Annotated in this window: 118 protein-coding genes and 2 pseudogenes (1 of these 120 cut by a window edge); 61 read left to right on the top strand and 59 right to left on the bottom strand. The window is 60.6% G+C overall.

What is annotated here, in order from left to right; translation table 11 throughout:
* Together IEX41_RS20470 and IEX41_RS20465 are read left to right on the top strand one after the other, a co-directional pair.
* Positions 1 to 1,116, top strand: the 3' portion of a protein-coding gene (locus IEX41_RS20470) for a relaxase/mobilization nuclease domain-containing protein (RefSeq protein ID WP_043754093.1). Its footprint begins 1,218 nt before the window's first position; only the last 1,116 of its 2,334 coding nucleotides appear in the window; its start codon lies off the left edge, out of view; it ends in the stop codon at positions 1,114 to 1,116.
* A gap of 8 nt (positions 1,117 to 1,124) precedes the next feature.
* The gene (locus IEX41_RS20465; protein WP_043754090.1) at positions 1,125 to 3,119 is read left to right on the top strand and encodes a type IV secretory system conjugative DNA transfer family protein; all 1,995 of its coding nucleotides are present in this window, start codon (positions 1,125 to 1,127) and stop codon (positions 3,117 to 3,119) included.
* A 3-nt stretch (positions 3,120 to 3,122) separates the two neighbouring features.
* On the opposite strand, the gene IEX41_RS20460 is transcribed toward IEX41_RS20465, so the two are convergent.
* Positions 3,123 to 3,917: a BrxR family transcriptional regulator gene (locus tag IEX41_RS20460; RefSeq protein WP_043754087.1), complete on the bottom strand. Its 795-nt coding sequence runs from the start codon at positions 3,915 to 3,917 to the stop codon at positions 3,123 to 3,125.
* A 77-nt stretch (positions 3,918 to 3,994) separates the two neighbouring features.
* Between IEX41_RS20460 and IEX41_RS20455 the strand changes: the two genes are divergently transcribed.
* From IEX41_RS20455 to IEX41_RS20425, 8 genes are all read left to right on the top strand, one after another.
* Positions 3,995 to 4,852, top strand: a complete 858-nt coding sequence (locus IEX41_RS20455; RefSeq protein WP_229673410.1) for a metallophosphoesterase family protein — start codon at positions 3,995 to 3,997, stop codon at positions 4,850 to 4,852.
* 12 nt (positions 4,853 to 4,864) lie between these two features.
* Positions 4,865 to 5,137 carry an exonuclease SbcCD subunit D C-terminal domain-containing protein gene (locus tag IEX41_RS21645; protein ID WP_277874199.1) on the top strand — a complete coding sequence of 91 codons (273 nt, stop codon included), beginning with the start codon at positions 4,865 to 4,867 and terminating at the stop codon, positions 5,135 to 5,137.
* A complete protein-coding gene (locus IEX41_RS20450) occupies positions 5,134 to 8,208 on the top strand; it encodes an AAA family ATPase (RefSeq protein ID WP_043754081.1) in 3,075 nt (1,024 codons plus the stop codon). The genes IEX41_RS21645 and IEX41_RS20450 overlap by 4 nt, the downstream gene beginning before the upstream one ends.
* 415 nt (positions 8,209 to 8,623) lie before the next feature.
* Positions 8,624 to 11,152: a tellurite resistance TerB family protein gene (locus tag IEX41_RS20445; protein WP_188792086.1), complete on the top strand. Its 2,529-nt coding sequence runs from the start codon at positions 8,624 to 8,626 to the stop codon at positions 11,150 to 11,152.
* Positions 11,145 to 12,452 carry an ATP-binding protein gene (locus tag IEX41_RS20440; protein ID WP_064260171.1) on the top strand — a complete coding sequence of 436 codons (1,308 nt, stop codon included), beginning with the start codon at positions 11,145 to 11,147 and terminating at the stop codon, positions 12,450 to 12,452. Before IEX41_RS20445 ends, IEX41_RS20440 begins: the two co-directional genes overlap by 8 nt.
* A gap of 5 nt (positions 12,453 to 12,457) precedes the next feature.
* Positions 12,458 to 14,629: a DEAD/DEAH box helicase gene (locus tag IEX41_RS20435; protein WP_043754075.1), complete on the top strand. Its 2,172-nt coding sequence runs from the start codon at positions 12,458 to 12,460 to the stop codon at positions 14,627 to 14,629.
* Positions 14,630 to 14,724: 95 nt separating this feature from the next.
* Entirely contained in the window at positions 14,725 to 16,932 is a 2,208-nt protein-coding gene (locus IEX41_RS20430; protein WP_188792085.1) for an AAA family ATPase, read from the top strand.
* 11 nt (positions 16,933 to 16,943) lie between these two features.
* On the top strand, positions 16,944 to 17,636 hold the full coding sequence (locus IEX41_RS20425) for a competence protein CoiA (protein WP_132605693.1): 693 nt from the start codon (positions 16,944 to 16,946) through the stop codon (positions 17,634 to 17,636).
* Positions 17,637 to 17,772: 136 nt separating this feature from the next.
* Here the strand turns inward: IEX41_RS20425 and IEX41_RS20420 are convergent, their stop codons facing one another.
* The 15 genes from IEX41_RS20420 to IEX41_RS20350 are packed head-to-tail and all read right to left on the bottom strand — an operon-like array spanning position 17,773 to position 29,266.
* The gene (locus IEX41_RS20420) at positions 17,773 to 18,849 is read right to left on the bottom strand and encodes a TrbL/VirB6 family protein (RefSeq protein WP_064260170.1); all 1,077 of its coding nucleotides are present in this window, start codon (positions 18,847 to 18,849) and stop codon (positions 17,773 to 17,775) included.
* A gap of 12 nt (positions 18,850 to 18,861) precedes the next feature.
* Positions 18,862 to 19,275 carry a hypothetical protein gene (locus IEX41_RS20415; RefSeq protein WP_043755080.1) on the bottom strand — a complete coding sequence of 138 codons (414 nt, stop codon included), beginning with the start codon at positions 19,273 to 19,275 and terminating at the stop codon, positions 18,862 to 18,864.
* Complete coding sequence (locus IEX41_RS20410; RefSeq protein WP_043755076.1) at positions 19,272 to 19,466, bottom strand: DUF4177 domain-containing protein; 195 nt, start codon at positions 19,464 to 19,466, stop codon at positions 19,272 to 19,274. Before IEX41_RS20410 ends, IEX41_RS20415 begins: the two co-directional genes overlap by 4 nt.
* On the bottom strand, positions 19,463 to 20,449 hold the full coding sequence (locus IEX41_RS20405; protein WP_043755074.1) for an ATPase, T2SS/T4P/T4SS family: 987 nt from the start codon (positions 20,447 to 20,449) through the stop codon (positions 19,463 to 19,465). The genes IEX41_RS20410 and IEX41_RS20405 overlap by 4 nt, the downstream gene beginning before the upstream one ends.
* Positions 20,450 to 20,453: 4 nt before the next feature.
* Positions 20,454 to 21,833, bottom strand: coding sequence for a TraB/TrbI/VirB10 family type IV secretion system protein (locus IEX41_RS20400; protein WP_043755071.1), 1,380 nt, complete (start codon positions 21,831 to 21,833; stop codon positions 20,454 to 20,456).
* Complete coding sequence (locus IEX41_RS20395; RefSeq protein WP_173585992.1) at positions 21,830 to 22,516, bottom strand: TrbG/VirB9 family P-type conjugative transfer protein; 687 nt, start codon at positions 22,514 to 22,516, stop codon at positions 21,830 to 21,832. The genes IEX41_RS20400 and IEX41_RS20395 overlap by 4 nt, the downstream gene beginning before the upstream one ends.
* Positions 22,517 to 22,527: 11 nt before the next feature.
* Positions 22,528 to 23,181, bottom strand: coding sequence for a VirB8 family type IV secretion system protein (locus tag IEX41_RS20390; protein ID WP_043755065.1), 654 nt, complete (start codon positions 23,179 to 23,181; stop codon positions 22,528 to 22,530).
* A gap of 15 nt (positions 23,182 to 23,196) precedes the next feature.
* Entirely contained in the window at positions 23,197 to 24,006 is an 810-nt protein-coding gene (locus tag IEX41_RS20385) for a type IV secretion system protein (protein WP_043755082.1), read from the bottom strand.
* Entirely contained in the window at positions 24,006 to 25,160 is a 1,155-nt protein-coding gene (locus tag IEX41_RS20380; RefSeq protein ID WP_173585991.1) for a lytic transglycosylase domain-containing protein, read from the bottom strand. Before IEX41_RS20380 ends, IEX41_RS20385 begins: the two co-directional genes overlap by 1 nt.
* Positions 25,150 to 25,317, bottom strand: a complete 168-nt coding sequence (locus IEX41_RS20375) for a hypothetical protein (RefSeq protein WP_008327378.1) — start codon at positions 25,315 to 25,317, stop codon at positions 25,150 to 25,152. Before IEX41_RS20375 ends, IEX41_RS20380 begins: the two co-directional genes overlap by 11 nt.
* Positions 25,314 to 27,689: a VirB4 family type IV secretion/conjugal transfer ATPase gene (locus tag IEX41_RS20370; protein WP_188792084.1), complete on the bottom strand. Its 2,376-nt coding sequence runs from the start codon at positions 27,687 to 27,689 to the stop codon at positions 25,314 to 25,316. The genes IEX41_RS20375 and IEX41_RS20370 overlap by 4 nt, the downstream gene beginning before the upstream one ends.
* Entirely contained in the window at positions 27,679 to 27,957 is a 279-nt protein-coding gene (locus IEX41_RS20365) for a VirB3 family type IV secretion system protein (protein ID WP_008282962.1), read from the bottom strand. Before IEX41_RS20365 ends, IEX41_RS20370 begins: the two co-directional genes overlap by 11 nt.
* The gene (locus IEX41_RS20360; RefSeq protein ID WP_008282963.1) at positions 27,950 to 28,243 is read right to left on the bottom strand and encodes a TrbC/VirB2 family protein; all 294 of its coding nucleotides are present in this window, start codon (positions 28,241 to 28,243) and stop codon (positions 27,950 to 27,952) included. Before IEX41_RS20360 ends, IEX41_RS20365 begins: the two co-directional genes overlap by 8 nt.
* Positions 28,240 to 28,854 carry a lytic transglycosylase domain-containing protein gene (locus tag IEX41_RS20355; RefSeq protein ID WP_017469729.1) on the bottom strand — a complete coding sequence of 205 codons (615 nt, stop codon included), beginning with the start codon at positions 28,852 to 28,854 and terminating at the stop codon, positions 28,240 to 28,242. Before IEX41_RS20355 ends, IEX41_RS20360 begins: the two co-directional genes overlap by 4 nt.
* 43 nt (positions 28,855 to 28,897) lie before the next feature.
* A complete protein-coding gene (locus IEX41_RS20350) occupies positions 28,898 to 29,266 on the bottom strand; it encodes a hypothetical protein (RefSeq protein WP_008327368.1) in 369 nt (122 codons plus the stop codon).
* 210 nt (positions 29,267 to 29,476) lie between these two features.
* Here IEX41_RS20350 and IEX41_RS20345 point away from each other — a divergent pair, with 210 nt between their 5' ends.
* Together IEX41_RS20345 and IEX41_RS20340 are read left to right on the top strand one after the other, a co-directional pair.
* A complete protein-coding gene (locus IEX41_RS20345) occupies positions 29,477 to 29,728 on the top strand; it encodes a hypothetical protein (RefSeq protein ID WP_008327366.1) in 252 nt (83 codons plus the stop codon).
* Positions 29,729 to 29,852: 124 nt separating this feature from the next.
* Positions 29,853 to 30,110 carry a helix-turn-helix domain-containing protein gene (locus IEX41_RS20340; protein WP_017470289.1) on the top strand — a complete coding sequence of 86 codons (258 nt, stop codon included), beginning with the start codon at positions 29,853 to 29,855 and terminating at the stop codon, positions 30,108 to 30,110.
* Positions 30,111 to 30,627: 517 nt separating this feature from the next.
* On the opposite strand, the gene IEX41_RS20335 is transcribed toward IEX41_RS20340, so the two are convergent.
* From IEX41_RS20335 to IEX41_RS20310, 6 genes are all read right to left on the bottom strand, one after another.
* Positions 30,628 to 31,323 (bottom strand): hypothetical protein, encoded by a 696-nt coding sequence (locus tag IEX41_RS20335; RefSeq protein ID WP_173674657.1) that lies wholly within the window; start codon positions 31,321 to 31,323, stop codon positions 30,628 to 30,630.
* A gap of 353 nt (positions 31,324 to 31,676) precedes the next feature.
* A complete protein-coding gene (locus IEX41_RS20330) occupies positions 31,677 to 31,988 on the bottom strand; it encodes a SpoIIAA family protein (RefSeq protein ID WP_007803481.1) in 312 nt (103 codons plus the stop codon).
* The gene (locus tag IEX41_RS20325; RefSeq protein WP_007803480.1) at positions 31,960 to 32,925 is read right to left on the bottom strand and encodes a cation diffusion facilitator family transporter; all 966 of its coding nucleotides are present in this window, start codon (positions 32,923 to 32,925) and stop codon (positions 31,960 to 31,962) included. Before IEX41_RS20325 ends, IEX41_RS20330 begins: the two co-directional genes overlap by 29 nt.
* Entirely contained in the window at positions 32,915 to 33,478 is a 564-nt protein-coding gene (locus IEX41_RS20320; protein WP_007803479.1) for a transglutaminase-like domain-containing protein, read from the bottom strand. Before IEX41_RS20320 ends, IEX41_RS20325 begins: the two co-directional genes overlap by 11 nt.
* A 69-nt stretch (positions 33,479 to 33,547) precedes the next feature.
* The gene (locus IEX41_RS20315) at positions 33,548 to 34,168 is read right to left on the bottom strand and encodes a cation efflux transmembrane domain-containing protein (protein ID WP_008327361.1); all 621 of its coding nucleotides are present in this window, start codon (positions 34,166 to 34,168) and stop codon (positions 33,548 to 33,550) included.
* A gap of 82 nt (positions 34,169 to 34,250) precedes the next feature.
* Entirely contained in the window at positions 34,251 to 34,679 is a 429-nt protein-coding gene (locus tag IEX41_RS20310) for a MerR family transcriptional regulator (protein WP_007803476.1), read from the bottom strand.
* Between the two features lie 213 nt (positions 34,680 to 34,892).
* On the opposite strand from IEX41_RS20310, the gene IEX41_RS20305 reads away from it, so the two are divergent.
* The 10 genes from IEX41_RS20305 to lnt are packed head-to-tail and all read left to right on the top strand — an operon-like array spanning position 34,893 to position 42,345.
* Positions 34,893 to 35,459: an SCO family protein gene (locus tag IEX41_RS20305; RefSeq protein WP_007803475.1), complete on the top strand. Its 567-nt coding sequence runs from the start codon at positions 34,893 to 34,895 to the stop codon at positions 35,457 to 35,459.
* Positions 35,460 to 35,464: 5 nt separating this feature from the next.
* Positions 35,465 to 35,887 (top strand): disulfide bond formation protein B, encoded by a 423-nt coding sequence (locus IEX41_RS20300; RefSeq protein WP_007803474.1) that lies wholly within the window; start codon positions 35,465 to 35,467, stop codon positions 35,885 to 35,887.
* Complete coding sequence (locus tag IEX41_RS20295; RefSeq protein WP_007803472.1) at positions 35,884 to 36,543, top strand: DsbA family protein; 660 nt, start codon at positions 35,884 to 35,886, stop codon at positions 36,541 to 36,543. The genes IEX41_RS20300 and IEX41_RS20295 overlap by 4 nt, the downstream gene beginning before the upstream one ends.
* A gap of 22 nt (positions 36,544 to 36,565) precedes the next feature.
* Positions 36,566 to 37,036 (top strand): copper chaperone PCu(A)C, encoded by a 471-nt coding sequence (locus tag IEX41_RS20290; RefSeq protein WP_008327335.1) that lies wholly within the window; start codon positions 36,566 to 36,568, stop codon positions 37,034 to 37,036.
* A complete protein-coding gene (locus IEX41_RS20285; RefSeq protein WP_007803468.1) occupies positions 37,036 to 37,662 on the top strand; it encodes an SCO family protein in 627 nt (208 codons plus the stop codon). The genes IEX41_RS20290 and IEX41_RS20285 overlap by 1 nt, the downstream gene beginning before the upstream one ends.
* Positions 37,659 to 39,032, top strand: coding sequence for a M23 family metallopeptidase (locus IEX41_RS20280; protein WP_007803467.1), 1,374 nt, complete (start codon positions 37,659 to 37,661; stop codon positions 39,030 to 39,032). Before IEX41_RS20285 ends, IEX41_RS20280 begins: the two co-directional genes overlap by 4 nt.
* Positions 39,033 to 39,035: 3 nt before the next feature.
* Complete coding sequence (locus IEX41_RS20275) at positions 39,036 to 39,494, top strand: DUF411 domain-containing protein (RefSeq protein ID WP_007803465.1); 459 nt, start codon at positions 39,036 to 39,038, stop codon at positions 39,492 to 39,494.
* 22 nt (positions 39,495 to 39,516) lie between these two features.
* Positions 39,517 to 40,299, top strand: a complete 783-nt coding sequence (locus IEX41_RS20270) for a ZIP family metal transporter (RefSeq protein WP_007803463.1) — start codon at positions 39,517 to 39,519, stop codon at positions 40,297 to 40,299.
* A 4-nt stretch (positions 40,300 to 40,303) separates the two neighbouring features.
* Positions 40,304 to 40,777 carry a signal peptidase II gene (lspA, locus tag IEX41_RS20265; protein ID WP_007803461.1) on the top strand — a complete coding sequence of 158 codons (474 nt, stop codon included), beginning with the start codon at positions 40,304 to 40,306 and terminating at the stop codon, positions 40,775 to 40,777.
* Positions 40,774 to 42,345, top strand: coding sequence for an apolipoprotein N-acyltransferase (gene lnt / locus IEX41_RS20260; protein WP_007803458.1), 1,572 nt, complete (start codon positions 40,774 to 40,776; stop codon positions 42,343 to 42,345). Before lspA ends, lnt begins: the two co-directional genes overlap by 4 nt.
* Before the next feature lie 261 nt (positions 42,346 to 42,606).
* Here lnt and mntR read toward each other — a convergent pair whose 3' ends face one another.
* Positions 42,607 to 43,065, bottom strand: a complete 459-nt coding sequence (mntR, locus tag IEX41_RS20255; protein ID WP_008327326.1) for a manganese-binding transcriptional regulator MntR — start codon at positions 43,063 to 43,065, stop codon at positions 42,607 to 42,609.
* A gap of 97 nt (positions 43,066 to 43,162) precedes the next feature.
* Between mntR and IEX41_RS20250 the strand changes: the two genes are divergently transcribed.
* Positions 43,163 to 43,438 (top strand): hypothetical protein, encoded by a 276-nt coding sequence (locus IEX41_RS20250; RefSeq protein WP_012187175.1) that lies wholly within the window; start codon positions 43,163 to 43,165, stop codon positions 43,436 to 43,438.
* Here IEX41_RS20250 and IEX41_RS20245 read toward each other — a convergent pair.
* The gene (locus IEX41_RS20245) at positions 43,432 to 45,786 is read right to left on the bottom strand and encodes a heavy metal translocating P-type ATPase (RefSeq protein WP_207287124.1); all 2,355 of its coding nucleotides are present in this window, start codon (positions 45,784 to 45,786) and stop codon (positions 43,432 to 43,434) included. The genes IEX41_RS20250 and IEX41_RS20245 overlap by 7 nt on opposite strands.
* A 177-nt stretch (positions 45,787 to 45,963) precedes the next feature.
* Here IEX41_RS20245 and IEX41_RS20240 point away from each other — a divergent pair, with 177 nt between their 5' ends.
* The gene (locus tag IEX41_RS20240) at positions 45,964 to 46,251 is read left to right on the top strand and encodes a hypothetical protein (protein ID WP_369817429.1); all 288 of its coding nucleotides are present in this window, start codon (positions 45,964 to 45,966) and stop codon (positions 46,249 to 46,251) included.
* A 47-nt stretch (positions 46,252 to 46,298) separates the two neighbouring features.
* On the opposite strand, the gene IEX41_RS20235 is transcribed toward IEX41_RS20240, so the two are convergent.
* The 3 genes and pseudogenes from IEX41_RS20235 to IEX41_RS20225 form a co-directional block, all read right to left on the bottom strand.
* A complete protein-coding gene (locus tag IEX41_RS20235; protein ID WP_007803448.1) occupies positions 46,299 to 46,964 on the bottom strand; it encodes a L,D-transpeptidase in 666 nt (221 codons plus the stop codon).
* Between the two features lie 193 nt (positions 46,965 to 47,157).
* Positions 47,158 to 47,880 carry a cytochrome c biogenesis CcdA family protein gene (locus tag IEX41_RS20230; protein ID WP_007803446.1) on the bottom strand — a complete coding sequence of 241 codons (723 nt, stop codon included), beginning with the start codon at positions 47,878 to 47,880 and terminating at the stop codon, positions 47,158 to 47,160.
* Positions 47,868 to 47,987, bottom strand: a pseudogene (locus IEX41_RS20225) (IS5/IS1182 family transposase); the annotation flags it as partial. The gene IEX41_RS20230 and the pseudogene IEX41_RS20225, both read right to left, overlap by 13 nt.
* Positions 47,988 to 48,096: 109 nt before the next feature.
* On the opposite strand from IEX41_RS20225, the gene IEX41_RS20220 reads away from it, so the two are divergent.
* Entirely contained in the window at positions 48,097 to 48,741 is a 645-nt protein-coding gene (locus IEX41_RS20220; protein ID WP_007803445.1) for a hypothetical protein, read from the top strand.
* Positions 48,742 to 48,748: 7 nt separating this feature from the next.
* On the opposite strand, the gene IEX41_RS20215 is transcribed toward IEX41_RS20220, so the two are convergent.
* The 5 genes from IEX41_RS20215 to IEX41_RS20195 form a co-directional block, all read right to left on the bottom strand.
* Positions 48,749 to 50,086 (bottom strand): APC family permease, encoded by a 1,338-nt coding sequence (locus tag IEX41_RS20215; RefSeq protein WP_007803442.1) that lies wholly within the window; start codon positions 50,084 to 50,086, stop codon positions 48,749 to 48,751.
* Between the two features lie 48 nt (positions 50,087 to 50,134).
* On the bottom strand, positions 50,135 to 52,423 hold the full coding sequence (locus IEX41_RS20210) for a copper-transporting P-type ATPase (protein WP_222864283.1): 2,289 nt from the start codon (positions 52,421 to 52,423) through the stop codon (positions 50,135 to 50,137).
* A gap of 135 nt (positions 52,424 to 52,558) precedes the next feature.
* Positions 52,559 to 53,479: a prolipoprotein diacylglyceryl transferase gene (lgt, locus tag IEX41_RS20205; RefSeq protein ID WP_007803438.1), complete on the bottom strand. Its 921-nt coding sequence runs from the start codon at positions 53,477 to 53,479 to the stop codon at positions 52,559 to 52,561.
* 105 nt (positions 53,480 to 53,584) lie between these two features.
* Positions 53,585 to 53,971 carry a DUF302 domain-containing protein gene (locus IEX41_RS20200; RefSeq protein WP_007803435.1) on the bottom strand — a complete coding sequence of 129 codons (387 nt, stop codon included), beginning with the start codon at positions 53,969 to 53,971 and terminating at the stop codon, positions 53,585 to 53,587.
* A gap of 140 nt (positions 53,972 to 54,111) precedes the next feature.
* Positions 54,112 to 54,720: an EF-hand domain-containing protein gene (locus IEX41_RS20195; RefSeq protein ID WP_012187178.1), complete on the bottom strand. Its 609-nt coding sequence runs from the start codon at positions 54,718 to 54,720 to the stop codon at positions 54,112 to 54,114.
* Between the two features lie 397 nt (positions 54,721 to 55,117).
* On the opposite strand from IEX41_RS20195, the gene IEX41_RS22000 reads away from it, so the two are divergent.
* Entirely contained in the window at positions 55,118 to 55,675 is a 558-nt protein-coding gene (locus tag IEX41_RS22000) for a hypothetical protein (protein ID WP_012187179.1), read from the top strand.
* A 76-nt stretch (positions 55,676 to 55,751) separates the two neighbouring features.
* Here IEX41_RS22000 and IEX41_RS20185 read toward each other — a convergent pair whose 3' ends face one another.
* From IEX41_RS20185 to IEX41_RS21750, 4 genes are all read right to left on the bottom strand, one after another.
* Positions 55,752 to 56,417 (bottom strand): L,D-transpeptidase, encoded by a 666-nt coding sequence (locus IEX41_RS20185; protein WP_012187180.1) that lies wholly within the window; start codon positions 56,415 to 56,417, stop codon positions 55,752 to 55,754.
* A 42-nt stretch (positions 56,418 to 56,459) separates the two neighbouring features.
* Positions 56,460 to 56,972, bottom strand: coding sequence for a disulfide bond formation protein B (locus tag IEX41_RS20180; protein ID WP_012187181.1), 513 nt, complete (start codon positions 56,970 to 56,972; stop codon positions 56,460 to 56,462).
* Positions 56,973 to 57,085: 113 nt separating this feature from the next.
* On the bottom strand, positions 57,086 to 58,348 hold the full coding sequence (locus IEX41_RS20175) for a multicopper oxidase family protein (protein ID WP_007803424.1): 1,263 nt from the start codon (positions 58,346 to 58,348) through the stop codon (positions 57,086 to 57,088).
* Positions 58,349 to 58,473: 125 nt separating this feature from the next.
* Positions 58,474 to 59,055, bottom strand: a complete 582-nt coding sequence (locus tag IEX41_RS21750; protein ID WP_012187183.1) for a L,D-transpeptidase — start codon at positions 59,053 to 59,055, stop codon at positions 58,474 to 58,476.
* A 179-nt stretch (positions 59,056 to 59,234) separates the two neighbouring features.
* On the opposite strand from IEX41_RS21750, the gene IEX41_RS20165 reads away from it, so the two are divergent.
* Positions 59,235 to 60,071, top strand: a complete 837-nt coding sequence (locus IEX41_RS20165) for a DUF305 domain-containing protein (protein WP_012187184.1) — start codon at positions 59,235 to 59,237, stop codon at positions 60,069 to 60,071.
* A 12-nt stretch (positions 60,072 to 60,083) separates the two neighbouring features.
* Positions 60,084 to 60,848 carry a MauE/DoxX family redox-associated membrane protein gene (locus IEX41_RS20160; protein ID WP_012187037.1) on the top strand — a complete coding sequence of 255 codons (765 nt, stop codon included), beginning with the start codon at positions 60,084 to 60,086 and terminating at the stop codon, positions 60,846 to 60,848.
* A 21-nt stretch (positions 60,849 to 60,869) separates the two neighbouring features.
* On the opposite strand, the gene cueR is transcribed toward IEX41_RS20160, so the two are convergent.
* Positions 60,870 to 61,268: a Cu(I)-responsive transcriptional regulator gene (gene cueR / locus IEX41_RS20155; RefSeq protein WP_007803416.1), complete on the bottom strand. Its 399-nt coding sequence runs from the start codon at positions 61,266 to 61,268 to the stop codon at positions 60,870 to 60,872.
* A gap of 12 nt (positions 61,269 to 61,280) precedes the next feature.
* Positions 61,281 to 63,791 (bottom strand): heavy metal translocating P-type ATPase, encoded by a 2,511-nt coding sequence (locus tag IEX41_RS20150; protein WP_188792083.1) that lies wholly within the window; start codon positions 63,789 to 63,791, stop codon positions 61,281 to 61,283.
* A 152-nt stretch (positions 63,792 to 63,943) separates the two neighbouring features.
* Here IEX41_RS20150 and IEX41_RS20145 point away from each other — a divergent pair, with 152 nt between their 5' ends.
* Positions 63,944 to 64,144: a heavy-metal-associated domain-containing protein gene (locus IEX41_RS20145; protein ID WP_007803412.1), complete on the top strand. Its 201-nt coding sequence runs from the start codon at positions 63,944 to 63,946 to the stop codon at positions 64,142 to 64,144.
* Between the two features lie 42 nt (positions 64,145 to 64,186).
* Here IEX41_RS20145 and IEX41_RS20140 read toward each other — a convergent pair whose 3' ends face one another.
* From IEX41_RS20140 to IEX41_RS20110, 7 genes are all read right to left on the bottom strand, one after another.
* Complete coding sequence (locus IEX41_RS20140; protein ID WP_009807488.1) at positions 64,187 to 64,918, bottom strand: DsbA family protein; 732 nt, start codon at positions 64,916 to 64,918, stop codon at positions 64,187 to 64,189.
* Position 64,919: 1 nt separating this feature from the next.
* Positions 64,920 to 65,402, bottom strand: a complete 483-nt coding sequence (locus tag IEX41_RS20135) for a c-type cytochrome (RefSeq protein ID WP_007803408.1) — start codon at positions 65,400 to 65,402, stop codon at positions 64,920 to 64,922.
* Positions 65,399 to 66,793 (bottom strand): multicopper oxidase family protein, encoded by a 1,395-nt coding sequence (locus tag IEX41_RS20130; RefSeq protein WP_007803406.1) that lies wholly within the window; start codon positions 66,791 to 66,793, stop codon positions 65,399 to 65,401. The genes IEX41_RS20135 and IEX41_RS20130 overlap by 4 nt, the downstream gene beginning before the upstream one ends.
* Positions 66,794 to 66,836: 43 nt before the next feature.
* A complete protein-coding gene (locus IEX41_RS20125) occupies positions 66,837 to 67,754 on the bottom strand; it encodes a c-type cytochrome (protein ID WP_007803405.1) in 918 nt (305 codons plus the stop codon).
* A gap of 2 nt (positions 67,755 to 67,756) precedes the next feature.
* Positions 67,757 to 68,350, bottom strand: coding sequence for a c-type cytochrome (locus IEX41_RS20120; protein WP_007803403.1), 594 nt, complete (start codon positions 68,348 to 68,350; stop codon positions 67,757 to 67,759).
* A gap of 369 nt (positions 68,351 to 68,719) precedes the next feature.
* Positions 68,720 to 69,178 (bottom strand): c-type cytochrome, encoded by a 459-nt coding sequence (locus tag IEX41_RS20115; protein WP_007803401.1) that lies wholly within the window; start codon positions 69,176 to 69,178, stop codon positions 68,720 to 68,722.
* Between the two features lie 28 nt (positions 69,179 to 69,206).
* A complete protein-coding gene (locus IEX41_RS20110) occupies positions 69,207 to 69,728 on the bottom strand; it encodes a L,D-transpeptidase (protein WP_229673415.1) in 522 nt (173 codons plus the stop codon).
* A gap of 194 nt (positions 69,729 to 69,922) precedes the next feature.
* Here IEX41_RS20110 and IEX41_RS20105 point away from each other — a divergent pair, with 194 nt between their 5' ends.
* Entirely contained in the window at positions 69,923 to 70,225 is a 303-nt protein-coding gene (locus IEX41_RS20105) for a DUF2933 domain-containing protein (protein WP_188792082.1), read from the top strand.
* Positions 70,226 to 70,508: 283 nt separating this feature from the next.
* A complete protein-coding gene (locus IEX41_RS20100) occupies positions 70,509 to 72,638 on the top strand; it encodes a protein-disulfide reductase DsbD family protein (protein ID WP_009807485.1) in 2,130 nt (709 codons plus the stop codon).
* A 28-nt stretch (positions 72,639 to 72,666) separates the two neighbouring features.
* On the opposite strand, the gene ccmI is transcribed toward IEX41_RS20100, so the two are convergent.
* From ccmI to IEX41_RS20065, 7 genes are all read right to left on the bottom strand, one after another.
* Positions 72,667 to 73,818 (bottom strand): c-type cytochrome biogenesis protein CcmI, encoded by a 1,152-nt coding sequence (gene ccmI, locus IEX41_RS20095; RefSeq protein WP_008327282.1) that lies wholly within the window; start codon positions 73,816 to 73,818, stop codon positions 72,667 to 72,669.
* The gene (locus IEX41_RS20090; RefSeq protein WP_009807484.1) at positions 73,815 to 74,288 is read right to left on the bottom strand and encodes a cytochrome c-type biogenesis protein; all 474 of its coding nucleotides are present in this window, start codon (positions 74,286 to 74,288) and stop codon (positions 73,815 to 73,817) included. The genes ccmI and IEX41_RS20090 overlap by 4 nt, the downstream gene beginning before the upstream one ends.
* A complete protein-coding gene (locus IEX41_RS20085) occupies positions 74,285 to 74,851 on the bottom strand; it encodes a DsbE family thiol:disulfide interchange protein (RefSeq protein WP_009807483.1) in 567 nt (188 codons plus the stop codon). The genes IEX41_RS20090 and IEX41_RS20085 overlap by 4 nt, the downstream gene beginning before the upstream one ends.
* An 8-nt stretch (positions 74,852 to 74,859) precedes the next feature.
* Complete coding sequence (locus tag IEX41_RS20080; RefSeq protein ID WP_188792081.1) at positions 74,860 to 76,860, bottom strand: heme lyase CcmF/NrfE family subunit; 2,001 nt, start codon at positions 76,858 to 76,860, stop codon at positions 74,860 to 74,862.
* A gap of 65 nt (positions 76,861 to 76,925) precedes the next feature.
* Positions 76,926 to 77,231 (bottom strand): SHOCT domain-containing protein, encoded by a 306-nt coding sequence (locus tag IEX41_RS21635; protein WP_229673406.1) that lies wholly within the window; start codon positions 77,229 to 77,231, stop codon positions 76,926 to 76,928.
* Positions 77,167 to 78,633 (bottom strand): ATP-binding protein, encoded by a 1,467-nt coding sequence (locus tag IEX41_RS20070; RefSeq protein WP_017468462.1) that lies wholly within the window; start codon positions 78,631 to 78,633, stop codon positions 77,167 to 77,169. The genes IEX41_RS21635 and IEX41_RS20070 overlap by 65 nt, the downstream gene beginning before the upstream one ends.
* On the bottom strand, positions 78,633 to 79,355 hold the full coding sequence (locus IEX41_RS20065; RefSeq protein WP_007803380.1) for a response regulator: 723 nt from the start codon (positions 79,353 to 79,355) through the stop codon (positions 78,633 to 78,635). Before IEX41_RS20065 ends, IEX41_RS20070 begins: the two co-directional genes overlap by 1 nt.
* Before the next feature lie 188 nt (positions 79,356 to 79,543).
* Here IEX41_RS20065 and IEX41_RS20060 point away from each other — a divergent pair, with 188 nt between their 5' ends.
* The 7 genes from IEX41_RS20060 (at position 79,544) to IEX41_RS20030 (ending at position 84,174) form a co-directional block, all read left to right on the top strand.
* On the top strand, positions 79,544 to 80,017 hold the full coding sequence (locus IEX41_RS20060) for a rhodanese-like domain-containing protein (RefSeq protein WP_008327269.1): 474 nt from the start codon (positions 79,544 to 79,546) through the stop codon (positions 80,015 to 80,017).
* Positions 80,018 to 80,105: 88 nt separating this feature from the next.
* Positions 80,106 to 80,543, top strand: coding sequence for an ion channel (locus IEX41_RS20055; protein WP_012187040.1), 438 nt, complete (start codon positions 80,106 to 80,108; stop codon positions 80,541 to 80,543).
* A 161-nt stretch (positions 80,544 to 80,704) separates the two neighbouring features.
* Positions 80,705 to 81,154: a DUF6010 family protein gene (locus IEX41_RS20050; RefSeq protein ID WP_012187041.1), complete on the top strand. Its 450-nt coding sequence runs from the start codon at positions 80,705 to 80,707 to the stop codon at positions 81,152 to 81,154.
* Between the two features lie 3 nt (positions 81,155 to 81,157).
* On the top strand, positions 81,158 to 81,820 hold the full coding sequence (locus IEX41_RS20045; protein ID WP_043754550.1) for a TVP38/TMEM64 family protein: 663 nt from the start codon (positions 81,158 to 81,160) through the stop codon (positions 81,818 to 81,820).
* 28 nt (positions 81,821 to 81,848) lie between these two features.
* Positions 81,849 to 82,808 (top strand): cation diffusion facilitator family transporter, encoded by a 960-nt coding sequence (locus IEX41_RS20040; RefSeq protein ID WP_444544449.1) that lies wholly within the window; start codon positions 81,849 to 81,851, stop codon positions 82,806 to 82,808.
* 6 nt (positions 82,809 to 82,814) lie between these two features.
* A complete protein-coding gene (locus tag IEX41_RS20035) occupies positions 82,815 to 83,807 on the top strand; it encodes a sterol desaturase family protein (RefSeq protein ID WP_017468740.1) in 993 nt (330 codons plus the stop codon).
* Positions 83,722 to 84,174 carry a DUF411 domain-containing protein gene (locus IEX41_RS20030; RefSeq protein WP_012187045.1) on the top strand — a complete coding sequence of 151 codons (453 nt, stop codon included), beginning with the start codon at positions 83,722 to 83,724 and terminating at the stop codon, positions 84,172 to 84,174. The genes IEX41_RS20035 and IEX41_RS20030 overlap by 86 nt, the downstream gene beginning before the upstream one ends.
* A gap of 5 nt (positions 84,175 to 84,179) precedes the next feature.
* Here the strand turns inward: IEX41_RS20030 and IEX41_RS20025 are convergent, their stop codons facing one another.
* Positions 84,180 to 84,746, bottom strand: a complete 567-nt coding sequence (locus IEX41_RS20025; protein ID WP_043754540.1) for a Crp/Fnr family transcriptional regulator — start codon at positions 84,744 to 84,746, stop codon at positions 84,180 to 84,182.
* 75 nt (positions 84,747 to 84,821) lie between these two features.
* Between IEX41_RS20025 and IEX41_RS20020 the strand changes: the two genes are divergently transcribed.
* Both IEX41_RS20020 and petA read left to right on the top strand, forming a co-directional pair.
* Positions 84,822 to 85,346: a hypothetical protein gene (locus IEX41_RS20020; RefSeq protein ID WP_017468346.1), complete on the top strand. Its 525-nt coding sequence runs from the start codon at positions 84,822 to 84,824 to the stop codon at positions 85,344 to 85,346.
* 103 nt (positions 85,347 to 85,449) lie between these two features.
* Entirely contained in the window at positions 85,450 to 86,010 is a 561-nt protein-coding gene (gene petA, locus IEX41_RS20015) for a ubiquinol-cytochrome c reductase iron-sulfur subunit (RefSeq protein ID WP_017468347.1), read from the top strand.
* Between the two features lie 69 nt (positions 86,011 to 86,079).
* On the opposite strand, the gene IEX41_RS20010 is transcribed toward petA, so the two are convergent.
* The gene (locus tag IEX41_RS20010) at positions 86,080 to 87,147 is read right to left on the bottom strand and encodes a helix-turn-helix domain-containing protein (RefSeq protein ID WP_043754533.1); all 1,068 of its coding nucleotides are present in this window, start codon (positions 87,145 to 87,147) and stop codon (positions 86,080 to 86,082) included.
* Positions 87,148 to 87,373: 226 nt separating this feature from the next.
* Here IEX41_RS20010 and IEX41_RS20005 point away from each other — a divergent pair, with 226 nt between their 5' ends.
* Positions 87,374 to 88,258: a recombinase family protein gene (locus tag IEX41_RS20005; protein WP_028288628.1), complete on the top strand. Its 885-nt coding sequence runs from the start codon at positions 87,374 to 87,376 to the stop codon at positions 88,256 to 88,258.
* Between the two features lie 78 nt (positions 88,259 to 88,336).
* On the opposite strand, the gene IEX41_RS20000 is transcribed toward IEX41_RS20005, so the two are convergent.
* Positions 88,337 to 88,732 carry a PIN domain-containing protein gene (locus tag IEX41_RS20000; RefSeq protein ID WP_028288627.1) on the bottom strand — a complete coding sequence of 132 codons (396 nt, stop codon included), beginning with the start codon at positions 88,730 to 88,732 and terminating at the stop codon, positions 88,337 to 88,339.
* A complete protein-coding gene (locus IEX41_RS19995; RefSeq protein WP_009503866.1) occupies positions 88,722 to 88,949 on the bottom strand; it encodes an AbrB/MazE/SpoVT family DNA-binding domain-containing protein in 228 nt (75 codons plus the stop codon). Before IEX41_RS19995 ends, IEX41_RS20000 begins: the two co-directional genes overlap by 11 nt.
* 208 nt (positions 88,950 to 89,157) lie before the next feature.
* On the opposite strand from IEX41_RS19995, the gene repA reads away from it, so the two are divergent.
* The 5 genes and pseudogenes from repA to IEX41_RS21995 all read left to right on the top strand — a co-directional run bounded on the left by repA (position 89,158) and on the right by IEX41_RS21995 (position 94,622).
* A complete protein-coding gene (repA, locus tag IEX41_RS19990; RefSeq protein ID WP_009503867.1) occupies positions 89,158 to 90,351 on the top strand; it encodes a plasmid partitioning protein RepA in 1,194 nt (397 codons plus the stop codon).
* Positions 90,335 to 91,267 carry a plasmid partitioning protein RepB gene (repB, locus tag IEX41_RS19985; protein ID WP_028288626.1) on the top strand — a complete coding sequence of 311 codons (933 nt, stop codon included), beginning with the start codon at positions 90,335 to 90,337 and terminating at the stop codon, positions 91,265 to 91,267. Before repA ends, repB begins: the two co-directional genes overlap by 17 nt.
* A 213-nt stretch (positions 91,268 to 91,480) precedes the next feature.
* Entirely contained in the window at positions 91,481 to 92,692 is a 1,212-nt protein-coding gene (gene repC, locus IEX41_RS19980; RefSeq protein ID WP_050525470.1) for a plasmid replication protein RepC, read from the top strand.
* Between the two features lie 168 nt (positions 92,693 to 92,860).
* Positions 92,861 to 94,468, top strand: a pseudogene (locus IEX41_RS19975) (ParB/RepB/Spo0J family partition protein); the annotation flags it as partial.
* The gene (locus tag IEX41_RS21995) at positions 94,464 to 94,622 is read left to right on the top strand and encodes a hypothetical protein (protein ID WP_222481223.1); all 159 of its coding nucleotides are present in this window, start codon (positions 94,464 to 94,466) and stop codon (positions 94,620 to 94,622) included. The pseudogene IEX41_RS19975 and the gene IEX41_RS21995, both read left to right, overlap by 5 nt.
* 156 nt (positions 94,623 to 94,778) lie before the next feature.
* Here IEX41_RS21995 and IEX41_RS19970 read toward each other — a convergent pair whose 3' ends face one another.
* Positions 94,779 to 96,146: an ATP-binding protein gene (locus IEX41_RS19970; RefSeq protein WP_028288624.1), complete on the bottom strand. Its 1,368-nt coding sequence runs from the start codon at positions 96,144 to 96,146 to the stop codon at positions 94,779 to 94,781.
* Positions 96,143 to 96,802 (bottom strand): response regulator transcription factor, encoded by a 660-nt coding sequence (locus IEX41_RS19965; RefSeq protein ID WP_009503873.1) that lies wholly within the window; start codon positions 96,800 to 96,802, stop codon positions 96,143 to 96,145. The genes IEX41_RS19970 and IEX41_RS19965 overlap by 4 nt, the downstream gene beginning before the upstream one ends.
* Before the next feature lie 145 nt (positions 96,803 to 96,947).
* Here IEX41_RS19965 and IEX41_RS19960 point away from each other — a divergent pair, with 145 nt between their 5' ends.
* The 9 genes from IEX41_RS19960 (at position 96,948) to IEX41_RS19920 (ending at position 105,764) form a co-directional block, all read left to right on the top strand.
* Complete coding sequence (locus tag IEX41_RS19960) at positions 96,948 to 97,265, top strand: PepSY domain-containing protein (protein ID WP_028288623.1); 318 nt, start codon at positions 96,948 to 96,950, stop codon at positions 97,263 to 97,265.
* Positions 97,222 to 98,607 carry a ferredoxin reductase family protein gene (locus tag IEX41_RS19955; protein WP_093412194.1) on the top strand — a complete coding sequence of 462 codons (1,386 nt, stop codon included), beginning with the start codon at positions 97,222 to 97,224 and terminating at the stop codon, positions 98,605 to 98,607. Before IEX41_RS19960 ends, IEX41_RS19955 begins: the two co-directional genes overlap by 44 nt.
* 182 nt (positions 98,608 to 98,789) lie before the next feature.
* Positions 98,790 to 99,170 carry a PepSY domain-containing protein gene (locus tag IEX41_RS19950; RefSeq protein WP_069301737.1) on the top strand — a complete coding sequence of 127 codons (381 nt, stop codon included), beginning with the start codon at positions 98,790 to 98,792 and terminating at the stop codon, positions 99,168 to 99,170.
* A 35-nt stretch (positions 99,171 to 99,205) separates the two neighbouring features.
* Positions 99,206 to 99,676 (top strand): DUF2271 domain-containing protein, encoded by a 471-nt coding sequence (locus IEX41_RS19945; RefSeq protein WP_069301738.1) that lies wholly within the window; start codon positions 99,206 to 99,208, stop codon positions 99,674 to 99,676.
* Positions 99,677 to 99,687: 11 nt separating this feature from the next.
* The gene (locus IEX41_RS19940) at positions 99,688 to 101,895 is read left to right on the top strand and encodes a PepSY domain-containing protein (protein ID WP_188792080.1); all 2,208 of its coding nucleotides are present in this window, start codon (positions 99,688 to 99,690) and stop codon (positions 101,893 to 101,895) included.
* Positions 101,876 to 102,856, top strand: a complete 981-nt coding sequence (locus IEX41_RS19935) for an FAD:protein FMN transferase (RefSeq protein WP_028288618.1) — start codon at positions 101,876 to 101,878, stop codon at positions 102,854 to 102,856. The genes IEX41_RS19940 and IEX41_RS19935 overlap by 20 nt, the downstream gene beginning before the upstream one ends.
* Positions 102,857 to 102,861: 5 nt before the next feature.
* A complete protein-coding gene (locus IEX41_RS19930; protein WP_036540305.1) occupies positions 102,862 to 104,769 on the top strand; it encodes a heavy metal translocating P-type ATPase in 1,908 nt (635 codons plus the stop codon).
* Positions 104,766 to 105,467, top strand: coding sequence for a VIT1/CCC1 transporter family protein (locus IEX41_RS19925; protein ID WP_028288616.1), 702 nt, complete (start codon positions 104,766 to 104,768; stop codon positions 105,465 to 105,467). The genes IEX41_RS19930 and IEX41_RS19925 overlap by 4 nt, the downstream gene beginning before the upstream one ends.
* 135 nt (positions 105,468 to 105,602) lie before the next feature.
* Positions 105,603 to 105,764, top strand: a complete 162-nt coding sequence (locus IEX41_RS19920; protein ID WP_224557872.1) for a hypothetical protein — start codon at positions 105,603 to 105,605, stop codon at positions 105,762 to 105,764.
* 28 nt (positions 105,765 to 105,792) lie between these two features.
* On the opposite strand, the gene IEX41_RS19915 is transcribed toward IEX41_RS19920, so the two are convergent.
* Complete coding sequence (locus IEX41_RS19915; RefSeq protein WP_028288615.1) at positions 105,793 to 106,086, bottom strand: hypothetical protein; 294 nt, start codon at positions 106,084 to 106,086, stop codon at positions 105,793 to 105,795.
* Between the two features lie 337 nt (positions 106,087 to 106,423).
* On the opposite strand from IEX41_RS19915, the gene IEX41_RS19910 reads away from it, so the two are divergent.
* The 6 genes from IEX41_RS19910 (at position 106,424) to IEX41_RS19885 (ending at position 111,410) form a co-directional block, all read left to right on the top strand.
* Entirely contained in the window at positions 106,424 to 106,909 is a 486-nt protein-coding gene (locus IEX41_RS19910; RefSeq protein WP_036540302.1) for a hypothetical protein, read from the top strand.
* A 40-nt stretch (positions 106,910 to 106,949) separates the two neighbouring features.
* Positions 106,950 to 107,888: an ArdC family protein gene (locus IEX41_RS19905; protein ID WP_028288613.1), complete on the top strand. Its 939-nt coding sequence runs from the start codon at positions 106,950 to 106,952 to the stop codon at positions 107,886 to 107,888.
* 23 nt (positions 107,889 to 107,911) lie between these two features.
* A complete protein-coding gene (locus tag IEX41_RS19900; RefSeq protein ID WP_017469169.1) occupies positions 107,912 to 108,121 on the top strand; it encodes a DUF6330 family protein in 210 nt (69 codons plus the stop codon).
* Positions 108,122 to 108,208: 87 nt separating this feature from the next.
* Positions 108,209 to 108,598 (top strand): DUF3768 domain-containing protein, encoded by a 390-nt coding sequence (locus IEX41_RS19895; RefSeq protein ID WP_028288612.1) that lies wholly within the window; start codon positions 108,209 to 108,211, stop codon positions 108,596 to 108,598.
* 159 nt (positions 108,599 to 108,757) lie between these two features.
* Positions 108,758 to 110,740 (top strand): ParB/RepB/Spo0J family partition protein, encoded by a 1,983-nt coding sequence (locus IEX41_RS19890; RefSeq protein WP_028288611.1) that lies wholly within the window; start codon positions 108,758 to 108,760, stop codon positions 110,738 to 110,740.
* 76 nt (positions 110,741 to 110,816) lie between these two features.
* Positions 110,817 to 111,410, top strand: coding sequence for a hypothetical protein (locus tag IEX41_RS19885; RefSeq protein WP_025042408.1), 594 nt, complete (start codon positions 110,817 to 110,819; stop codon positions 111,408 to 111,410).
* Positions 111,411 to 111,562: the final 152 nt, after the last annotated feature.

Below are 111,562 nucleotides of genomic sequence, written 5' to 3'. Positions count from 1 at the left end.
GAAGTGGTGGCGCGGATCGAGACCGGGGCCGCGAATGCCGCGCTGGAGCATCAATGGATCGCAGATGATCTCTCCAAGGTGGCTGAGGCGCGCGATCTGAACCTCGAGCGCCGCGCCGATCTGGAACAGGCGCGTGACATCCTGAATGACGTGCATGTGGAACTTGGCACGCTGTTGGAGCGCGAGAACGTGCTGCGCCGGGATGGCGTCATGGAAGCGGAACCGATCAGCGAGCGGTTCCATTATCACCGGGACGCGGTCCGGGCGATGGAAGGGACAATCCGTCAGCAGATGCGCGCAGAGGGCCTGACAGCGCAGCGGATCGAAGACCGGGACTGGGAGGTGGTCTCAAAGGCAGAGCGCCGGATTGAGACGGAGCAGCGTGCATATCTCGAGGCACACCCGGATCTGCTCGCACGCCCCGGCGATGTGATTGACCGGTCTGAGCCTTACAGGGAGACCATTACCGATGCGGCCCGCGCCAGCGAGATCACCCGCGAGGTCGACCGGATCATGGAGGGACGCGATATCCGCACGCCCGTTGCAGATGCTGTCACGGATGAATTCAGGGAGCGCTATCCGGACATGCCGTCCCACCTCGCCCGCGGGCTCGGCGCGACCTATGCCGCTGTCGTCGAGATACGGGACACGGAGGCCATCAATCAGGTCCGCCGCGAAAGCGAGTTGCGCGACGGACTTGGGGTTGGCACGCGCGACGACATCCTCGCGGCCCGCGATGAAACTGCACCGCTGTCTGACCGATCCGGCCGCCTCTCAGACGAAATCGCGCGTGTTCTGGACCATGAGCGGGCAGGGGAGTTGTCCGCGCCCTTCGAAACCGAGGCGGAGCGGGACGCCTTCCGCGAGGAGATCGCGCGGGTGCTGGACGTGCGCCAACTCGACCGGCTCACATCCGGCGATGCCGATGCGCTGGACAAGGTTCTCGAGGATCGTCTCGACCGGCTCTATGTCGCCAAGGTCTATCTGCAATCCGATGCCGCCACGGCCAACACGGAGGCCTTGCGCCAGGTGGTCGATGAACTCGCCGATGCCGAATACGAAAAACACCGCGCGACAGACGTGGATGGCGAGACCGAGCGGGGACAGGTCCATTGAGCGCCGCCATGGGAAAAGCGCGGATCGCCACGGGCGTCCTTCTGGTGACGCTTGTGAGTGGGGCCATGGGCTATACCATCGCCTCGGCGGTGCTGACCTACCAGGATCTCGGCTTCGGGGCCGAGATCGACTTTGCCTATATCGCGCAGAACTACATGGCGATCCTGGACCGCCGCCCGGAGGATGCCCAACTCATTCACCTGATCATCGGCAGCTTTGCCGCCGCCGGCCTGATGCTGAGCCTCGCCCTCTCGGGATCGGCCCTCACACGGTTTGGCCAGACGCATTGGCAGAGTGCGCGCGAGATGAAGGCCAATGGGTTTTTCGGGGCGCCCGGGACCGGGTTCATCCTCGGCAAGCTGGGGACGCCTGGCTCTCGCGCCAATTACATTTGCTCGAAGGTTTTCCCGCATGCGCTGATCGTGGCGCCCACGGGCCGCGGCAAGACCACGGGCTTCGTCATTCCGAACCTGCTGACCTGGCAGGGCTCCGCCGTGACGCTCGATGTGAAGGGCGAGTGTTTCGAGGCCACGGCCCGGCACCGCGCAGCCCAAGGCGACAAGGTCTATCGCTTTGCCCCCACCGATTGGGAGGGCAAGCGCACGCATCGCTACAACCCGCTCCTGCGCATCTATCAACTGAAAGATCCCGCGCGCCAGCAGATGGAATTGCAGCTTCTTGCGACGCTCTTCCTGCAAAGCGACAACGACCGGGTGCAGGGCCTCCTCAAAGGCGGGATCGATCTCTTCGTCGCGGCAGGGCTCTTGGCGTTCCAGCGCAAGCGCCCGACCTTGGGCGAAATCTACCGCATCGCTGCCTCGGGCGGGAACAAGCAGAAGGAGTATTCCGCGCGGGGGCATGAGGTCGATAACAGGGCCGCCAAGCTGATCTTCACGCGGCTCGCCTCGACCAACAACGACACGCTGACGTCCTACGTCTCGCTCCTGATGACCTCGGGGCTCGATCAATGGCAGAACCCGGCCATCGATGAGGCGACGGCGGTGTCGGACTTTGATTTCCGCACGATCCGCAAGAAACCCTTCTCGGTCTATCTTGTGGTCCAGCCGCTGATGGTGAAGCCGCTCGCGCCGCTGATCCGGCTGTTCTTTTCCGATCTCCTCTCCGCCATGCAGGAGAAAGACCCCGGACCTGACGAACCCTGGCCCGTGATGATCATGCTGGACGAGTTCAACCGCCTCGGCAAGATGCCCATTGTGGTCGAGAGTATCGAGACCTTGCGGACCTATCGCGGACATTTGGCCGTCGTCACCCAGACCATCCCCGCCCTCGATGAAATCTACGGCGAGAACACCCGCCGCGCTCTGCAAGGCAACGCCGGCGTGAAGCTCTACCTTACGCCCTCGGATGAAAAAACCGTCGAGGAGCTGAGCAAGGCGGTCGGCAAGACCACCAAAACCGTCATCACGCGCTCTCAGTCTATCGGCAAGAACCCCTTCGAAGGGCGCAGCCAGTCCACACGGACCGAAGAGAGCTCTCTGCTACCCGAAGATGAGGCCCGCCGCCTGCCGCTCGACGAGATCGTCATGGTGATCGATGCGCAAATGCCGGTCCGGGCGAAGCGGATCCAGTATTTCGACGACCGGCTGTTCAAGGCGATCTACGCGGCGCAGACAGGCGAGTTGCCGTTTCCGGAGCCGGGGGGAGGCGGATCACAGGGTACGCTGCCGCTGAGTATGCGCGCCATGCCGATGACGCCGCCAGCGAAAGGGTCAGGCGGATCCGAGGCCGATATCGAGGCAGCAGACCAGGCTGCTGCAGGTCAGCCGTCAGCGCATGTCGTGCCAAAGAAGACCGCGCCCGTCGTTCAAGCCGTCATCGCTGAGGAACAGCGGCAGATGGAGATGGATTTTGAGGGCCCGGTCGCGGATGCCGAGACCACGAGCGTCGTGGGTGAGGCGCAGATGCGTTCCGCCGTCGATGGTCTCGATATGTTAGAGGCAACTATGGAGCGGAGCAAGAACGGCGTACGAGAAGGGATCTAGTTATCATATTGGTTCGTAGTCCGTTTTCGCGCGCTCAAGCCGTGCACCTACGGTATCCAACCCCCATCGACGATCAAAAAAGAATTCCAGCGCTTTTCTGGTTTCGACACGGAGCCATTCGCCTTCAAAGCCGAATTCACGTCTGACGACCTTTGCTTGCTCATCTGAAAGTCCTGTTTTTGGTCGCAGCCAAATGATTGCTCGAGTATTCCAGTCCACGTCCTCCGGCAGAGGCTTGTCTATGGGTTTCTCCTCGAACGAGCTGTCAGGATCGATGCGGATCGGGAGGTAGTTCCGATATTCACCGCGTTTGAAACTGTGGGCACGCAAGTGCACGCTTTCACCATCGGACGTGAAGCGGGTCGGTGCGATCCACTGCCCTTCGTCGGCACCGGACGACATTGATGTGTATCGGACGTGGACGGCGTTCCCCGACCTGATTGCTTGATGAAGAAACGCGATGGTCCTTTGATCTGCCTTCCGTTCCGGTCGCGGCAACGCGGACGAAGGCGTGTCTTCATCGACGCCCGCCAAGATATCGAATGCTTCGGTCAGGCCGGATGGTGCCAATGCCTCGTGCTCGCTCGCAGCTATGTATGTCTTTCGCACCGGATCATAGGTCGGCGGTGAACTGTGCGCGAGACCAAGATAGACACGGAAGTCCAGCGCTGCCTGCGCGGTCGAAATACCGAAGTGGTCGATCAGATCCTTGCGGTTTGCCATACCCCGCCAAGTCAGGCAGCGGTCCAGAAAGATCAGGCGCTCTCTCTGCGCATGTTTGAGGTCGTCGAGCTTCATGTGCGCATCCCTACCTTGACTCTGGCCTGTATGTCCATCTAGAAAATATACGAATAAAAAATATACGAGTTATTGCCATGAGGATTCTCCACACCGCCGACCTCCATCTCGGGCGTCAGTTCAACGGGATTCCTCTTGATGCCGATCACGCAGCAATTCTCGACCAGATCGTTTCGGCGATCACCTCTCGCGACGTTGATGTTCTTGTAATTGCAGGAGATATTTTTGACCGGGCTGCCCCGCCGACGTCTGCCGTGCGACAGTTCAATGGGTTCTTGGCGCGCGTTGCCTCAGAGACCGACGCGGCCGTGGTGATGATCGCCGGCAATCACGACTCTGGTGATCGAATCGCATCCATGGCGATCATGACAGACACACGACGCGCTTTGATACGTGGGGCTATCAGTGCGGACGAGAAGCCGCTGTTACTTACGGACGCCCACGGACCTGTGGCGTTCACGGGGTTGCCGTTCGCCTACGAGTATGCCGCCCGTGAATGTTTTTCCGACGAAGCTCTCCACGCGCCCGAGGACGTTCTCGCCGCTCAGGTGGCTTGCGGTCGGCGTAACATTCCCGATGGTACGCGTTGGGTCGTCGTTTCGCATGCTTTCGTAGCCGGGGCTTCGAGCAGCGAAAGTGAACGACCTCTCACTAGGGTCGGCGGCATCGAGACCGTCAGTTCGGCCGTGTTCGAGGGTGCCCACTATGTGGCTCTTGGCCATCTGCACCGGCCGCAATCGGTTGGTGCCCCTCATATCCGGTACTCGGGATCGCCATTAGCTTTCGGGTTTGATGAATCTGACTGCCAGAAGTCGATGAGCCTCGTCGAGATCGATGCAGTCGGGCAAACCACGATTGAGATCATTCCTTTCACACCCATTCGCCAAGTGCGCGTCTTGAAGGGACGTCACGCAGAACTTCTCCTCGCAGATTGATCTGACGATTTTATCAAAGCCGTGCTTACCGATGATGCGCCTGTGATCGATGGAATGAAGCGCATCCGCGACGTGTTCCCGAACGCCTGTGAACTTATCTACGAGCGGGATGAACAGGCGCAAGAAGTAAAGTCTTTAACGGGACGTGCCCTGGCGGTCGCGAACCCTGTCGAAGTCATTGGCGACTTCGTTGAACACGTGCGGGACGAAGGGTTCTCAGAGAAGGAACTGGAGGTCGTAGCGTCGGCACTCGGTCGCCTGTGTGAGGCGGAGGATGTCCAATGAGACCGGTTCGGCTAACACTTCAGGCGTTCGGTCCCTATCCAGGTCGGGTGGTTATCGACTTTCGGGATGCCGTCGAGGCGGGTCTTTTCGGCATCTACGGACAAACAGGATCAGGTAAATCGACCATCTTCAGCGCGATGACCTTTGCGCTCTTTGGCGAAGCGGCGAAGGCAGAGCAAGACGCTCCTTCGTTGCGCTCGGATCACGCAGATCCGGATATAATAACCGAGGCGGAGTTCGTGTTCGACATTGGTGAGCGGCGATATGTTGTGCTTCGCCGACCCGACCAGATGCGGCCCAAGGCACGCGGTGAAGGCGAGACGCGGAGCGCACACGAAGCTTACCTGTTCGATGCGACCGGAATGGCGCTGGACGCAATCACAGATGCGGCACGGGGCAAGATCTTGGCCGAGAAGAAGGTGCGCGACGTCGACGCGGCTGTTGTTGAGATGCTTGGATATGGCTCCGAGCAATTTCGCCAGATCGTCCTCCTGCCGCAAGGGCGCTTCGAGAAATTCCTTTCGGCCAAGACGAAAGAGCGCCTCGAAATCCTGCGAGAACTCTTCGATGTCTCGCTGTACGAGAAGCTCATGGCCGATCTCAAGTCGGCAGCCGATGAGGCTGAACGGCAGGTGCGGGATGAACGTGCGCTATGCGCCAGACAGCTCGCCGCAGAAGGATTCGAAAGCACTGATGCACTGATTTCGGGCATCGAAGCCGCAACTGGGAAATGCGCAGAGCTACGCGCGAACGAAGAAACCGGGAAGGCGACGGCGGAAGCTGCCGAGAAAGCAGTGCGTCAGGCGGAGGCGATCGAAGAAAAATTCGCGACGGCCGAAAAGATGAACGAACGGCTTCGCGCACTTGAGGCGCAGAAGGGCGATGTCGAGACGCTTTCTGAGCAGGTCCGACAAGCCGAGCGCGCACGCGGTCTGATCGATGTCGAGGAACGAGTAGGGGATGCCGAACGTGAGGTTGGTGAAGCCGAGGGTGCGCGCAAGAAGGCTGACGAGGCCAGCGAGCTTGCTTCCAGAGAAGCAGAAAAGGCGGCAGAGGCGCTCCGGCGCGAGGACGATCGTGCCGATGAGGTCGAAACCCTGCGCCGGAGAAGTGATGAACTGGAGAGGTATGGTCGAATCCTCGAGGCAGCGGCCGATAGCAATAAGGCAGTCGAAACCGCGCTGAAAGAGCAGCGAGACGCCGACAACGCTTTTCAGGCAGCAAAGGCACAACTGACCGAACTGCAGGAGAAGCGCACCTCGAAAAGCGCAGAGCTAAAAGCTGCGCGCGAAACGGAGGCGAAGCGCGCCGAGATCGCGGATCGGCGCGCAGAACTCGAAAAACGGCATCTGGCAGCCAAGTCCTACGAGGGCGCTTTGCAGGATGTCGCAACGGCTCAGGACGCTGTCGCAGAACAACTGCGGACGTCGGAAGCTGCGACCGGAAAGGCCGAGAAGGCGCGAGATGATTATGAGACGGCCGAACGGGATCTAGCGGCAGCACAGGCGCTTCACCTCGCGACGAGATTGGAAGCAGGGTCGCCATGTCCGGTCTGCGGCGCAACCGAACATCCTGCGCCGGCGACTGGCGAGATCGGTAGTGCCGGCCTGGACAAGGCATTCCGAGAGTCACGAGAAGCATGGCTGGCCGCCGATCGCGAAGCCCGGCAAGCCGGCGAAGCACTGGTCGGCGTGCAAGCGACGCTTGACGAGCGACGGAAACGCTTGTCCACCCTTGAGCCGCCAGAGGCGCGTGCGGACGTCATCGCGGCGCAGATCGGTCGTGAGGACGCAGCACTCGCAGCGCTTGGTCCCCGGGTCGACATCCTTGCCGCGGAGGCCGGGATTGAGGAACTGGGACGGCAGGTCGAGGAACTGGAGCGGAAACGCGATGAGTTGCGGGACAGCTTCGATGAGCGGCGGAACAAGGCTACTGAGGCCAAGGCGACTCGCGACGGCAAGCTTGCCGAGGTGCCTGAGGACCTGCGCGATGTCACGGCGCTCGCGGCCACACTGAAGAAGGTGACCGAGTCGCTGGAGTCACTTCAGGCGGCGCGGATCGCGGCAGACAAAGCGCTGAAATCCGCGCGCGAAATGGCACTCGGCGCGGATAAGGATATTGAAAGCGCAAATAAGGCGCTCGTGGACTGTAAGGCGCGCCATCAAAAGGCGGTTGAGGTCTTCCGGACGAGACTGGCTGGAGCTGGCCTCACAGCAGAGGCCTTTCAGTCTCTCAAGTCAGCCATCGAAACTCTCAATGAAGATAGAGAAACGGTCGAGACCTACCGGCGTGAGCACAAGAGTGCGTCTGATGCAGTCACAGATGCTACCTCTGCGATTGAAGGCATGCCCCGGCCTGACATCGAAGCGCTGCGGGAAACGCACCAGACCCATGCTGAGGCACTCGGCAGGGTGACCGAAGAACGCATCGCCGCCCAGACCCGTGTCGATCATTTGGATCGGCTTAGAAAGGGGATTGAAGAGACGCTGCGCAAGCTTGACGAAGCCGAAGCGGCATCAGGCCCGCTGCGCGGACTAGCTGCGCTGGTGAACGGGCAGAACTCGCAAAGACTGACCCTGGAGACATTCGCGATAGGCGCGATGTTCGACCAGATTCTGGAAGCGGCAAACTTACGCTTCGGCCCAATGACAAACTATCAGTATAGTCTTGAGCGCGAGATGGAGAATGGAGGGCGAGGTAAGCGAGGCCTTGGAACACAGGTGTTTGACGCGCACACCGGGAAATCACGCGCTACAAGCACACTCTCAGGCGGCGAGACGTTCATTGCAGCACTCGCTCTCGCACTGGGTCTTGCCGACGTGGTCGAAGCGGCGAGCGGCAAGGTCCGGCTCGACACGATTTTTATCGACGAAGGGTTTGGAAGCCTCGACACCGAAAACGGGTCCGGCACGCTCGACCAAGTCCTACAGGTCCTCAACTCTATCGTCCGACAGAACCGTGCGGTGGGTCTGATTTCGCATGTACCGCTCGTCCAGGAGGCGATCCCAAACGGCTTCTATGTCAGAAAAGGGATGTCTGGGAGTAGTATTGAGGAAAGGGGAGTGGTCTGATGGTTCCTCGTTGGTTTCGACGGCGAGCTCATTCGCGGCGCTTGCCAAATGGTGGCACTACCGACGTTCGAGAAAGCTGGGTCTTACTGTCTTCTTCGAATGCAAAGCGCCAGCGCAGTTTCCGGCATCAGTGCCCCATATGCGGTGCAGACGTGGTCACGGTCCGTATGCCCAATGGTGGCAGCGCTCATTTTGAGGGCGCGAAGGGATTGTATAGGATCAAGCACCCATGTTTGCATGTTGGCGAAGGTTTGAGCCGAGTGCGTGACACGAACACGCCTGACCTCTTCGAAAACTGGTGAAATGTGCACCCCCACTGGGGATTCGATTGTTCTAGCAGAGAAAAATCGCCTAGAGGTTGAGAGGCGGGCGCCGTTCTCTTGAGACCGAACTGGCCAGTTAGGAGATTTTATTGATGAGTCTTGTATGGAAGGTTTTTCGCGTTACATTTTTTTTAGCGATTTATTTCTTTGCTGCTTTGTTAATTATTGCACTTGCATTGCAGTCATGGTCGGACGGCAGCCAAGTTCTTTTTGCATTGGGAGCGCCCATCTTTTTGGTTTGGTGGCAAGAAAGGCGGCGATCTAGAAAAATTGCCGCTACAAATGGCGGCGCAAAGAGTTCGGAAACAACAGAAACGAATTCAGCGCTGGTAGCGCCTCCAAATGCATATGAAAAACGTGTCGAGCGTGAACGCGAACGAACTCGCGAAGCCAATGTTTCCAGAGCATCGGCTGCGACTCAAGCCTATTCCCCACCGAAGCAGGACTACGCTGAGATCGTTCGCGCTGGAAAGTCTGCGGCGCCAGCTCTTGCGGCAGCCGCTGAAAGAAAACAATCTGGGCGAGTTGCATCGAGCAGGTCGTCCCGAACAAAGAAAAGCGGGTGGGTCCCCTCTAGCGAAACAGCTAGCGTCGCCGGTCGCAACATCGGCGGGATGGTCTATGTTGGCACGCCTCCCTTGCTGAACTCTTACGGGTATCGCGACAAATGCCGAGCCTATATCGATCCATCCCTGCCGGTCGCGCGCTCGGGCAGGGACAAGGCTGGCGATGGCATGCCGTATTGGCCCGGATACTCGGATATCTCACCCCAGTGTCGAGCAACCTACTTGGAGTGGTTGGCAACTGGGCGAAGCGACGCCTCCTATAACCCCGGCTACATGTTCCTGTACTTCTACGGGCTGGAGCGTCGCTTCTTCGTCGATCAGTCGAACGAAGATGCAAAGGAGATCGTCCAGGAAGTTCGGCGGCTGCAGTCACTCTACCCTGATAACCATTCCGTCAGGCGGTATTTGGGCGAGTTCCTCGATATCGCAATGATTGCCGAAACCGACCTTGACGCTATCGAGCCGATTTTCGAGAAGCAGGGCTGGGAACTTCCGTTCTCACTCAAATACGCAATCGGAGCCCAGATCGACAAAGGCGAGAACCTGACGGCTGACTGGTTGCTGAGTTGGTTCATCTGCCATCCGGAAACAAATCTGAGAACTCCCGCGACGCGGTGCCGTGACGAGTTCGCCGCTCTTTTCCGTATGCGGTTTGATCGGCGTTTTCCTGATGGGCTCAAAGTGACAAAACCCCGGAAATCACTCACGGCATCCTATCGCGCCGCCTCCAGCGAGTTTCAGGGATCTGCCAACCCAACCGTTGATGGCAAGCCGGTCCCGGATATTTCCGGCCTGCGCAAACCGGTCGAGATTGCCCAGGAGTTGGCTGACGAGGTGATGAACGATCTCGACAAGCTCAGTCGCTTCTTGGGCCGAAATCCTGATGGTCGCGGAAGCGTTGAAGCGCATGCCTTGCTGCCTTCTGAACTGTGGGATGCCTTCCCATCAGAGGAAATGGACCACTTGAAATCTTGGGCAAGCGATATTGTCGATCGGGGGGGATTGGTGCCGCTTGAGGAGGTGATCGGGCGTCTGGAGGGAGAAACGAACGAGAAGATCGGGAAACGGCAAATGACTGGAGCCGCCGACGCGCTCGCGCGCCTCGGTTTCGGTCTGGCACCCGACCCTCGGTTTGCTCTCCGGTCGCCCAAGGCGGAGGAGCCCGTTGTGCTTTTTAGTCTGGGTGAACCCATCGAAAGACTGGAGGAAGTTTCCGACAGCTATCGAAGCGCCTTGATCGAATTGGCACTTGGGTCGTTCGTCGTCCATGCGGATGGTCGCATCGCGGAGCCTGAACGCAGGGCGTTGGAAGATCAGGTTTCTGCCGCGACCCTCAGCGATCAGGAACGCCGCAGGCTGCGTGCAAACCTTGAATGGTTCCTAGCCGTGCCACCGGACATGGCGCTTCTGCGACGGAAACTGAAGGAGGTGGGCCAAGACAACCAGGCCGCCATGCGGGCAGCGCTGGTTGGTGCAGCACATGCCGATGGCATTATTCACTCCGACGAAGTCGCAAGCATCGAGAAAGTCTACAAGGCTTTGGGCCTTGATCCTGCGCTGGCCTACTCGGACCTGCATGCTGGCGAAGTTTCGGATGGTCCCCGCACTGTTCGTGCGTCGCAACCAGGTCGCCCGGGCGAAGCGATACCCGAGCTTGAAAAAGCCAGCGGACCCAAACTCGACGCGTCGCGGATCGCAGCAATCCGTTCGGACACTGAGCGCGTGTCGTCTGTCCTTGGGCAGATTTTCGACGTCGAAGAGGAAGAAAGTGGTGCGTCCGGGCCCGCCAGCCAAAGCCAGCTGGCGGGGCTTGACTCGAAACACGGCGCCCTTGTCCTCGAACTAGTTACTCGTGAGTATTGGTCTGAAACGGAGTTCGAGACGATCTGCGCCTCGCATGGCTTGATGGCGTCCGGGGCACTGGAAGTCGTGAATGAATGGGCTTTTGAGACCTACGATGAAGCGCTTCTCGACGAGTATGATGGATATGACGTGTCTCCGGAGATTGCGGAGGCGGTAAAAGAAAAGATGAGTGCGGAGGGCAGGGATGTCTAAGTTGAAACCACGTGAACGCGATGCAATCGTACAGGCGCTTCGGGCCGGGGTCGTGCCCAAGCTCGGTTTGCGCCATATTCAGGTCGGCCGCGTCCGGGAGATTGAAGAGCTCGTCAAGGACATGGACCGGATATCAGATGGCGGATCGGCGATCCGGTTCATCATCGGGGAATACGGATCGGGCAAGACGTTCTTCATGAACCTGATTCGCCTCGTGGCCTTGGAGAAAGGCCTGGTCGTGATGTTCGCGGATCTGGCGCCGGATCGCCGCATTCACGCGACCGGCGGACAAGCTCGGGGGCTTTATGCGGAGATGGCCCGAAACCTCTCGACGCGGACAAAGCCCGATGGCGGGGCATTGGCCAGCGTGGTGGAACGGTTTGTCAGCCAAGCTCACCGAGATGCTGAAGAACGGGATTTGCCCACTGGGACCGTCATTCGTGAACGCCTTGGCCACTTTGAAGAACTTACCGGAGGGTTTGAGTTCGCCGAAGTCATCCGTCGATATTGGGAAGGCCATGAGACCGGCGACGACGAGTTGAAATCCGCAGCCCTGAGATGGCTGCGCGGCGAGTTCGCGACACGCACCGACGCGCGCAAAGCGCTTGGTGTGCGAACGATCATCGACGACGCCAGTGTCTATGACCATCTGAAGCTTATGTCGGCATTTGTGTGCGAGGCCGGTTACAAAGGCTTGCTCGTCGGCCTCGACGAGATGGTGAACCTCTACAAGCTCACCTCGTCGCAGGCCCGCAATGCAAACTATGAACAGATCCTCCGGATCCTGAACGATGTGCTGCAGGGTAGCGCCGAGAACCTCGGATTTCTCATGGGTGGAACCCCGGAGTTTCTGATGAACACCCGTCGTGGGCTCTATAGCTACGAAGCCCTTCAGTCGCGTTTGGCCGAAAATACCTTCGCGCGAGACGGATTGGTCGACCTTTCAGGACCGGTTGTCCGGCTCGCCAGCCTGACCCCTGAAGACCTTTTCGTACTTCTGGCCAATGTCCGGCGGATCATGCAGGACGATGCCAGTGTTCTGCCGGACGCCGCACTCGAGGCATTCATGGCGCATTGCTCGGACCGGATCGGTGAAGCTTACTTCCGCACCCCGCGCAATACGGTGACGGCCTTCGTGAACCTGCTTTCCGTGCTCGAGCAAAACCCCGGTGTCGAGTGGAGCGATCTGATCGAAAAGATCGAAGTCTCCGAAGACCTCGGCGAAGACATGACCGAGGTAGACGAGTCGACTGGTGCCCAAGACCCCGGTGACGATGATCTGATCAGCTTCAAGCTCTGACGCCGATGAGCAGTGCGTTCGACAAACTGGCGAGACCTGTGCAGAAATGGATACGCCAGCAAGGATGGCGCGAACTTCGCGACATCCAGGCGCGATCCATCCGGACGATCTGCGAGACCAATACCGATTTGATCGTTGCGGCGTCCACGGCGGGCGGAAAGACCGAGGCGGCGTTCCTGCCGTTGATTTCACAGGTGCTTGACGAGCCGTCCGACGGCACCGGCTTCGACCTGCTCTACATCGGTCCGCTGAAAGCCTTGATCACGGACCAGGCCATGCGGCTGGAGGGCATGTGCCAAGAAGCAGAGCTTCCGGTTATTCCCTGGCACGGGGATGTCTCGCAATCCGTCAAGACGCGGGCGTTGAAATCTCCGAAAGGGATCCTGCTGATAACCCCAGAGTCCCTTGAGGCGCTTTTAATTCGTCGCGGTTTGGAAATCCCTCGCCTGTTTGGGGCCACGCGGGCGGTCGTTATCGACGAACTGCACACAGTCCTGGACAGCGAACGCGGTGTTCAGCTTCGTTCACTGCTCACAAGGCTCGAGCTTGCGATAAAGCGTCCAGTCCGTCGGATAGGTCTGTCAGCGACGCTGGGGGACATGGACCTCGCCAAGGCCTATCTTCGCCCTGACGCAGCAAGCTCTGTCCAGCTGATCGAAGCAAATGGCGGCGAAGCTGAATTGAAGCTTCAGCTTCGCGGCTACCTCTCAGGCGATGAAGATGACAATAGTCCATCCGCAACTGACGCCATAGCAGCCCATCTGTTCAAGCATCTTCGAGGCAGTGACAACCTGGTCTTCGCCGGGGCGCGCCAACGGGTCGAGATTTACGCAGATCGGTTGCGGGAGCTTTGCGAACGGGAGCACCTGCCACAGGAATTCTATCCCCACCACGCGAGCCTCTCCCGAGAACACCGTGACTTCGTTGAGCGGCGCTTGAAGGACCCTGCGAGACCGACAACCGCAGTATGCACGTCAACGCTTGAGCTTGGAATCGACATCGGTGACGTGACCTGCGTGGCTCAAATCGGTGCGCCATTCAGCGTTGCGGCTTTGCGACAACGGCTTGGCCGGTCAGGCCGGCGTGAAGGACAACCGGCCATTCTCAGGCAGTACGCTGTCGAAGCCAAATTGACGCCGGAGAGCAGTTTCGTGGATCGTCTTCGCCTCGGCCTGATTAGGTCCATCGCGATGATAGACCTGTTGCTTGAAGGCTGGTGCGAACCACCAAAACCGCAGGCGCTTCATCTCTCGACGCTCGTCCATCAGATACTGTCAGTCATCGCGCAGCGCGGCGGTGCGTCCGCAAGTGTGGTATACAACGTGCTCTGCCGCGAAGGCCCCTTCCGAAAGGTCACGACCGGAGTCTTCGCAGATGTGTTGCGTGCAATTGGACATCCAGAAACCGGCTTGATCGAACAGTCCGGGAGCGGGCTGTTACTTCTGGGACCGACAGGCGAAAAGCTGGTTGAGCATTACAGCTTCTATGCGGTGTTCCAGACACCTGAGGAATTCCGTTTGGTTGCAGAGGGGCGGGATCTTGGAACCCTGCCGATCGACAATGTTCTTGCGCCTGGGATGCTGCTGATATTTTCTGGGCGGCGTTGGGTGGTTCAAGAGATCCATGATCTTGAAAAGGTCATCGTGGTCAAACCCGCGAAGGCCGGTGTGCCTCCTGTCTTCGGCGGAGATGCGGGGGACATTCATGACGAGGTGATAGACCGGATGTTCACCGTGCTGGAGGGGGATATCAGTCCACCCTACATGGAGCCGGTTTCGCTAGCGATGCTTGACGAAGCGCGCGCCCACTATGAGCGACTCGGGTTCCGGACCAAGAACATCCACAGTCTTGGCGAGCATGCATCGATCATTGCAACCCGGGCTGGGACGGTTAAGACGTCAACCTTGGCGCTAGCGCTCAGAAGTATGGGGTTCTTGGTCGAACAGCATGACGGGTTTCTGATGGTGCAGACCGGGGACGAAACACCAGATCTACGCTCAGTGCTGGCAGATATTCGATCTGGCGAACCCGTTGATCTGTTCGCGGGAGCAGGTAACTTCATGTCTGAGAAGTTTCATCCGTACCTGTCGAAGCCGCTCTTGGAGTTGGATGCAGCCAGTTCGAAGCTTGTTCCTCAAATTCTTCCAACGTTGGTTGAAAGGATAATTCAGGCATGAGCGGTGGGAAGCAGAGGTTGTTTCCTTGCATGCTCTGAGCCGCTAGGGCCAAATGCAATGGCCTTTTGGGGCGCAGAGATCATTTGGAGAATGTCGTGGCTGACAAGCTGAACATAAATTTAAGATATTGCTATGGAATTGGAAAACTCGAGGCAGAGCTGGAGTTTAAGCACAAAGGCTACGCGATCTACGCTCCAAACGGTGTTATGAAAACATCGCTTGCGAAGACAATGATGGACCTTTCGGAAGGCAATTCGCCGAAGGACCTGCACTTCCCGAATCGCGAACCTACTTGTGAGATCACCCTGAATGGCGAAGCCATTAAGAAAGAGGAAATTTTCGTCGTTAAATCCTACGATGACAAATTCTCTTCAAGTCAGGTGTCCACTCTTCTTGCGAACGCCGAACTCAGAGCGAAGTACGAGGGAATCCATCAGTCGATTGGCGAAGCAAAGAAGGCTTTGGACAAAGCTCTCAGGAACGCTGCGGGGTTTGGAGAAAGATCACGGGAAAACTTAGACCCGATTATAGAGGATGTATTTGGCCGCAGCTACTATGAGGCACTTTCTGCGATTGAGGACGAGCTCAACGAACTTCATCAATCGGACCTCGGCAAAGCCGACTACAGAATCCTGTATGACCCAAAAGTTCAGCAATTCCTTGCCAGTGAAGATGTGGCGGCTGCGGTCGAAGACTTTGCGCAAAAGTATGACGAGATAACCGAACAATCGCCAATCCTTCGAAGGGATTTTCAGTATCACAATGTCGCCCAGGTTCAGCAGCAGCTCGAAGCGAACAACTTTTTTAACGCTGGACACAGCATCAGCTTGGCGGATGAAAAAACGGATCAGAAGGAAGAGGTTTCATCGGACCAATCTCTTCGCGAGCGAATCGAAGAGGAGAAGCTTCGCGTCTTGAACGATAAGGCGGTGGCGAAGAAATTTGACACATTCAATTCAAAGCTCAAAAACAAGGAGCTGCAGGCTTTCCGAGATTATATCACAGATAACAAACACCTTCTGCCCATGCTCAACGACCGGGAGGGCCTGAAACGTGACCTTTGGATGCAATATCTTCGGGCTGCACTTGATGAATACAAAGCGCTCGTATCCGAGTATCGAGCTGGTCAAAGTGCTCTCGCTGAAATCATCGCAGACGCGGACAGCAGCAGAGGTGATTGGGACGCTGTAGTGGCAGACTTCAATCGTCGCTTTCTCTACCTGCCGTTTGAACTTTCCGTTGAAAATAAGGCCGATGCGATCCTCAAAGGAAGTGCTCCTTCGATTGCTTTCATCATCAAAGATTCAGGTGAAGAGAGGCGTTACGCTTCATCCGAAAAGCAAGAGCTGCTCCGAGCGCTAAGCACAGGTGAAAGTCGCGCACTCTACATCCTTGATATCATGTATGAGGTGTTCGTGCGATGGAAGAACCGCACCAAGACCCTCTTTGTCTTTGACGACATTTCTGACTCGTTTGACTACAAAAACAAGTTCGCGATCATTGATTTCTTAGAGGATGTGACCAAGACCGAAGACACTAATTTCCTTGCCATCGTTCTGACTCACAACTTCGATTTCCTTCGAACAGTTTCAAGCAGAGATATCTGTCCAGCACATCAGTGTCGGCTGGCGTTTCGATCTGATGACGGGATCAAGCTTGAGCCATTCGAGCGGACGGACATCCAGAGTCCGTTTCGTAAGTGGCAAGGCAGGTTGGCCGAACCGTCAGTTCTAATTGCCTATATACCGTTCTTACGTAATTTAATCGAATACACGCTTGGCCCCAAAGATGCCGATGGGAATCCTAATGCTGACTACCTGCGGCTTACCAGGATGCTCCACTTCAAAGATGAAACGGAAGCCCTCACCATCGAGGATTACAAGGACGTGTTCGAACGCCATTTGGCCGGGTGTACATTCCCCGATGTTGATCTGACGCAGCCAGTTATTGAGCATCTTTTCGCGACCGCCGATGAGTGTGAAAAAGTTGCCGATGGCATCAATCTTGAGCACAAGATCGCTCTGTCAATCGCGATCAGAATGCGAGCCGAGCGATACATGGTCGCAAAGATCCGTTCTGCGGAGGCTGAATATGATGTTTCGAATAAACAAACAGGGAAAATATTTCAGAAATTCAAAGACTTGTTTAATAACGAAGCTGAAAAAATAGGCCTTCTACGCCGGGTCAATCTAATCACGCCAGCAAACATACATCTCAATTCCTTTATGTATGAGCCAATCTTAGACATGGGCATGGCCGAGTTAGTGACGTTGTACCAGAACGTAAAGTCAGATTTGAACTAGGCGTGATCGGAATGCGTTTTGCACTTTTGAATGGTCAACGAGTTGAGGCGACGCCTGGTGCCTTGGGCTACTGCCCAGGCTGCAATGCCGCCATGCTAGCTCGATGCGGTACCAAGAAGGTCTGGCATTGGGCGCACAAAGGCCGCCATCATTGTGATCATTGGTGGGAAAACGAAACCGAGTGGCATCGCGACTGGAAGAACCGGTTTTTTACCGACTGGCAAGAGGTGCCAGCTCGCGATGAAACTGGCGAGCTTCATATTGCGGATATCAAAACACCCTATGACCTTGTGATCGAGTTCCAGCACTCTGCTATCAAGTCGGATGAGGTAAGAAAGCGCACAGATTTCTACGGTCAAGTGATTTGGATTATCGATGGAACCCGCCGCCCAACTGATCTGACCCAATATGAACGGATGCTGTCAGAAAACTATCCGGAACGGTTCGACGGCGTAGATATCTACACCGTTTATTGCGAGGAAACACGGCTTCTCAAAGAATGGGGATCATTGGGCAAGATTGTCGGATTTGACTTTGGCGGCGAAAATCTATGCTTGCTGACAGCCGCACAAGGCAGAAGCCGCTATCTCTTCGACTTCCCAAAGGTGGAGTTCGCTAGGTTGATTTGTGAAGGGAGGCCGCTGCCAGTGGTTCAGTTCGCAGAACCCACCCAGCGTGGTTATCGAAGGCGTAGAGGATTCTAATAAAAGTCAGGCGGTAAGCAGTCGTTCTTGCTGGCAATCCTATTTTAATATAGTCAAACCTTTGGATATGCATACAGCCCGTGGCAGATCACCAGCGATACCTTTGCGGTTTTGGAGGGTTTTTCACATTTGCCCGTCACCGCCGCCCCAGCCTTCCCAACCGGGCCAGTTGAGCCAGCATTTGAGACCCTGCCCCAGGTGACCCAGTGCCACTTGCCTGTCCGGTCTGCCCCATGCCTTGCCGCACTGGCATCTGCTGCACACCAAAGAACTGCCGCGCTCTAAGGGCGGCATATTCCGCGCCACTGGCACCGCCGATCAGATAGCGGTTGTAGGCCTGCTGGCTGCCCATGGCGGCGCGGGCGAAGCTGTAGCCCCCGCCGAGACCTCCGGAGAGGGCGGGCATCATGATGTTGCCGGAGATCGCGCGAACGATGAAGGGCGTTGCGATGATGAAGCCCTTGGCCATGAGCACCATCATGAAGAAGGGAATGAGCGCGCCGATGTTTGAGGCGCCTTCAGGATCGCCAAGCTCGCCGATGAGTGCGGAGGAAACGCCGGTGATTGTCGCGAACACGCCGGCGACGACGATGGGGTAGAGCGCAAAGGAAACCAGCGCCGACAGCCAGCGCGCGAAGTAGTCTTTGGTCACCTCGAAGAGTGTCAGGAATATCATGACCGGCGCGATCCCGATCAGAAGCGCGATCATCAAACGCGAGGCCACGAGAATGAAGGCGGCCAGCCCGCCGAGGATGGAAAGCAGCAGCACCCCGACAATGTCGAGCATGGCCCCTGCCATCCAGTTCAACTCGGAACCAGCGGCATTCAAATAGTCCCCCAACTCGGCGATCAACCGGTCGAATTCTTCGGCGAAGGTACCAGAAGGGCCGGGAGTCCCACCACCGACCGAGGCCACGAGCGCCCCTGCAATGCTGTCGATCCCGGCAAGGATGGCGGATGAGAGCGCGTTGAACTGCACCCAGTTAGTCGCGAATATCCCGATCAGTCCGATCTTGACCGCGAGCCAGAATGCCGTGCGCCCGTCCATCGCCTTGTACTGGTAGATCATGTTGAGGAACACAAGGATCACCACCAATGTTGTTCCCAGCACCAGAAGCGTGCCGACAGTAGCTGCAACGGAACCGAACTGGGTTTCCGCCGCGGTGTCGAGATAGCCTTGGGAGGTTTCAACGAAATATGTGACGACGCTCATCGGGGATCAGCCTTACCAATTGCCCGCAGCGTCGCAGATGGCTTTGGCCTCGAGGCGAACGTCGTTGGCGCGTCGATTGTAGGTTTCGGAAGCTTCCAGCATTTCCCAGCGTTCGCCACTGGCGTGGCGCTCACGAAACACCGCCTCAGCTGCGTCCCAAGATGGGAACCGGGTCTCGCAATCGCAGCTGCCGGACTCGACAATCCGCTCGAGGTTTTGGGCGCGATAGATGTCCTGGACCAATACGCGCTGATAGGCTTGGCGCAGGGGGATTCCTTGCATCCAGCTGGGCTCAGCGGGCCGGTCCGGACAGACGTTGAAGCTGCGATCGAGCGTCGGCACTAGATTGCGCTCGGCGAAGGCGGGGACAGCCAGTAGGCTCAGGGCCACTCCGGTCAAAGCAACGCTTAGCCGTGCCAGCCTCATGCCGTGGCTCCGATGGTGGTCGTTTCGCGTTTCAGGAAGACCGTGTGCCCAACATTCGCGAATTCCGAGGAGCTGATCGACACCACCTCCCAGCCTTCCGCACCTTTGGCATTCAGGCTGGCTTGCATGTCGGCAAGGCTGGTTTTGCGGGTCATGGGAAAGGACAGGATATCGTATTCAAAGGTTTTCATTGGGAAGCTCCGATCTCATTGGTGCCGGGGAGGTAGAATTCGGTGATGCCGCGTTTGCCATCATGGCGACCGGCCTGGATGATTACGTCGATGGAGTTCTCGATGTACTGGATCATGTCGGCATAGGTCATCGGGATCTCGGTCTTGAGTGCGGCGATGGCCAGACGCTGCACGGCAAGTTGCGGGGTTTCTGCGTGCAGCGTGGTCATTGAGCCGCCATGGCCAGTGTTGATCGCCTCGAGGAAGGTCATGGCTTCCTTGCCGCGCACCTCGCCCAGGATGATCCGGTCGGGGCGCATGCGCAACGTTGCGGTGAGCAGCACATCGGCGGTCTGGAACTCCGCATCGCGATTGGCGATGAGGGTCACGGCATTGGGCTGGGTCGGCAGAAGCTCGGCGGCTTCCTCGATGGTGACGATGCGTTCCTCGGATGGCACGTGCGAGAGGATCTTGCGTGCAGCCACGGTCTTGCCGGTGGAGGTGCCGCCAGAGACGATCATGTTAAGCTTGTTGTCGACGCAAAAGGCCAGCGCATCGTCGATCACGCCCGCGGCCACCACTTCGCGCAGTTCGTGGGTTTTCTCGAGGCGGAGTTCTTCAAGCTTGCGTTCCTTGCCAAAAAGGAAATCAAGCGCAATCCCGTCAAGCGGCAGGCTTGAGAAGAACCGAAGGCTGATCGACATGGCCGAGAGCACGGCAGGCGGGGTGATGACCTGTGCGCGGATCGGGCGCCCCTTGTAGGTGATCGAGACCGAGACGATCGGGCGGTCCTTGCTCATCGTTGTGTTGGCGGAAGAGGCGATCTGGTTGCCGAGGTCCTTCACTTCTGTTGCGGTCAACGCCTGGTCCAGCCTCCGCATGAAGTGATCGCCCTGGAATTCGCCCCAGCAGGTGCCATCAGGGTTGATGCAGATCTCGATGACATCGTCGCGAGCGGCGGCGTCGATCCGGTCGAGCGAGGTTTCGAGATAGCTCAGCGACATGGGCTCAGAATATCTCCAGATCGCGGTCGACCATGACCGTGACGCGGGCGCCCTGGTCGACATAGATGACGGGGCCGATGGAGAGGTAATCGCCTATGACGCTGTCCGTGGCATCTGCCAGATCATCGCCAACGTCTTCGAGAGCGTCGGCGGCAGTCTCATCCTGGACTTCGGAGGCGGCAGCACTGGGTGCTGCTGAGATCAGCGAGATCAGGGCGGCCGACCCGAAACGCTCGGCGAAGCGTGTGTCCACGAAACCGGTGACGCCAGAACGGCCCAGTTCATCACCTCCGAAGGAGCTGATCTGGACGGTCTGGCCCGCGGGCAGGATGATCCGGTCCCAAGCGATAGTCACGCGGCGCTGCGCGATATCGACGCCAGCGCGGTAGCGCCCGATGAGACGGGATCCGCGGGGGATCAAGAGGCGCGCGCCATCGACGCTGTAGACATCCTCGGACACCACGGCACGGGTCTGGCCGGGCAGGGAGCTGTCAAGGGCAGTTTCCATGACGGCCTGGATCATGGTGCCCTGTAGAATCGTGTTGGAGGGATTGGCGATCACCTCGGCCTGCGTCACGGTAGAGGGCAGCGCCCCGTTCAGCACGAAATCCGTCACCTCGCCAAAAGTGCGTTCGGTCAGAGCTGTTTCATTCGCTCCGGAGGCACCGCCAAAAGCGATGGTCGGCGAGGCGATGCGCCGCTCCTGGAAGGCGCGTTCCTCCGCGGCGCGGCGTTCAAGTTCCGCGAGCCGTCTTGCTTCTTCCTCGCGCCGGAGCCGCTCTTCTTCCCGCGCGCGTAACTCGTCCTCGGTGGGCCCGATGGGTGCCGGAAGGGGCCGGTTGGCCTCAAGCTGCGCGAGCTCAAGGTCCATGCGGAGTTGCTCCAGTTCGCGGTCGCGCGCCGTGAGCTCATCGCGAAACTGCTGTTGCGCGGTTTCCGACGCGGCTTGCAGGGCCGCGATCTGCGCGGTCAGCGCGTCAATCGCATCTGCGGCAGCGGTGTCTTCCTCGACAACTGGTTCAGGGGCGTTGCGCAACTCCTCGATCTGGGCCTGCAGCGCGGTGATCTGCGCCAGAAGCTCCGCGTTGGGCTCGACTGGATCCGGTCCGACAAACACAACCTCGGGCTCGGGCGGGGGCAAGGTCTCGATGGCGCCAAAGCCGTCCCCCTCGTTTTGGAAGACATCCGGGGTGGCCGTCGGCAAGGCTTCCTCTTCGTCGGGCTGTGAGAGAAGATAAAGCAGGGCACCACCCGCGCCGATGACGAGGACCACGATCAGCGCGAGAAGGGGCGACCGGCGCTGCGCCGCCGTGGGGGCGCGGGCACTGCCTTTCTCAAGGGCGGCGAGGCGTTTTTCCAGCTCGGTGTTCTCGGTATCGCTCATGAGGCGGCCTCCGCGGGCGGGATCGCCTCGATGCAGACCACCTCTTCGCCAAGTCGCAGGACCCATTGGCGGTTTACGCCGCTGACGCGGATCACACCGTCCTCAGGGGTTTGCGTGTTGACCGTGCGTTCACGGCCGCCCGCGTAGCGGAAGATCGCTGGCACAGGTGCGTTTCTTGGAAAGGCGAAATACGTGAACGTCCCGTCATCCCAGATGCGGGTTGGCGTGAACTCGGTCCGCGCGCTGGCGCCGTAATTGTAGTTCGGCGCTTGGGCGGCGATGGCCCGGATCGGGCGCGCAGCGTCGTCAGGGTAGCGGAACTGCACAACGTAGAAGGTCGGGCTGCGGACCTCCTCGACGTTGAAATAGTAGCTTCGCCTGTTCGTGTAGACCGTCACATTGGTATGGACACCGCGCGCGACGGGCTTGATTGCAAAGGCCTGACCACCGGGGACGCCATCGATCTCGAAGCCTTCCGTGTCGCCCGCGATGATCGAGCGGATGCTTTCACCCTCACCGAATTCGACCGTGGTCACATGGGTGAGCGACACGCTGAGACGGTAGACCTGACCCTCCTGGTAGGTGGCCAAGCGCACTCGGCTGTCGTTGGGACCGCCACGCGGGATGGTTTCGGCAGAGGCGAGGCCGGGCAACAGGGCAATGACAAAAATAAGCGATCTCATATACAACAACGTCAGTTCTCCAATCTGTCGGAGCGGATGGAATATTCGCGCACGGTGAAGCCGAAGGGGTTGGTCCAGACCTCGTCGATGGAGCGGCGGGTCTCCGGGCGGAACTCGAAGAGAAGCGTCGCAGTGAAGAGGCCGGTCTGGGTGCCGTTAATGGACGTCAGGCGCTTGCGCAGGCGGACCGTCGCGCGGTTGGTTCCGATCCGGTTGATGCTGAGGATTTCCACGTCGAGCCTGGCGTTGGGGCCATAGACGGTCGGCGGGTAATTCTCGTTGGCGCTGTTCCAGATCTGGCGCAACCCGCTCTCGGCAGCTCCGTCCGAGCGGCGCAGGACGCTGCGGATGCGCAGGTCGTTGTCGAGCTGGTTATAGACCTCGCGGTCGGTCACGTAGCGGAAGACCTCCGCCTCGATGATCGCCTGGTTGGCTGTGACAGACGTCGCGCCCACCGAAGCCTCGGGCAGGGCAAAGCCGGTGGCGGGATCATAGGGCACGACCACAGGCGGCGGATCGACATCGAGGATCGCGACAGCCGCCGCGCTCAGGCATCCGAGAATGCCGAAGATGAGCCCGATGAGCCCAAGGCGCTGCCAGAGGCGTTCACGGCGCAGAGCACCATAGACCAGCTCTTCTTCGATGATTTCCTGTTCACTCGCCACGCGTCATGCCTCAAATCAGTCTGCGCGCAGGTCCGGCAGCGTAAAGTCCATGAAGCGCTGCTCTTCGGCGATGGTGGCGGCATCGATCACGCCGCCGGTGCCATCGCCCACGGTCTGGATGGCTTCGAGTTGCCACATGGCGACCAGTGCAATGGCGAGCTCCGCGGTCACGCGCGTGTTGAGATCGATGCTTTCCTTTAGTTCGTCCATGTCGTCGATGAGCCCGACAAGGCGGTCGACCCGCTCGAGCGATTGGCCGGCATCCTCATAGCTGTTCTGGGCTGCCGCCGAGACAAGGGCACCGGTGGTGGCCTGCGTCGCCACGCGGTTGGCCCCGGGATTGCCGCTCGTGGCCATTTCCGAGAGGGTGTCATCGTCAAATCCGAGATCGGCCAGCACCCGATCCATCTGGGTTTCGATTTCGCCCGCGCCGGAGCCCGAGAGGCCCGAGAAATCTCCCGTCTTGATCGCCTCAATCGTGGCGAGGATATCGCCGAACTCTTGGTCGAGTAGGCCATTGAGTTCGTCTTCCATCTCGGTGCGGATGATTTCTGGAAGCTCGGCGAGGCGGGTGAGGGCCTCGTAGGTTCTTTGCAGCTCCGCGAGTTGGTCCGTGAGAAGGCCGAGCTGTTCGCGGAGCTGCGTCAGCTGCTCGTTTTGCAAGATCTCGTCCTCGATCATCTGCCGCAGCTGCTGGATGTTTTGCGCGATGTTCTGGGTATCGACGACGGGCACGCCTTGCGCGAGGACGGGGGATAGGGCGCCAAGATGCAGACCAACCCCAAGTGTCGTGGCCAAAGCTGTCCTCAAGAGCAGATGTCCCATCATTCAATCTCCCTGATCGTAAAATCCATGAACGCGCCTTCGGCCATGCGGGCGCTGGCCTGGGCCAGCTCTTCGGCGGAGAGCACGCGGGTGCGGGCGGCCTGAAGCCGGATGCGGGCGGCCACGAGACGCACGAGTTCGGCGCGGGCATAAGTGTTGAGCGCAACGCTCTCCTGCACATCCTCGGTCTCGGAAATCCGTTCGACGATATCCGCAATACGTAGGGCGGCTTGCCTGATCGCGGCGGGTGAGTTGTTGCCATAGAAGGCCGCGCCGTGCCCAGTGAGCGAGAGGTTGGCATTGGCCAGAAGCGCGGGGTCGATCGTGCCAAGCGCTTCGATCCCGCCGATACGGGTCAAATAGAGGTTATAGCGTTCGGGGATCACCTGGACGTAGTGCTGGGTCTCGCGAAAGGGTGGCACGCCGCCATACTCGAAAACCCGGCCGGGTCCCGCGTTATAGGCCGCGAGCGCATTGATGATATTGCCGTCGAAGGTGTTGAGCTGTGTCGCGAGATAGCGTGCACCGCCATGCACCTGCAGGTAGGGGCTGTCATAGTATTCCGGATTGATGCCCAGATCGCTGGCGGTACCGGGCATGATCTGGGTGAGGCCAAAGGCGCCGACGGGAGAGCGTGCACCGATGGTGAAACGGCTTTCCTGCCAGATCAGCGCCTGTAGGAGTGCGCGCCATTGGACCGGGGAGAGGCCCGCGCGGCCAACGCCGGCAAAGCCGCTGGTCTCCTGAGCCACGCGGATAATGAGCTGCTCGATGTTTTCCGCCGCATCCCCGAACATCTGCGCACCGCCGGGATTGGGGTCGATGTCGGCATTGCCATAGACCGCCTCGACTGACCGGGCCGGATCCCCGCTGCCGCTTTCCAGCCCCGAGACCATAGCCGGCAAGCCCTGACCGCCGAAGCTGGTCTGGGCATCGAGGATGCGTTGCAGGGTTTCCAGCTGCTCCCGTTCGATCTCGGCAATGAGTTCGCGCACGGCAAGCTTGTCGGCCTGAACGGCCAAGTCAGCCTCGCGATCGCCAGTCTCGACGATGTCACGCGCGGTCAGCCCACTGTCATTGGTCGGCACGCCTTGAGACAAAGCGAGACCGGGCAGCAGGCAAAGGGCCAGGATATGAGGCAGGCTAGACTTCAATGTCGCCCTCCGGTGCGCCAAGGGGCGTGAAGGTGCAATCAGGCGAGATGGCTGTCGTGGAGGCGAGGAAGGTGAAGCAATTGGCCTGCGGTTCCTGGTACTGGGCACAGGAGGCCAACGCACCGAGCGCGGCAACGAACATCAAAATACGGGTCATGAAAGCCTCCAGAAATCAGGGCGGTCGCGGTAATCGGCGCCGACAAGCGCTTCGCCCTTTTCCATGCCGCCAAGGATGGTGAGATTGGGTCCAAGCGCGCTCAGATCGGCATCGACGACGATCGAGCCCTGATCGTCGCGGATCAGCGCCAAGCGGCTGTTGCTGCCCGTGTTGAGAAGGACATCGAGCTCCTTCTCCGTGAGGTTCAGCATGGCGTAGTCCGCTGGCTGCGCGCGGATATTGGGGAGCAGGATCTGCGTCGGCACCGCCTCGATGATGGTCTTGCCGGTCCGGGTGCGCTCGAGCTGGCTTGCGTATTGCGTCATCATCACCGCGACCGTGTTCTGTTTGCGCGCTGTCACCAGCCAGTTCGACAGCCGCTCGGCGAAATACGCGTTATCGAGGGCCTTCCAGGCCTCGTCGATCACGATGATGGTGGGGCGGCGGTCCTCGATTTCGCGCTCGACCCGGCGGAAGAGATAGGACAGGACCGCCATCCGTTCCTTGTCGGCCTCGCTGTCGAGAATGCCGGTCAGATCGAAGCCCACCACATCGCCCTTGAGCGAGAACGTGTCCTCGAGGCTCTGCCCGAAGATCCAGCCATAGCGGCCGTCCTCGGTCCATTCGAGCAGGCGCTGGTGCAGATCGCCGCCATCGTCGGTGGACACAAAAAGCGATGCGAAATCCCGCCAGTTCCGCAGGGCCGGGTTTGTGGCCTGCGCGTTCTGGCGCACGACTTCCTGGATGCGATTGGTCTGGGCAGGAGTGAGCGGCTTGTCGGCGCGGTAGAGCAGGGTGACAAGCCAGTCCGAGAGCCAGGCGGTGCCGCGCGCATCGGTCTCGGTCCAGAGCGGGTTGAGGCCCGTGGGCTGACCGGCGTTCAGGGACGCGTAGCGCCCGCCATTGGCGCGGACCGCCATCTCCATACCAAGACGGTAATCGAAGACGAAGATCCGCGCGCCTGCGCGACGGGCTTGCGTCATCAGAAAGGCGGACAGCACCGATTTGCCCGACCCGGGCCGACCCATGATCAGGGTATGCCCGCTGGTCGGTTCTTTGTCCGGGCTGCCCTGCTCGTGGTAGGAAAACCGGTAGGCGCTCTGCTCCGGCGTGGGCAAATAAGTGACGACCCGGCCCCAAGGGGTAAGTGCTGCGGGTTTGCCGAGCTGCGTCCGGTGGAAGGCCGCAAAATCCGCGAAGTTGCGATTGGTGACGGCGCTCGCGCGGACACGCTTGGGCTGGTTGCCGGGGTGCTGGCTGAGGTAATGGGCCTTTGCGGCGACCCGCTCGCCGATCATTTTCACGCCCTCGGTCGCGGCGGCATTCACGATCTCGGCGCTGAGCGTCTGCAGCTCTTCGAGCGTTTCGCAGAAGATCGTCACGACCATGTGGTGCTCACCGAAGCTCTGGCGTTTGGCCTCCAGATCATCGGCGGCGATGTCGAGCGCTTCCATAAGCGATAGGGCGGCGTCCTGGCTCGCCTGCATCTGGCGCTTTTGCCGCTTGATGCGGCCCGCCATGAGGTTCGAATTGATCGGCGTGAAGGAGTGCGTGACGATCATGTCGACCGGCAGGTTCAGCATGTCGAACATGGTGCAGGATGTGGCCTCAGCATATTCCCCGATGGTGAAACTCTTGCCGTAGCGATGGCCCACCACGCCTTCCGAGAGCTCGAAATGCTCGCCGTGGAACGTCACGCGGGTATTGGCGACGTTGAAGGACAAAAAGCCGTAGGTGTTGGCCGGGTAGAGCGGCAGCTCTGTTCCGGTGTTGAGCGCCCCCAGAAACCCCACCAACTCCCCCGATGCAGCCGACAGCAGGCGCGGCTTGAGCTCGGTAAGCCCCGAGAGGAAGACGTTCACGGCCTCACCGAGGCGCTGCAGGCGTTTGCGGGTCTCCTCCTTCAGTCGGTCCGGCGCGCTGCGGCTCAGGAACGGCAGGAGGCTTTTCGGGGGCGGACGGTGAATGACGGTGAGCGTCAGCGTCTTGTCGCGCAGCCCGCTGGTCTCGAGTTTTGCGCGCCAGCGCCGGTCCACCTCGCCTGCGAAGCTGTCCTCACGGATCGGGTCGAGATCAGGTTTGATGGCCTTGGAGACCTTGTGGACGTAATAGCTGAATTCCGGCCCGAGCTGCGCGACGATGCGGGCAAAAAGCGCCGTCACCTTGTCGAGATAGGCATCGTCGGTCGTGTAGCTGTTGATCCCCTCGAGCCGAATGCAGCGGAAGAGTTCGTTCACCCGGGTCCGCACGGTCTGGTCGTCGACGAGGCTTACATAGGGCAGCATATGCGCGAGGCGGGTCTCGCGCGCATACCAGTCTGGCGTCATTGTGCGGGCATCGAGCGCAGCACCACGGGCGTCATCACGGGGCATAGCTGTCCCCGCCATGGATGGACCTGTTGCGCGTGGGCGGTGTCTCCTGCAGGGCCGTCATCATCACGTCGATGAAACGCGGGTCCCAATCTGCGGCCTTCCACAGCACCGGATAGAGCAGGGCGGCGAAACCCAGCACCGCGATGTGCTGGACCCAGACGAACAAGAGCACAGAGCCGAAGAGCCAGACCATCGCGTACATGATGGGCAGGCCCAGAAGCTTCGGCGGGCGCACGAGGCCCAGAAAGAGGGGCGAGCGTTCAGCCACCGGCGAAGACCGCGGCAACAATGGTGGGAGCGGCGGCAACACCAGCGATGCCCACGAGGACCCAAAGCGCTTGGCGCAGGTCGATGATGTTGAAGAACCAGCTCAAGAAAACGCCGAGGACCGCGAGTGTGGCGATGACCACACCAAGAGGGCCGGTCAGCGCATCGACAATGCCCTGCAACAAGCTCTGGATCGGGGAGAGATCGATGCTCTGTGCAAGGGCGGGCTCGGCAATGAACAGGAATAGCGCCAGCGAGGCGACAAAGAGGTTTGAAATCTGTTTCACGAATTTGATCCTTCCAATCGGGCCACGACGGCCATGACACGGGCCACGTGGTTCTGGGTTTCTCGGTAAGGGGGAATGCCACCGTGTTGGCGCACGGCGTCGGGACCGGCGTTGTAGGCCGCCAGCGCCAGATGCGGATCGCCGAAGCGCTCCAGCATCATCGCGAGGTAGCGGGCAGAGCCGTCGAGGTTCTGTTGAGGGTCACGCGGGTCGACGCCCAGATCACGCGCCGTCGCTGGCATCAATTGACCAAGGCCAATGGCACCTGCACTTGAAATCGCATCCTGCCGGTAGGCGCTCTCAACCTCGATATTGGCTCGATAGAGAGCTAGCCAATCCGTCACGGAAAGCCCCGCGCGACGCAGGCCGGGATGGCCGGCATAGCGCAAGGCCGTGGTCTGAATCCCGGAGAGGACATCGGCGCGGGGCAGGGGAGTCGGGCGGGCAAGGGCCGCGACTTGGACGCCCTCTTGCTCGGCCTCTACCTCGCCGAAGATCGCGATCCCATCGGAGGCCGAACTCTGACCAATCCCTTCATTGTAGTTTCGAGCAAAGCTGCTCTGAGAGCGGGACGGGGTCAGGGAGCCGTCGCTCTCCATGACCAGGACCATTTGCGCTGAGGCAGGTGCTGCGACCAGCCAGAGACAGACGAGGTTAGCTGCCAGCGCCCTTGTCTGATGGGGCTTTGTCTGGCGGCGCAAATTTGTGCGTACGGCTTGTCCCCGCCTCAAGCGGCAGGTCGACATGCGCAAAACCAAGGCCAATGAAGAAAGACACCACGCCGGAGATCGTCTTGAACTCGCGGATCTTGATATCGTTGTAGGTCGTCCGCGTGCGGGCGGTGACGAGGAGCTTTTCCACCCCGTCATCAGAGACAACACGCATGATCCAGACCCCGTAATAGCTGGGGCCTTTCTTGTGTGCCGACTCTTGGCACAGGATTTCTGCGCTATAGCCGCTTTCCACGAGTTCGCGGAACCTGGCTTCCGTAACCACATTTGGTGCTTCGATGTCCCAGTTCATGGCCCGGCTCACGCTTTCTCCAATGGCGCGACCCCAGGCATTCCTACTTGAAGCCCAGAGTTACGATAGTATATTATCAACCGCAAGATGTAATATCGTGCTTTGGCTGTAGTTTGGTTACGCAAACACTAGTCACGGCCAGTGTCCGCGATCAAGGAGATAACAGGTTTGAGAAACCCAAGGTTGACATGCCTGCTCCCATTGCAAGCTATGGCCCTTCTGATCTGCGTTCCTGGGCCGGTTTTGGCGGAATCCTGCTTTGCGCCATCCCGTCCTTTCCTGCCAAGCGATTCGCAGGCCGCGCGGGACTATGCGGATATCATCCGCGGCGACTTCGAAGATTACATTCAGGATATCCAGAGCTACTTCCGTTGCCTCGACGGTGAACGGGCCCGCGCCTTCGAGGAAGCGCGCGAAGTCAGCGAGGAATATGGCCGGTTCCTGCAATTGGTAGGGGATTGATGGGCAACCTCGGGAGCATCAGACTTGCAGCCCATGGAAACCAGACGCCGATAACACCCTCATATATCTACTTTTTAGATAACAGATTTCATCCGCTAGCGACGTCACAAAAGGTATGTGACGCGTGGCAAAGACAATCAGAAGCAAGGGACAAGTGGCACTCTGTCAGGCGTTGGTCGACGCCCGTGTCAAAGCGGGCCTTGGTCAGAAAGACCTGGCAGACAGGCTCAGATGCCACCAGTCCCTTATTGCCCGCCTTGAGAGCGGCCAGCGCCGGGTCGACGTTGTCGAGCTGGTCGTCTTGGCGCGCGCCATCGGCTTTGACCCGTTCGAGGTTCTGGCGATCGTTGAAGCCGCCACGGAGCCCGACCACAGGATTTGAAGCCAATGAATTGTTGAGAACACGGGAACCCACTTTCCCGGTCTGATGATCATTTCCTCATCGAGGACCAGTTAGCCAACATCAAAGAAGCCCGGCGCGCGGTCGTAGTGAACGCTCTGCAACCCCACGCCGCAATTCGCAGCGCCGCAGTGCAGGAAGCCAGTAAACAGTGAACGAAGATAAGGGTGAGGGCGTCGCGATCGCCAATCTGATCGGGACCGATGGGTGCAGTGTTGTTGGTTGGGTTTATCGCTGGAGGACAGGCTCACATGCGGTGATGTGGGACGTCCAAGGGCCCCAGCCGGTATCGGAAACCCGGCCGGATATAAGTGACGAACAGAAGCAAGAAATCGACTTCGATGCGCTGACGAGGATCGGAAGAAGCGACGACGGGTGAACAGAGCGAACCCGCGGTGTTTGCCTAAACGCCAAACAGCATGTGGACCGCGAAGCGTATGCGGTGCGGTCGTGCAAGCCAAAGAAGCCGTCTTCCATGACAAATCTACGTAGCGGCAGGTCAGTAGTTCACCTGCTCGAACCCGTAGTTGCCGTCATAGTCACGCCAATCGACGAAGACGGATCGGTGATAAATGCCAGGGCAATGCTCGCCCCAACGTTCAAGTCCCACATGGGCCTCGGGCAGGGCAGTTATCGAAGATCGCTGCCATGAGAAATCGCCTTGGGTCCCGTAGGTGCCGAGGACCACGGTCGCGCTTCGGTTACAATCCCCATCGCGCCCGGACTCGTGCTGTCGTGCATACCGTACATCGAAGACGCGGATGGACCGCACGAAATTGAACTCTGGCCCGCTGATATCGATGTCCGCGCGGTCCTGAACGAGCCGCAGGGCGAGGTCGGTGGGAACGAGATTATCTACTGGCAAGGATTGAAGCGGTCGACGGCTGTCGGTTCGGTACAAGGCTTCAAAGATGCCGCCAGCGTTGTTTTGTAACCGATCGTTCTCGTAGGAGGCGCCCATGGGACAGCGCCAGATTTGCAGCGGTGGTTCGACCGGCCAAGGTGTAATCCGCCGGATAAATTCGGCGCGGGCTCGGGCGCAAGGGACGGAAGCAGGCCAGCCGCCAGACAGGCACAAGAGGATCGCGCAATCGATCGGGTATGTCTGCGCGCGGGCGGGTATTGGCAGCGAAGAACCTGTCACGGTCAAAGCGACTGCGACCGAGGGGAGGAGCTTCTTGAGTAAATGGCGCATGCTGTGGAGCCTCCGTGATAGGAGTTCAGCATACATACAATAATATACTATCGCAACGCTAAGTATAAAGTCGCATAATGAAGTTTATGTTAACCAACTGGCGCCCTGAGCCGCTAAAACATTACGATTTGATAATGCCCCGGCAAGGGCAGTGCCACCGTACCAAAGTTACTCCTTTGCGAAAGGAGCGACCATGTTCAGAACTTTCGGATTGCTCTTGGGTCTCGCAACTGCTGTAGTTCTTTTGTTTATGGTTTCGAACAGATGCTGTCTTCTGCGAAGGCATCTGATTGAAAGCTACTCTACCTTTCACTTGCCCAGGCGATTGCCGCCTTCATTTCCGCCGGGTCGAACTAACGGAGTTCTGCCGTGGTCAGCACGTCGGCGAACCTGGTTCCCCACTCCAACAAAGCCCCTTCGCCCACCACAGCGACGCGGCGGAAGTCATTCCTATGGGCTGTGTCGATTTTCAGATCTTCGAGCAGAGCGGACGGCCCATCGTAGCCTTCGAACCTCGTGAGATCGAGAACCAGGCCGGGCTTACTTGTCTCTTGCAGGCGCTCATGAAGCAGGGCGTGCATCCGTTTCAGGTCGCTTTCGCTGAGCTTGCCCTCGCAGGCGAGGCCAATCGTGTCGTCATGAGCTGTCAGTGTCTCGGTGAACATGGTTTTCCTCCTCTTTTTCCGGTTTGCCGTGACCGTAAAGGTCAGCGTTTTCGTGTGCGCGGTCTTCGTGCTCAAATTCCAGACTCGAATGACCGATGCTGAAATCGTCCTTCAGCCGGTCCTTGATCGCGGCCTTGATCTTTTCGATTTGACCCCAGCCGTCCGCTGTCAGCACGACGTGGCAGTCCAGAGCCGCCTCGTGCTCCTGCATCTGCCACAGATGCACGTGATGAACGTCCGCGACACCATCCACACCCCGCATCGCCTGAACGACGGTTTCATTATCGATGTCCGGTGGACTGCCGAGCATCAGCGTCCGAATCGGACCGCCGATCTCGGTAAATGCGAGGTAGAGGATGTAGAGAGCGATGCCGATGGTGATCGCCGGGTCGACCCACCGCATGTTGTAGAGGAGGATGAGCGAGCCGCCGATGATGACCGCCACGGAGGCCAAAGCGTCCGATAGGTTGTGCAGGAAGAGCGCACGGATGTTCACGCTGCCTTTCTGCATCGAATAGGTGAGCAGCGCCGTCAACGTGTCGACGACCAGTGCCACACCGCCCAGGATCACCACCGTCCAGCCCTGTACCTCTGGTGGGTCGATCATGCGCATGCCACCCTCGTAGATCAGGTAGAAGCCGATCAGGATAAGTGTCGTGTAGTTGATGAGCGCTGCGACGATTTCTACCCGCCCATAGCCGAAGGTCATGCGCTTGTCCGCCGGGCGGCGAGCGATCTTACGCGCGAAGAAGGCGATCACCAGCGACGCCATGTCCGAGAAATTGTGGAGGGCATCCGCGATCAGCGCGAGGCTGCCGGAAAGGATCCCGCCGACGATCTGCGCGACCGTCAGGAGGCCGTTGGCCCAGATGGCGATGGAGACGCGACGATCACCGGATTGAGGATCGATGTGGGCGTGGCCGTGATCATGCGGCACGGTTCGTCTCCTCATGGCGGTGGTTCGGCCGATCGAATCCGGGGACCGGCGGCAAGATTCCGCGGCGGATGCGGCGAACCCTGGCATTCATCCAGTGACGGATGACGTGGCGATAGAGCAAGTCGCGCACAAATCCGAAGTTCTGGCGGTGATTGACCCATCCGTCGCCCAAGTCCACCTCTACCCAGGAGTGGAGGATTTCGGACGGCGCGAGGGGATAGACGAGTTCCGGAACGACGCCTCTCTGAAGCGCCTTGTGGATTGTGAACCCGTGCAGTCGGCAGCGAACTCCCACGCCACGCAGCAGGGCCATGAGGAGCGTGCCCTTGGTGTTGCACTGCCCGTGGCCATCTGCGAGGACCTCGGACGCCGGAATGTCGTCGGCGCGGTTGTAGCCGAAGGTAATCTCGTTCCTGACGAAATCGTAGATGGCCCCAATTCGGTCGTCGCTGGGAAGGTCTGCCCAGCCGCGCTCCTCGATCAGTTTTGCAATTGAGGTCGCGTCAAAATCCAGCAGCCGGGTTTTGGCCAAATGAGGGTCGGCGGGGTTCACGGGATACCTCCTCGAATCGTTCACGAGAATATGTAGTTGCTACAGTCACTGTAGCTTCAAGCCCCGATTTCAGGCCGAGTCCTTGGTTACCTGATCGTCATTGTGCACCGCCTTGTGGTGTTCACCATGCGCGTCTCTCAGGATTCCGACGCCACCCCAGGCCGCGATGCCGGCGACAATCACGCCCACGACAAGGTCCGGCCAATTCGTTCCGAGCCAGGCTACGAGCCCGCCTGCGACGACGATTCCGAGATTGGCCGCGAAGTCGTTCCAGCTGAACGTATTCGCCGCTCGGATGTTTACGTCTGGATCGCGAAGCCGTGCCAGCAGCCAGACGCAAAGTGCGTTGATGGCCGCCGCTACCAGCGCCATGACAATCATGATCGTGCCAAGAGGATCCGATCCGCCGACGTAGCGGCGCCACGCGTCATACAGGATTCCAAGGGCGAAGAGGATCAGCAGGCCGCCCGAAACGTTCGCCGCTCCGCGCTTCCACTTGGCGGAGCGGGACAGCGCGAAGAGGCTGATCGCGTAGACGAAACTGTCCGACAGATTGTCGAGGCCATTGGCGATAAGCGCGCTTGACTCGCCGAATGCGCCCGAGGCGAAGAAAGCGACTGCCAGCCCGATGTTGAGACCCAGCACGATCCAGAGTGTGCGTCTTTCCGTTGCGTTTCTCTGCTCCGCCATGCCGGGTATCCAAATTAGTGAATTGCCAATGAGTAACTAACACCGGGCTTTTTGCGTTCCGATCAAAGGTCGTCGAAATTGCTCAGGCGCCGATCTCTTCATGGTCGGTCAGGCATTCGGAATGGTCGCGCAGTACCTCGAGCACACGGCAATCAGAAGTCTGTCCGCCGCTGCACTCATGCACCATCCGCTTCAATTCCGTCCGCAGCGCCTCGAGCCGCGCCAATCGTTGCTCGACCTGTTTGAGTTGCCGACGGGCTATTGCATCCGCCTCAGCGCAGGACTTTCCCGGATGATCGCTGAGATCGAGGAGCTCACGGATCGCGTCCAACGAGAACCCCAGTTGCCGTGCGTGCCGGACGAATGACAAGCGGTCGAGTTCGGCGTCGCCATAGCGTCGTTGGCCCCCCTCGGTCCTGCCGGGCTCAGGCATAAGTCCGATCTGCTCGTAATACCGGATGGTCTGCACCTTTGTTCCGGTCTTCTTCGCCAGCGTCCCAATCGTCAGCATTTCCGCTCCCCACATTACCTACAGTGGGTGTAGCTTTATGCGGTGCGCATCACAAGCTTCACCCGAGTTTCACAGATCGGTGATTGTTGGCCGATCGATGACAATCACGCTTGAACCTACAGTAGCTAGAGGATGTAAACGCACACAAAATATAGAATCAGGTTCGGGCGGAGCGGCGTGAGGCTTTCAGGTCTTCAGAAGGTATTGTGGGTGTTGGCGGGCGCGGCGGCGTTCGTTTTCATCTGGCTGTTGCTATGGTCCGACTACCGTGCCGATCTTGCCCGCACCGAGAGTGAACCACCGTTTCTTGCTGATTTCGAACTGACCGATCATCGCGGCATGGTCCAAACGGACGAAGATTTCGCAGGGCGCTGGATGCTGGTCTTCTTTGGCTTCACCAATTGCCCCGACGTCTGTCCGACAACACTGTCCGAAGTCGCGGCCGTGATGGAGGGCCTGGGCGATGAGGCAGCAATGGTTCAGCCGATTTTCATAACGATTGATCCGGAGCGGGATACGCCGACTGCACTTGCCGAGTATGTGCCCCTGTTCGACGCAGGGATCATCGGGCTGACCGGTACACCGGAGCAGATCGCCGCGACATCCGAAACCTTTCCGATATTCTTTGAGCGGATCGAGCAGGCGACTGCGCCGGGCGGATACACGATGGGTCACACGTCGCATCTTTTCCTTTTCGACACGCAAGCAGGCTTCGCGGACTCCTGGCCCTACGGCACGCCCGCCGAAGAGATCCTCGCCGATCTGAGACAGAGGATCTGATCGTCATGACCCGACTTTCCGGAGAGACGGCCCTTGGCCTGGCCTGGATCATCGCGCTCACCGCGTCGCTTGCCGTGCTCTTCATCGGCGAGGTTCTGGGGCAGACACCTTGCGTGCTCTGCTGGTTCCAGCGTGCCTTCATGTTCCCCTTGGCCATCATCCTCGGGCTTGGGCTGTGGTGGCAGGATCGGCGCGTGGGTCGCTACGGGATCGCGCTGGCTTTGGGCGGTGCCGCCGTCGCGCTTTGGCACTTGGGCCTCTATGTCGGCGTTATCCCCGAGCGTATCCAGCCCTGCACGGCGACCGGCCCATCCTGTACCGACGACAATCAACTGGTCTTCGGCATTCCGATTCCTTTGATGGCGCTCGTCGCCTTCGCGATGATCGGTCTGCTGTCGGCTCTCTCACTGAAGGAAACACAAAAATGAAACGACGCGGCCTCATCCTGTCCGTTCTCGCGCTCGGGGTCGCCGGTTTCGGCGGTGCCGCCTGGTATGCCACCCGCCCCGACCCGATTGCCGCGTCCGATCCCATCGACCCTGAAATGGCCGACGCGCTGATCCGACCCTATTCCCCGATCCTCGGGCCCGAGGATGCGCCCGTAACCATCGTTGAATTCTTCGACCCGGCCTGCGAGGCATGCCGCGCTTTCTATCCGGTCGTCGAGGATATCATGGCGGAGCACGGAGACGCGGTGCGCGTTGTAATCCGCTATACGCCTTTTCACGGCGAGGCGTCGGTAGAAGCGATCCGTGTGCTCGAGGCGGCGCGCATGCAGGACGTGTTTGAACCTGTGCTCGAGGCAGTCTTGCGAGAGCAGCCCAGATGGGCGTCTCACGGGACCCCGGCACCCGGATTGATCCTTGAGATTGCAGCAAGCGGAGGTCTGGATGTCGAAGCTGCCCGGACACAGATGCTGGCCCCCGGTGTTGTGGCGGTGCTCAACCAGGACCGCGCCGATGTCGAGACAGTCGGGGTCCGCCAAACGCCCACGTTCTTCGTGAACGGCAAGCCTCTCGATCCGTTCGGTGAGGCCGAATTGCAGAGGCTGGTGGCAGTGGAAGTTGCGGCAAGCCAAAGCTGATTTGCGGAGGCAGGAGAAACGAGTGGTGAAGAAGTTGAGATATACCAATGCATTGGCCGTGCTTTTGACGGTTGCAGGGCTGTCGGCCCCCGCACTGGCCGGTTCGGAGGATGTCGTGGTCGAGAATGCGTGGTCCCGCGCCTCGATCGGCGTCAACAGGCCAGGTGCCGCCTATATGACCGTGCGCAACACGGGTGAAGACGCCGTTACGCTGACCGGACTTGCGACACCGCTGGCAATGATGCCCGAGATCCATGAGTCGAAAACCAACTCCGATGGCGTCAGTTCCATGGCGCCTGCAGGCGAGATCACGATTGAGCCCGGCCAAAGCGTGGCATTGGAGCCGGGCGGGTTGCACGCCATGCTCATGAAGCTGCAAGAGCCGATGACCGAAGGCGAGAATTTCCCGCTGACACTGACCTTCTCGGATGGCGGCAAGGTGACGGTCGAGGTCCCAATCCTCGGAATCGCCGCGCGTGGACCGGAGGGCTGATGCAACGTCGGCAGCTCCTTCTATACGGCGCAGCCGGTGCCGGCGTTCTTGGCCTGACGCTCTTCGTGGGCTGGTGGCGGGTGGACGGGCCCGGTGCGCCTGAACCAAAAGGGCAGCGGCCCCTGCCCCTATCGGCGATGGAGTTCCGGCTGACCGACCACGAGGAAAATGAGGTAGGGCCTGGCAACCTGATCGGTCGTCCCACAATGGTGTTTTTCGGGTTCACCTACTGCCCGGACGTCTGCCCGACGACCCTATCGGATATTTCCGGCTGGCTTGAGGAACTGGGCGACGAAGCATCAGAGATGAACGTGGTCTTCATCACGGTCGACCCGGAGCGGGACACGGTCGAGGCCATGGCCGAATATGTCGGCTATTTTCATCCGGTCATTCGTGGCTGGACGGGGCCGGAAGACCAAATTGCCCGCGCTGCAGAAGGGTTTCGTGCCTCATTTGAGCGCGTCCCGACTGAGGGCGGCGGCTATACGATGAACCATACGGCAAGCGTATTCCTGTTCGATGCCGAGGGTGAGCTCGTCACCATGATCGACTATCACGAGCAAAGAGAATTCGCGGTGCCGAAGATCCAGCGCGCACTGACAGAAGACGTAGAGGGGGCAACATGAAGATAAGAACTGTCTTGGCGGCCGTTGCGGTCGCAGGCGCATTTTCGGTGACCGCCATCGCCATCTCTGGCGTTCTGTCCAAAGAACCGGTGCCCCCTGCGATTGCTGAAGCGACCCTCTGGACTCCCAATCCGCTTGCGCCGCCTCGGATTACCGAAACCAATTCGGTCCGCCCTACACTCGCCCAGGCGGATATCGCATTCGAGTTCAGACCCCGGCCGCTCCTGACCGTTTCCCCCGCTGATACCTCCTTGCCATCTATCGAGCCCCCGCTGGTCACCTGGTCGCGGGAGATTGCGTCCGGCGAGACGCTTGATGCGGTCCTTTCCGATGCGGGGCTGGATGCTTCGGATCGCGCCGAAATCGCCTTGGCGATTGGCACGGAATACGATCTGCGCCGTCTGCGTCCGGGTCACATCATTACGGTGGTTTCCACAACGGACGACAACCCGCGTCGTGTAGAGCTCGCCGTCGAAGACGGTGTCCGGATAGAGGCGGTCTTCGGCGAACAGCTTGCCGCCCGCGTGTTGGACCCGGATCCCGAATTGGTGACTTTCGCCGGCGAGGCGGTGATCGAGAGCTCGATTTTCGCCGCCCTGAACACGGCAGACATCCCCGCCCGTTTTGCGGTGGACCTGGCGCAGATGCTGGGCGGCACCGTGGATTTCCGTCGTGATCTTGCGGGTGGCGAGACGATGCGCCTCCTTTGGCGCGAGGCCCGAGACGGGAACAAGAGGATTGGTCAGCCCGAGCTTGCCTTTGCCGCACTGGATATCGATGGCTCGGTCTATGAAATCGTCTGGCCGAACGACGGCAGCGGCCAAGCGACGATCTATGTCGACGGAGAAGTCCTGCGCGTGTTTGCGCAACCGGTCGAAGGTGCACGGCTGAGTTCTGTGTTCGGGCGCCGCACCCATCCGGTCTACGGCAATGTACGGATGCACACAGGAGTCGACTTCGCGGCGGCGCGCGGCACGCCGGTACAGGCGACGGCGCCGGGCCGCGTTAGCTTCATCGGCCGACGCGGTGGGTATGGCCGGGTCGTCGAGATCGCTCATGGCTCCGACACCCTGACGCGCTATGCGCATCTGAGCGCCGTACCGGACGGGCTCACACAAGGGCAACGCGTGATGGCCGGAGATATGATCGGGCGGGTCGGTGCGACGGGTACCGCGACAGGCCCCAACCTACATTACGAAGTGCTGGTGGACGGTCGCCCAACCGACCCTCTCTCTGACGACCGATTGGCAGAGGCGGCCGAGCGTGAAGCGGACGACACGGCCGCGCTTGAGCGACTGCGTGAGGCGCGTTCACTTCTTGCTGAGAGGCTCGCCAGCGAATTTGCACAGACGACAACCGAAAGGCTTTGATCCATGAAACGATTTACTCCCGCCCTTGCCATCGCATTTGCCTTGCTTCCTGCGGCGCAGGCCGTCGCAGAGGCGATTCAGATCGACGTCCGGAAGACAAACGGCTGCGGCTGTTGCCTGTCCTGGATGAAGCACCTCGAGGAGAATGGCTTCGCGCCGATGGGCGAGGACATGTTCGGAGGATCTCTTGTGCGCTTCAAACTCGACAATGGCGTGCCGCAGCGCATGGTCTCCTGCCATACGGCTTTGGTCGACGGCTATGTGATCGAGGGCCACGTGCCGGCGGCTGACATCCAACGCCTGCTGGAGGACCGGCCAGACGCGGTAGGCCTGGCGGTGCCGGGAATGCCCTACGGGTCGCCCGGCATGGGACCGGAGGACGACCGGGAGGCTTACGATGTCTTCCTGATCCACGAAGACGGATCGACCGAGGTCTACACCAGCTACTCGGCTCCTGACTGAACTCGCGGCAGAACCTTAACAATTGGAACCCCTCTCCCCCATAGCGCTTGGCTTTCTTGGAAGCCTGGCCGCCGGATCGCTGACCGCGGTCGGGGCGGTCCCCGTTCTTTTTGGGCGCATCCCGTCCCGGGCCACGCGCGATCTGCTGCTTGGCTTCGCGGCGGGTGTCATGCTCGCGGCTTCGTTCTTCTCGCTGATCATCCCGGCTCTCGACGCAGCTGAAGGACAGTTCGACAACGGTGCTCTCCCGGCGGCCATCGTATGTGTTGCGATCCTGCTTGGCATGGGCGCGATCGCTCTGATGAACGAACGGCTACCGCATGAACATTTCAAGACGGGGCGGGAAGGTCCCGACGCCGCATCGCTGCGGCGCGTCTGGCTTTTCATCATCGCGATCACTATCCACAATTTTCCCGAAGGGCTTGCCGTCGGCGTCGGGTTCGGGGCTGACGGTTTGTCGGGCGGGTTGCCACTTGCGATCGGTATTGGATTACAGAATGCCCCCGAAGGTCTGGCGGTGGCGGTTTCGTTGCTCGGCGAGGGCTATTCCAGGCTTCGCGCCTGGGGCATCGCCGCTCTGACCGGTCTCGTCGAGCCCGTCGGTGGACTTCTCGGCGCAGGGATTATCAGTCTTTCGCAACCGCTGCTGCCCTGGGGTCTCGCCTTCGCAGCAGGTGCGATGCTCTACGTCATCAGCCACGAGATCATTCCGGAAACCCACCGATCCGGCCATCAGAACAGGGCGACGCTCGGCCTCGCCGTTGGTCTTGTGATCATGTTGTTCCTCGACGTCTGGCTGGGATAAGCTGATGAGAACTTGCCTCTTCGTCGGTCTGCTTGCTGCGCTGATCGCCTTTCTTGTCGATCAGGCAACGAAGGCAATCGTTGTGTCCAATGCGACTGTTCTTAGTTCCGGCGTATCGGTCTTTCCCGGCTTCAATCTCATCTACCTGCGCAATGACGGAGTGACCTTCGGGCTTCTCGGCGGCGCGCCGTGGTGGAGCCTTGTCTTACTGGCGCTTGGCATCTGCGTCTGGCTGGCGTTCATGCTGGTCCGTACCAGCAGCCGGGTCGAGGCCATTGCCTATGGTGCGATCATCGGCGGTGCACTCGGCAATATTCTGGACCGCCTGCGCTATCGTGCGGTGACGGATTTCCTCGATTTCTACATCGGGACGGCGCACTGGCCTGCCTTCAACATGGCCGATGTTTTTGTGGTTGGCGGCGTGATGCTGCTGCTCATTGCGCCGTGGGTTGGCGCTCGACTTCAGACCGATTCATGAAGCCGGGATTGCCGCAGTTCGTTAGTGAGGACCTGAACCTGTTCCAGCGCATGGGTCTTGCCCTTGCTGCCGGCGGATTGACGGTTTTGACTCTTCCGCCGTTTTCTTGGCTCATCGCGGTCCCTGTCGCCTTCTCCGTGCTCTTTATCGTTCTCCGGAACATCTCAACCTCGCGCGCTTTCCTTGTCGGTTGGGCTTTCGGACTGGGCCAATTCGGGATTGGAATTTCCTGGATCGCCGAGAGCTTTTACGTCGATGCCGAACGTTTCGGCGCACTGGCGATTCCGGCGGTCGCGGGTCTGTCCGCCGGACTTGCCATCTTCCCGGGCATGGCGGCGATGCTTTTTGCCGCCATCATGCAGCGCCGAGCTGTCGGCGGCATTGCGGCGGGCCTGCTGTTTGCAACCTGCTGGGTGGCCACGGAATGGCTGCGGGGTCATGTCCTGACAGGGTTTCCCTGGAACCTTGCCGCTTATGCCCTTGTCGACTATGCCGCCCTGCGCCAACCCGCCGCCTGGGTCGGAAGCTACGGTTTGGGCTTTCTCACGGTCTTCATCGGCATATTGCCAGGTGTGTTGACTGTGGCGGCGCCAAAGAGACGCGCGCCTGTTCTCGTGCTCTTCGCCGTTGCTGTGGCGGGTTTCTGGGTTGGCGGTGCGCTTCGGTCAGGGCAGGACATGCCGCCGACAGACGTTGCTTTGCGCATCGTCCAAGGCAATGTGCCACAAGTCGAGAAGTGGGTACCGGGCAGCCGCCAGCGAACCTTGGAAAAATACCTGGGCTTGTCCGCGCAACCCGGACGTTTCGATTTGCTGCTTTGGCCGGAAACGGCCTTCCCCGGCTTTCTGGACGAAGATGCTGCGGCACGCGCGCGGATATCTGCAGCTTTGCCAGACGGCAGGATCCTACTGACAGGTGCGCCTGACCGAGTGGAGGGCGATGGGGGAACCAGATATTTCAACACGGTTCAGGCCTATGACGGCAGCGGCGAGGTTCTGACGGGGTATGCAAAACATCATCTTGTTCCGTTCGGGGAATATGTGCCCCTGAAAGGCTGGCTGCCCATCGAGCGGCTGACCGAAGGGTTGGGCGATTTCACGCCGGGACCAGGGCCGCGCACGCTGGCGATCCCTGGCGCGCCTCTGGTCGCGGTGGCGATCTGTTACGAGATCATCTTTCCGGGCCACGTGGTCGATGACCTTTTCCGCCCCGACTGGATATTCAACGCCACAAATGATGCCTGGTTCGGAACCAGCATCGGACCCGAGCAGCACCTCGCCTCCGCGCGGATGCGCGCGGTCGAGGAGGGACTTCCCGTGGTCCGGGCGGCCAACACTGGGATATCCGCGATCATCGACGCCAATGGAAATGTCGTCGCGCGTCTTGATACCGGGGAAACAGGCACCATTGATGCCGGCCTGCCGGGCGCGCGTACTCCAACGCCCTATGCGCGGTTCGGCGACTGGACCTTGTTGGTTCTTGTTTTTGGGTGCTGGGTCTTCGGCTGGCTGGCCAGTTTGCTCGGACGAGATCCCGATGCGCGGCATTTTGGAACGGAGGTATCCTGATGCTTGTGATCGTGAGCGCTATCGGAGGCGCGATCTGGGGTGGCTATCTGGCACGACGGAGGAGGGGGAATCACCTGGATATCCTCCAATATGCGGTAGCGTCTGCGATCGCCTTCGGACTTGTCGCCCTGTTTGCAACCATCGTGCTGTCGCGGGTTCTCGGCTAGCGAGCTTCGAAATTGCGCAAACGTGTCAGCGGCTTGAAGACCTGATAGCTCGAGGTCCCGATAGAGAATCGCGCGAATGTGCATCTAGGCGAGCTCATTTCTGATTGAGCCGTCGCTCGAACGCCTCCAATGTCGTCCCGCTGACGTGATGCTCGATCCCTTCCGCATCGCGTTCCGCGGTCTCTTCGTCGATTCCCAGGCTCAGAAGAAAGGCGACGACGACCCTGTGGCGGCGTCGACAGATCTCCGCGAGGTCCTGCCCGGCATCGGTGAGGAATATCGCGCGGTATGGCTCCCGCCGGACCAGACCAGCAGCCTTGAGCCGCGAGATGTTCTTGGTCACGGTCGGCGGCTTCACGCCAAGCCGCTCGGCGATCTCGACCGGTCTGGCCTCCCCGCGCGTCTCGATCAGTTCCGCGATCAGTTCGACGTAATCCTCCGCCATCTCGCTTTCATGTGCCTGACGCACGGTCGCAAAGCCATCGGCCTGCGCCTCGGGAGCCCGGTCGACCGCTTCGAATGGCTCACGCCCTTGTGATTGTAGCTTTGTCATACTCGGGACTTTGCAGCGAAACAGCGGGATTGACAACTTGTTTGCTTCGGGTAGATAAGTTAGCCATGTCTAACTTTTTACTTTGGAGGCCGTGGTGATGCGAAATATTATGAGAGTGCTGCTCGCCACACTCGCAAGTGCGCTCCTCCTGTCCGGACCTGTCGCCGCGACGCCGGCCAAGGAGGCGCCTTGGCTTCCCGAGGCAGCGGCCTACCGTCTGACGCTCTTTCTTGGAAATCTCGAGCCTCTGCCCTGGGACGACATCGAGACCGCCTGGACGGAACCCTACCGGGGTTCGGAATTCTCTGTCGGGGCGCTGGCGTGGCTGGACCGCAAAAGCGATATCGAGCTACCGAAACCGCCGGATCAATGACCGTGCGCCAGTGCTCCTTTCGCCATCTGCTCGCCCACCGGTTCTCCGCCTGAAGGCCCGGCCTCAACCTGATGGCCGTTCAGGAGCCGAAGTGCGTTGGCGACCACCAGCAGAGACACGCCTACATCCGCAGCAATGGCGCCCCACATTGAGGCCATACCGAACGCGGTCAGCCCGACGAACAGCGCCTTGGTCGCCAGCGATATGCCGATATTCTGGTGGATGATCGTCATGGCACGGCGCGAATGGCCGATAAGCCAGGGTACCTTGCCGATGTCGTCGGTCATCAGCGCGATGTCGGCCGTCTCGATCGCGGCATCCGATCCGACAGCGCCCATGGCGATGGCATAATGCGCCCGCGCCATGGCCGGTGCGTCATTCACACCGTCGCCGATCATCGCCACCATGTCGTGGCTTTCGACGAGTTCCTCAATGGCCGTCACCTTGTCTTCTGGCAAAAGTTCGGCGCGCACCTCGTCGATGCCGACTTCGGCTGCCACCGCGCGCGCGGTGCGTTCGTTGTCGCCCGTCAACATCACGATGGTCTTCACACCCTGCGCATGCAGACGCGCAACGATCCCCTTTGCATCTGGGCGGATGCGGTCGCGAAGCTCCAGTACGCCGGTCACGCCGGTCTCGTCACCCACGGCAACGAGGGTGCTCCCTGCCCCTTCGATCCGATCCCGCAGATCCGCCGGAATGGCATTGCCGAACCCCTTCTCTTCGGCGAAGCGATCCGAGCCGAGCCAGATAGCGCGCCCGTCGGCGCGTCCTTCCAGACCGCGCCCGGGCACGGTACGGGTGTCCTCTGCGGCAGACACGGAAACACCATCGGCTTCGGCGCGCGAGAGGATGGCGCGTGCCAGCGGGTGTGAAGACCGCGCCTCCAGGCTTGCTGCCAGCGCCATGAGATCGCGTGCGGAAACGCCGACCAGTGGGTGAACCGCCGCCACCTCAGGCTCGCCCATGGTGATCGTCCCGGTCTTGTCCATCGCCAGTGCCGTGGTCCGCCCCGGCGCCTCGACATAGGCGCCGCCCTTGATGAGCACCCCCGCCCGTGCCGACGCGGTCAGCGCTGCCACGATGGAGACCGGCGTAGAAATGACCAGCGCGCAAGGACATGCGATGACCAGAAGGACCAGAGCATTGTAGAACCAGTAGTCCCAGGCGCCGCCGAGCAGCAGTGGCGGCACCAGCGCGATGGCGATCGCCAAAGCCATCACGATGGGTGTGTAGATGCGCGCGAACTTGGCCACCCACTGTTCGACCGGCGCGCGGCGGGCATGGGCATCGCCCACCATGCGAATGATTTTCGCGAGCACCGTGTCCGAGGCGGCCTTCGTCGCCCGCACCGTCAGTGTGCCCTCGCCGTTGATCGTGCCGGCATAGACCTCGTCGCCTGGTTCCTTGGGCACTAGCGCGCTTTCCCCAGTAATTGGGGCCTGATCGACGGCCCCTGCCCCGTCCACGACCTCACCGTCGAGGGGGATCCGGTCGCCGCCGCGCACGATAAACCTTGCATTGACTGCCACGGCCGCGGCCGGAACGTCGGATTCAGATCCGTCGTCGTAAAGAACCCGCGCCGTTGGCGGCGCCAGATCGAGGAGCGCGGAAACCGCATTACGCGCCCGCCCCACGCTCCAGCTCTCAAGATAAAGCGAAAGCGAGAAGAAGAAGGCGACCGTCGCGGCCTCAAAAAACTCGCCGAGGCCGATGGCGCCCGCGACGGCCACCACCATGAGCAGGTTCATGTCGGGGCTAAGCCTCCGCGCCGAAGACCAGGCCTTGGGCGCGACAAGCCAGACGCCAAAAAGAATCGCGACGGCGAAGATCCCTGCTTCCACCATAGGCATAGGCACCTCGCCATGGCCCGCAAAGAGCCCGAGCGCGCCGCCCATGCCGGTCTCGACAATGTGAAAAAGGAATCCCGCCGCCCAGAAGCCGCCGCTCAACGAGGTAAAGCGCTTCTGACGTGCCAGATGCGCCGCCTGGTCCTCTGCTGCGTTGTCGGCATCCCATGGCTTGGCGCTCATGCCGGTCGTTGCGACCAACTGCGTGACTTCGTCGTCTGGTATCCTCTCGGCGCTATCGAGGATGGTCATTCGCCCGTTGATCACGTCGAATGCCAGGTGTTCGGTTCCGCCCACTTTCGGCCCGACAACCCGGTTCAGGATCGCCACCTCTTCGGCGCAATCGAGCCCGGAGACCTGAAAGCTCCTTCCGCCAGACGGCGCTGGCGCCGTGGACGCGACGTCCTTGCTGGCGTCGCAACAGGAGTTGCCTCTTGGGTCAGAATGCTCTTGATCACCCGGATGGCCGTGATCGTTGCGGTTGCCGTCGGAAGACATGGATTGACCTCAGGATTCATTGATTCCACATTGACATAGCCCCTACAGTAACTAGAGCTTCAAGGGCAACAAGTGGATATTCGTCCAGCAAGAAAGGCGCCCTGCGGAGGCTTGAAGCTAGCCGCCCCCTTGAAACGACGCGGTTGGAGCAACGCTTGCCGGTACGAAGCGATCAGAATGAGTGAGGTAGACATGCAGAAACGAAACGCGCCGATTATCGCAGCGACATTGGTGCTTGCTGGCTGCGCGGTGCCAACGCTGGACGACGGCGGCGCTCGCAACGAAGTGGGAAGTGTTCCCGAGGCCGTCATTGCCCTTGCTGCGCCTGGTCAGGATCTCACCACGGCGCGGCTTCGTCCCGAGGATGGCTGTTATTGGTATGAACACAGCGGTCCGGTGGAAAACACCTTGGTTCCGCTACGCTCGGCAGGTGGCAACCCCATCTGCACTTCGCGCCAGTCCTGATCAGCCCATAGATGCGTCAAGCCCACGCGTAACACATGATGCGCCAGTCAACTTCTCGGGGTGACGCTGTCTTCCGCCGAGTACAGGAATGCCGTCGAGCCAATCTCGACGTTGGGATAGAGATCATTGATGTGTGCCATGACCATTCGGACGCAGCCGGAACTCGCACGGCCGCCAATGCTTCTTGGATACGGTGTCCCGTGAATCCTTAGATAGGTGTCTCGGTCGCCGACGAAGAGATAGAGGGCTCGCGATCCGAGCGCGTTTTCAGGTCCGGGTTCCATACCGTCAGCGATATCGGCGTAAAGCTCTGGGTCGCGGTCGATCATGTTTTGTGTCGGCTGCCAATGCGGCCACCTGACCTTGCGCTTGATCGTATAGGTGCCCGGTTCGTAAAGTTTACCGCGCGCGATCGCCACGCCATAGCGCATCGCCGTGCCGCCTTCTTCGATGTGGTAGAGATAGCGCGCAACAGCATCGACATGGATATCACCGGGTACAAGTCCGTCCTTCGCGAGGACCCGCTGTGGCAGGAAGCGAGGGTGAAGGCCCCAAGGGTTGGACGTGGCCGGGTCGTAGCCGGGAGGTGTAACCTGTGCGTCCCAAGCTGCCTTCTGCGCATCGGTAGGCCACGTGTCTGCAAGGAGCGGGCTGGATATCGATGCCGAAAACAGCGCGGTGGTCGTCTGGATGAAATGTCGTCTTGTCAGCATATAGATTGCTCCGTTCACGCATTGGACGGCAAACCGAACCTTACCCCGAACGCAGTGTTGTTCGCCCGGGAAGGAGTGAGGCGTTATTGGCAACTTGCTCCATGGTGCCGTTCTTTGTCGGTGGCTTAACTCCTAAAGCTACTAGAGGTTCAAGAAAATTTTCTGTTATCAATAGACGCTGCTACTAATGGAGCTATCCGATCCGTCCCAGAACCGGAAATACGTCGAGCATCCAGTATGACAGCGCGCTCAACTGCCCTGTCATCATCGCCAGCCCCATCAAGATCATCACTATGCCCGCAAGCTGGTGGAGGCGGCGGCCAACCCGGCCGATGGCCCGCAACCGTCCCGCGATCTGGTCGGTGAATCCGGCCACGATCAGAAACGGTATTCCAAGGCCGGCGGAATAGACGGCAAGCAGCATGATACCTTCGCCCATCGTGGCACTCGCCGCACTGGCTGTCAGGATCGCGCCGAGGATCGGGCCGATGCACGGAGTCCAGCCGAAACCGAAGGCAAGACCGAGGACATAGGACGCAGCGGGTTGGCCCCCGGGGATGTTGAGATTGAATCGGAAGTCGCGTTCCATGACCGAAACACGCGCGGCTCCTATCATGAAGAGCCCGAAGAAAATGATGATGCCGCCCCCAACGAGGTTGAGTTCATACCGCCACCGAAGCAGGGCCTGACCCATTGCAGTCGCGGATGCGCCAAGTCCCATGAAGATGGTGGAGAAGCCGAGGACAAAACACAGGCTCAGCCAGACCGCGCGCGACGGCGAAGCGCCGACCACCCCGCCCTCAGCGGCTGTGCGCCCGGTTACGTAGGAGACATAACCTGGCACAAGAGGTAGCACGCAGGGGGACAGAAATGATATCGTGCCGGCTAGGAGGGCGGCGGTGAGGGCGCGCGCCAAGTGATGTCTTCGTCGACCCAGATCAGCAGGGACCCCCGCTTGCGCAGCGATGCGTTGTAGCTGGACCAGTTGGTCGTACGATAGCGGGCGGGAGATGGGTTGCTCATGGAATGCGGCTAACAGCATGGGTTCGCGAAGGGAATCCTGAGGCGTCAGACTTGTGCAACAACGCCCCGTATCATCGACCTAGTGGTGCCCACATGGCAGGCTATTTCAATGGATAGATTTTTCTCTATCAGTATGCCCGCGGCTCAGTTTGTTAGAAATGTCCTGCTGTTCAGCTTCGCTGCATTACTGCCGGTCCTGTTGTTCTACGTCTTACTGGCTCCGGGCTTTGCTCCGGCTCTTGCTGCCGGCGGACCGGCACTCATGCGCTTACTAAGGCAGGTTGCGACCAACGGTTTGCCCGTGGTTTTTGCCGTCAACTATGTCAGTTTTTTCCTTTTCGCTATGACAAAGCAACCAAAGGCGGGCTCAAGAGACACGGCGTTTTTCGTGCTGGTCGATGTCTTGCTCAGAGCCCTTCTCTTTCCAGGTCTCCACGTGCTGATATACGTTCTATCTGCCGACTGGTTCGGGTCATTCGGCGGCAATCGTTCAACCGCTTTGGCGGTTGTATCCCCGACTCTTGCGCGTTCGGCGTTTTTCGAGAACATCTCCGGCGTTTACCTCTATGCGACTATGATAAGCGCGTTGCCGCTCTACGTCTCGGCTTTCGGGCGGTCGGAATTTCTTGGACCGGTTGTACGTCGCTTGCCCATGAACACGGGCGTGATGCTGCTTGCCCTGGCTGCGTTTGCCTTGTCGGTCGGGCTGATCACGATCGGCGCACAAGGCATCGCATCTCTTCAGGCCAGGTGATGGCAGGCTAATCACCGTGGGCGTGGGCGGGGGCGGGGGCGACTTGCGGTGCCACCCATTGCGACAAGTAAACGCGCTCGAAGGCGAACACAGCGATCATCCCGACAGCGGCGTAGAGAACGATCATCGGGTCGCTTTGAAGCTTCATCACGGTGAAAGCTGCCAGTACTATCGCATCGAGCGCCAGGGCAGTCAAAAGCACGATACCGAAGGCGCCGACGTCTGCTCGACGATAGCGGAACACGCCCCAATGTATGATCATGTCCATGACGAGGTAAAAGAAAGCACCGAGGGATGCGATCCGGCCTAAATCAAAGAGCACGGCCAACGTCGCGGCGATGACGACAGTATAGACCAGGGTGTGGCGTTGGATGGGACCTGGCATACCGAAGTGGCTGTGCGGGATCATTTCCATGTCGGTCAGCATCGCCAGCATACGCGACACCGCGAAGACGCTGGCCAGAACGCCGGACGCCGTTGCGACAGCGGCCAGGATCACCGTGAGTATGAAGCCGGTTTGTCCAAGGGCGGGCTGCGCCGCTTGTGCCAGCGAATAGTCACGCGCTGAGATGATCTCCTCGATCGTGAGACTCGAACCGACCCCGTAGGCGACCAACAGGTAGACGACGACGCAGATTCCGATAGAGAACATGATCGCTCGGCCAACATTGCGATTTGGTTCAGTGATCTCGGCTCCGCTGTTGGTGATCGTGGTGAATCCCTTGAACGCAAGGATGGCCAGCGCCGTAGAGGCGATGAACCCCGTGAGCCCGTAGGATTGTGAGGTCTCGGACGCCGCGGCGAACGCAAAACCACTGGACCACAGGGCCGCGATGCCAAACAGAGCTATGCCTCCGATCTTGATCGCGGCCATGATCAACGAGAACAGCCCGACCGAGCGGTTTCCGGCCATGTTCACCAAAAAGGCGAAAACGATCACGGCCACAGCCAGAGCGGGGACCAATGGGCCACCTTCGATATCGAAAGGGCGCAGGACATAGGTGGCGAAGGTTCGCGCGACGAGGCTTTCCGCGATCACCATGCTGAGCGCCATCAGCAGTGCGGCCCCGCCCGCGATGGCTCCGGGGCCATAGCATTTCTGCAGGATCATGGCGATGCCACCCGAGGACGGCCATTTGTTCGACATCCTGATGTAGCTGTAGGCGCTGAAGCTTGTGACGACCGCGCCGGCGATGAATGCAAGCGGGAAAAGCGGGCCGGCGAGCTGCGCGATTTGCCCCGTCAACGCAAAGATTCCAGCGCCGATCATCACGCCTGTCCCCATCGCAACGGCTCCGCCCAGACTGATGGAATTTTCGCGGTACGTTTCTTTTTCGCTCTGCATAAATGGCCCCCTTTTAATTTTGGTTCATCCGAACGCTGTTGCGCGCTTCTAGATACGAACGCCGCGAAGGCGCAGCGAATTGAGCACCACCGAGATTGACGACGCGCTCATGGCGAAGGCAGCAAACATCGGACTGATGAGGATGCCAAAGAAGGGAAACAGAACTCCCGCCGCGACCGGCACGCCGGAGGCGTTGTAGATCAGCGCGAAGAACAGGTTCTGGCGGATGTTGCGCATCGTGGCCCGGGCGAGCCGCCGCGCACGCACGATACCATCAAGGTTGCCCTTGACCAGCGTGACGCCCGCGCTTTCGATGGCCACATCGGCGCCGGTGCCCATGGCGATGCCGACATCGGCCTGCGCGAGCGCGGGGGCGTCGTTGACGCCATCCCCGGCCATGGCGACCTTGTGGCCCGCCTCTTGCAACTCAAGGATGATCCGCGCCTTGTCCTCCGGCAGCACGTCGGCCCGGATCTCATCGATTCCGAGCCGCGTGCCGATGGCCTTGGCCGTGCGTTCGTTGTCGCCGGTCGCCATGATGACGCGGAACCCCAGTTCATGCAGATCCTCGATGGCTTCTGGCGTGGTCTCCTTCACTGGGTCGGCGACAGCAACTAGACCGGCGATCTCGCCATCCAGCACAACGAACATGACCGTCTCGCCTTCGTCGCGGCGGGCATTGGCCTTGGCGGTCAACGCGCCCGCCTCGAGCCCCAATTCGCGGATCATCGCCAAATTGCCGAGCGCGACCGCTTTGCCGTCAACGACCCCCTTGACGCCCTTGCCAGTGACCGCCTCGAAGTCCCGTGCCTCGTCCATTTTGACATCTCGCTCCTCCGCACCCCTGACGATCGCTTCGGCCAAGGGGTGCTCCGATCCGCGCTCAAGCGATGCGGCGAGACGCAAGACCTCGGCTTCGTCGTGGCCGGGTTGCGGGAGTACGTCGACAAGCCGCGGCTTGCCTTCGGTCAACGTGCCGGTCTTGTCGACGATCAGGGTATCGACTTTCTCGAACCGCTCCAGCGCCTCGGCGTTCTTGATCAGCACCCCTGCCTGAGCGCCCCGTCCTGTCGCTGTCATGATCGACATCGGTGTCGCCAGGCCAAGCGCACAAGGACAGGCGATGATCAGAACCGCCACCGCCGAAATCAATGCGTAGGAAAGCGCAGGCGCGGGCCCCCAGATCGCCCAGGCGATGAAGGACAGGACCGCGATACCGATGACGGCCGGAACGAAATATCCCGCCACCTTGTCGGCGTATTTCTGGATCGGGGCGCGCGAGCGCTGCGCGTTCGACACCATCTCGACAATTTGAGCCAGCATCGTGTCGGACCCGACACGCGTCGCCTCCATCACCAGACTGCCGGTGCCATTGATCGTCGCGCCGGTCAGCGGGTCGCCCTCGGTCTTCTCGACCGGCACGGGTTCACCGGAGATCATGCTTTCGTCGACCGAGGACCGGCCGTCCAGAACCACGCCATCGACCGGCACCTTGTCACCGGGCCGCACGCGCAGCCGGTCCCCGACTTGCACGTCCTCCAGCGGGATTTCCTCCTCGGATCCGTCGTCCCGGATGACCCGCGCGGTCTTTGCCGCCATGTCGAGAAGCGCGCGGATCGCCTTGCCGGTCCCCTCGCGGGCGCGTAGTTCCATCACCTGGCCGAGCAGCACCAGCGTCACGATCACCGCCGCCGCCTCGAAATAGACGCCGACATGGCCTTCGGAGTCTCGGAACCCATCAGGGAATATGTCCGGTGCGAGAACGGCAACGACGCTGAAGAGCCAGGCGGCAAGAACGCCCATGCCGATCAGGGAGAACATGTTGAGGTTCAATGTGCGGAACGAAATCCATCCGCGTTCCAGAAACGGCCAGCCGCACCACAAGACCACTGGCGTTGCCAGGATCAATTCGATCCATTGTGTGGTGCTTTCGCCAAAAAAAGTCCGGACTGCGGGGAAACCGACGAATGGCCCCATCGTGAGGACAAGGAGCGGGATCGTCAGGACTGTGCCGACCCAGAACCGCCGTGTGAAATCCACCAGTTCGGGGTTTGGACCTTCATCGCCCGGCACACCGGATTCCAGTTCCAATCCCATACCACAGATCGGACACGCGCCCGGATCAGGCTGCCGCACCTGAGGGTGCATCGGGCAGGTGAAAATGGGACCATCATGTCCTGTAGGAACCAGATCATATCGGCCATCGGCCGGCGTGGCACCCGCGTGGTGTTCGTGATGATCATGTGCTGAATGGACCTCGAGCTCCGATTCCGGCACGAGGTGCATCCCGCATTTCGGACAATTGCCGGGCTCGTCCTGCCGCACCTCAGGGTGCATGGGGCAAACGAATACCGAAGAAGCTGCTGTGGTTTCAGAACTGTCGGGAGTGCTCATTTTGCGGTCCTTTCCGAGAATGCTTCTCTTGCCTAGGGCTTCCATCCGCGGGAGGGTCAAGAGAGATCAGTACGGCGATTACATTGCGGCTCTGCGGGGTGGCGCTGTCCGGCCCCGTTCCCGCCGGGCGAACACGATCAACGCCAGCCCGACCAGCGCCATTGGCATGGAGAGCAACTGGCCCATGGTCAAACCCCACTCACCAAAATGAAGCGCATGGCCGATCGGGTTGTCCGCCGTCACAAATTGTTGGTCCGGTTGCCGGAACATCTCGACGAAACTTCGGGCAAGACCATAGCCGGTCAGAAACACGCCAGCCAAGGCACCGGGCATTTTCAGCCAGCCCCGGCCCCAAGCGAGATAAATGAGCAGTATTCCAAGAATGAGCCCCTCCAATACCGCCTCGTACAGCTGGGACGGGTGTCGGGCGCAGAGGCCGCTAACCCCTGGGCAGGCCTGCGCGACTTCGCCGGGAAAGATCACCGCCCAGGGAACGTCCGTTGGACGCCCCCACAACTCATTGTTGGTGAAGTTCGCCAGCCTTCCAAGAAACAAGCCTGGTGGTGTTGCCAAAGCCAGCAAGTCGCCAGTGCTGAGCAATGACGCGTTCTGTCTAAGGCAGAACAGCAAGGCCGCGATGACAACTCCCGCGAACCCCCCGTGGAAAGACATGCCGCCTTGCCAGACCATCAGAATTTCCAAGGGATTGGCGAGATAATATGCGGGCTGGTAGAACAGTACAAAGCCCAGGCGACCACCAGCAATCACGCCGATGATGATCCACGTCAGAAGATCTTCGATCTGCGTTCGGTCAAGCGGCGGTCCAGCTGACGTCCAGAGCGCGGGACGGCTTATGGCACTCGAACAAATGCGCCAGCCAATCAGGATACCGAAGATATAGGCTAGCGCGTACCAGCGGAGTGCGAATGTGACCCCCCCGATGTCGAAGGAGAAGAGGTCGGTTCCAATATCCGGAAATGGCAATCCCGCTGGCAGCACTGGGTGAGTTCCTCATCAGGAATTTACGTGGGGATTAGATGGCATTGATCGAGCACCGCTAAAGGCGCTCGATCTGCGACAGGGCATCCAACGCCCATCCCGCCATCACGCGGTGTCGAGGGCGTCCCGAAGGAGATCGCGGACTTCGCCGGCGACCGCGTCCAGGTCTTGGTTCTGCACCGCCTGCATCGAAGCGACAGGATCGACCGCGCTGACCTCGGTGTCGCCGTCCAGTTGCCGCAGGATAACATTGCAGGGAAGCATCGCACCGATGCGAGGCTCGATCTCGATGGCTTTGTGCGCCATGCCCGGATTACAGGCCCCCAAGATGCGGTAAGGCGGCATGTCCGCATCAAGTTTCTTTTTCATCGTCGCTTTGACGTCAATCTCAGTCAGAACGCCGAAGCCCTTGTCTGCCAAAGCATCCCGAACACGCATCTCTGCGTCATCGATTTTGGTGTCTTTCAGGACGCGATCATAGGTATAGGCCATGGGAATTTTCCTTTCCGTGTCTCTATTTGTTGGCATACCGAGGCTAAACGGTTCAGGTCGCGGTTCGGTTCAATGTCCCGACCGCGAATGGTTTTGGGGTTGTGAGGACGGGTGCCGGAAAAAAACCGGCACCCATTGGCTCAGTTGTCCTGCATCATGGAGCCGTTGCCCATGCCCTGACCGTTGCCAGGCCGCGCAGGCGCATCTGCCATATTCGACCGCATCATCTGCATCCGCTCCATCCTATCGGCAGGAGCGGCCATCTCTTCCGGCGTCACCGCGCCGTCGCCATCGGCATCGAGGTGTTGGAAGCGATCCACCATCATTTCGCGGATCATCGCGCTGTGGAGAGCTTCAAACTCGGTAATCGAGAGGCTTCCATCCCCGTCGCTGTCAAACTCGGAAAGCTTGGCCTGCAGCTGCGTGCGCATTTCTTCCGGCGTCGTTGTGCCGTCTCCATCAGTGTCGAACATTTGCATCATGCCGCCAGCCATGCCTGGGCTCATCATACCACTGCCCATGCCTGCGCCCATCATGCCTGCGCCCATCATGTTTCCGTGCATGCGCTTCATCATGTCCATCATTCCGCCCATGTTCCCCATCATACCGGGACCACCGTTCTGCATCATGCCTGGTCCGCTCTGGGCGCCAAATTGTCCCCCACGCCCGTGGTTGGCGTCCGCGAATGCGGCACCGCCAAGGGCGGTTGCAGCCAGGGTCATTGCAGCGAGTAAAGTGTTGCGTTTCATTTCGATCACCTCGTGTCAGTGTTGCGATACCCAGCATATGGGGGGCACCTGCAGATGCGGAATGCCACGCGAGCCGGTGTTTTGTATCGCGAGGTCACAAAGGCGGGGTCTGTTACAAATTGCGACAAATCAATTCGGGGCGAACGCTCCTCTTCATCTGAAACATGCGATATCCAGAAAAAAAGGTGTCGAGGATCCGTATACCAACCGAAACCGAACCCATGTTTCGGTAGAGGTGAAATCCGGAAGAGTTGATGTCGAGATTGCTAGAGGCCCTGAATATCCCGAAAATTCAATCATTCAACCCATGGCAGGAGGCTGCAGGGTGCTCTTTTTGAACCGCATTTTCTCAGTTCTAACCTTGGTAATTTTGGCGGGGTGCGGTGCAGGAAACGACATGCGCCCGGATGCTTCAGCCGAAGTCATCAGTAGCGCATCCTACCGTCACGATGGACCGGCCGCGCTGACGTTGTACACCATGATCAACAACAGGTCCGGGGCGGGTGCGCATAGCAGCGTCATGATTAATGGGTCGCAGCGTGTTATCTTCGATCCGGCAGGAACGGTCCGGCTGAGCGCTGTACCGGAACGGGGAGATGTGCTTTATGGCATTACTCCACAAGTGGCCGATTTTTATGCGCGGGCTCATGCTCGCGAGACCTACCATGTCGTCATACAAGAGATCGATGTGTCTCCCGAAGTCGCGGAGCAGGCTTTGCGCCTTGCAATTGCCAGCGGCCCAGCCGCTTCCGGTTTTTGTAGTGCCAGTACCTCCGCGGTACTCAGACAATTACCAGGATTTGAATCCATCGGACGCACATTTTTTCCAAAGCGCCTGATGGCGGATTTTGGCAAGTTGCCGGGCGTGCGAACCACAAAGCTGTTCGAGAACGATGAGGACGACAAATCCGTAGCGATCGCACAGTTCGAAAGTTCACTTGCGACACAGCCGTGAGTGTTCGTCCAACAATTCATTGGAAGATGTCCCTGCACGACGCAGTCCTCGGCGTGTGAGCCAAAGATGCAATAGGTTAGCTTCGAGCGGTAACGCTGTCTTCGGCCGAGTAAAGGAACGCCGTCGATCCGACAGCGACATTCGGATAGAGATCATTGATGTGGGCCATCACCATGCGCACGCATCCCGAACTGGCCCGGCCGCCAATGCTGCGAGGGCTCGGCGTTCCGTGAATTCGAAGGTACGTATCCCGATCTCCGACGAATAGATACAAAGCCCTGCTGCCCAAGGCATTGTTGGGGCCGGGCTCCATACCGTCGGCAAACCGCTCGTAAGCCTCCGGATCGCGTTCGATCATTGACTGCGTTGGCGTCCAGTGCGGCCATTCGACCTTTCGGCGGATCGTATAGGTGCCGGGTTCATAGAGATCGCCCTTGGCAATCGCCACCCCGTATCGCATCGCGGTGCCACCTTCCTCGATATGGTACAGATAGCGCGCGATCGCATCGACGTGAATGTCACCCGGGCGCAAACCGTCATTCGCCAAAACGCGTTGCGGCAGCAGCCTGGGATGCAGCCCCCATGGGTTGGTTGTTGCCGGGTCATAGTTGGCGGGCGTGATCTGCGCATCCCAAGCTGCTTTTTCGGCTGTTGACGGCCAGGTCTTAGCGAATGCTGGCGAACTCAGAGACGCTGAAAACAGCGAGCCGGAAAGTGCAAGGAAGTGTCGTCTTGTAACCATGAAGCGAAGCCCTTTGTTTGTTTTCGATGAATGCGGGACGATTCAAGAAACGTCCGCGACCCCATGCCACCGAACCTTTTGATGTCTTGCGATCGCGACCAACCAGAGGCAAGCAAGGACACCGCTTAGGATCGCGTTCCAACTGGCCATGGACAACGTCAGAAATTCCCAGACAACCTCACTGCACAGAACAAGATTGGACGTATTTGAACTGGCAGAGGGCAGCAATTCCGATACCGACATTTGGGAAACATCGAGGCCGGATCCCGTGCAAGAAGTCGGTCCCTCCCACCAGCCGCGCTCGACACCGGTATGAAACACTCCCAACGCGGATGTGCTGAGTACCGACAGGGCACCGATTATCAGGATTGGCAAAATCGGCAGAGCAAAGAGCAACAGAGCGCCCATTCCAATGGCGATTGCGTGTGGGTAGCGTTGCCAGATGCACATTGCGCACGGCGCGTACCCAAGAGCCTGGAAAACGAAGGCCCCCAACAGCAAGGCGGCTGATCCTGCCGCCGCAGTCATGCCGAGAGATTTTGGTGTCAGGGTCAATGAACGCTCCCATTGGCAGTCGATGGACCTGTTTCTCGCTTGTCAGGTTACGTAGACGGCGAAAGGCCTGTTATCATTCAGAGATTTGTAACGGTATGTATCCGTCTCGACCCTCAGCCGACTCTGATCCACGTTGCCATACCGTCGGCTTGGTGGCTCAACATGTGGCAATGCAGCATCCACGATCCCGGATTGTCCAGGACGACGAGAATATCCCGCGTCTCGCCGGTATCCAGATAGGTCGAGTCCCGGTATGGACCGGCTTCACCCGCCGCATCGAGTTCCCAGAAATGGTGGCCATGCAGATGCATGACGTGTGGGAACCCGGTTTCGTTGCGGATCGAAATGCGCGCGGTCGTCCCCTGCGCGGCGGATAGGAAAGGCCTTCGAGGCAGGCCGGATACGTCATTGAGCGCCCATGTCCCTGTGCCGTTGTGGGACGCGCTTCCCGCACCTCCCTGGAGCACCAGCTCCGCGGTTTGGCCGGGGTCTTTCGGGGCGGGCATTCGGTTGGCGGGCAATGCGGTGATGGGCGCTTTCGCGGGCTCACGGGAACCGGAAACAGCGATTTCGCCAAGGCTCAACGTCTGTTCTCCAAAGCTGTCGTCGAATCTAATAGGCCCGGTCGCATCACCAATCACATCGCATCTTTGCCCCGGAGCGAGAAGGATCGGTTCGAGCGTCCGAGGATGCGCCAGAGGCATGCCATCCAGTGCAACGATCTTGCCTATCAAACCATCCAGGCCGACACGGTACACCCTGTCGATAGAGGGATTTATGAGACGCAGTCGCAGACGGTCGCCTCGTTTCACAGTCTTGCCGGTTCCATTGAAAACAAGTGCCGTGACCGTATTGCCGATACGGCCCTCGGTTGCGAAGTGGGCCGGGTTGAACGCTTCGTCGTACTGCCCGGACTGATCCAGCAAGACATCGAAGAACTGAACAACGATGTCATGGTCGACAGCCGGCGCATTTTGCTCCTCGACGATGAAGGCGCCGAAAAGACCGCGGCTGACCTGATCGTAAGACAGGTAATGCGAGTGATACCAATACGTGCCGGCATCCGGGACGCCGAATTGATAACGATACGAGTCGCCCGGAATGACCACATCCTGAGTGAGGACGTTGACACCATCCATCCGATTTGGAACCCGCAACCCATGCCAGTGAACGAGAGCGCCCTCCTCCAATCGGTTATCGAGGGTAATGCGGGCGGTTTGTCCTTGTCGCATTCTGACTTCTGGGCCCGGCAGACCACCGTTGAAGCCCAACATCGACACGTCGTACCCAGCAAGGTGCGCCTTGATCGATTGGGGCGCGAGGATCAACTCGTGTGTCGCTGCTGGCAAGCGGGTACCAGCCAGCGCAACGGTCATCCCGCCAAGGAAAGACCTCCGGCTCAAAGACAATTCCGTCACCTCATGAATGATAGACTGGCTTTCGCCAACTGCCGCACTTGTGCCATTTCCGGAAGAGGAACTTCAAGGCGACAGAACACTCCTCACGCCGTTGTCACTTTGGGATACAGGAAGACGCGGGCGCCGATTTCAACGCGTTCGTACAGATCCTTCACATGTTCATTCGTCAACCGCGCGCATCCATTCGACACGGCAGACCCAATTGTCTCCGGGGCGTTCGTTCCATGAATGCGAAGATAGGTATCGCGTCCCTCGGCATCGTAGAGATAGAGCGCGCGGGCCCCGAGCGGGTTGTTTGGCCCGCCTTTCAGTCCATCCTTGTACTTTGCGTATTTGCGTGGCTCGCGCCGGATCATGGCGTTCGTTGGCCGCCACCATGGCCATTTGGCCTTGCGCGCTACCGTGAACTCTCCGGGTTCGTACAAACCTTTGCGCCCTACCCCGACCCCGTAGCGGATCGCCATCCCGTCCTCGAGCATGAAATAAAGGAAAAAATCGTCGGGAACGACGTGGACATCGCCTTTAACCCAGTCACCACGACGGGTGTTTACCAATTGTGGTTCGAACCGTTCGGGCAATTTGACTTTGTGGGCCCAGGCAGTTGTGGGCAGAAAGCAACCCATCGCTCCGGCACAAATCAATTCTCGTCTCGTGAAATTCTGCATGGCGCGATCTCCTCGGACCCATGAAAATTCAGTGCGCGTCAGGGGCAAAGAAAAGAAGCCGTGAACCGGGGCAAACGACGCGCCTTTGTTGCCTTGAAACTACGAAAATTCGTGCTTTTGGAACTCTCCAGCGCTGGAATGTTGTTGTTTTACAGAGAACTGCAAGGAGGTGACTGGAAATGCACTACTCACGATTCTTTATGATGATCGGAACATCGACCGTGGTCATGTTCGTTCTGATGTACCTGAACACCTATCTTTGGGGCCATATCTTCTTTTCGGAGACACGCCTTTACATGGCCATCCTGATGGGGGCGACCATGGCCGTGATCATGTTGGCGTACATGTTGTCCATGTATCAGAACACCAAAGCCAACATCGCGATTTTCGTTGGCGCAATAGTCCTTTTCGCGGCGAGCCTCTGGCTGGTTCGCGGGCAATTCACGGTGCAGGACAGGTCCTACATGCGCGCCATGATCCCGCACCACTCGATCGCCATCATGACGTCGACTCGTGCCGAGATCACCGACCCGCGCGTCCGGGGGCTCGCAGACGACATTATCTATGCGCAGGACAAGGAAATCGCCGAAATGCGCTACCTTATTGCTGACATTGGAGCAAACGGCGAAGCATCGGCCACGCGAAGCGAAACGCCGGCGCAGGTTGTGGATGCGCAACAGGCGCTTCAAACGGAGGTCGTGTCGAAGGTCGATCCTGAGTTTCTGACGGAAGACGAAATCGCTGCGGTGTTCCCGAATGGCGGAAATTGCCGCTTTGCTTACACCTCGGACAGTCCGGCTGTACTGGTGACTGGTGAAACCGGCGAAGGGTCTGCCGCCGCAATGAAGATCAGCGGTGATCTGGTGCGCCTGAATGCGCAGGGCGAAAATGCATTTTCTGAAGGCCCGCTGTCGGCCGAGATCGCAGAGACGAACGGTGACCTGACCGATCTGATCGTCAGCGCGGGAACCGACTACGAAGCCGGGTTCCGTGGTCAACTTACGTGCAGCGGATAAGGAGGAAAGGACATGCCCCGCGACACAGACAGTAAATCCGCGCAGCTTTATCGCATGGTCATGCCGGGCCATGTCTGCCCCTACGGTCTGAAATCGAAAGACCTGCTGGAGCGGCAAGGCTTCGAGGTGGAAGACCATCCGCTTGACACCCGTGAAGACACCGATGCTTTCATGGAGAAGCACGGGGTCGAGACGACGCCGCAGACTTTCATCGGGGACGAACGGATCGGCGGTTACGACGATCTCAGGGTGTTTTTCGACATTGACCCACCCGAGGAAGAGCAAAGCGACACGACCTACCAGCCGGTCATCGCGATCTTTTCCGTTGCCGCGCTGTTGGCATTGGGCCTGTCTTGGCACCAGTACGGGTCGGTCCTTACCTTGCGGGGGTTCGAATGGTTCATTTCGCTGTCCATGACCATTCTCGCGATCCAGAAATTGCAGGATGTCGAAGGGTTTTCGACGATGTTCCTCAACTACGATCTGCTGGCGCGCAAATGGGTGCGATACGGCAAGGTCTACCCGTTCGGCGAAGCGTTGGCAGGTGTCCTGATGACTGCCGGCGCGCTGCTGTGGCTCTCGGCGCCTGTCGCCCTGTTTATCGGCACGGTCGGCGCTGTCAGCGTGTTCAAGGCTGTTTATATCGACAAGAGAGAGCTGAAATGCGCCTGCGTCGGCGGTGACAGTTCCGTCCCGCTGGGGTTCATTTCGCTGACGGAAAACCTGATGATGATCTTCATGGGTATCTGGATGCCGGTCCGCGCGATCTGGTTCTGAGGTACAGCCCCTTCTTGCCTGTCACTTGGCCAACCGCTCCGGCGACAGATCCTCGATGATGGGGCAGTCGGGCCGGTGATCCCCGGCACATTTTTCCACCAGTTCGGCGAGCGTCGCGCGCATGGATTGCAGTTTCGCGATCTTTTCCTCGATCTGGCGCAGATGGTCTTCCGCAACCGCCTTCACTTGCATGCTTTCGCGGTTTTCATCCTCGTAGAGCGACAGGAGCGTCCTGCAATCTTCGATGGTGAACCCCAAGGCCCGTGCGCGACCCAGAAACGCCAGCTTGTGAATGTGGCTCTCGGTGAACGCGCGGTAGCCGTTCTCGCTACGGTTCGGGCGGATCAGCCCGATGTCCTCGTAGTAGCGGATTGTTTTTGGGGGCACACCCGATTGTCGGGCAACGTCTCCGATGTTCATGTCGAACCTCCGTTATTCTGCTGGAGCAGGAGTGGCGGCTGCCAGCTCTGCCGGGATTGCGCGCTGCTCGTCCATCGCAGGCGCGATGCGCCGCAGCCGCAGGGCATTGGTCAGGACAAACACCGAGGACAACGCCATCGCACCCGCCGCAAGGATTGGTGACAGGAGCAACCCAAAGGCGGGATAAAGCACCCCGGCAGCGACCGGAATAAGTGCCACGTTGTAGGCAAAGGCCCAGAACAGGTTCTGCCGGATGTTGCGCATGGTCCGCCGCGATACTTCGAAGGCGTTCACCACGCCGCGCAAATCGCCCGACATCAGGACGACATCCGCAGATTCGATGGCCACATCGGTGCCGGTTCCAATGGCGATGCCCACATCGGCATGCGCCAGCGCCGGGGCGTCGTTGATCCCGTCGCCGACAAAGGCGATGCGCTTGTTCCCTTGGCGCAAACTGTCGAGCGCCGCAACCTTGCCGTCCGGCAGGACGCCGGCGATGACGTGGTCGATACCGGTTTCGCGGGCGATGGCTTCGACGGTTTCGCGTTTGTCGCCGGTGATCATCGCAACCGCAAGACCCTTTTCGTGCAGCGCTGCGATGGCTGCGCGGCTTGCCGGTTTGACCGGATCGGCCACGCCGATCACGGCGGCGACACGCCCATCTATGGCAGCGTAAAGCGCCGTGCGACCCTTGCTTGCGATCTTCGTTTCCTCTGGAGCCAATGCCGAGACGTCAATGCCTTCGCGCGCCATGTAGCGGTCGGCCCCAACCAACACCTCCACGTCTTCGACCACGGCGCGCACGCCGTAACCTGTGACCGATTGAAAGCCTTCGGCCGCCACAAGAGGTGCGCCCTCGGCCCGCGCGGCCCGCACGATGGCGTCCGCGACAGGATGCTCGGAGAGCGACTCCACGGCAGCGATCTTCGAGAGCGTTGTTGGGCGATCGAACCCTTCCGCCAGCACAAGGTCAGTCAGTGCGGGTCGCCCCTCGGTCACCGTGCCTGTTTTGTCGAGGGCGACCACATCAACGGAATCAAGTTGCTGCAAGGCGTCACCTTTACGGAACAGGACACCCATTTCCGCAGCACGTCCCGTCCCGACCATGATCGAGGTCGGCGTCGCAAGCCCCATCGCGCAGGGGCACGCGATGATGAGCACCGACACACCGGCGACCAGCGCCATCGTCAGGGCCGGATCAGGCCCGAAAAACAGCCAGACCAGCACGGTCGCCGCCGCGATCGCCATCACGGCAGGCACGAACCACAAGGTGATCCGGTCGACCAATCCCTGGATCGGCAGTTTGGCGCCCTGGGCCTCTTCGACCATGCGAATAATCTGCGCCAGGGTCGTGTCGGCGCCGACCCGCGTGGCGAGGAACTGTAGGCTTCCGGCGCCGTTGACCGTCCCGCCGGTCACCGTATCTCCGGCACCTTTTTCAGCGGGGATCGGCTCGCCTGTCAGCATGCTTTCGTCGACGCGGCTGGTCCCCTCGATGACCTCGCCATCGACCGCGATGCGTTCACCAGGGCGCACGATGACGATGTCACCCTGAACCAGCGCATCGATCTCGATCTCGACGCTTTCTCCGTCCCGCATCACGCGTGCAGTCCGCGCCTGAAGCCCTAATAGCTTCTGGATGGCCGCGCCCGTTCTCCCCTTGGCGCGCGCTTCAAGAAACCGCCCCAGAAGGATCAGAACGACGATGACCGCTGCCGCCTCGAAATAGACGGTGCGCAGCGTGTCAGGCAGGACCGACGGTACGAATGTCGCAACCACGGAATAAAGGTAAGCCGCCCCGGTGCCGACCGCGACGAGGCTGTTCATGTCGGGGGCACCCCGGAACAAGGCCGGGAAACCCTTGGTGTAAAACGTCCGGCCCGGGCCGAAGAGAACGATTGTCGTCAGCACGAACTGAAGAAGCCAACTCGTCTGCTGGCCAATCGTGGTCTCGATCAGCATATGAACGGCCGGAATGACGTGGCCACCCATTTCGATCAGGAAGACCGGCAAGGCGAGGATGGCCGCAAAGGTGACCCGTTTGGCAAGCGCCTGAGCCTCTTCCTCCTTGCGCGCAACTCTGTCGTCACCGGCCTGGGCCGTTGCCACGGTTGCTGGATACCCTGCCGCGCCGCTTGATTCGATCAGATCGGATGTCGTGACAAGACCTTCGACGTAAATGACCGTCGCCGTCTCTGAGGCGAGGTTGACGTTCACCTCGACCACCCCGGGCACCGCGGCAAGCGCCTTATCGACCCGCCCGACGCAAGAGGCACAGGACATCGCTGCAATCGTGAGTTCGGCCCTGGCCTTCCGCGCGGGGTAGCCCAGCTCGCGAAGGGATTCGATGATGTCGGGAATGCGCTTGAGCGCGTCCACGCTCATGCGAGCAGTTTCCGAGGCAAGGTTCACCGACACATCCTCTACGCCGTCGATTGCATTCAATGCGCGATCGACCCTGCCAACGCAGGACGCGCATGACATGCCTTCGATCGGCAGGCTGATCTGTTTGGGTTCGGGCATATGTGTCACCTGTTTTTCCATTCGAAGTGGAATATGAGGCTTCCAGTTACTGGAGGGTCAATGGGAGGGCGCCAAATAAATTTCTTCACTTGACCTTCCAGCGGGGGGAAGCCCCATGTCACCGATAGAAATCAGATCAAGGAGTGGTTCCGATGAAGTTCAGCGTTCCGGACATGAGCTGTGGGCATTGCACCGCAGCAATCGAAAGCGCGGTGAAGAGCGCAGATCCGAATGCAGGCGTAGAATGTGACCTTTCTGCCCGACAGGTGCATGTCGACAGCGTGTTACCAGCCGATCAGGTCCAAGCGATCATTCGGGATGCGGGCTACAACGTGGAACCTGCGGCCGCTTGATGCAGTGCCTGGACCACCCAAGGGTGGTCCGGGCACAGAATTTCAGTCTTCGACTTTGCGGGCTTCCTCGACCAAGTCGGCAAGCTGCGCCTTTTCGACGAAGCCCGGGACCAGCGCATCCCCGATCACGAAAGACGGCGTGCCGTTAAAGCCCAGAGCTTGGGTCAGTTGCATGGAGGTCGCAATGTGCTCTTCGACCTCGGGGGCCTCCATGTCCTTGCGCAACTGCGCGATATCCAGGCCGATCTCCTCGGCCACGCGCAGCACGGAGGCCTCTTCCGCGCGGCCTTCCAGCCCCATCATTGCCCAGTGAAACTCTTCGTATTTGTCCTGCTTGCGCGCTGCCAAGGCCGCTTTCGCGGCAAACACCGATCCGTCTCCGAGAATGGGCCATTCACGATAGACGAGGCGAATGTTGGGATCGTCTTCGATCAAAGCCCGCACCTCGGGTTTGACCCGCCGACAATAGGGACAGTTGTAGTCGAAAAATTCCACAACAGTGACGTCCCCTTCCAGGTTGCCGAGAACCGGCGCATTCGGATCGTTCTCGATCAGATCGCGCTGGTCATTCAGAACTTGGGCCTGACTGAGCTCCTGCGCTTGCGCCTGCCTTTGTTCGAGGATCGCCACGGCCTCCATGACAATCTCCGGGTTCTCGCGGATTGCCTCGAGCACAAGTTCCTTGACCCGGGACTCTGACAGTTCGTCCGCGAGTGCCGGTATCGGAAGCAAGGCAGCTATCGCGACCGTCGTGAAGGCTTGTCTGAAACGCATTTTAGTTCTCTCCCCGTTGTTCGTCGGCTTCTGTCCGCGCGGCCTGGACTTCGCGGATGCGGTCTGGCCAGGTGGACCGGATGAAGGCCAGGATGTTGTGAATTTGCTGGTCGGTCAGCACGTCTGCGAAACCGGGCATGCCACTGTCGAATTCGACGCCCTGACGCGCCAGAAGCGCCGCACCCCCCAGTTTTGTGTAATCGAAGAGCAGGCTGTCAGGATGATGCCAGGTGTGACCCGTCTCATCATGTGGTGGTGCTGGCAGGCGCCCATCCGCGCCGGGCGTTCGCCATTCCGGCTGGCCTTCCAGACCCGCGCCATGACAAGACGCACAGTTTTCTGCGTAGAGCAACGCGCCTTCTTCGATGTCGTAGCTCTCCGCCCTGGACGCGCTGCCGACATCCGAGGATGCACTGGTCGAGAGCCAATACGTGAAGGCGGCTGCTGCGACAGTGATCGGAAGGGACCAAACGAGATATCTCATGTGACCCGTATCCAGGTTGTCATGCCAGATGCGGCGTGGCTGAGCATGTGGCAATGGAACAGCCACTTGCCGGGATTGTCTGCCGTAAAGGCGATCTCCCGGGACTCGTTGCCGGCCAACAGGATCGTGTCCCGCATCGGCCCGAACGCGCCGTCGGGGCGCAGCTCGCGGAAATGCATCCCGTGCAGGTGCATCGCATGTGGGAAAACGGTCTGGTTCTCGATCTTCAGGCGCACCGGCTCGTTCAGGGATAGATCGGCCAGTGGCGTGTAGGTCATTTCGGCGACATCATTCAGGGCCCAGAATTTGCCCGCTTGGGCAAGCTGACGGAATCCAAGACGTTCCCCGCCAAGCAATGCGGACTGCATTCGCCCCATTGCCCCGCCGGACATGACCAGTCGCAAATCACGCGCATCGGCAAGGTCCGGGGCGTGTGCCGCGGGGTTCGGCGGCAACGGCAGTGGCTTGCCTCTTGGTACTGAACTGGCTGTGCCGTTGACCAGAAAACTCACCAACGGGGTCAGTTGATCATCATCGCCGATGCGAAGCAATTGGGCGGTGCCGCCTTCGTCTTCGGTCACATCCACAATTAAGTCGACGCGCTGTGCCGGGCCGAGGATCAACTCGCCGTCAACCGACTGGGGTTGGCCGGTTGGCATTCCATCCACGGCCACCGTCCAGCCACTGAATCCAGAGAGCCTCAGCGGGAAAATTCGAGCGCTTGCTGCGTTGATGATCCGCAAGCGAATGCGCTCGTTGCGCTGCGCGGGCAAGGTCAGGTCATAGCGCCCGTTGGTCGTGATAAAGTTGCCGGTACGTCCACCGTGGCTCATCATCATGGGCTGTTCGAAATTGTCGAACAGCTGCCCGCTCTCAGGGTCGAGCAACCAGTCCTCCAGAACGATGACTTCCTCGCGGTCGATGTCCGGTCCATCGACCTCTTCGACGATCAAGGCACCGCGCAGACCACGCGCGACTTGCTCGTATGAGCGATTATGCGCGTGATACCAATAGGTGCCCGCGTCCGGTACGACGAAGTCGTAGTCAAAGGTTCCACCCGGCGCTACGGCCTCTTGGGTCAGCCCTGAAACGCCATCCATCGCGTTGTCGATCCGGATTCCGTGCCAGTGAACCGAACTGGGATCGGGTACCTCGTTGCGAAACCTGCGACGCACCCGATCGCCTTGTGTGACCCTGATTTCCGGGGCCGGAACGAGGCCGTCATAGCCCCAGATCTCTGTTTCCGGGTAGGTGTCCGGAAGAAGCTGTCGACGTGCAACCTTGGCAATCAGGTCCTCGAACGGGGTCGCGGCAAAAGCCGACTGCGGGATGGCCGCCGCGCAGGCCGCCAGTGTTGCATGGCGCAAGAAATCCCGACGTGTTTGTCTCATTTCGATCCTCGAGAAAGCGGGGGCGTGTTGCCCCCGCGTGGTGTTAGTTCGACGCGGGGTTCTCCGCCTCGACCGTGTCCTTGTTCAGCAGGAAAAGCGCCATCGCTTCGCGATCGGCAGGTGTCAGAAACCGAGTTCCCTCGCGAACCACTTCCGCCATGCTGCCGCCGAAAGCATCGCCCGAAGGGGTGATGCCGGTCTGGAGCGCATAAGCGAGGTTTGAAACCGTCCAGTCATTTTTGACCAGGTCTTTTGGCCGTATCGCGGGGGCCTTGCTGCCACCGGGAAGCTGGGCGTTGCCTGCAAAGGAAGCACCGATATCGCGGCCTCCCGCAAGATTGCGCGGCGTATGGCAGGCTCCGCAATGTGCCGCACCGCGCACCAATTCCCGTCCTCGATTCCATGCGTCGCTTCGCCCTTCAATCGGTTCGGTATCCGGATCGTAGAAGAACGCCGCTCGCCAGAGCTTCAGCCCCCATCGTTGGTCGAATGGGAAGCTGACATCATTTTCTGGTGCAGGCTCGTCCACGGGCGGCACGGTTTGAAACGCCGCCCAGAGGTCAGCGATATCCTGATCAGAAAAATCCGCATAGAAGGTGTACGGGAAAGACGGATAGTACGGCGTTCCATCGGGGCCGATGCCTTGCCGCACGGCTTTTGCGAACTGTTCTGCCGTCCATTCGCCCATGCCATGTTCCGGGTCTGTCGTCAGGTTGGGCGGGTAGAACGTTCCGAACGGGGTTTCGAGCGGCGCCCCTCCGGCAAGTGGTGCGCCGCCCGCTTCAAAATTGGTATGACAGGCAATGCACCCACTGGCGCGCGCCAGATATGCGCCCCGGTCGACATTGCCCTCTATTGCAATCGGAGTCACTGCACTGCCGACAGGCCATGCAATCACGACGCCGAGGCTGGCCGCGCCGAGCACGGCGGCCCCGCTGACGAGTGTCAAGAACCGGCGCATGGTCAGTCTTCTTCCGCCCGGAAGCGTTCATGGCATGCGGAACAGACCTGGGTCGTCATCGCGAATGCTGCGTCGGCGGGCATTTCGGCAATGGCGGCCGCATCCATCATGTCGCCTCGGCCCATCATCGTGCTCCCGCCCATCATGGTTGTATCGCCTCCCATCATTGACCCGCCGCCCATCATCGAGGCGCCATCCATGGAGGTATTGCCGCTCATGCCGCCCAATCCATTGTCGGCTGCGCGTTCCAGGCCCTCAGAGTATTCTTCCAGCTGACTTGCCAATGCCGCGAAGCGCTCCCAGTCGGTCCACACCTCGTCCTTGGCTTCCGAGGGCATGCCCCCTGTGCCCTCTGGGAACAGCTTTGTCATGCTCTCACCGGCGTGCTGCTGGAACAGGCGCGCGGCATCGCGCACTGTTTCTGCGTCATAGGCCGTTTCGCCCCGCATCATCGGGGCCACGGTCTTGACCGCCTTCCCCATTGCAAGCATGGCATCCATGCGCTCTTTCACGATGCCGGTGGCACCGCTATGCGCGAATGCCGTGACCGCAGTACCTGCAATCAACACTGCCGCCACGATAGTCGTCTTTTTCATGTCTTCGATCCTTCTTTGGGTCTGCTTTTCGAGCGATGTGAAATCAGACCCACCGTCGGGGCGGTGGAGGATCGCTGATCGGGCGCAATTCGGTTCGTTGGATCGCGCCGTCTTGCATGACGGCTTTCAGAAAAGAAGGCTCGTACGCCATGTTCGGCTGAAGCAATAACGCTGCCGGGACAGAACAATCGAGGCCTGGATGGCAGTGGCCAGAGGCCTCGGTCGATGGCCCTGCGTCTTCGTGACCATGGTATTCCTGCCCCAACGACGTTTCACCATGATATACCGGCGCCTCTGGCACCCCGAGTACTACAAGGAAAAGGCCGAAAACGGCCGACAGAATCCATCGGTTCGTCTTCGACCAACGCATCAGTTGATCCCGTTGGCCCGCTGCAATTCGCGGACATAGGCGGCCACCATCTTGACGTCTCCTTGGGTCAATCCCTCGATCTTAGGCATATTACCGAAATTCCAGTGATGTGCACGGACGCCGTTTTGAGCTGCCAGAACAAAAGCCATGTCCGAATGGTGGCTCGGTTCGTAGATCTTGTGCACGAGAGGCGGCGCAACACCGTTGCGACCGGCGGCATTTTCGCCGTGACACTCGGAACATTTTGCCTCGAATATGTTCTTCCCAAGCGCCGCCTGCTGCGAGAGTGCGTCAGGCAGCTGGACCTGGACGATCGGATCGCCTTCGGCAATCTCGCTTGTGTCAGGTGGCGTCATGGAGTGGCCAACCGCTAAATCTTCGGCTCCAACGAACTGCCAAACGGCAAAACCCCCGCCGATAACAAAAACGGCACCAATCAGCGCAGTTAATTTGTCCATGCCTGTATCTTCCGCCTTGCCCGTTGGGTCAGATGAGTTTGACTTGAGTGCCGACAGGCGCTCGCTCGTAGACTTCCTCGATCTGTTCGTTGAACAAACCGATGCAGCCGTTTGACGACCGGCGGCCGATCTTGCGCGTGTCCTGTGTCCCGTGAATACGGTAGTACTGCCACGACAGGTACAGTGCGCGAGTACCCAAGGGGTTGTCCGGATCACCCCCCTCGATACGTGCCGGCCATTCCGGATTGCGTTCCCGCATGGAGGGCGTCGGCGCCCAACTGGGGTTTTTGCGTTTTTCCACCACTTCAGTGTAACCGCGTTTGGTGAGTTCGTCGGTCAGCGGAACGGATGTCGGGTAAATCCGCATCTCGCCGTCCGCTGTCCAGTGCTGTAGCGCCATCGTCACGGTGTCTGAGATGATGATCCCTTTGCCGAGCGTGTCGAAATGGTCTTGCCAGTCATGAACTCGGAAAGAAGAAATGTTGCGGCGAATGGTTTCGGCTCGAACCACGCTTGGTGCAACCAAAGCGACAGCCGCATACCCCAACAGGCTTCATCGATTGATCTTGTTGTTTCGCGATGTCGTCATGACACACTCCTAGCCTACGGTTTGTACATGTCTTTTACGGGAGACCCGGCATCAGGCAACCTGACAAGGCCGCGAGAAGTGTATCCATTTGTATCCTTGACCTTACCCTGCTGGAGGGTCGCAAATGACGCCAGGAACGAGACAAAGAGGGTGTCATGGACGACGAAAATCCCAAGAATAGGCCGATTACAGACAAGCTCATGCATTACGGAATGATGGCGTGTTGCATTGTGATGCTGTTGCCCGTGATCGGTTTTTTTCTCGCTGGCGGAACGCTTGCGGGTATGTGGGGCAATGCATCGGCTTTCGCCCCGCTCCTGTTGTGCGTTGGAGCGCATCTTGTGATGCATAGATTCATGGGGAAATCGTGCCATTCCGACAAGGCAAACGATACTATCGAGGAAGCGCCCGAGCCCATAAGTTCCGTGATTCCTAGCGTCGCCCGCAACAGGCAGTGATGTGCGAGGGAAAGCAAAGGTATTCGTATTGCTGTTGATGGTTACATTACTTGGAGGTTGCGCGGGAAGCCTTGCAGACTGCCTAGATCTGAAGGCTATCGTGTCCACGAAGCAAGCGTCAGACCTTCTGCCGGATGGGTGTCGAACCCTTTCATCTTCTGCGACTGGCGTTGCGCGAATTGTCTGTGCGGACGGTCGTCAGGGTTTTGCCACAGGTGGACTTTGACGCAATTTCCGCCGTCCTGGCGAAATCTGCGGAAAATATGGGAAGGAAGCAGGTATCTTGATCGATTGCCTTTTGATCCTGCGACGGGTTTTGCTTATTCCCTTCGTGCTCCTGGCCGTTGTCTCTGGAAGTGTCGCGGCAGCAACCTCTGCTGAATACCAGAGCGCGCCACTCACCGCGCATCTCATTAGTGTACAGGACGGCGTTCCCGAGAACACACAGACTCTGTCAGCCGGGCTTCACCTTCAACTGAACGAAAACTGGAAGACCTATTGGCGGTCGGCGGGCGAGGTGGGAATACCGCCTTCGGTCGAATGGAGCGGTTCCGAAAACGTCGCAGATGTCGAATTCATGTGGCCCGCCCCGACGCGCTTCACCGCCTTCGGCATCGAAAATTTTGGTTATGCGGGTGAAGTCGTCTTTCCGCTGCGCATAACGCTCAAAGATCCCGGCGCACCTGTGACTCTTTCCGCGCAGGTCAAACTGCTGGTGTGCTCCAATGTCTGTGTCCCGGAAGAGTTTGACCTGTCACTTCGCCTCGGACGGGGCAACGTCATCGACAGCACTTCGGCTGGGCTGATCGGTACGTTTTCCGAGCGCGTCCCCGAAGGGGCCAAGACGAGCGGCGTCAGCGAGGCAAATGCCTTCATCGACGAAGACCTCACGGAGTTGATCGTCAGCCTTCGCGTCGATGAACCACTCCAGTCGCCGGATGTGTTTCCCGAACTGGGTATGGGTGTTGCGCTTGGCAAACCCGATATCCGTTTGGGAGAAGAGGATCGTTTGCTTTGGGCGCGCTTGCCGATCCTCTCGTCGAATACGGATGTGACAGTGGCTCCGTCGATTACCGTCACCGACGGCGAGAACCGGGCCTTCACGATCATCGCGGATCGCGTGGCGCAAGGAATAGCACCACCCTTTGAACTGGCCGCCACGACACCGGACATGATGGAACTGATCTGGATTGCCGCGATCGCGCTGCTGGGCGGATTGATCCTGAATGTGATGCCCTGCGTGCTGCCGGTGCTGTCCATCAAGGTGTCGTCTGTGCTCAAACACACCGATCACGACACAACCCGTGTCCGGTTCGGTTTCGTCGCTGCCAGCGCCGGCATCATGACGTTCATGTGGGGTCTGGCGCTCGTCCTCTGGGCGCTCCAGACGGCAGGCCTCAGCGTCGGGTGGGGTTTGCAGTTTCAAAGCCCGCTGTTTCTTGCGGCGATGATCGCTGTCCTGCTCGTCTTTTCGGCAAATCTGTTCGGAGCGTTCGAGTTCGCCCTTCCACACGGCATGCAGACGCGGCTTGCAGGGGCCGGAGGACGCAACGGGTATTCCGCCGACTTTTTCACTGGCATGTTCGGTGCCGTCATGGCGACGCCTTGTTCGGCACCGTTCCTCGGCACCGCGGTGGCCTTTGCTTTGGCCGGGCGTGGCGTGGACATCCTCATCGTCTTTACGAGCCTCGGGCTCGGCCTCGCCCTGCCCTATCTCGTCATCGCCGCGTTCCCGCGTCTGGTCGCATTCATGCCCAAGCCTGGTCGATGGATGCTGATCATCAAAAGCGTCATGGGGGTTTTGTTGCTTGCAACCGCCGTGTGGCTGTTCTGGGTGCTCGACGGTGTCGCCGGGCTTGCGTCTGTCATCGCGGTCGCGGCGTTGTCCGGTCTCGCCGTTCTGATACTATCTCTCCCGAATGTGCAGTCCCAATTCAGGTGGTCTATTGCCATAGCCAGCCTTGTCCTGGCCATTGCCGCAGGTCCTCTCTTGCAGCAATCAGCACCTGCGCGTTCGACGCCGCAGTTGGCAATGGCTTGGATCGCATTTGATCGTTCGGAAATAGCGAAACGCGTGTCCGCAGGAGAGGTCGTTTTTGTCGATGTGACCGCTGACTGGTGTCTGACTTGCAAAGCGAACAAGACACTTATCATCGATCGGGAGCCAGTCCGGAGCGCGCTTGAAGCGCCTGGAGTCACGGCGATGCAGGCAGATTGGACACGCCCGGACACGCGCATTTCCCGCTACCTTGAGAGTTTCGGCAGATACGGCATCCCCTTCAATGCCGTCTACGGACCATCGGCACCGAACGGCATTGTGCTGTCCGAATTGCTAAAAACCGAGGACGTGATGAACGCCTTGGCGCAAGCCAGTGGTCGGGATGTTTCCGCAAAGGTTGCCGGACAGGAGTGACCTGCTCGACCGGGACACCGAGCAGTAGTCAGCCGCCGAGCCGCTCAAGCGCGGCACGGACCGCCGCACGCCGAGGATCACTGGCGGGCTGCTGCTCCAACAGCGCTTCAGCCTTGCGGTAGGCCTCAACGGCGCGATCGGGCTCCTGAAGGACGGTATAGGCATTTGCCAGCCGCATCCAACCATCCAGATCGTCCGGTTCATCCTCAAGACGCTCGGCCAGCCGCGAGACCATCGATCGGATGAACTCCGCGCGATCCGCGTCATTCATCTCCGACGCCGCCGCGACATCTGCGGCACTCGGGCCTGGTTGCGACGTCGGCCCGCTGGGTAGATTGACGACCGGAAGGTCAGCTGCCGCTGCAATCCGGTTGATCTGCGCTGCATAGGTCTCCATCCAGGGAACGTAAGCCTCTTCCTGATTCAGTCGTGAAACAAGCAGATCGTAGGCCTTACGCGTCTCTTCTTGCTGAAAGTAATACAGAGACTCGAAGTAGGTTGCCGCAGGATTGGATGGGTCAAGGTCCAAAGCGCGATCAATGGCCAATTTCGCCCGTGGAATAACAACGCCGTCATTGGCAACCGCGACAGCCTCTGCCAGCATGGAGAATGTCGCGGAGGTGGCATCCTCCCGTTCGGCAACGACTTCGAAGGCTTCGACGGCATCGGCTGCTCTGCCCATGCGCTGATAGGTCTGGCCCAACAGCATCCACCCTTCGCTAGGGCCGCCGGTCGGATCGGATACAAGCCTTTCGCGAAGTTGTATTGCCAGCGCCGTCACTTCATCAGTCTGTGCCCGCTCCTCTGCACGGGCAGCGAAGGCCATTGAAGGAACCTCCGGCGATCCCATCGTCAGATAGTAGCCCGCGGCAATAACCGGCGCGAGGACCGCCGCGACAACGAGAGTGACTCTGCCACCATTACGGGATGATCCGGCTTTTTCTTCCGAATTGCGGGTCGTCGCGAGGATCCGTTTCTTGATCTCGAGTCTGGCCGCTTGAGCTTCCTGTTCAGAAATCAAACCGCGGTCCATGTCTCGTTGGATTTCCCGCATCTGATCGGCGAGGATCGCCGGTACCGCATCCCCTCTGGTGAGAGTGTTCGATTTGGACAGCAGCAGCGGGTAGAGGACAATTCCGATTGCGACCAGCGTCAAAAGAACGAAAATACCCCAGATCATGACGCATCCCCCGCTTCGTTTTGCCTGAGAATTTCGGACACGGTGTTCTCATCCTCCGAGCCCAAGTCTTCAAATGCCTCTTGCTTTCGCCGACTCATCAGTAGCCCGCCACCAACGAAAACCCCGATCAGAACGAAAGCGATCGGAGCGAACCAAAGCGCGTAGGTCGCAGGCTCCAGAGGCGGTTTCAGCAGCACGTAATCCCCGTACCGCGCCCGTATGTATTCGATCACCTCCGCGTCGCTGTCTCCAACGACCAGGCGCTCGCGTACGAGCAGACGCAAGTCCCGCGCCACACCCGCGTTCGAACTGTCGATGTCCTGGTTCTGACAGACGACGCATCGTAGATCCTTGGAAATCTCCCGCGCACGCTGTTCCAATACCGGGTCGGTCAGCATTTCGTCCGGTTCCACCGCATTGGCGGCAAAGGGAAGGAGCCCGATGCAAAACGCGAAAATCAACTGTCTCATGAACCTGCTCCATTTGGCAGTGCGCCTGCCTGCTTCAGGGCTTGCGTGAACCGTTCGACGGCGTCCGGACCCACGACCGGCCCGACATAGCGAAACAAAACGGTGCCATCGCTATCGACGATGAAGGTTTCCGGCACGCCCGACAGGCCCCATTCGATCCCGGTCCGGCCCGACAGGTCGGACCCGATCCGCTCGTAGGGATTGCCGAGGTCATTGAGCCACTTCACGGCATCCTCAGGTTTGTCTTTGTAGTTTATTCCGAACAACCGCATGCCGTCTCGTTCGACAAATCTTGTCAACACGGCATGTTCCGCGCGGCAGGGCACGCACCAGGACGCAAAGACATTGACCACGACCGGTCGTTCGTTGCCGACAAGATCGCTTCGGGCCAGGCCGGGTGTCTCCAACCCCGGCACGGGATCGAGGTCGAACGCCGGGGCCGGTTGCGAGATCAGGACGGAAGGGATCTCGTTGGGATCCCGGTCGGGATTGAGCCCCCAGAGAAAAAACCCACCGAATATGACCGCCGCAATAAACGGCAGCCCGGCAATGAGACGTTTCATCTTCTCTCCTACTCGGCAGGAACGGCATCGGTGGCTGGCTGTTTGGCACGGCGCGGCGCCCCGACCCTCAAACGGCGATCCGACAAGGACAAACAGCCACCGATCACCAGCAGGATCGAGCCGATCCAGATCAGGTTGACGAGCGGTTCATAGAGGATCCGAAGGGTCCATGCTCCGGCGTTGTTCACTTGATCGGAGGCTGGCGTTGCAATCGACGTATAGAGATCACCCGCCAATGTGGAGCGGATGGCCGACTCCGTCGTCTGGCTTTCCGCGACCGGGTAATACCGCCGTTCCGGGAAAAGTGTCGTGACCAATTCGCCATCCCGACGCACCACAAGGGTGCCGCGATCCGCGATGTAGTTCGGCCCTTGAACCTTTGCGGCCCCTTCGAAGGTGATGTCGAACCCGGCGATCGTGACTTCGGTCCCGGGGGCGGCAAAGACGATCTCCTCACTCTTCCATCCGGTCGAGCCGATCATCCCCATCATCAACACAGCGACGCCGGCATGGGCAAGCGTCATACCGTGAGAGGCGCGTGGCAGGTTGCGCACGCGTCTCGCGCTCTCTGCAAGGGAAACCTCGAACAGACGGATGCGTAGCGCCCATTCCCGCAGGGTCGCAAAAAGCAGCCACGCTGCGCCGAGGATGGCAAGATAGGCCATGATCGGCCCACCGTTCAGAAGATACCATGCGGCCAAGGCTGCAATGACCGCCAGCACGGCCACGAATTGGATGCGATCGAGCAAACCGGCGATATCAGCCCGCTTCCACGACAGGAATGGACCAAGACCCATGAACACGACCAGTGCCAGCATCATCGGAATGAAGGCCGCGTTGAAGAAAGGTGGACCGACCGAGATCTTGTCCCCGGTGACAGCCTCCAGGATCAGTGGATAAAGCGTCCCGAACAGGACCGTTCCCGTAGCGGCGGCCAGAATGAGGTTGTTCACGAGCAGCCCGGCCTCGCGGCTGATCGGGCGAAACAGACCACCCGGCTCCATTTCGGGCGCCCGCCAGGCGTAGAGCGCCAGCGACCCACCGATGGACACGGCCAGCAGACCCAGAATGTAAAGCCCGCGCTCTGGATCGACGGCGAAGGCATGCACGGATGTAAGCAGGCCTGACCGGACGATGAACGTCCCGAGCAGCGAAAGCGAGAAAGTCAGGATGGCAAGTAGGATGGTCCAGCTTTTGAACGCGTCGCGCTTTTCGGTGACGATGGCGGAATGCAGCAGCGCCGTGCCCAGAAGCCAGGGCATGAAGCTCACGTTCTCGACCGGGTCCCAGAACCACCAGCCGCCCCAGCCCAGTTCATAATAGGCCCACCACGATCCAAGAGCGATACCTGCCGTAAGGCTGACCCACGCGGCCAATGTCCACGGGCGGACCCATCTGGCCCAGGCCGGATCGACGCGCCCTTCCAGAAGAGCCGCAACGGCAAAGGAAAACACGATGGAGAAGCCGACATACCCGAAATACAAGAGCGGCGGGTGCATGGCGAGACCCATGTCCTGAAGCAACGGGTTGAGGTCATTGCCGTCGAGCGGCGGCGGAAACACCCGCTCGAAGGGGTTCGACGTCAGCAGCAGGAAGGACAGGAAGCCGACGCTGATCCACGCCTGCACCGACAAGGTGCGCGCCTTGGTCTCGGCGGGGATGTTCGATCCGAACCAGGCGACGCCCGCGCCGAACACCGCGAGTATCAGGATCCAGAGCAGCAGCGAACCCTCATGGCTGCCCCAGGTCCCGGCCACCTTGTAGAGCATTGGCTTGAGCGAATGGGAGTTCTCGACGACGTTCCTGACGGTGAAGTCGCTGACGATGAAGGCCTGCATCAGCGCTGCGAAGGCTATGGCCACAAACAGCACTTGTCCTATTGCCGTCGCCTGGGCGGATTTCATCCAGACGGCGTTTCCACGCGACGCACCTGCAATCGGCAGAACGCTTTGAACAAGCGCAAGCGCAAGCGCGAGGGCCAGTGCGAAGTGACCAATTTCCGGGACCATGGCGTTCTTTCCTATTCAGCGTCGGTGGGCGTCGCGTCGGACGGCTTTGGCGTCCGCGGCGGGGTCTATTCGTCGAGCGTTGCTTTGCGGCGACGGAACTCTTCTTCGTCGATTTCCCCATTTGCAAAGCGGCGCCTGAGCGCTTCCTGCGCGTCCGAGTCCGGGGGACGGGTGCCATTGTCCCGCAGCCTGAACACCAGAAACACCACCAATGCGATCAGCGCCCCCCAGAAGGCGAGCATCATGAAGCCGCCCATAAAGCCATAGCCTCCGCCCCACATGTGACCTGTCCAGGAGCCTGGACCATCAGCTCGCGCCATGCTGGCGGGCAAGCTGGCCAGCAACGTTGGAATGAGCGTTTTCAGTTTCATCTGTTTCTCCTTCGATTAGTTCGCTTTCATCCAGTGGGATGGTGACAACAGCGCGCAAACCCGCGCTGTTATGGTTGACCAGCTGGATATCGCCGCCATGGGATTGGACGATTGTCCTCGCGATCGAGAGCCCAAGCCCATAACCGCCCGTTTCCAGAGACCTCGATTGCTCGAGGCGATAGAAGGGATCGAAGACCTTTTCCAACTGGTCGACGGGAATGCCGGGCCCATTGTCATCGATGTTGAGTACGAGGTTCGAACCGTGGGTCGCCCAGCTGACTTTTGCGGCACCACCGTAGCGAACGGCGTTCTCAAGCAGGTTCCTCAGCGCCCTTCGGAACGCGTTGGGTCGAAGCCGCACGGCAACATCATCACTCGGGGCAAAGGTGCAGTGTGCCGCCATATCGCTGCACAAGCTGTCCAGAAAATTGCGCAGATCGACCACTTCGGCACCTTCGGATCCGGTAAGGCCCCGTGCAAAGGTGAGCGTCGCTTCGACCATGCTCTGCATCTCTTCGACCGATGCGATGAGGCTGTCCCGCGTCTCTTCTTCGTCAACCAGCTCCGCGCGGACACGCATAGCAGTCAACGGCGAGCGCAAATCGTGACCAAGCGCTGCGAGCATCCGTGTCCGATCGCTGACAAACCGGGTCAGCCGTCGTTGCATGCGGTTGAAGGCGACGGTCAGATCCTTGACCTCGGTCGGCCCCGCGACGGTCAATTCACCCACATCCTCGCCCCGGCCAAGATGGTCCGCGGCCTTGGAGAGGTGCCGCAAAGGACGCGTCAGGCGCGTCATGACAAACCAGAAGATCGCCACCAGGAGCAGTCCGGCGGAAATTCCAAAGGTCAGCATCGAATAGAAAGGCCATTGGATTGGCGGACGCTCGAACCGCGTTCCGACATTCAGCCAACGCGCTCCCTTGATGGCGATCGACAGGTTCATCTCAACCGCCGTCAACTCTCCGCGCATCATCGCGAGATGCATTTCCGTCATCTCGTCCGAGAGATTGGGAAGGGGCCGCAACGCGCCCTCGACCTCGTGCAGTTCAACGCGAATATCCCGGCTGTAGCTATCGCCCAGAAGCGCGCGTATGCGTCCTTCCACGATGCCGCCATCCGAATGACCGGTGTGTTCCACGCTCGGAACGTCCGACAGATCAAACCGGATCAATGGCGAATTCGCCGCGCGGAGGATCGAGTCCTGCAACTCCGGCGGGGCCTCCTCGATCAACCGCGCGACATTTGCTGCGCGACCGGCGGCCTCGAACCCCAATGCGGCACGAATCGCAAGGGTGCGCTCGTCAGCGAACAGGAACAGGCTGATCGCCTGGGCCACGACAAGTGCCGCGACCACAAGCAGGATCAACTGGCCGCTCAGAGACCTCATCGCACGGCGCATCACGGCGCATCCTCGACATCGGCAGCCAGACAGTATCCGCCGTTCCGCACCGTTTTGATGACACTGGGCCTAAGTACATCCGGCTCGATTTTGCGGCGGAGACGGCTGATCTGATTGTCGATGGTTCGATCCATCGGGCCTGCCGTCCGCCCAGCGGTCAGGTCAAGCAACTGGTCACGGCTGAGCACCATCCTCGCGCGTTCCAGCAGGACCGCCAGCAATTTGAACTCGGAGGTCGTCAATGGGGTCTCGGTGGTGGACTCGTCAATCAGCACCTGCCGGTCGGTATCCAGTATCCAGTGCGCAAAAGAGACTTTCCTCCCAGCGAGGCTTCCGGCCACAGGTTCGTCGCGGTTGCTTCTCCGAAGAACCGACTTGATGCGGGCGAGCAGTTCTCGTGGATTGAACGGCTTGGCGAGATAATCGTCCGCACCGATTTCCAGACCCACGATCCGATCCGTTTCCTCACCAAGCGCCGTCAGCATGATGATCGGAAGATCACCCTCTGGCGCAAGTCTGCGGCAAACCGACAAACCGTCCTCGCCCGGCATCATGACATCGAGCACGAGGAGGTCGAAGTGACCGGTGGCCAGCTTGGCATCCATCTCCACGGCATCCCTGGCGACGGTCGTGCGCATTCCGTTCTTCTCCAGGAAGCGCGCGACGCTTTCGCGTATCTGAGCGTGGTCGTCCACGATAAGGATATGAGGTGGCGGTCCCATGGCGTCCTTCCTAGATCATCGTTGCATTCTGTTTCATGGGCAGAATTGTAGCCGTTTGTATCAGGTCAGTCCCTTGCTACAGATGGATACAAATCTGTGCCTGCACCGTGTCGTGCTCCCGGGTAGCGTCGCGCGTATGTTATGTGACCTTTGGGATCGCAACCGATCAAAGGATGAGGTTTTCGAATATGGCTCTTGATTTGAACCGGCGCCGTTTCGTTCTGGGTGCTCATATGACGGTGCTGACCGTCGCGGCGTCACCGCTGTTGGCGCAGAGCCGATCTGTCTGGTCGGCAGAGAATGCCTTTGACGCGCTTCTATCGGATACGGCGCGGATCATCGATGTCAGAACGCACAAAGAGTGGCAAGAAACCGGCGTAGGTGCTGGTGTATGGCCGATAAGCATGCACGCGTCCGGTTTTCCGGACCGATTGTTCAGGGCCAAGGAACTGAGCGGTGATCGCACTGTTGGACTGATCTGCGCCACTGGCGGACGCTCCGCATCGCTGCTTCGAGCGTTGAGACAAGCTGGTTATTCGGGCTACGCCGATATCTCGGAAGGGATGTTGGGATCAGGCGAAGGGCCTGGCTGGATCGCATCGAACTTGCCGACCGTTCCGGTGGATGTCGCCCTGAACGGGTTGCCCCCCGCGTTGGCCTGACCAGTGAAGAATCAATTGGTCCCGTTGTGCTAAAAGCCTGATGTATGGTCAAATTGACCTGTTTGAACAGGAAGACGGGTTTGGGTGTATGACCGAGTTGATGGCTATGTTTGTCGGAATATGCGCGGCGATCGTGATGGGAATTGTCCATCATTATGCGTTGTCGGGCATTCTGAAGTTTTCCCCGCAGCGGTCGGATGGCTCCGGCTTTCGGATCATCCTGACGTTTTCCGCGTTGCTGTTGCTGCACGTATTGGAACTTGTGACGCTCGCCGTGTTCAACACGATGGTGGTGGCAAGCGTTCTGCCGCAATCGTTCAGCAACAGCCCGCCGATGTTTCAGGATGTTCTCTATGTTACGGGCATCTCGTTCTCGACCCTTGGCTATTCGTCCATAGAGGTGGTCGGGCCCTTTCGACTGTTGCTGATGCTGCAATCGCTTTTGGGCTTCATGTTGCTGACCTGGTCAGCGACGTTTCTTTACTCAGCCTGCCAGCAAGTCTGGCAGAAGGCGAAAGATGACTGAAAATCGCCACGCGCGTCGGACATGAGCTTGGCGTCAGCGTCAAATACGTCCTGATATCGGTCCTTTGACCTCACCGTGGAACGGTTGAGTGAGCGCTGCGTTGCGCGCGTGGATGAATAGCCCTTGACCTTCCAGTTGCTGGAATCCCTAGGTACAAAGCCATGGCACAGATTTTCGAAAAGACAGGCGATCACGTATCGCACCATCGACACGGGGATATCTTGAAATCTCCCGTATGGGTTGGTGTGTTGTTTGTCTTGCTCACAATGCCGGCTCACCTGTTTTTGGATGAAAAGAGCTCGATAGCTCTTGCTTCGATCACGCTTGCTTTGATTGGCGGTGCCTATATCGGCTTTGGCGCCGCGGACGGCAGAGCGCGCGTGTTCTGGGCAGAGCTCGCCGTCGCCCTTTTGTTCGGCTCGGCAGCCTTTTTGGGGCTGATATGGCATTGGGCTTTCCTTCCCTTGGGCTTGGCCCTGCACGCCCTTTGGGACATGTCACACCACAATTCTTATCGTCTCGCCCGGATTCCGAACTGGTATATTCCATTCTGCGTGGCCTTTGACCTTTTGGCAGCGACGTTTTTCGTTCTGCTCTATGCCGTGTTTTGATCCATGATGATGCGCATCCTTCTTATTGCGGTGTTCCTGATGGGAGTCGTCGCATTGGCCTTCCCGGACGTCCTTGGCGTTGACATTCGCCTGCCTGATCGCGCGGAAATTGACCGCTGGATCGAGGCGGCAGGTCTTGCCGGACCAATTGTTATCGTGGCGCTTATGACAATCGCTATCGTCGCAAGCCCCCTGCCCTCGGCGCCGATCGCACTCGCCGCCGGAGCGGCTTATGGGCACACGTTCGGGACACTCTTTGTCGTTCTTGGCGCGGAACTCGGTGCGCTTGCCGCTTTTGGTCTGGCCCGCGGTCTCGGTCGTCCCTTCGTTGAGCGTCATCTCGGTCAGAAGATTAACTCAGGCCTGTTCGGATCGCAGAACACTCTGACCTTCTTGGTCTTCGGCAGTCGCCTGCTGCCGTTTCTGTCCTTCGATATGATCAGTTACGCCGCAGGTCTGAGCAAGCTGCATCTTTGGAGGTTCGCGCTGGCCACGATGGCCGGGATTATTCCAGCGAGTTTTTTGCTCGCTCACATGGGCAACCAGGCGATGAACGGAGATGCCCGCACTGCCACATGGACCGCGCTTGCGCTCGGTGGCTTTACCGGCCTGTCGGTTCTCTTCGCCGCGACGCGAAAGACCGGTACACAAGGGGAGGAGAGCTGATATGGCCAGTCATTCTCACGCCGGGCACATGCCGAGTTCCGGCAAGGCCCTTGTGATTTCGGCCTGGCTCACCGGCGTCTACTTCGTGATTGAACTGGCCGTCGGGCTCTGGACTGGCTCGATTGCCGTCCTGTCGGATGCGTTTCACACCCTGTCGGCGGTTGGCGGCGTTCTCGTGGCCATCACCGCGCAGCGGATTGCGCGCCGTCCAGCGGATTCGACGCGCAGTTTCGGATGGTACCGCGCCGAAATCATCGGGGCGCTGGTGAATGGCGGCTTTCTTCTCGGCATGGCGCTTCTGGTGATCTGGATGGGCGCGATGCGGCTCGGAGACCCGATCCACCTGGCCACAGGCCCCATGCTTTGGGTCGCCTTCGGGGGCCTGGTCACGGAAGTGGTCTCTCTGGCGCTGATGTGGCAATCGAGCAAGGACGATCTGAATGCCCGTGGCGCGCTCTGGCACATCATCCAGACCTTTGTCGGCAGCCTCCTGATCATCGTCACCGCCCTTGTGATCGAGTTCACCGGCTTTCTGGCGATTGACCCGATTCTCGGCATGGCGTTCGGGGTGGTTCTCCTCTGGGCCTCTGTGGGCGTAATCAAGGAAGCGGTCCACATTCTCATGGAAGGCACGCCCGAGGGAACGGATCTCGACGCTGTAACAGCGGACCTGAACGGGCAGGACGGGGTTCTGGATGTTCACCATGTGCATGCCTGGACGCTGACCAGCGGCAAACACGCGTTTTCCGCCCATATCCGCCATCAGTCACCCGCCGAGGCCGCGGATTTGCTGAACAGGGCCTATCGGCGGCTGACGGAACAGCATGGGTTTCACATGGTCACGCTGCAGCTCGAAACAGAGTGTCTCGACGAGCGCCACGCGCGGGATCTTGATATAGTCCAGATAGCGGCTGCAAAGGCTGCGCAAGAAAAGACTGATGTGCGAGATGCGCATCCGCACCCAAGCCCTAACACAGAAGGGCCGTAGACTGTGATGGACATAATACTAGCCGCAGAGCCGGAGATTCGTCTGACGGCGTTTTTGAGTGTGCTGGCCGCCATGGCGCTTTGGGAACTCGCCGCCCCGCGTCGGCGGCGTGACATTCCGCGTGTCATCCGTTGGTCGAACAACCTGGCACTTGTCGTGATCGATACGGCGATCCTCCGGTTGTCTTTCCCAATCCTGGCCGTCGGTCTGGCGGTCCTGGCCGAGGAGCGGGGCTGGGGCCTGTTCAACATTATCGAGGCTCCTTTCGGGTTGGCTGTGATCCTGTCCATGCTGCTGCTCGATCTGGCGATCTATCTGCAACATGTCATGTTCCACGCCGTCCCGGCCCTGTGGCGCCTGCACCGGATGCACCATGCGGATCTCGACTTCGACGCAACCACTGGATTACGCTTCCATCCGATTGAGATCCTCATCTCGATGGCGATCAAGCTCGCCCTGGTGGCAGCGCTTGGTCCGCCCGCCGTCGCGGTTTTGTTGTTCGAGATCATCCTCAACGCCACTGCCCTCTTCAACCATGCCAACATCAACCTGCCGAGACCGGTCGACCGGTGGCTCAGATGGATCGTCGTCACACCCGACATGCACCGCGTGCATCATTCTGTCGATCCGCGCGAAACCAACTCAAACTACGGCTTCAACCTGCCGTGGTGGGACCGCCTCATGGGTACTTACGTAGCCCAGCCCGCGAAGGGCCACGAGGGAATGACGATCGGTATCGAGCAGTTTCGCACGACGCGCGACCTCTGGGTCGACAGGATGTTGATCCAGCCCCTTCGCGGGCCAGCAAGCGGACACGCCCTGGATACATCCGCCCTCACGCCGACAAGCAGGAACAGCCTCTGGACTCTCGAAAACACAGTTCTAGGGTCTCGGGTAACTCAAAAAGGAACACATGATGAAACGACGTACGTTCTTGCTGGCCGGAGCGGCTGCCACACTCCCCCTGCGAGCACTGGCCAACACGGAACCGGTCATTAAAGTCCTGAAAACCCCCACCTGCGGATGCTGCACCGCTTGGGTCGATCATGTCCGGCAAGCGGGCTTCGCGGTCGAGGCGCAGGACGTCGATCAGGATGCGCTTTATGCGTTCAAAGATCGGCTGCAAATTGCACCGGAACTTGCTGGATGTCACACGGCGGTCGTGGGCGACTATTTTATCGAGGGCCACGTGCCTGCCGCGGACATCACGCGGCTGCTAGCAGAGCAACCGATGGCGCGCGGTTTGACTGTCCCCCGCATGCCGATGAGTTCGCCCGGCATGGGCGGTCCCGGGGCCGGTGACGCTTTTGACACCTTGCTTGTTGGCTCCGACGGCGCGACCTCGGTCTTCGCGAGCCACAGCTGATCAGGTCATGGGTGCAGGTGATAGATCCCGCGGGACGGGTTCATGACCCGTCCGTCTTGCACAAGCTTTCGCAGCGCCCTGTAGGTCGCCTCATGGCTCAATTGTAACCGAGCGGCAAACTCGACGATGGAGCCTTCGAGCAAGCCTGCGATCAACCCTGCCATCACCCGGTCCTCTGCGCGCCGAATGCCGACGATCTCCAGCATCTGTCGCTGCGCCTGTATCTGTTGAGCCGCCTGACGGCCATAGGCGCGGGCAAATGCCGGGTCGGCAAAAGCGGCCAATACGGAAGCCTTGTCGATCCGGATCAGCGCCCCGGCCTCAACAATGACTGCGTCGCAATGATAGACCTCCGAAAACACCGAAGCTTCGGCAAAGCTTGTTCCGGCTTGGGCACGGTGGATGATGAACCGCTCGCCATCTGGATCGACCCGCTCGAGATGCACGCGCCCGGTTTGCACGACATAGAGACCGTGGGTGGGGTCGCCTTGGTGAAATACGGTATCTCCAACCGCGCCGGAGATTGGGCGCAGGGCTGAGCTCGGGATATGATCATAGGGGTTTGGCAACATATGATTGAAATCATATTACGATGCATCCGCCCCTGCTAGCGTAAACATGACACCACCCCATTGAAGGACCTGTCCATGCGTCTCATTCCCTTCGTCCTTGCCATAGTGATGGCCGCACCCGTGGCCGCGCAGCACGCCAATTCCGCGGCTGGTCACGACATGGGCGGACCGCAGGAAACCGGGCAATCGGCCTTTGCCGCCTTGGCGGAAATCGTAACGATCCTGCAGGCCGATCCCGAGACGGATTGGGAGCGGGTCGATATTGACGGATTGCGCCGCCATCTGGTCGATATGGACCTTCTGACCCAAGAGGCCGTGGTCGCCCGCACCCTGCGGCCGGAAGGGGCCCGGTTCGAGATTCGGGGCACCCCCCGTGTTCTCGAGGCCATCCGCGCCATGGTGCCCGCCCATGCGCCCTTTCTCGCGGCCGAGACCGGCTGGGACGTTGTGACAGAGGACTTAGAAGATGGCGTGGCGCTCAGTGTCGATGGCGATGCCGCGCAGATTCAGGGACTTGGTTTCTTTGGTCTGATGACCATCGGGGCGCATCACCAAGAGCACCACCTCATGATGGCAAAAGGCGCGGGCCCGCACCATTAATGCGCCGACAAGGCCTGTTTGATGATCCGTAGAGAGGTGCGCTGACAAAACGTTACATCTCGCGTGTTGACCTTCCAGCGCGGGAGGCACGGACACATGCCCGATGATGGAAGCGTCAGAGAATACCGCCCGCAGGGATTTCCTGTATTACGCAACGGCCGGGGCAGGGGTCGTGGCAACAGGGGCTGCGCTCTGGCCACTGGTGAACCAGATGAACCCCTCCGCCGATGTCCGCGCCTTGGCACAGATCACTGTTGATATTTCCGATCTCGCGCCCGGAACGCAATTGACCGTCAACTGGCGCGGAAAACCTGTCTTTATCCGTCATCGAACGGAGGCAGAAATGGCTCAGGCTCGGGCACAGGCGGTCTCTGACCTGCCTGACAGCTCGGCGCGCAACCCAAATCTGCCCTACGATGCGCTGGCAAGCGATGAGAACCGGGCCATTGCGGGTCACGAGGCATATCTGGTCATGATCGGTGTCTGTACCCATCTGGGCTGTGTCCCTCTGGGGGATGGGGCGGGGGATTTCGGGGGTTGGTTCTGCCCCTGTCACGGTTCCCATTATGACGCGGCTGGGCGCATTCGCAAAGGCCCGGCACCTGAGAACCTGCATATTCCGGACTTGTCGCTCTCGGAGGAGATGGTGCTGACTTTGGGGTGATGCAATAAAGGATAATCTGTAGTCAGAGCGCTCGAAACTGGAACAGATTTCGACTGGCCGCTGGTCGGCCTAAATCGCAATACTCCACATCCGAAACCGTCCCTGCCCCGTCACTTCACGGATTAGACCCTTCGCTTCCATCCAGGCGAGATTGCGTTGAGCGGTGGCGCGGCTAGCACCGATCCACATTTCGGCCATCGGGGCGGAAACGAGGGGCCATTCGGTCAGCAGGGCGCTCAGGACCGGCGGTGTCTTGCCTGAGAGCGTTGACATCTCTGCTTTGGCCTTCGCTGACCATGATTGAATATCGTCGAGGCGCCGCATCGCCATGAGGATAGCTGTCTGCATCCCCTCGAGCCATTGTTTAAGGCGCTCTGCCGATGGCCCACTCGCGCGCAGGCCCCCTGCCCCGCCCATTGCCAACGGTGCGAAAATTGCCCCGTTTCCCTCGCTAGCCGCGATGCGCGCGGCCGTGACCGCTGCTTCCACCCGATCGCCCTGCTGCCCAAGGCCCGCAAGACTCCAGAGATGAAACCCCATGCAGGCGCGGGTGATCGGATGAAGATCGGCGGCCTGTTTCATCAAATCCAGCCAACCGCTCGCGCGATCGTCGAAGCGCTCGGCATTTTCATCGATGTTTTCAGGATCGCGGCGGTCGAGGAAGGCTGCGATATCGACTATCGGGTCAGGACCGCCTGTCAGTCGCCGAACGGCCCATCCAATTCGCGCCAAGGCATTTGGGTCATCTTGTGCGCCTGACAGGCGCATAGAAATCCATAGCGCCAGACGATCCGGGCCTACGCGATCTCCTGCAAACCAGCTCAGGTCTGCCGCCTCGATCAGTGCCAACCTATGCAGCCAGCCTTTGGGCGCGCGAGCCAATCGGTCATCGAGCGCACCCAAGCGCCCGGCCACCCTCGCCAGAAGCGCAGCCTGATCCGCTTCGGCCCTTGCCCAGTCATCAATGAGGCCCTTTTCCGGCTGTCCCGCCCGAGGTCCGGGAGGCCGGTAATCCGGTTCCTCTTCGATCGGGCCCGGCAGGTACCAGAGAACTTCTTCCGAAGCATCCTCATCCCCCTCTCCGATGTCGAGGGGTTCGTCGAAATCTTCAGGAATAATAGTCGATTGTGGCATCATATGTGCAAAATACAGATTATTTGCACATTACCCAAGCTGTTTTGTGACCGTCGACAATGCTCTTTACACATTACGTGCGCGCGACTGCCGACGGAACCTTTCAGATCGCGATCAATGCAAGGAAACCAGGGGATTGTGCATCGGCACAATGAGAAAACACTTGCTTGCATTCGTTTGTAAACGGTCGTTTATTGCCGCTATATGAAACTGCAAAAAGACTGTTTTGATGCCATTGATAGGCTATGCGCGCGTATCCACAGAGGATCAAACCCCCCTGCCCCAGTCGCAGGCCCTGAAATCTGCGGGTTGCGCCGAAATCTATGAAGAGCACGCCTCAGGCGGCAATCGCGCGCGGCCGGTGCTTGGGCGTGTGCTCGAACGCATCCAGAGTGGCGATACGCTGGTCGTCGTGAGGATCGACCGGCTTGCGCGGTCTCTGTCGCATCTGCTGGAAGTGATCGAGCGGCTGGAGGCTAGGGGTGCGTTCTTTCGCTCGATCCAGGACCCGATCGACACTGGATCCCCGCAGGGCAAGTTCACGCTGCAGGTCTTGGGCGCTGCGGCCGAGTTCGAGCGCGCCCTGATCCGGGAGCGCACCAAGGCCGGCCTCGCCAGTGCGCGCACAAAGGGCCGCGTGGGCGGAAACCCTGGACTGCGGGCCAAAGACCCTGCCGCTCTTCGCAAGGTGCGGCTAGCGCGACAGGACGGCTACATGGAGCGTCTGAACGAAACGGCACAAGATTGGGTGCCCCATGTGCGCCGGTTGCGCCCTGACTTGGCCTGGGAAGACGTGGTGCGCATCATCAACGGCCCCTTGCCCGAGGCGCGTCGCTGGACCCAAAGCCGTCTCTTGCGCGCCGTGAAGGCCTATGTCCGCGACGGCTTCCTGCCCGAGACAGTTTTGGCCCGCGCCGGCCGCCGCGAAACCGACGACCGCCTGCCCGCCATCGTCGCCGCCATCAAGGGCGCGGATCCCGGCATTACGCTCCAGGCGATCTGTGAACGGCTGGAATCAATGCGCGAACGCACACCACGTGGCCGAACGAGATGGCAGCCGTCGTCAGTCAAGATGCTGTTGGAGCGGGCGGAGAGGCTGGGGCTGCTTGAGTAGCCTAACAACCTTGCAAATCCTCCACTATAGGGAAGGATTACAAGGTTGTGGTCAGTTTCAGGCACAGAAGCCGTTCGCTCATGCAAAGGGGTTGACGATGCGAAGCTGGCCTTCCACCAGCAGGCCATCTTGCATGTCCTCGCTCCACAGCGTGGTACACCCCGCAACCAAAGCGCTGGCCACGATCATCGCGTCGTAGATCGAGAAGCCGTAGCGTTCCGCCAAAGCGCGGCCGACGTCATGGGTCTGCACGGTGAGATCTTCGACGGGACACAAGGCGCGCACGCCTTCGAGAAAGGCCGCTGCTTCCTCCCAACCGAGGCCAGCTTTGCGGCGGCAGTTCACCAGTGACTCGTTTAGAACCTGAACGCTGATCCGGGGCCCCTGCCCCAGGATGACCTCGGCGCGATCGGCCTTTGGGCCGTCGTCGAGCAGGTAAAGAACGACATTCGTGTCCGCGAACTCAACGCTCATGTGCGTCGTCGCGGCTCAGACGTTCTGCTGCGGACAACTTGCCCCGGAAGCGGCGCAGGCCGGTAAGTACCTCATCCGCACGAGCAAGGCGACGGACTCTGACCCGACCGTCGTCCTTGACCAGGTCGATCTGATCACCCTCCTTGAGACCAAGCTCTCGGACGAGCTCCGCGGGCAAACGGACGGCCAGCGAGTTACCCCATTTTGCGACCTGCATCGTGACCTCCCATGCGGATATACGTCTTGTAATGTATATCCGAAAGGTTCCTAAGACAAGCCTGCCGCAAACCCTAGCTACTCTTGTGCATGACGCAGCGACTGACACCAAATCTAGAAAGAGCTTGCACGAATCTGATAGCTCGGGCAATAGTCTCGATAAATAACGCGCGATCACATAAAAAACGCGCCCACGAATCGAGGCAGAGATGAGCGAAGCTGAGCAGGACCTGGACATTGCCATCGGGCACTACGCAGAGCTTCTTGCGTCCAATCTTCATGCGCAACGTGCTGCCCACTTCCCTCCCGACGCCAAAAAAGTCATGCGCAGCCTGACCAGCGGCGAGGCGGCCGAGTTGCTTGGCGTCGATCATACCTACCTTCGCAAGCTTCATCGAGAAGGAAAGATCGCTGACGTCGAAACCACTGCGGGCAGCCACCGGCGATATACCCTCGATGATATCTGGGAGATTCGCCACGCTCTTGAGGCAAACGCGAAGAAGCCTGGAACCTACGTTCCGGGGCGTCGTGCCGGTGACGAGCTTCAGATTGTTTCTGTTGTGAACTTCAAAGGCGGGTCCGGGAAAACGACAACATCCGCTCACCTTGCACAGCGCTTGGCTCTCAAGGGATATCGTGTCCTTGCGATCGATCTGGACCCCCAGGCATCCCTTTCCGCGCTGCATGGCATCCAGCCTGAGCTGGACCTGATGGAGGGTGGCACGCTGTATGATGCGGTTCGCTACGATGAACCGGTCCCGATCTCGGACGTGATCCGCAAGACCTACATCCGTGGTCTTGACCTGATTCCCGGGAACCTCGAGCTCATGGAATTCGAACATGAGACACCGGCAGCCATTCAGCGTGGCGGCGCCCGCGCATTCTTTGCCCGTGTGCGCGACGCGCTCGACAGTGTCGAAGCGGACTATGACGTCGTCGTCATCGACTGTCCGCCGCAGCTTGGTTTTTTAACCATGTCCGCCCTTTCAGCATCTTCAGGGGTGCTTGTTACCGTTCACCCCCAAATGCTCGATCTGATGTCCATGTCGCAGTTTTTGCGCATGACCGCTGATCTGCTTGGCGTCATCCGGGATGCTGGCGCAAACCTTCGCTTCGACTGGCTGCGCTTTCTGCCGACCCGCTACAAGGTGGGTGATGCCCCGCAGACCGAGGTCATTGCTTTCATCCGGGGTCTGTTCGGCAGGTCAGTCCTGACCAACCACATGGTTGAGTCTACTGCGATCTCTGATGCAGGGCTGACGAAGCAGACGCTCTACGAGGCCGACAAGAAGGACTTCACGCGTCAGACTTTCGATCGTGCAATCGAATCCATGAACGCCGTCAACGACGAGATCGCGGCGATCATCCAGAACACGTGGGGACGCAATGGCAAGAAAGCCTAAACTGGGACTGCCACTGCAGACCCTGCGCAACGCGCCCGACGCTCTTGAAGGGCGCAGGCTGCGCGGCGGCGTTTTCGAAATCGAGCCTGACCAAATCGAAACCACAGGTCGGCTCGATGACAGGCTGCAGATTGAGACTGCGGGCCTCAAGGCGTCAATTTCCAAGAACGGACAGCGAGTACCAATCCTCGTCCGGCCGCTTGATGGTGATCGCTACAGCCTGATCTATGGCCGTCGTCGACTGGAAGCTTGCAGAGAACTTGGGATCAAGGTCCGCGCCATTGTCACAGAGATGGAGGGCGATCAGGCACTTCGTGATCAGCTGTTAGAGAACCAGGAGCGGCGGGATCTAAGCTTCATCGAACGAGCGCTTGTTGCCGCAGCCTTGCTCGACGGTGACCATCTGAGCGCATCCGAACGCACTAACAAGGGTGTCGCCGAGGTTCTCAATCTGACCGAGGCAGGAGTGTCGCAGCTGTTAAGCGTGGTCCGCACCGTTGGGGAGGACTTGGTCCTCGCCATCGGTGCCGCTCCGGGCATTGGTCGGCCCAGGTGGGAAGAGCTCAAGAAGTTGCTGGGGGCTACGGATGCCGATCGCGAACTGCTTGCAGCTTTGGCGGGTGAGGCCAAGACATCCTACCAAGGCGGTATTGACGAGAAATCCGATCATGCATTTTTGGCCGTCCTCTCTGCTGCAGGGAAGCCCGAACAGACCACATCCTCGTCTCGCCCTCGCGGGCGGCCCGGCACGGTGATTCCGGGGGTCGGTGCCGCCACTGTCACGATCGGACGTCGTGGAAAGCAACTCAAGCTCGAGTTGAAGGCCGAGGAGAGCGATTTTGTCAGCTGGCTTGAGGGCAACGCCCCGCAGCTGATCACCGAGCTTCACGAGCGCTGGAAGCGTTCGGAAGACTGAGGAAGAGCAACAATCAAAAAGGAGGCACGAGACAGGCAGAAAAGAAAAAGGCCCCGAGAAGCAAGCTTCACGAGACCTTTCTTAGGTTTCGCACGGGACCAGCCCGCTACAAAACTTCAGTTTTCGCACCTCTGAATGTAGCGATCTGGCCCCTTTCCCGCAAGCGCAAAGCGATTCGCGGGCCAGGGAAATTTTGCCTTCGTGAATGACATCATGGATTACACACCGATTTCGCCGTTTATGCGGCCGATCTCGCACGCCCATCTGCGCGTGGTCGAGCGTCCTGAGGCGTCTGTTCCCGGCAAGCCCGTCAACAAGTGGGAGCTCCTCCGTGAGCTGTCCAAGGCACAGGCCGCCTTCGGGGTTTCCGAGCGCGATCTGACCGTTCTTCAGGGACTTCTCAGCTTTTTTCCGGACGATGCGCTTGGCGGGAACACCGAAATGGTCGTCTTCCCATCCAACAAGGCGATCTGCGAGCGGCTGAACGGCATGCCTTGCTCGACGATGCGCCGTCACCTCGCCCGGTTGGTAGAGGCACGCTTGCTCATGCGGCGCGATAGCCCCAATGGGAAGCGGTATGTGCGCAAGCGTGGCGAAGATCGGGTGGCCTTCGGCTTTGATCTCTCCCCGCTCTATTGCCGGGCCGAGGAAATTGCACGGGCTGCAGAGGCTGTGCGTGAGGCCGAGGACCGTGTGCGGCGACTGAGGGAGGTAGTGAGCCTTATGCGTCGCGACTTGGCCGCTCTGGCGGAGTTCGGCGAGGAGATCCAGCCCGGGCTTGGCCTATGGGACCAGCTCCGCGACAAGGCAGCCCTCACCGCCCGCGCTCTTCGCCGCAAACTCTCGCTTGAGGATCTGTCGGCATTTCGGACTGAACTGGAGACCCTTCTTGACCAGGCGCGTAATGTGATTGACGGTCCTGAAACAGAAGAAATGAACACCAATGATGCCCAATGTGAGCGTCACCATCATAATTCAAATAAAGAATCTATAGATCTTGAACCTGCCTTAGAAAAAGGCGGGGCGGCGGGACGCGCGCCTGATGATGATACGGGTGAGCCCGTGGCTGACCTTGAAGAGTCTGACACGAGGCGGGTGCCGAAAATCCCACTCCACCTGGTAATCGCCGGCTGTCCCTCGCTCAAGACTTTCTATCAGGGCGACATTCGACACTGGCACCAACTTTTCGACGCGGCTTGTCATGTAAGGCCGGCCATGGGGATCAGTGTTTCCGCGTGGGAAGAAGCGCAACGCTGCATGGGACCAGAGCAAGCCTCGATCGTCGTCGTGGCCATGCTGGAACGATTCTCTGACATCAGATCACCGGGTGGATACTTGCGGGCGCTGACGTCCAAGGCCGCGGCGGGCGAATTCTCTTGCGGTCCGATGGTCATGGCTTTGATCGGTCGGCGAAGTGCGGCTTAACAGCTGTTAAGTTTCAACGCCGCGGTGCTCAGTTGGCATGACTTAACAGCTGTTAAGTCGCCTCTTGGCAACCATACGATCATCGAGAGGGAAAGGAGTGTTGGTTTGAGGGTGACGGGAAATGAGATCGGGAGAGTGGCTTCCGGCGCCCGTCGTGGAGAAGATCTGATGACGAAAGCTGTCCGGAAAATCACCCTGTCCCCTTCGCGGGATATCCCTTTTGACAAGCTGGTCCTGAGCCAGTCCAACGTGCGGCGCATCAAGGCTGGCGTGTCTGTCGAGGAACTGGCCGAAGACATCGCCCGCCGCGGTCTGTTGCAGAGCCTGAGCGTGCGGCCCGTCTTGGCTGACGACGGCACCGAGACCGGCAAGTTCGAGATCCCGGTCGGTGGCCGTCGGTTCCAAGCATTGTCCCTGCTGGTGAAGCAGAAGTGTTTGGCAAAGACCCCGCCCATTCCTTGCATCGTGCGCGATGCTGCGTCCGACATCCTGGCCGAGGATGATTCCCTTGCAGAAAGCATGCATCGCGTCGCCCTGCACCCGCTCGACCAATTCCGCGCGTTTGTGGCGCTGAGGGACAAGGGCCAGAGCGATGCAGAGATTGCCGCCGCCTTCTTCGTGACGCCGCAGATCGTGAAGCAGCGCTTGAAACTCGCTTCCGTCGCCCCTGCCCTGCTTGAGGTCTATGCCGAGGATGGCATGACGCTGGAGCAGCTCATGGCCTTCACCGTGAACCCCGATCATGCGCGTCAGGTTCAGGTCTGGGATGTGATCCATTCATCTTGGAACAAGGAGCCATTCCAGATCCGGCGCATGCTGACCGAGACCTCGGTCCGGGCGTCTGACCGGCGCGCGGTCTTTGTGGGTGTTGAGGCCTACGAAGCGGCGGGCGGCACGATGTTGCATGACCTCTTTCAGGGCGATGACGGTGGCTGGCTCGAGGACCCTGCCCTGCTCGATCGGCTGGTGACGGAAAAACTCCACGCCAAGGCTGAGACGGTTGCCGTTGAGGGCTGGAAGTGGATCGAGGTCGCGCTTGACCTGCCCTACGGCTACAGCCACGGCCTGCGGTCCCTGTCAGGTGATCCGGCACCGATGACGGATGACGAAGGCGCGGACCATGCCAAGCTGCTCGCCGAATACCGGGCGCTGGAAGAGGAATACGCGGGTCAGGATGAAATCCCCGACGGGATCGACACGCGGCTTGGCGTGTTGGAAACGGAGATGGAAAAGATCGAGACCCGGCCGTTGATCTTCGACGCGGAGGAGATCGGGCGGGCAGGGGCGTTCGTCACGCTCGACCGCTACGGCGCGCTGGCCGTCTATCGCGGCTATGTGCGTCCAGAGGATGAGCCGGTTGACGTGACAGCGGTCCAGGATGGTGCTGATCCTGCGGTGGCGGGGCAGGGGGATGATCGTGATCTCACCGATGGCTATGACAGTGCCGCTCATGCCGGAACCGTCATCATGTCGGGAGGCCAGCCGATTGGCGGCGATCTGCCGGAGGATGAGGATGACGGAGCGCTGAAGCCACTGCCCGAGCGGCTCGTAATCGAGTTGACGGCACACCGGACGCTGGCGCTGCGTGAAGCGATCGGGCGCTCGCCCGACGTGGCGTTGATTCTGCTGCTGCTGAAGATTGTGACGGACACCTTCCGCACTTCCTCTGCTTCGGGAAGCTGTCTCGAAGCCTCAGTGCGTCACATCTACATGCCGGCGCAGGCGAGCGATCTGAAGGACAGCGTGGTGGCAAAGCTGGTCGACGAGCGTCATGCGCCGGAACGATCTCGTGGCGCTTGACGATGAGGACCATGCCGAAGGGCAGGGGGCGGATGCCGAAGCGGCTGACAGCGTCAGTGAAGCTGACCTTCCTGCATTTCTGACGGATGACCTGCCTGCTGAAGGCGCGTCGATGCTGGCCTCGGAATAACGTGATCCAGCGGGGGGCGGAGATTCCGCCCCCAATCACCCTATAGTGTAATAATATCAATGGGATGAGCGCGATTACTCGCATTCAGAATGAAGAATCATGTCTACAACAACCATCATCGACACCGCACCCCTCGGGGCGCTGCGACGTGAGACTTCAAGGCCAATGCTCCCGATCTTTCACATGGGCATTTGGAGCATCCGTTGGCAATCTGACGGATGCCTGAAATCCAGAAGTTTCACCGGGACGTGGTGACTGGAGCAAGAGAGAGGTTTCGATCCGTTCTGCGATGGCTGAGACGATAGCGAGGCCAAGCCCGCTACCATCAGTTTTTGCATCTGCCCTCTCGAAGCGCCCTGTCAGGCGTTCGAGTGTTTCGGTTGCTACCGCGGGGCCCTCGTTCGCCACGATCAACTGCCCCTCGCTCGTGAGTGTAACCGCGACTGGGGCATTCTGCGCCCCGTGGCGTAGGGCGTTTTCCACCAGATTCCGGCACAGAATTCCTAATGCGTCGGGGTCGATATCAGACAAGACAGGCGTGTCCGGCAAGTTCAACGTAAGGCGCCCGTTCTCTGTGGTGCGCGCGATATCTTCCACCACGACCCGAGTGATGGTTCTGACATCAGCGCTCTGGTCCATCCGAAGTCTACCGCCTTCCGCCCGCGCAAGCTGCAGGAGACGCTCGGAAAGCCGAGTGAGACGCTTGAGCGTTGCCTCGATCTCGGCGGCACGGGCGTCGATGGTCGGATCTTTGGTCTCTGACCGCAGTCGCTGCGCCTGGGCGATAGCGCCCGCCAATGGTGTCCTTAGTTCATGAGCCGCATTGGCTGCAAAACTTCGCTCAGCCTCGAACGCGTCGCGCAACCGAGCCAAAAGGCTGTTCAAGGTTGCGGCCAGCGGTCCGATTTCGGTCGGCAGGTCGGCCGCGGGTACTTCTGACAGGTCGCGCACGCCGCGCGCTTCAAGCCGCGTACGGAACCGATGGAGAGGGGCGAGGCTAAAGCGCACAGCGAGAATAATCGACGCGAGCGCCAACGGCAGCACGACCAGCAGCGGCAGGCCGAGGCCCATCTGGATTTCAAGAGCAACCGATGCGCGATGCGCCAACGGTTCGGCCACGGTGATGCTGATCGTCCCCTGGAGCGCCGCGTCGCTGTAGAGGCGATGTGTGGCGTTCTGCCCAAATCCCGGCCCGTCGTATGGAGGGAACACGGCAGGGTCCGCCGCATGGGATTGCAGCAAAATGCGTCCCTCGGCATCGCGTACGATGTAGGTGAAGAACTCGTCATGCTCCCGGATCGGCGCGAGGCGCTGCGTCACACCCTGATCTTCTCGGCCGACGATGTCGGTCACGGCCAGCGGAAGGATGCGCTCGGCGGTTTCGCGCAGGGCGCTGTCGAAGACCTCGTCCATCTCGCCCCGAACGATCACCGCGGTAACCGTGGCGGCGGCGAGCCAGAGGATCGTCAGCACAAGGCCGAGTGACAAGCCGAGCCGTACCTGAAGGCTGGATGGCCACATCATGGCTTGCCCAGCCGGTAACCCATGCCGCGCTCGGTCTCGATGATGGCGCTCCCCAGTTTCTTGCGCAGGCGGCTCACGTGCACCTCGATGGTGTTGCTCTCGACTTCGGCGTCGAAAGCGTAGAGCTTCTCCTCCAACTGCGCCTTGGACAGGAGCTGCCCGGGACGCGCCAGGAAGGCCTCGAAGAGCGCCCATTCCCGCGCCGTCAGCGGCACATGTCTGCCATCCCGATGGACGCTGCGCGCGGCAAGGTCGATGTCGAGCGGTCCGTGGGTCAGGATCGGGTTGGGGTTGCCGCTGTAGCGCCGCGCGACCGATCCGATCCGTGCCGACAGTTCCGACAGGTCGAAGGGCTTCACAAGATAGTCGTCAGCGCCCGCATTGAGGCCTTCGATCCTATCGGACACCTGGTCGAGCGCCGTCAGGATGATGACCGGCGTCACGTCTCCACGCGTCCTGAGGCCCTTGAGGAACCCGATACCACGTCCGTCTGGCAGCATGAGGTCGAGCAGGAGCAGGTCGTAAGAGGTTGCGCTCATCGCGTCTGCCGCCGCGTCTAGCCGCGTGACCCAGTCTACTGACTGGCCATCAGCTGCGATCTGGTCGCGCACGGCAGCGCCAAGAGTCGTGTCGTCCTCGATCAGCAATATGCGCATGGTCGTACCCGTCCTTTCCTGATGTCCCTCCATGATCCGTCTGGCTGACACGAAGCTGAAGCTTGTGGGTCGAGCCCCTTCAGGCTGCCGTCAGCTTCGCGGCGCATGAATGGCATCAAGAGGCGAGCCACTAGGAGTGTGCCCCATGAAGAAGACATTGACAATTATCGGCTTTCTCGCGGTCTTTACGGCCGGCGCGGCGCTGGCTGACGACGATTGCTTCGTGCCGATGGCCGACTGGCAGCCGCGCGATGCTGTTGCCATGCTGGCCGAGGAAAATGGTTGGACGGTGCGCCGGATCAAGATCGATGACGGCTGCTACGAGATCGACGGGAGGGATGCCGAGGGGCGTGCGATCGAGGTGACTGTCCACCCGGCCACGCTGGAGGTAATCGAGTTCGAATACGAGGACGACGAGGATGATCGCCGCGAGCGGGATCACGAGAGACGCGACGATGACTGATGCAGCGCGTCGCGACGGTATTGTCCCGGTGCCGAGCCTGCCGCCACTCTCCCGGCTTTCCCTAAACTCTCCTCTAGCCCTGACGGGCCCGGTGCTGGTTGCGTTGCCATGCCTGCTGGCGGCTTTGCTCGGTTTCAACACCTATGCGACTTATGGTGCGGATGCCGCGCTCGGCATCGCCGTCGGGGCCGCGGCAGTTGTCGCGATGGCACAGACCCTGATCCTCGCCGCACGGCCGCCGCTGGTGGAGCCGTTGTTCGGCGGTCTCGATCGCATGTACCGGGTCCACAAGTGGCTTGGTATTTCCGCAATGGTCCTGATGATCCTGCACCAGCAGATCGAGCCGGATTTCGAGCGTTTGGTGCGTGAAACCTCCCTTGGTGAACTTGGTGAAGAGGCGGGCGAACTTGCCTTCAACGCGCTTCTCGCCCTGGTTGCTGTCAGCTGGTTCCGGAGATTGCCCTTCACCCCACTGGAAATCCCCTATCAGATCTGGCGGTTCAGCCATCGTTTCATGGGGGCCCTTTTTGCAATCGTGGTCTTTCACCAGTTCTTCGTCGACCTGCCGACAGAGGTAGATCCATCGCTCTCGGTGCTTCTAAACACATTTGGCATCGCGGGAGTAATCGCGTGGATATTCACCGAGCTGGTCGCCCCGTACCTGCGGCGTAGAGAATTCACCGTCACAGAGATCAGCCAGACCAAGGACACCACCACGCTAACCCTCCGCCCCGAGGGGCGGGCCATGCGGTGGCGGCCGGGGCAATTCGCCTTCTTCCGCGCGCCAGAGGCAGGACTGTCCGAGCCGCACCCCTTCACGATCGCCAGCGCCCCGCGCCCTGACGGCACCCTGACGTTCTCCATCCGGGGCTTGGGTGGCTGGACACGAAGCCTGCCCGCCATCTTGCGGACCGGAACGCGCGTGCAGGTCGAAGGGCCATATGGACGGTTCAATTTCCGCAAGGGCGGTGCGCGCCAGATATGGCTGGCGGGCGGCATCGGTATCACGCCGTTCCTCGCCTGGGCCGAAAGCCTGAGCGAAGCGGATAGCCGCGACATTCACCTCATCCACTGCGTTCGGACACAAGAGGAGGCGATTGGGGTAGAGACGCTGCGCGCTGCGGCTGCCCGCAACCCGAGGTTCAGTTTCGAGGTGGTCGTTACGACGCGCGATGGCAGGCTCACGGCCGAGCGCCTGATTGGCGCGGTCCCTTTCGCGATCCGGCAAGCCGATTTGTGGTTCTGCGGCCCAACCGGTCTGAAGGACGGGATTCTCAAGGGCTTGAAAGCACAAGGCCAAACGCCTCGCCGTGTCCGCTTCGAGCAGTTCGAATTCACCTGAACGCGGGGCAGGGCGCATAGCCATGCCAGCCCTGTAGCCTGCGCTCGCATCTTTTTTTGGCCCCGCCCTCATCGGCGGGGCCATTTTCCTGACGGCAAGCTGAAGCAGGAATCGCTGGGGCGTCAGGATGCCCTCAGGTCGGGGTGCCAGATTGGTCTCATCAAACGAAAGGACCCCTTGCCATGAAAAAGACTCTGACCGCCCTTGCCCTGATCGCACTTTTGCCCGCCGGCGCTGCGCTGGCCGACGACGATGATTGCAATGCGCCCCGTGACCAGTGGCAGCCGCGCGAGGCCGCCATGCAGATGGCCGAACAGAACGGTTGGACGGTGCGCGACTTCGAGATCGACGACGGCTGCTACGAAATCCAAGGCCGAGACCAGGATGGCCGCGAGATCGAGGTGAAGCTCGATCCGGCGACGCTGCAGATCGTCGAGATGGACTACGAGGATGATGACGACGACCGCGGTGGCGCCCGCAATCCCGCGCCCGCTGGAACGGTCGCTCCTCCGCAGAACGGCCTCTTCGGAAACGGCGCCCCTCCGCAGGTTCAGGTGAACTGAACAGCTCCGAAGCACCCTGAACAAGGATCATTCCCATGAAATCACTTCTCGCAACGCTCGCGCTGACCACCGCACTCACGCTTCCCGGCCTCGCTATGGCACGGCCCGTGACGCTCACAACCACCCTCAACAACTATGGCGGCGACGGCGCTTACCTCGCGCTTTACGTTACCGACGCCTCGGGCGCCTATGTCGGCAGTCTCTGGATGGCTGGTGGCAAGTCCAAGTACTACGAGCATCTGAGCGATTGGTACCGTGCCACGGGCGGCGATACCGCGCAGGTAAACGGTATCACCGGCGCCAGCGTCGGCGCGGGCCGCAGTCTCGAGATCACGCTCGATCTGGCCGATGCGCTGTTCGATGCGGGCTACACGCTTCACATAGACGCGGCGGTCGAGGATATGCGCGACAGCCCGAACGAGGTGGCCGTGCCGCTGACGACGGCGGGCGCGGGTACGCCGGTGACCGGCCGGCGCTACATCGCCAACTTCTCCTACGACATGTGAGGGGCAGGGCCATGATCCGTACACTCCATCGCTGGCCGGGTCTACTGGCACTCGCGCTCGTCACGATCCTGAGCCTGAGCGGCGCTGCGCTCTCGGTCTTTCCGGCAGTCGAGCGCATCACCGCGCCGCAGGTGGAGACTGGTCAGACAGTCGCCACCCTCGCGGACCGCATCCAGGCCGTCTATCCGGGCGTCGAGCAGATCCGGCGGTCGCCCTCCGGTCGGATCACCGCCTATTGGTTCGATCAGGGCGCGCCGGGTGCTGCCGTGATCGACCCGGCGACGGGCGCGGGCGTTGCCTCGGCCGACCCGAACCAGGCCCTTCGCTGGCTCACCAACTTTCATCGCTCGCTCTTCCTCGGGGATGGCGGGCGCATCGCCATGGCCGCCGGGGCCGCGGCGATGCTGGTCCTCTCGCTCTCGGGTGCTATGCTGGTCGCGCGACGGGCGGGCGGATGGCGGCACTGGTTCGCGTCCTTGCGCGGTCCGTTCGCGGGCAGGCTGCATGTCGAGATCGCCCGGATCGCCGTCATCGGCCTCGTTCTGTCCTCCACCACCGCCCTCTGGATGACAGCCTCCACCTTCGATCTTTTGCCGGACGGTGGCGTCCTGCCGACTGATCCCACCGAAGTGAGCGGAGAGATTGGGTTCGCTCTCGATCAGATGGCCACGCTGCTGCAGACGCCCGTCGCCGAGCTGCGCGAACTGAGCTTTCCCTATCCCGGCGATGCGACGGACGTGTTCACACTGAAGACCGACCGGGGCACCGGCTATCTTGACCAGGGAACCGGCGCGCTCGTGGCATGGGCCGACCTGACCGGGTGGGAGCGCGTCTCGGAAACCATTTACATGCTGCACACGGGGCAGGGGGCCGCGACGCTCGGCCTTGTGCTCGGGATGATGGCGCTCGGAGTGCCGGCGATGGGCGTGACCGGCGTCCTGATCTGGTTTGCCGGGCGGCGCGGGCGGCCGCGCATCCGCGGCAACCAGCCCGCGGGCCGTGCCGAGACGATCCTTCTTGTCGGCAGCGAGGGTGGCAGCACCTGGGGCTTCGCCGCGACCCTGCATGCCTCGCTGACGGCAGCGGGGCAGGGCGTCCATGTTGGCCCGATGTCGGGCTTCGCGCCAGAGCGCTACGCCCGAGCCGAGCGCATCATCGTGCTCGCCGCGACCTATGGCGACGGGGCTGCGCCGGCCTCGGCGAAGGGCTTCCTCGACCGGTTGAACGCCCTCGACGGAGCGCCGGATATTCCCATGGCTGTGCTTGGTTTCGGAGATCGGAGTTTTCCGGCCTATTGCGCCTTTGCCAAGGACGTTGCGGCAGCAGCGCAAGCGAAGGACTGGCCGGAGCTTCTGCCGCTTGACGCAATCGACCGCCAGTCCCCGCAGGATTTCGCGCGCTGGGGCCGCGCTCTTGGCGAGGCGCTTAGCATCTCTCTCGAGCTTTCTCACCAGCCCGTCTCGCCGCGCACCGAAACATTGACCCTCGTCTCGCGGCGCAACTACGGGGCCGAGATGCAGGCGGGGGCCGCGATCCTGCGCTTCGCCTTGCCGCGCGCGACGCTGTGGCAGCGGCTGACCGGGGCGGGTTTCGCACGGTTTCAGGCGGGCGACCTGATCGGTGTCCTGCCGCAGGGCAGCGCCGTGCCACGTCTCTACTCGCTGGCCTCGGGTCGCCGCGACGGCTTCGTGGAGATCGTTGTGCGCAAGCATCCGGGCGGGCTGGCCTCGGGCCAGCTGACCGCCTTGGAGCCGGGCGCTAGGGTCACGGCCTTCCTGCGCCGCAATCCCGGCTTTCACGCCGACCGCGGTCGCACCCCGCTGATCCTGATCGGGGCGGGCACCGGCATCGGGCCGCTGGCGGGCTTCATCCGCGGCAATGCGCGGCACAGGCCCGTGCACCTGTTTTTCGGGATGCGGCATGCGGACAGCGATTTCTTCTATGGCGAAGAGATGCCCGGCTGGCAGGCTGAGGGGCGGTTGACCCGGCTTGTCACCGCCGTCTCGCGCGGCGCGCGGCGCAGTTATGTGCAGGACGCCTTGCGCGCCGACGCGGCGCAGGTGGCCCGGCTTATCTGCGACGGGGCGCGTGTGATGGTCTGCGGCGGGCGCGACATGGCCACGGGCGTGAGCGATGCGTTGGCCGAGATACTCGCACCTGCCGGGCTTACGCCCGCAGTCCTAAAGGCAGAGGGGCGGTATGTCGAAGATGTCTACTGAGCGCGCGCGCATCGCCCTGAACGGCCCCGCCATGGGCACGCGCTGGTCGGCGCTGTTCTTCGCGGATCGGGTCCGCGACACGGATGCAATTCGTGCCGCCCTTCAGGCGGCTGTCGACGAGGTGGACACGCAGATGTCGATGTGGAACGCGGAGAGCGCGCTCATGCGGATCAATGCGGCGCCGGTGGGCGATTGGGTGGTGGTGCCGGAGCAACTGCGGGCGGTCCTGCGCCTCGGGCTCGAGATCGGGCGTGCCTCGGGCGGGGCCTTCGATATCGGCATGGGCGATGCGGTGACGGCCTGGGGTTTCGGGCCCGGGGCCGCCGCGCCCGAGGGTATCCGCGCCGCGATGGACGCCCCCCGCCGCCCGGCTCAGGAGGTGCTGGAGATCGAGGGGATGCAGTTGCGCAAGACCGCGCCCGTCGCGCTGGACCTGAACGGCATCGCCAAGGGCCACGGTGTCGACCGGCTCGCCGAGACCTTGCGCGATCATGGGATTGCCGACGCCCTTGTCGGCATCGACGGTGAGATGCGTGCCATGGGCCTGCGCCCCGATGGCGAGGCATGGATCATCGCGGTAGAAGCGCCGGACCCTGATCGCCGGACGCCGCATTCGGTTCTGGCGCTGCAGGACGCCGCCGTCGCGACCTCCGGTGACTACCGCCATTGGGTCGAGGTGCATGGGCGCCGCCTGTCGCATACCATGGATCCGAGACGTGGCGCGCCGCTGATCGCCTCGCCGGCCTCCGTCACCGTCGTGGCCCGCACCTGTGCCGAGGCCGACGCCTGGGCGACGGCGCTGATGGTGCTCGGTGCGGAGAGGGGTGCGGACCTCGCAAGACAACGTGGACTCGACGCCCTGTTTCTTCTGCGCGATGATGAAGGGAATGCAATGGGCGTGGGAGTCGGGCGTCTTTTTTCCGAAGAACCAGCGGCAATCGCCTCAGCCGGGGGAAGATGAGCCGCATGGAACAGACCCGTACCGATCGCTTCAAGACCGCACTCCTGCTGATGGCCGCAACCGGGCTGATCGTGGGACTCGCATTCTACCTTGCGGGCCAACCAGAGGTTGCGAACCTGATCTGGATTGCAGGAGTTGTTCCCGCGCTGGCAGCGCTTGTGGTCGAAATCGTCCGCAGCATTGGGCGCGGCGAGGTGGGCCTCGATATCGTTGCCGCGCTGTCGATGTCGGCGGCGCTTGTCTTCGGCGAGACCTTGGCTGCGGCTGTCGTCGCAGTCATGTATTCTGGAGGCACTTTCCTCGAAGCCTTCGCTGAGGGCCGTGCACGTCGTTCGATGAAGGATCTTCTATCTCGCGTACCCCGGACCGCGACGCGGCACCGGAACGGCGGTCTTGAGGATGTGCCTCTCGAGGAGATCGCACCGGGCGATCGCCTGCTGATCCGGCAGGGCGATGTCGTTCCCGTGGACGGTTCGGTTACGTCCGACACCGCCTTCCTCGACACCGCGGCGCTGACCGGCGAATCCCTCCCAGTCCGGCTGGCGCGCGGGGCCGACGCCATGAGCGGATCGACCAACGCGGGCGAGGCCTTCGACCTGACGGCGACGCGCGAGGCCAAGGACAGCACCTATGCCGGGATCGTTCGCCTGGTCGAGGAAGCGCAGGCGTCCAAAGCGCCGATGTCCCGGCTGGCCGACCGCTGGTCGCTGGGCTTTCTGGTCGTCACCGTCAGTATCGCCTTCGCGGCCTGGTGGTTCACAGGCGATCCGATCCGCGCGGTCGCCGTGCTGGTGGTCGCCACGCCCTGTCCGCTGATCCTTGCCGTGCCGGTTGCGCTGGTCGCGGGTCTCTCGCGTGCGGCGCATTTTGGCGTTTTGATCAAGGGCGCAGGGCCGCTCGAGACAATGGCGCGCATCCGTACGCTGATCCTCGACAAGACGGGGACGCTGACAGATGGCCGTCCGCAGATCATCTCGATCGACAGCCACGATGGCATGAACGAGGACGACATCCTGCGCCTCGCGGCCGCGCTCGATCAGGCCTCCAAGCACCCTGTCGCGCAAGCGATCGTCACCGCCGCCAAGGCACAGGGCTTCACACTGCCCGTTCCGACAGAAGTGGCTGAGATCCCGGGCGAAGGGGTCTTGGGTCGTGTGGAGGACCGCGAGGTGATCGTCGGGGGCGACGGCTTCGTGGCGTCCCGGGTCGGGCGGATGGTGGGCGATCACCCCGCCAAGGGCGCCGGATCGGTCCTTGTCGCAGTGGCAGTTGACGGTCACATGGCCGGGCACCTCGTCATGTCCGACCCGCTGCGCGAGGGAGCGGGTGCCATGCTGGACGGTCTGCGCCGCCAAGGGATCTCGCGTATCCTGCTGGCCACCGGCGACCGCGCGGACGTGGCCGAGCGTGTGACGGAAGGGCTGGGCCTCGACGGGCTGCGGGCCGGTCTGACGCCGGATCAAAAGGTGTTGCTGGTGCTCTCTGAGCGTAAACACGGGCCGGTGATGATGGTGGGTGATGGTGTCAACGACGCGCCCGCCCTGGCCGCAGCCGATGTAGGCGTGGCAATGGGGGCACGGGGCGCCGCGGCCTCGGCCGAGGCCGCCGACGTGGTGCTGCTCGTCGACCGGATCGACCGGCTGGGGCCCGGCATCGAGATCGCGCGGGCTTCACGCCGGATCGCGGTCGAAAGCGTTGTCGCCGGGATCGGCCTGTCTGTCATGGGCATGATCGCGGCCGCTTTCGGCTACCTCACGCCGGTTCAGGGCGCGCTCCTGCAAGAAGTGATCGACGTTGCCGTGATCCTGAACGCCCTGCGCGCGCTGCGCATCGCGCCACAGGAGCCAGCTACGGGCAAACCCCAGGCGATCATTTCAGAGCAAGCTGACATCGTTCAAGGAGCCACGCCATGAGCCGTCTATCACATTCTGAAATCCATATGGTGCATCGCATCGGCTGGCTGCGGGCCGCCGTTCTCGGCGCCAACGATGGTCTTGTCTCGACCGCGAGCCTCGTCGTCGGCGTCGCCGCAGCCGGGTCCGGCAAGCCCGAGGTCATGATCGCCGGGCTGGCCGGGCTTATGGCTGGCGCGATGTCGATGGCGGCGGGGGAGTATGTCTCGGTCAGCTCGCAAACTGACGCCGAACAGGCGGACCTCGCCCGAGAGAGCCGTGAACTCGAGGAAACGCCCGAGGCCGAGCTCGAGGAACTAACCCGGATTTATGTTGAAAGGGGGCTGGACCGCGACCTGGCGGAAAAGGTTGCCGTGCAACTGACTGAACGTGACGCGCTCGGATCGCATGCGCGCGACGAGCTCGGCATTTCGGAAACCGTTACCGCCCGCCCTGTCCAGGCGGCTCTGGTGTCCGCACTGACCTTCGCCGTTGGGGCGGTGCTGCCCCTGATCGTCGTGCTGCTGGTCTCGGAGGCGCAGATCGCTCCCCTGGTGGCGGGATCGACGATCCTTGGCCTTGCGGTTCTTGGCGGATTGGGCGCTTCGGCCGGCGGCGCAGGCGTCGTCCGTGGGGCCACGCGGGTCACGCTATGGGGAGCGCTTGCAATGGCGGCGACAGCCGGGGTCGGTGCGCTGTTCGGGGTCGCCGTAGGCTAGGAGTTAATGGGGTGTACCAGAACCCCGCTCCGGCTGCTTGTTGCGGCAACGCTCGTCAACATCGTGCTGATCATCGAGGTGCCACAGATCGAGTCGCAGCGCGTGGGGTCATAAACCCATGTCCGCAAATGGGTCATGCTGGACGAGATCAACACCGATGTTCTGGAGCGGTCCTTTGTCTGGGAGGACCGCACGCCCATCGGCACGTTCAGTTCCGTCTTCACATCCAAAATCCAGTCCAGCCTGATCGCGCTTGCCAAGTCGGGCGGGGCATCCGTTGTCGATCGGCCGAAGTAATCTCGATCAGCGCGGGGTCTACCCAGCTTCACTTGTTCCCATCGATCCACTTCGACATCAGCTCCTTGTCGCGGAAGCATTCGTCCGGCACGGCGCGGCGCTTGATGCGGGCGAGGCGCTCGGCAAAGGCGACCTGCTTTGATGTCGGGCGGCTGTCCTGCGTGCCCGGCTTCAGCTTGGCCTGTGCGTCGATCCAGGCGCTCAAGGAGCGCCGATCTTGCTGAACCTCACACGGCAGAAGCGTCTGGTTGCGAAGGGCCAGTGCGCGCGCATAGGCGATCTGCTTTGGCGTCGCGGGCAGGGCGTAAGTGGTGCTTTCCATCGGGGATCTCCCTTCTTAGCGTGGCTTTCAACATAGAACATAACAGGAACAAAATCAAGCCACCTGCGGAAATCATGGGGTTTGAGAGGAAGAGGAGGGCCGGGGGAGGTCAGGCCTGAGGATGCCCGAAAGAGGGTGTCCGGGCCTGATCCTGTTCCTCATTGGGGTCTGATGCCGGAAAGTGGAGGATCCTACGTTCTCATGAGCTTTGCATTTAACGCTCCTCGGCATCAGATCCCTAAAGAGTGAAAGTGTTCTTCGGGTTTTGTGACTGACGGATGAGGGCCTTTGAGGTCCCTCAGATGGGTCCGGGCCGGATTCCGGTCTGCCGTTCCGGATGAAGGGCATTCTCATGCAAACAGGTGTCTTGCGCGTATTGCGCGCGACCGCTGCCTCGTGGTGGCGACACAAGGAACTACGCCGAACCGGCCAGACGGGGCAGGCACAACGGCGCGAGCGCGAGACCGTCCTACGTGATCTCGGTTATCTGAAGCAGGCGGCGCTGTTGCCTAACGCGCATGTGATCTGCGGGGAGGGCGGGACATTCCTCCATCTCGGTTGGACCACCGTGTCGACCTTCGCGCCGATCAAGCGCTTTCCCTTGGCCGCCCTCGCGGTCGCACAAGGGACCCCGTTCATCGATATCCGACCCGTCACCGATGTCATCGCCTTCGCGAACCTGCCGCGGGTGGCGCGGGACGGATCGGACGACTCTGAACCTTCGGGTCCCGGCAGGTCCGTGTCGCTGACCACCTACATCGACATGGCCGAACAGCTCGGCGCGAGCATCACCAACGATCCGCGGCTCTGTCGGTCAACCTAGTCACCACTCCCTCTCACCAAAACTCGAAAGGACGCCAGCCATGGCCCGATCCCGCACGCCCAAATTCGATGCCTCCGAGGTCATCACAAACGAAATCATCCGCATCATCGAGCGCGGCGTCCTGCCGTGGCGCAAGCCCTGGACCGCAGGCGGCAGCTCACGCCCCCTGCGCGTGGGCGGCGAACCCTACCAGGGGGTGAACAACTTCCTGCTGACGATGCGGACCGTGATGGCGGGCCACAGCTCTCCCTTCTGGATGACTCTGCCTCAGGCCAATGCGTTGGACGCAAAGGTCCGCAAGGGCGAGAAATCCTCTGTCGTCGTCTATTACGGCCAAAGCCGGAAAGACGCGGGCGGCGAGGACGACCGCAGCGATGGCGATGATCGCTCCGAGGAAGCCCGCATCTTCCGCTTCCAGAAATCCTATCGCGTGTTCAATGCCTGCCAGATCGATGGCCTGCCCGACAGTTTCTACCCTGACCCGGAGCCCGTACCCGAGCATCCGCCGTCCGAGCCGATCCCGCACATGCAGGCGTTTTTCGATGCCATCGACATCACAACCGTCTTCACGGGCACGGAGGCGTACTATTTGCCCCCCGTGGACAAGGTCTATATGCCATCCATCACGCGGTTCCAGGACCCGCGCAATTTCTACGGGGTCTGGGCCCATGAGCTGGCCCATGCCACGAAAGCCCCACATCGACTGAACCGTGATTTCGGGTTCTCGAAGTTTGGCAACACGTCCTATGCGCGCGAGGAGATCGTCGCGGAACTGACCTCGGTGTTCCTGGGTCAGACGCTCGGCTTCACGGCGCATACGCTCGAGATGAATGCCGCCTACCTCCACAACTGGTTGCGCGTTCTTCGGTCGGACAAGGGTGCGATCTTCCGCCATGCCGCCGATGCGCAGCGCGCCTGCGACTATCTGATCGCCAGATCGGAGGTGGGCAGGGCAGGGCGCAGTGCCGAGGCCGCCTGACCACACGGAGAACGGAGACTCGCATGTCACGCAAGGAACCCAAGGCGCTGCGGGTGGCCTGCTTTGAAGACGGCCGCCGCAAGATCATCACCTTCAAGCGCGGTGCCTATTGGTGGAGCCCGTCCGAGGGTGCTTATCCGCTCTCGGCAGCGCTCGAGAGCATCAAGCACCAAGGCGGCTGGATCGAAACCATCCCTAACCCGAATTACAGACCCAAGGGGCTGTTCGGGTAGGGCACCTTCTGCTTCGGTCCTTCCGCCAAGCAGAAAAGAAAAAGCAGGCTTTGGGAAGGGTGTTTCAACTTCTCAAAGGAGAGCCCTATGACCATCACTGCACAGCCCCAGACAGAATGCCCGGATCCGAGTGTGATCGCCGCGCAGAACGACGCGTTCCGCAAGCTCGCGTGCCTTGGAGTGCCGCCCGCGCAGCCCATCCAAGGCCGGATGCATGTCACCCGCTCGCTCATGGAGGCCGGTGACGGCTTTATGGCCGAGGCGGTGAAAGCCACCGGTGAGTTTACCACCTTTGAGCAGGACAATGATCCCGAGGGATGGCATGATTTCGGAGCGGTCGAGATCCGGGGCGAGACCGTGTTCTGGAAAATCGATCTCTATGAAGCGGATTCGGATTTCCGCTACGGGGCCGAGACCCCGGGCAATCCCGTGACCACAATGCGCGTACTGACCGTCATGCTGGCGCGCGACTGGTAGAAGGGCAGGGGACGCCTCCCCGTGACATCTCAGACGACTAAGGCCCGCTGCCCCCAAAAAAGGCAAAGCGGGCCTTTTTTCGTGGTGATCCCCGAAGCCGGGGATTGGTCCCGCGCGTAGAGGCGCGGGCCACACCTAACCCATCTGGAAGGATATCCCATGACCACAAGTTTTGCCCCCCTCACCGTCGCTATCGGCGATCTCGTCCCGCATGCCGCCAATGTGCGCAGCAACGCGCCGGAAACCTATGACCCCGAGAACATCGCGCATCTGAAGGCCAGCATCGCTGTGCTGGGCCTCCTGCAGCCGCTCCTCGTCCAGAAGTTCGACGGCAAATACGCCGTGCTGGCCGGTGGACGGCGCCATGCAGCCCTGAAGGAGCTGGTCGCGGACAAGAGCGAGAAGGGGTTCACCGCGAAAACCAAGGTCGACTGCCGCCTTGTGCCCGAGGATTGCGACGTGACGACGGCGCTGTCCCTCGCCGAGAACATCACCCAGGCCCCCATGAACGCCATCGACGAGTTCGAGGCTTTCGCCCGGATGATGGAAGTCGACGGCCAGACGCCCGAGACGATCGCCAAGACCTTCGGCACCACGGTGGCGGCCGTGAAAGGCCGGTTGCGCTACGGTCTGATCCACCCCGACATTCGCGCTGCGGCCCGGGCTAAGACCATCACGCTCGACACGATGAAGGCCTTTGCGGAGCATCCGAGCCAGGAGGTGCAGCGCGAAGTCTTCGAGGCGCTCACCAAGGAAGATAGCTACCTGCAGGCCTATACGGTCCGCCAGGCGCTCAAATCCCGCGGCGTGCAGGTCAGTGACGATATCGGAGCTTTCGTGCGCGAAGACTACGAGGCGCGCGGCGGCGCTGTCGCCGCTGACCTTCTGGAAGAGCATTCCGTGCTCGAGGATGCCGCTCTGGTCGAGACCATCTTGCTCGAGAAGCTCGGTGCCGCTGCCGAAGAGGCGCGTATGAGGCTGGGCTTTGCCTGGGCCGATGCGATGGTCCGCTATGATTACGCGACCATGGCCGACTACGGCCGCGTCTATCCCGGCCCGATCGAACCGGATGAGGCTGCGCAAAAACGCATCGATGAGATCGCCGCCGAGCTTGAGAAACTGCAGCTCGAGATGGAGGATGAGGGGCTCGAGGACGGTGCCTACAACGCGCTTTACGAGCGCGTGGACGCCTTGGAAGAGGAAGCCCGCGACCTGCAGGAGGCCTACAGCGCCGAGGACCTCGCGCGGTCTGGGGTAATCGCGTCCTGGTCGGGCGGGCAGGTGACCCTCCATGTTGGCCTCGTCCGCCCGGAAGACACCGTCAAAAAGGAGGGCGCGCGCGGCTCCTCGGCTAGCCCGACCGGGGAGGAGGCCCCAGACGCCGGCGAAATCACCTATCCGGCCTCACTGGCTGAGGACCTCAAGACCGAGCGAGCCATGGCGCTTGGGGCCGCGATGGCGCTGCATCCGGAAGCTACGCTCGATCTGACGCTCTTCAAGCTGGTGAGCGACGTTCTGGCCAGCGGCATGAGTGTCACGCAGGCGATCAAGATCGATGCCCGCAAGGAATACCGCAGCCATGCCAAGATGGACGAGATCGACGCAACCTCGCTCGAGCAGGTGGCGGCGGCGCATGAGGCGCTGGACCTCTCCTGGCTCGATGACACCCGCGCGCCCGCCGATCAGTTCGCGGCGTTTCGCGCGCTGGAGGCAGGCGAAAAGGCCAAGCTCGTGGCCTATGCCACGGCCAGCACCACGCAGTCCTGCTTCGCGCGGGACCGCCAGCGCGACAGCCTGATGCATGCGTTCGAGATCGAGATCATGCCCGACATCCGCTCCCACTGGACGCCGAATGCGGCGCTCTTCAACCGCTTCAAGAAGGCTTGGCTCCTGAAGATCCTCGGCGAGGATCTGGGTCTCGCCCAGGAGGCGGTGACGCTGGCCTCGTCGAGCAAGAAGGAGATCGTCGCCTTTTGTGACAAGCTCTTCGCCGAGCCCTTCGCCACGCTCACGGACGCGCAGCGCGCTGCCGTGGCCGCCTGGTGCCCGCCCATGATGCAGACAGCCGGTGTCGCCTGTGATGAGGCGGAGCCCGCGGCGGAAACCCCGGAGCCTGACGGCGACATCGCGCAAGCGGCCTGAGTCCTCACGCGACCCGCGCGTGGACCATGCCGCCCGCGCGGGTCGACCCTTCCAAACCGAACAGAAAGACATCCCCATGGCTATTCTCAAGTTCTCTGCCTCCGCTGTTGCGGCGCAAATCGCACATGCGCGTGCCTGCAAGACCTTCCTGCCCAACTGGAACGGGCCCGTGGACAGGCCGGCCCTGATCCTCATCGTCGGCAATGGTGTGCATCTGCGCTCAAACGGCATCGATGGCACGACCACCCGTATCGTTACCACCGAGCAGGCCGATCCCTCCTTCGCCTTCGCCGACGGCATGAACCCGTTTCGGGACACCGACTGGATGGCGCAGCGCCGCATGGCGTTTCGCGATCTGACCGGCCAGTTTTACACCGACATCCTGGATGACGTGCAGGTGCTCATCGACCGGGGGCGAGGGGCCATCCGGCTCGCCACCGATGGCCACAGCATCCGCGTCTTCGTGCGCCGGGCCTCGGACTATCTCATCGGCGGGACCTACGAAGTGCCCTCGGGCCTCGGTGGCACCTTCAGGGTCATCCTCAAGGATGCCTGCGACACCTTTGCGATCGTGCAGAACTGTGGCAATTGCGAGGATTTTGACGCCATGCAGCCCTACCGCGTGCCGCTCGATGCGCTGATGGAAATCGATGACCGGAGGGCGGCGTAACGCGCCCTTTCTCAAACATGCATCGCCAATACCCTGCCGGGCCGGCGGCCCTCTTGATGGTGTGGACGCCCCCTCACGGCATCGCTGTGCCAAGGTAGCGGTGTCGAAATTCGCTACGAGGAGGAAGCGTCCATGGAGAAGGTTAGCATTGT

This window comes from Salipiger pallidus (genome assembly GCF_014643635.1).
GTDB classification, from domain to species: Bacteria; Pseudomonadota; Alphaproteobacteria; order Rhodobacterales; family Rhodobacteraceae; genus Salipiger; species Salipiger pallidus.
This window is presented reverse-complemented; position numbering and strand designations above follow the sequence as displayed.

Coding starts and splice junctions, on each gene's coding strand:
- IEX41_RS20330 (WP_007803481.1), bottom strand. CDS start 31,988: ATGTTCACCGAGACACTGACAGCTCATGACGACACGATTGGCCTCGCC.
- IEX41_RS20295 (WP_007803472.1), top strand. CDS start 35,884: ATGAAACGACGCGGCCTCATCCTGTCCGTTCTCGCGCTCGGGGTCGCC.
- IEX41_RS19905 (WP_028288613.1), top strand. CDS start 106,950: ATGGCCCGATCCCGCACGCCCAAATTCGATGCCTCCGAGGTCATCACA.
- IEX41_RS20285 (WP_007803468.1), top strand. CDS start 37,036: ATGCAACGTCGGCAGCTCCTTCTATACGGCGCAGCCGGTGCCGGCGTT.
- IEX41_RS19925 (WP_028288616.1), top strand. CDS start 104,766: ATGAGCCGTCTATCACATTCTGAAATCCATATGGTGCATCGCATCGGC.
- IEX41_RS20025 (WP_043754540.1), bottom strand. CDS start 84,746: ATGTTGCCAAACCCCTATGATCATATCCCGAGCTCAGCCCTGCGCCCA.
- IEX41_RS20185 (WP_012187180.1), bottom strand. CDS start 56,417: ATGGTTACAAGACGACACTTCCTTGCACTTTCCGGCTCGCTGTTTTCA.
- IEX41_RS20125 (WP_007803405.1), bottom strand. CDS start 67,754: ATGCGCCGGTTCTTGACACTCGTCAGCGGGGCCGCCGTGCTCGGCGCG.
- repC (WP_050525470.1), top strand. CDS start 91,481: ATGGATTACACACCGATTTCGCCGTTTATGCGGCCGATCTCGCACGCC.
- IEX41_RS20050 (WP_012187041.1), top strand. CDS start 80,705: ATGGCACAGATTTTCGAAAAGACAGGCGATCACGTATCGCACCATCGA.
- IEX41_RS20335 (WP_173674657.1), bottom strand. CDS start 31,323: ATGCGCCATTTACTCAAGAAGCTCCTCCCCTCGGTCGCAGTCGCTTTG.
- IEX41_RS19910 (WP_036540302.1), top strand. CDS start 106,424: ATGAAGGGCATTCTCATGCAAACAGGTGTCTTGCGCGTATTGCGCGCG.
- IEX41_RS20210 (WP_222864283.1), bottom strand. CDS start 52,423: ATGCACCCTGAGGTGCGGCAGGACGAGCCCGGCAATTGTCCGAAATGC.
- IEX41_RS20120 (WP_007803403.1), bottom strand. CDS start 68,350: ATGAAAAAGACGACTATCGTGGCGGCAGTGTTGATTGCAGGTACTGCG.
- IEX41_RS20115 (WP_007803401.1), bottom strand. CDS start 69,178: ATGGACAAATTAACTGCGCTGATTGGTGCCGTTTTTGTTATCGGCGGG.
- mntR (WP_008327326.1), bottom strand. CDS start 43,065: ATGACAAAGCTACAATCACAAGGGCGTGAGCCATTCGAAGCGGTCGAC.
- IEX41_RS19960 (WP_028288623.1), top strand. CDS start 96,948: ATGAAGAAGACATTGACAATTATCGGCTTTCTCGCGGTCTTTACGGCC.
- IEX41_RS20220 (WP_007803445.1), top strand. CDS start 48,097: ATGGATAGATTTTTCTCTATCAGTATGCCCGCGGCTCAGTTTGTTAGA.
- cueR (WP_007803416.1), bottom strand. CDS start 61,268: ATGAACATCGGAGACGTTGCCCGACAATCGGGTGTGCCCCCAAAAACA.
- IEX41_RS20400 (WP_043755071.1), bottom strand. CDS start 21,833: ATGAGCGATACCGAGAACACCGAGCTGGAAAAACGCCTCGCCGCCCTT.
- IEX41_RS19885 (WP_025042408.1), top strand. CDS start 110,817: ATGGCTATTCTCAAGTTCTCTGCCTCCGCTGTTGCGGCGCAAATCGCA.
- IEX41_RS20130 (WP_007803406.1), bottom strand. CDS start 66,793: ATGAGACAAACACGTCGGGATTTCTTGCGCCATGCAACACTGGCGGCC.
- IEX41_RS20445 (WP_188792086.1), top strand. CDS start 8,624: ATGAGTCTTGTATGGAAGGTTTTTCGCGTTACATTTTTTTTAGCGATT.
- IEX41_RS20090 (WP_009807484.1), bottom strand. CDS start 74,288: ATGAGACAGTTGATTTTCGCGTTTTGCATCGGGCTCCTTCCCTTTGCC.
- IEX41_RS20425 (WP_132605693.1), top strand. CDS start 16,944: ATGCGTTTTGCACTTTTGAATGGTCAACGAGTTGAGGCGACGCCTGGT.
- IEX41_RS20135 (WP_007803408.1), bottom strand. CDS start 65,402: ATGAGATATCTCGTTTGGTCCCTTCCGATCACTGTCGCAGCAGCCGCC.
- IEX41_RS20385 (WP_043755082.1), bottom strand. CDS start 24,006: ATGGGACATCTGCTCTTGAGGACAGCTTTGGCCACGACACTTGGGGTT.
- IEX41_RS20085 (WP_009807483.1), bottom strand. CDS start 74,851: ATGAAACGTCTCATTGCCGGGCTGCCGTTTATTGCGGCGGTCATATTC.
- IEX41_RS20415 (WP_043755080.1), bottom strand. CDS start 19,275: ATGAGGCTGGCACGGCTAAGCGTTGCTTTGACCGGAGTGGCCCTGAGC.
- IEX41_RS19955 (WP_093412194.1), top strand. CDS start 97,222: ATGATCGCCGCGAGCGGGATCACGAGAGACGCGACGATGACTGATGCA.
- IEX41_RS20065 (WP_007803380.1), bottom strand. CDS start 79,355: ATGGGACCGCCACCTCATATCCTTATCGTGGACGACCACGCTCAGATA.
- IEX41_RS20035 (WP_017468740.1), top strand. CDS start 82,815: ATGGACATAATACTAGCCGCAGAGCCGGAGATTCGTCTGACGGCGTTT.
- IEX41_RS19995 (WP_009503866.1), bottom strand. CDS start 88,949: ATGCAGGTCGCAAAATGGGGTAACTCGCTGGCCGTCCGTTTGCCCGCG.
- IEX41_RS20165 (WP_012187184.1), top strand. CDS start 59,235: ATGCACTACTCACGATTCTTTATGATGATCGGAACATCGACCGTGGTC.
- IEX41_RS20300 (WP_007803474.1), top strand. CDS start 35,465: ATGACCCGACTTTCCGGAGAGACGGCCCTTGGCCTGGCCTGGATCATC.
- repB (WP_028288626.1), top strand. CDS start 90,335: ATGGCAAGAAAGCCTAAACTGGGACTGCCACTGCAGACCCTGCGCAAC.
- IEX41_RS20250 (WP_012187175.1), top strand. CDS start 43,163: ATGCGAAATATTATGAGAGTGCTGCTCGCCACACTCGCAAGTGCGCTC.
- IEX41_RS19915 (WP_028288615.1), bottom strand. CDS start 106,086: ATGGAAAGCACCACTTACGCCCTGCCCGCGACGCCAAAGCAGATCGCC.
- IEX41_RS21750 (WP_012187183.1), bottom strand. CDS start 59,055: ATGCAGAATTTCACGAGACGAGAATTGATTTGTGCCGGAGCGATGGGT.
- IEX41_RS20200 (WP_007803435.1), bottom strand. CDS start 53,971: ATGGCCTATACCTATGATCGCGTCCTGAAAGACACCAAAATCGATGAC.
- IEX41_RS20245 (WP_207287124.1), bottom strand. CDS start 45,786: ATGTCTTCCGACGGCAACCGCAACGATCACGGCCATCCGGGTGATCAA.
- IEX41_RS20020 (WP_017468346.1), top strand. CDS start 84,822: ATGCGTCTCATTCCCTTCGTCCTTGCCATAGTGATGGCCGCACCCGTG.
- IEX41_RS19940 (WP_188792080.1), top strand. CDS start 99,688: ATGATCCGTACACTCCATCGCTGGCCGGGTCTACTGGCACTCGCGCTC.
- IEX41_RS21635 (WP_229673406.1), bottom strand. CDS start 77,231: ATGAAACTGAAAACGCTCATTCCAACGTTGCTGGCCAGCTTGCCCGCC.
- IEX41_RS19900 (WP_017469169.1), top strand. CDS start 107,912: ATGTCACGCAAGGAACCCAAGGCGCTGCGGGTGGCCTGCTTTGAAGAC.
- IEX41_RS20450 (WP_043754081.1), top strand. CDS start 5,134: ATGAGACCGGTTCGGCTAACACTTCAGGCGTTCGGTCCCTATCCAGGT.
- IEX41_RS20350 (WP_008327368.1), bottom strand. CDS start 29,266: ATGAACTGGGACATCGAAGCACCAAATGTGGTTACGGAAGCCAGGTTC.
- IEX41_RS20235 (WP_007803448.1), bottom strand. CDS start 46,964: ATGCTGACAAGACGACATTTCATCCAGACGACCACCGCGCTGTTTTCG.
- IEX41_RS20440 (WP_064260171.1), top strand. CDS start 11,145: ATGTCTAAGTTGAAACCACGTGAACGCGATGCAATCGTACAGGCGCTT.
- petA (WP_017468347.1), top strand. CDS start 85,450: ATGATGGAAGCGTCAGAGAATACCGCCCGCAGGGATTTCCTGTATTAC.
- IEX41_RS20060 (WP_008327269.1), top strand. CDS start 79,544: ATGGCTCTTGATTTGAACCGGCGCCGTTTCGTTCTGGGTGCTCATATG.
- lnt (WP_007803458.1), top strand. CDS start 40,774: ATGAAGCCGGGATTGCCGCAGTTCGTTAGTGAGGACCTGAACCTGTTC.
- IEX41_RS20275 (WP_007803465.1), top strand. CDS start 39,036: ATGAAACGATTTACTCCCGCCCTTGCCATCGCATTTGCCTTGCTTCCT.
- IEX41_RS20420 (WP_064260170.1), bottom strand. CDS start 18,849: ATGAGCGTCGTCACATATTTCGTTGAAACCTCCCAAGGCTATCTCGAC.
- IEX41_RS20145 (WP_007803412.1), top strand. CDS start 63,944: ATGAAGTTCAGCGTTCCGGACATGAGCTGTGGGCATTGCACCGCAGCA.
- IEX41_RS20195 (WP_012187178.1), bottom strand. CDS start 54,720: ATGAAACGCAACACTTTACTCGCTGCAATGACCCTGGCTGCAACCGCC.
- IEX41_RS20070 (WP_017468462.1), bottom strand. CDS start 78,633: ATGCGCCGTGCGATGAGGTCTCTGAGCGGCCAGTTGATCCTGCTTGTG.
- IEX41_RS20465 (WP_043754090.1), top strand. CDS start 1,125: ATGGGAAAAGCGCGGATCGCCACGGGCGTCCTTCTGGTGACGCTTGTG.
- IEX41_RS20405 (WP_043755074.1), bottom strand. CDS start 20,449: ATGTCGCTGAGCTATCTCGAAACCTCGCTCGACCGGATCGACGCCGCC.
- IEX41_RS20010 (WP_043754533.1), bottom strand. CDS start 87,147: ATGATGCCACAATCGACTATTATTCCTGAAGATTTCGACGAACCCCTC.
- IEX41_RS20370 (WP_188792084.1), bottom strand. CDS start 27,689: ATGCCCCGTGATGACGCCCGTGGTGCTGCGCTCGATGCCCGCACAATG.
- IEX41_RS20040 (WP_444544449.1), top strand. CDS start 81,849: ATGCCGAGTTCCGGCAAGGCCCTTGTGATTTCGGCCTGGCTCACCGGC.
- IEX41_RS21995 (WP_222481223.1), top strand. CDS start 94,464: ATGCGCCGGAACGATCTCGTGGCGCTTGACGATGAGGACCATGCCGAA.
- IEX41_RS20455 (WP_229673410.1), top strand. CDS start 3,995: ATGAGGATTCTCCACACCGCCGACCTCCATCTCGGGCGTCAGTTCAAC.
- IEX41_RS20395 (WP_173585992.1), bottom strand. CDS start 22,516: ATGAGATCGCTTATTTTTGTCATTGCCCTGTTGCCCGGCCTCGCCTCT.
- IEX41_RS20175 (WP_007803424.1), bottom strand. CDS start 58,348: ATGACCGTTGCGCTGGCTGGTACCCGCTTGCCAGCAGCGACACACGAG.
- IEX41_RS20030 (WP_012187045.1), top strand. CDS start 83,722: ATGATGAAACGACGTACGTTCTTGCTGGCCGGAGCGGCTGCCACACTC.
- IEX41_RS20045 (WP_043754550.1), top strand. CDS start 81,158: ATGATGATGCGCATCCTTCTTATTGCGGTGTTCCTGATGGGAGTCGTC.
- IEX41_RS19890 (WP_028288611.1), top strand. CDS start 108,758: ATGACCACAAGTTTTGCCCCCCTCACCGTCGCTATCGGCGATCTCGTC.
- IEX41_RS19945 (WP_069301738.1), top strand. CDS start 99,206: ATGAAATCACTTCTCGCAACGCTCGCGCTGACCACCGCACTCACGCTT.
- IEX41_RS20460 (WP_043754087.1), bottom strand. CDS start 3,917: ATGAAGCTCGACGACCTCAAACATGCGCAGAGAGAGCGCCTGATCTTT.
- IEX41_RS20240 (WP_369817429.1), top strand. CDS start 45,964: ATGAGTGAGGTAGACATGCAGAAACGAAACGCGCCGATTATCGCAGCG.
- lspA (WP_007803461.1), top strand. CDS start 40,304: ATGAGAACTTGCCTCTTCGTCGGTCTGCTTGCTGCGCTGATCGCCTTT.
- IEX41_RS20150 (WP_188792083.1), bottom strand. CDS start 63,791: ATGCCCGAACCCAAACAGATCAGCCTGCCGATCGAAGGCATGTCATGC.
- IEX41_RS20280 (WP_007803467.1), top strand. CDS start 37,659: ATGAAGATAAGAACTGTCTTGGCGGCCGTTGCGGTCGCAGGCGCATTT.
- IEX41_RS22000 (WP_012187179.1), top strand. CDS start 55,118: ATGCGCCCGGATGCTTCAGCCGAAGTCATCAGTAGCGCATCCTACCGT.
- IEX41_RS20160 (WP_012187037.1), top strand. CDS start 60,084: ATGCCCCGCGACACAGACAGTAAATCCGCGCAGCTTTATCGCATGGTC.
- IEX41_RS19950 (WP_069301737.1), top strand. CDS start 98,790: ATGAAAAAGACTCTGACCGCCCTTGCCCTGATCGCACTTTTGCCCGCC.
- IEX41_RS19970 (WP_028288624.1), bottom strand. CDS start 96,146: ATGATGTGGCCATCCAGCCTTCAGGTACGGCTCGGCTTGTCACTCGGC.
- IEX41_RS20435 (WP_043754075.1), top strand. CDS start 12,458: ATGAGCAGTGCGTTCGACAAACTGGCGAGACCTGTGCAGAAATGGATA.
- repA (WP_009503867.1), top strand. CDS start 89,158: ATGAGCGAAGCTGAGCAGGACCTGGACATTGCCATCGGGCACTACGCA.
- IEX41_RS20310 (WP_007803476.1), bottom strand. CDS start 34,679: ATGCTGACGATTGGGACGCTGGCGAAGAAGACCGGAACAAAGGTGCAG.
- IEX41_RS19930 (WP_036540305.1), top strand. CDS start 102,862: ATGGAACAGACCCGTACCGATCGCTTCAAGACCGCACTCCTGCTGATG.
- IEX41_RS20215 (WP_007803442.1), bottom strand. CDS start 50,086: ATGCAGAGCGAAAAAGAAACGTACCGCGAAAATTCCATCAGTCTGGGC.
- IEX41_RS19935 (WP_028288618.1), top strand. CDS start 101,876: ATGTCGAAGATGTCTACTGAGCGCGCGCGCATCGCCCTGAACGGCCCC.
- IEX41_RS20000 (WP_028288627.1), bottom strand. CDS start 88,732: ATGAGCGTTGAGTTCGCGGACACGAATGTCGTTCTTTACCTGCTCGAC.
- IEX41_RS19920 (WP_224557872.1), top strand. CDS start 105,603: ATGCTGGACGAGATCAACACCGATGTTCTGGAGCGGTCCTTTGTCTGG.
- IEX41_RS20055 (WP_012187040.1), top strand. CDS start 80,106: ATGACCGAGTTGATGGCTATGTTTGTCGGAATATGCGCGGCGATCGTG.
- IEX41_RS20105 (WP_188792082.1), top strand. CDS start 69,923: ATGGACGACGAAAATCCCAAGAATAGGCCGATTACAGACAAGCTCATG.
- IEX41_RS19965 (WP_009503873.1), bottom strand. CDS start 96,802: ATGCGCATATTGCTGATCGAGGACGACACGACTCTTGGCGCTGCCGTG.
- IEX41_RS20005 (WP_028288628.1), top strand. CDS start 87,374: ATGCCATTGATAGGCTATGCGCGCGTATCCACAGAGGATCAAACCCCC.
- IEX41_RS20140 (WP_009807488.1), bottom strand. CDS start 64,918: ATGCGTTTCAGACAAGCCTTCACGACGGTCGCGATAGCTGCCTTGCTT.
- IEX41_RS20410 (WP_043755076.1), bottom strand. CDS start 19,466: ATGAAAACCTTTGAATACGATATCCTGTCCTTTCCCATGACCCGCAAA.
- IEX41_RS20355 (WP_017469729.1), bottom strand. CDS start 28,854: ATGGTCCTGGTCATGGAGAGCGACGGCTCCCTGACCCCGTCCCGCTCT.
- IEX41_RS20345 (WP_008327366.1), top strand. CDS start 29,477: ATGGCCCTTCTGATCTGCGTTCCTGGGCCGGTTTTGGCGGAATCCTGC.
- ccmI (WP_008327282.1), bottom strand. CDS start 73,818: ATGATCTGGGGTATTTTCGTTCTTTTGACGCTGGTCGCAATCGGAATT.
- IEX41_RS20375 (WP_008327378.1), bottom strand. CDS start 25,317: ATGACCCGTATTTTGATGTTCGTTGCCGCGCTCGGTGCGTTGGCCTCC.
- IEX41_RS20080 (WP_188792081.1), bottom strand. CDS start 76,860: ATGGTCCCGGAAATTGGTCACTTCGCACTGGCCCTCGCGCTTGCGCTT.
- IEX41_RS20315 (WP_008327361.1), bottom strand. CDS start 34,168: ATGGCGGAGCAGAGAAACGCAACGGAAAGACGCACACTCTGGATCGTG.
- IEX41_RS19895 (WP_028288612.1), top strand. CDS start 108,209: ATGACCATCACTGCACAGCCCCAGACAGAATGCCCGGATCCGAGTGTG.